The sequence below is a fragment of the Streptomyces coacervatus genome (assembly GCF_029223485.1).
In the GTDB taxonomy this organism is placed as follows: Bacteria; Actinomycetota; Actinomycetes; order Streptomycetales; family Streptomycetaceae; genus Streptomyces; species Streptomyces coacervatus.
In genome coordinates this window covers 1-114986 of the sequence record NZ_JARHTP010000015.1, presented here as the reverse complement: position 1 = coordinate 114986, position 114986 = coordinate 1, and the positions used below count along the sequence as shown (strand labels likewise).

Genomic DNA, 114986 nt, shown 5'->3' with positions numbered 1-114986 from the left:
TTCGGCTCGTCGCTGCCAGCAGTGTGATCAGGTCCTGCAACTACGCGCGTTCCACTGGGAGTTCGCGCGTTCTCGCAGTACCCGGGAACCCCTCACACCCACACCTGTGAAATGGGCACACTGTGACAAGTCCTATCGACGTCGAGGGCGGCGGTACGTCGGTCGCGGTCGACGACGCACCACAGTCTCAGGCGACATCCGAGGCCAAGGCTCTGGAGGGCCGCTCTCCCGGCCAGTTGATGTGGATCCGCTTCAAGCGCGACCGCACCGGCGTGATCTCGGCCTTTGTCGTGGCCTTCTTCTTCCTGATCGCGCTGGCCGCCCCGCTGATCGCGAAGCTGTACGGCAAGAACCCGTACACCGTGTACGCGGACGTGCGACCGGAACTCTTCGACAGCGCGGGCGTGCCGATCAAGCCCAACGGCGGTATCAGCAGCGAGTTCTGGTTCGGCCTCGAACCGGGCAACGGCTACGACGTGTTCACCAAGCTGCTCTACGGCATCCGCACCTCGCTGATGATCTCCGTGGCGGTCACGATCGCGGCAGTCCTCACCGGCATCCTGCTCGGCGTGTCGGCCGGCTATCTCGGCGGCAGGGCCGACTACTTCATCAGCCGGGTCATCGACTTCCTCCTCGCCTTCCCGGCCCAGCTGTTCTTCATCGCCAGCATGCCGGTCGTGGTCTCGCTCTTCGTCAGCCCGCGCGACGAGACACCGGTCTACGTCCGGGTGGTCGCCCTCATCCTGGTGCAGTGGTTCCTCGGCTGGATGAGCCTGGGACGGGTGCTGCGCGGCACCACACTTGCCCTGCGGGAACGGGAGTTCATCGAGGCGGCCCGGGTCAGCGGGGCCCCGCCCTGGCGGATCATCCGCAGGGAGATCCTGCCGAACGTGGTCACGCCGATCCTCGTGCAGGGCACCTATCTGCTGCCCAACTTCGTGACCGCCGAGGCCGGTCTGTCCTTCCTCGGTGTGGGCATCGTCGAACCGACGCCGGACTGGGGGCAGATGTTCTCCAAGGCGTCCACCGAACTCGTGATGCAGAACGACATCACCTACATGTTCTTCCCCGGCATCTCGATGATCATCTTCATCGTGGCCTTCAACCTGCTCGGGGACTCGGTCAGGGACGCCTTCGACCCCAAGACGGCGCGCTGACCGACAAGTTGGGGGCGTCCTCGCCCGGATGGCACATGGCAAGCACATGGCACTTCCTTCGCACTGGTGACACACAGATGGGTGGAAACTGAGTGATGAGCAAGGGCGGACGCCACGCATACGCCGCAGCCTCGGTGCTCGCGGCCGGGGCACTCGTGCTGACCGGTTGCAGCAAGGGCGGCAGCGACACGGGCGACAACAAGAAGCAGGACAAGGAGAACGCCCAGCGGCAGCAGGCGTCCATCAAGTTCGGCGACGCCGCCGACTCCCAGGGGCCGGCGCCCGCGGTACCGGGCGCCAAGAGCGGCGGCACCGTCAGCGTGCCGGCCCGCGACAGCATCGCCCACCTGGACCCGGGCCAGATCTATGTCTCCAACGAGAGCCAGATCGCGCAGCTCTACCACAGAGGACTCACCGGCTTCAAAGCCACCAGCAACGACGGCACCAAGCACGAGGTCGTCGGTGACCTCGCCACCGATGCCGGCACCACCACGGACGGCGGCAAGACCTGGAAGTACACGCTCAAGGACGGCATCAAGTTCGAGGACGGTACGCCGATCACGTCCAAGGACGTCCGCCAGACCTTCGAGCGGCTCTTCGCGTCCTTCATTAACACCGGCCCGACGTACATCCAGCAGTGGATGGCCAACACCCCGGGCGCCGACTACCGCAAGCTGCTGCCGGACGGCCCGTACAAGGGCAAGCACCTGCCGAACACCGTCCTGGAGACGCCCGACGCGAAGACCATTGTCTTCCACTTCAAGACGGCGCACGCCGATCTGCCGTACGCCCTGGGCATGGTGGGCTACTCGGTCGTCTCCCAGAAGGGCGACACCAAGGAGAAGTACGACAAGAAGCCGGTGACGACCGGTCCGTACAAGATCGAGTCCTTCAAGTCCGGCAAGTCGATGGTGCTCGTCAAGAACCCCAACTGGGACCCGAAGACGGACCCGCTGCGGCATCAGTACGTCGACCAGTTCAACGTCACGTTCAACCAGCAGTACGAGGACTCCACCAAGGCGCTCCTCGCGGACAGCGGCAGCGACCAGACCGCCGTCAGCTTCCAGAACTCGGTCGACGCGGGCAACCTGTCCAAGGTGCTCAGCGACCCGAAGATGAAGTCCCGTACGGTCAAGGGCTATCAGCCGTTCGTCGGCCAGATGAACATCAACCTGAGCCACCCGGCGATGAAGGACAAGAAGGTCCGCGAGGCCATCGCCTACGCGCTGCCCGTCTCGCCGTTCCAGCGCGCCTACGGCGGCGCCGACGCGATGGAGATCCCGGGCGGCATCATCAGCCCGACCGTCAGCGGCTACGACCCGAGCTTCGACCCGTGGGGCAAGAAGGAGAAGCCCGCCGGTGACGCGGCCAAGGCCAAGAAGCTGCTCCAGGAGGCCGGCAAGGTCGGTATGAAGCTGACCTTCGGCTACATCAACTCGCAGGAGGGCCAGGCCTATTCGACCGCCATGGCGGCGGGCCTGAAGCAGGCCGGCTTCGACGTCCAGCGCCAGGAGATCCCGGCCGAGTCGTACTACGACCAGGTCAGCAAGATCAAGAACAACTACGACATCTTCAACACCAACTGGGGCGCCGACTGGCCGTCCGCCTCGACCGTGATCCCGCCGACGTTCGACGGCCGAGTGATCGCCGACGGTGCGTCCAACTACTCGCAGATCAACGACCCGAAGGTCAACAGCGAGATCGACCGCATCAACCAGATCACCGACCCGGTCAAGGCCGCGGCCGAGTGGGAGAAGCTCGACAAGTACATCGTGAAGGACGTCATCAACATCGTCCCGACCGGCTACTTCAAGCAGGTCCAGATCGCCGGTTCCAAGATCGGCGGCCTCGCCTACGACGACGTCATCGCCGGCATCGACCCGCGTCGTCTGTACGTCAAGTAACCCCCGCCCGACCGGTGTCCGGCGCCTCCCTCCGCTTCGCCGCGGGGCGCGCCGGGCACCGCCCGGTCCGCTGACGCCTGAGAGCTGCCACTGCCATGCTGCGCTTCCTCGTCCGCCGGTCGCTCGGCGCCCTCGTCATCCTCTTCCTGCTGAGTGTCGTCACGTTCCTGCTGTTCTTCGGGATGCCTCGGGACCCGGCGCTGCTGATGTGCGGCAAGCAGTGCACGCCGGCCAACCTCGCCAACATCCACCATGTGCTCGGCCTCGACAAGTCGGTCCCCGAGCAGTACGGGATCTTCCTGCACAACCTGCTCTTCGGCAGCAGCCAGTTCACCCAAGGCCCGTGCCCCGCGCCCTGCTTCGGGTACTCGTACCACACCAACGAGCAGGTCTGGGGCACCCTGATGGACCGGCTGCCCACCACCCTCTCGCTCACCCTCGGCGGGGCGGTCTGCTTCCTGATCCTCGGCCTCGGCACCGGTCTGATCGCCGCCTGGAAGCGCGGCACGCTGATCGACAAGACGTTCACGGCCGGGGCGATGGTGATCAGCTCGATGCAGATCTACTTCCTGGGCCCACTGGCCCTGGCAGTCCTCGTGTACCAGAGCCACCTCTTCGACAAGCCGGCGTACAACGACTTCACGGCCGGTCCGGTCAGTTGGTTCACCGGCCTGATCATCCCCTGGGTGGTCCTGTCCACGATCTTCGCTTCGCAGTACACCCGTATGGCGCGCTCGTCGATGATCGAGCAGCTCCAGGAGGAGCACGTGCGCACCGCCCGTGCGAAGGGCATGTCCCGCCGGTACGTCTTCTTCCGCTACGCCTGGCGCGGTTCGCTGATCCCCATCGTCACCATCTTCGGCATCGACCTGGGCTCGCTGCTGGGCGGCGCCATCATCACCGAGTACACCTTCGGTCTGCCTGGCCTGGGCCGCCTCGCCGTGGAGTCGGTCTTCTTCAGCGACCTGCCGCTGCTGCTGGGCGTGATGCTGTTCTCCGCCACCATGATCCTGCTCTGCAACATCGTCGTCGACGCCGCGTACGCCTATATCGACCCGCGCGTGCGGCTGGCCTAGGCCGGGTATGAGGAGTAAGCCGTGACCACTGTGACCAAGGCAGCCGGGGATCCCGTACCGGCGGACGCGGGCGCCTTCCTCTCGGTGCGGGACCTGCATGTCAGCTTCAGGACCGAGGACGGCGTGGTGAGGGCCGTCGACGGGCTCTCCTTCGACCTGGAGCGCGGCAGGACGCTGGGCATCGTGGGCGAGTCGGGCTCCGGCAAGTCCGTCACCAACCTGACGATCCTCGGCCTGCACAATCCGCAGTTCACCACCGTAGAGGGCGAAATCCTCCTGGAAGGCCAGGAGTTGACGACCGCCCGGGAGTCGGAGCTGGAGAAGCTGCGCGGCAACAAGGCCGCCATGATCTTCCAGGACCCGCTGACGGCCCTGTCCCCGTACTACACGGTGGGCCGGCAGATCGCCGAGCCGTTCATGAAGCACACCGGGGCCTCGAAGAAGGCGGCCTGGGCGCGTGCGGTGGAGATGCTCGGAAAGGTCGGCATCCCCAACCCCAGGGAACGGGCGAAGGACTACCCCCACCAGTTCTCCGGCGGTATGCGCCAGCGCGCGATGATCGCGATGGCGCTGATCTGCGACCCGGATCTACTGATCGCCGACGAACCGACGACGGCACTGGACGTGACCGTCCAGGCTCAGATCCTCGACCTGCTGAAGTCGCTGCAGCAGGAGTTCGGCTCGGCGATCATCTTCATCACGCACGACCTGGGCGTGATCGCGGACATGGCCGACGACATCATGGTGATGTACGCGGGCGGTGCGGTGGAGCGGGGCACGACGAGGGAGGTCCTGCGGTCCCCTCAACACCCGTACACCTGGGGTTTGTTGAATTCCATGCCGCGCCTGGACTCGGACCTGTCGGCTCCGCTCGCCCCGATCCCCGGAACCCCGCCGTCTCTGTTGAACCCCCCGTCCGGTTGCCGCTTCCACCCCCGCTGCACGTTCCAGGACCGGGTGGGCGGCACTCGCTGCATCACCGAACGCCCGCTTCTCGCCCCCGACCGAGCCTCCGCGTGCCACCTCACGGCGGAGCAGAAACACACCATCTTTGTCGAAGAGATCAAGCCCCGGCTGGGCTAGGCCCGGGCTAGGAGGAGACGTCATGACAGAGGACCTCGTCCTCCCCGCCCCCCGGGACGCGGACGCCGGCCCGGCCGGGGAGACACTGCTGGAAGTCTCCGGCCTGACCAAGCACTTCCCGGTCAAGGGCGGCTTCCCGATCCGGCGCACGGTCGGTGCGGTGCAGGCGGTCGACGGCATCGACCTGACGGTGCATGTCGGCGAGAGCTTCGGCCTGGTGGGGGAGTCGGGCTGCGGCAAGTCGACCACGGGCCGCCTGATCACAAAGCTGCTGGAGCCGACGGCGGGCAGGATCTCGTACCGGGGCAAGGACATCACACACGCTTCACGCAAGCAGCTGGCGCCGATCCGCTCCGAGATCCAGATGATCTTCCAGGACCCGTACTCGTCGCTGAATCCGCGCCAGACGGTCGGCAAGATCATCTCGGGCCCGATGGAGATCAACGGGATCGAGCCGGAGGGGGGACGGGAGGGGCGCGTCCGTGAGCTGTTGGAGATCGTGGGCCTTAACCCTGAGCACTTCAACCGGTTCCCGCACGAGTTCTCGGGTGGTCAGCGTCAACGTATTGGCGTGGCACGGGCGTTGGCGCTGGAGCCGAAGCTGATCGTGGCGGACGAGCCGGTGTCGGCGTTGGATGTGTCGATTCAGGCGCAGGTCGTGAACCTCCTTCAGGAGGTGCAGAAGGAACTGGGCATCGCGTTCCTGTTCATCGCTCATGACCTGGCCGTCGTACGCCACTTTTCGCATCGTGTGGCGGTCATGTACCTCGGCAAGATCATCGAGGTCGGGGACCGGGCGTCGATCTATGCCCGTCCGCGGCATCCGTATACCCATGCGCTGTTGTCCGCTGTGCCTGAGGTGAGTCTCGACGAGGAGCAGGAGTCGGGTGGGCGCGAGCGTATTCGGCTGGCCGGGGATGTTCCGTCGCCCATTTCCCCGCCGTCCGGCTGCCGTTTTCGCACGCGGTGCTGGAAGGCGCAGGACAAGTGCGCGGCGGAGGAGCCGCCGTTGGTCCAGATCTCCGGCAACCATGAGGGCCACCTGACTGCCTGCCACTTCCCGGAGGAGCCGACGATCGGGGCTCGGGAGGAGGACATTGTGCTGGATCCGGCGTTGGTGGCGCTGGAGGAGGATGCGGCTGAGGGGTGAGTCAGGGGGTGGCTGTGGGGGGTGTGTGCTTCAGGGCTTCGATGAAGGGGGTGAAGGCTGCGGTGGGGAAGGCCAGGGTTGCTCCGGCCGGGGTCTTGGAGTCGCGTATTGCCACTCGGGTGCGGTTGTTTGCTATTTCAACGCAGGAGTTACCGTCACCCGGGCCCGAGTAGGACGACTTCCGCCAGTTGTCGGGGGTGCCCATGGGGTGCCTCACAGCTCTTTCGTCAGCCGGTGGATGAGGTCGCGCGACCGTTCGGGTTCGAGTGATACGTCCTCTACCTTACGGAAGAGCGTTCGAAAGGCATCCAGTTCGGCTTCAGAGTCGATGAAGGCGGTGCTGTGTGGCGCATCTTGTACGACGGTGTCCAGCTTGGGTACGGCGCCACCCGCGTACACCATGGCGCTCGCGGCACCGGCGAAGCCCTCCAGGGCGAAGGGGATGACCTGCAGGGTGATGTGATCCGCTTCGGAGAGTTCGATGAGGCGCGAGAGCTGGGCTCGTGAGGCGGCGCGGTCGGTGACGTTGATGCGCAGGGCCGCCTCGTGGATGACTGCTTCGTACGGGGTGGTTTCGAGGAAGACCTTGCGCTGCATCCGGTGGCGGACGCGCAACTCCAGTTCCTCCTGCGGGAGTTCGGGCACCCGGTAGGAGAAGACCGCGCAGGCGTACTCCTCCGTCTGGAGCGGGCCGGGGATGAACAGGAACTGCACCTCGCGTAGGAACGTGGCGTGGTGCTCCAGTTCGGCGAGGTCGAGGAAAGGCGTGGGTAGCAGACCTCGGTACTCCTCCCACCAGCCGCGCGTCCGGTCCGTGGCCATGGCGACCAGGGCGTCGATGAACTCCGTGTCCGCGCAGGCGTAGTGGGAAGCGAGTCGGCGAAGCCGCTTCTCGCTCACCCCCGCGAGTGCCGACTCGATATGTGTGATCTGGGCGGGACTCACTTCCAGCAGAGCTGCTGCCTGGCGGGCGTTCAGGCCCGCGGCCTCTCGCAGTCTGCGCAGCTCAACCGCCAGGCGCGTCTGACGTGCTGTTGGCTCGCGCCTCAGGGCCATGGCTACTCCTTGCTCCCAACGCGCCTGTGAGCGCGACTCGTTCGAGGGGCAGATTACGCGACCGGCTTGCAAGACATGTAGATATAGACCTACCGTCGGTGATGCGACGCTCACGCAGCGGAAGCGCACCGCTCCGTCCTGCCATGACGGCTGCGGCAATGCCACCGCAGGTGAAATCCCCTCCCTCTGAACGGAGTTGACGCATGCCCGAAACCTGGGACTACACCCTCTACATCCCGAACGACCTCAGAGCCGTCACCGTCTGCCGTCGCACCGTGCGTCTGATTCTGACCATGCACGGTCTGATCGCCTTCGCGGACACTGCGGAGCTGTTGGCGGCGGAGCTGGCCTCCAACGCCGTACGCCACACCAAGGGGTCCGCGGCCCTCCGGGTCCGCCGATTCCCGGAGGGTGCCGTGTGGATCGGGGCGTGGGACGGCGACCCCGAACCGCCGGACCCGCCACGGCGGTTGGAGGAGGTCGAGGACCTGGAGGAGGGGCGGGGGCTCGGGCTGGTCATGGCCTGCGCGGACAACTGGGGCTGGCAGCCGGCGACGCGGTTCGGCGACCGGGGCAAGTTCGTCTGGTGTGACCTGGCCGTCTCGTAGCTTGATCATGCCGGAAAGATCGGAAAGGAAGTAGAGCCGATGGTCAGCTCGCTGCACGAGGCGATGCACCGGATCTTCCAGAAGGACCCCGCGCTGCTGACGCGGGCCCTGCAGCAGGTGCTGGGCGTCGCCTTTCCCGAGCCGCGGGAATTCGCCGGGATGAACATCGACCTCACCGAGATCGAACCGGTCGAGCGGCGCGTGGACACGCTGTTACGCGCGGAGACCGACGAGGGCGACTACCTTCTGGCGCGCAGTTCGTCGACTCATGCCTGGCCGACCCTCAGGTGAAGCAGATGTGGAGGGACCTGATGACGGCGATGCAGTACTTCTGGCGGCATCCTCTGGCGGAGCAGGTGCGTGAGGAGGGGCGAGAGCAAGGTCAAGAGCAAGGCCGTATCCAGGGCCGCGTCGAGATGATTCTGCGCATCCTGGAATGGCGCAGCATCCCCGTACCCGACGCCGTCCGCGAGCGGGTGGAAGCCTGCACGGACCTGGACCAGCTGGAGGTCTGGGCGCAGCGGGCAGTGCACGCTACGGAGGCGGCTGAGCTGTTCGTCGGGGAGTGTGGAGGGACCTGATGGCCCCCATCCAGTACTTCTGGCGGCACCCGCTGGCCGAGCAGGTACGTGAAGAAGGCCGGGAACAGGGCCGCGTCCAGGCGGGTGCCGAGATGGTCGTGCGCATCCTGGAATGGCGAGGCATCCACCCGGTACCGGACTCCGTACTGGCCTGCACGGATCAGGACCAGCAAACGGCCTGGGCCAAACACGCAGTGCACGCCACGGACGCGGCTGAGCTGTTCGTGGAGGAGTGATCCAGGACCGCTCTCCGGATGTGAAGAAGGCCCGCGCCTCGGAAGGCGTGGGCCTTCATTAGGATCGGCGATCAAGTAGCCGGACGGAGGCGGGAGTTGCTGCACCACGTCGAGTTGTGGGTGCCCGATCTCGCCCGCGCGGCAGCGTCGTGGGGCTGGCTGTTGGAGCGCCTCGGGTACACGCCGTACCAGAGCTGGGCGGACGGACGCAGCTGGCGGCACGGGGCCACGTACATCGTCCTGGAGCAGTCCCCGGCGCTGCGGGGCGGTGAGCCGCACGATCGGATGCGGCCGGGCCTGAACCATCTGGCGTTCCATGTGCCGGGCGGGCGTGGCGAGTTGGACGCTTTCGTTGTCGCGGCCCCGGACCACGGGTGGAAGCTGCTGTTCCCGGACCGACACCCCTTCGCGGGTGGGCCGGAGCACTGTGCCGCGTATCTGGAGGATGCGGACGGGTTCGAGGTGGAGCTGGTGGTCGGGGCCGCCTGAGCAACCGGTGGGCCTTAGGGTGCCCGACCGTGACGATTTCTTCCCACGAGGACCAGGACGACGCGCCGCTGTGGCGCAACCGGCAGTTTGTGCTGCTCCTGAGCGCACGGGTCATTTCCGTACTGGGCAATGGTTTTGCGCGTGTGGCGCTGGCGTTCGCGGTGCTGGCTCTGCCGGGGGCGAGCGGGGGCCGGCTCTCGCTGGTGCTGGCCTGCCAGGCGTTGCCGCAGCTCGTGTTCATCCTGATCGGCGGTGTCATCGCGGACCGGATGTCACGGTCGACGCTGATGGCCCTGGCCGATGCGCTGGGAGCCGGGGCATACGGGGGTCTGGCCGCCATGGTGCTGACCGGTCACGCCCCCCTGCCGGCCATGTGTCTGCTGGCGGTGCTGGCCGGGACGGCGACAGCCCTGTTCGCTCCCGCGATGGAGGGCCTGATCCCCTCGATCGTGCCGGCGAAACGCCTGCAACGGGCCAACGGCCTGCTGCGGGTGGGCATCAACAGCTCTCTGCTCCTCGGCCTGGCTCTGTCCGGGGTGACCGTGGCCGCGGTCGGCGCCGGCTGGGCGCTCGCCCTCAACGCTGCGTCCTTCGTCGTCAGCGCGGCGCTGACGGCCCGGCTGCGCGTGCCGGCCCTGCCACGCCGGAAGTCGTCGGGGTGGGCCGATCTGCGGGAGGGCTGGCGGGAGTTCGCCTCCCGGCAGTGGCTGTGGGCTGTGGTCGCCCAGTACACGGTCGTCATCGCCGCGCTCAATGCCAACGTCGGCGTACTGGGCCCGCTGGCGGCCCAGGAGCACCTCGGTGGGCCGCGCGCATGGTCGGTCATCGTGGCCGCGCAGTCGCTGGGCACGGTCGCCGGCGCGGGGATCGCCGCCCGGGTGCGGGTGAACCGCCCCATTCTGGTGGCCGTGTTGTGCACGTTCCCGGCCGCCGTGCCGATCGCCCTGCTCAGCGCCCGGGCCCCGGTGTGGCTGATCGCCGCTGCCATGTTCGGCGCCGGCATCGCCAGCGACATCTTCGGTGTCCTGTGGGTCACCACCATCCAGCGCCAGATCCCCGAAGAGGCCCTGTCCCGCGTCAGTTCCTACGACTATTTCGGCTCCCTGGCCTTCGCCCCGCTCGGCCTGCTCATCGCCGGACCCGTCGCAGCGGCCGTCGGCACCGGTACCGCCCTGGCCGGCTGCGCGGCTCTGATCGTCGTAGCAACTGCGGCTGCCTTGTGCGTGCCGCAGGTGCGCTCCCTCGGCAGCGTCGAGGAGGCACCGTCCGGCGGGGTGCCGCCTGCGGCGAAGGCTTCGGTCCACCGGAAGTAGGGGCGCGGAGGTGTGGGAGCGGGGGTGAGGCGGACGTTGAGCCGTGCATGGGGCGGGGTACATGGAGTTGGATTGTTCCGGACGGGTTGTGGGAGATCGCGAAGCCGCTGATCCCGCCGTCAAAAGTGCGGCCGCAGGGCGGCGGAACGCAGGACACACCTGATGAGACGCTGTTCGCGGCCATCATTTACGTCCTGGTCAGCGGCTGCGCCTGGCGCCAACTGCCGCCCTGCTTCGGGATATCGAAGTCGACCGCCCACCGCCGGTTCCTAATCTGGTCGAGAGCCGGTGTCTGGGGTCGCCTGCATGAAGCAGTGCTGCACCGGCTCGACACCGCCGGCCTCATCGACAACATCCGCATCGTCCTCGACACCGCTCATGTCAGGGCTAAAAAAGGGGGCGAACACACAGGTCCGAGCCCCGTGGACCGGGGCAAGCCGGGTTCCAAGATGCACGTCCTGTCGGACGCGAACGGACTGCCCCTCCTCGTCGGCATCTCGGCCGGCAACACCCACGACAGCGAAGGGCTGACGCCCATGGTCGAGGGTCACCAAACGAGACACGACCCCTATCGGGGCCGGTACTTCAAGCCCCAGCGCCTTCACGCCGACAAGGCGTACGACCGGGTCGATCTGCGGAAATGGCTGCGCGGCAAGCGGATCGGAGTGCGCATCGCCCGCAAGGCAAACGAATCCAGCGCTTAGGGCGCCGAAGGTGGGTGATCGAGCGCACGATGTCATGGCTGTCTGGTTATCGCAGACTCAGCCCCAGCTATGAGCACCATGCCCGCAACTACCTGGCCTTTCTCGGACTCGCCGCCGCCCTGTGCTGCTACAAGCGACTCGTCCGCCTCACCACGTAGGACGCGGTCTTAGGCTCCTCCGCCCCTGTTATAGTGCTCGCGACCATCTGACTTACTGATCAGTAGCTAAGTTGCCTTTCCGGCACGGGGAATTAAAGCCGGTGCGCCGAACGATATTCGCGCGCGCCGGTCAAGGAATGCATGTACAACAATTTCAGATCAAAGATCGCGGCGTTCTTCGTCGCCCTGGCCGTCGTCTTCACGGGCTGCATGGGTTCCGCGGCCAGTGCCCAGGCCGCGGAGCAAGGGCGAGTGGAACGGCTCGCGGAGATCGTCCGCAAGGTGGCCCAGTACGCGAACTGCGACCATCTGCCGCTGCTTGAACGGCCAGCGTGTCTGAAGCAGTTCGCGGGCAAGGCCATCGCGCTGGGCGTCGGTGTCGGGGTGTTCCTCTACACCGCGCAGGACGCCATGAAGGACCATGGAGCGAGCTTCAAGGACCTCGACAAGAACATCAAGGGCATCGAGGCCCTCAAGCCGCTGGATCTCGTGGATCCCAGCAAGTCGCCGGACCCCGCGGAGCAGCTGAAGCTTCTGGAAAAGGCCGTCCAGACCTTCAAGAGCGCCCGGCCGCACCTGGACAAACTCGGGGAGAACCTGGCCAAGGCGGACTCCCTGCTCGGGGACCAGAACGACTCCCTGCTCGCCCTCACCTTCCTGACGGTCGCGCTGGGTGAGTACTTCCCCGAGCAGAAGAAATACCCGGAGGCGAAGCCGGTCTTCGACTTCGAGAAGGAGCTGAACGAGCTCAACGAGACGCTGGACCAGATCAACGCGGGTCTCGCCAAGATGAACCGCGGCCTGGACACGATGAACTCGGGCGTCCGCGATGTCAACAAGGGCCTGGCCGAGGCCAATAAGGGCATCGACAAGGCCAACAAGGGCATGAAGGAGCTCAACGAGGGAATCGGCCAGGCCAACAAGGGAGTCGACGAGGCGAACAAGCACGTACCCGGCATCAAGAAGGGCGCGGAGAAACTCCGCGACATGTCGGGGCTCGACTTCGACTTCTCCGGCCTCGGGGACACCTGGGCCTCCGGAAAGTCCCTCCTGGACGACGCCGAGCAGCAGCGAAGGATGTCACTGCTGCTGGACCTGCTGCCCGGGGTCGGCGACGGCAAGGGCGTCGTCGAGGCGCTCGTCGGCAAGGACCTGGCCACCGGCCAGAAGCTGACCACCGAAGAACGCTTGCTCGGCGGCGTGTCCGTGCTGAGGTGGCTGCGGACCGGCGACCGGCTGCTCACGGCGGACGAGATACGCAAGGCCCGCAAGGGTGAACAGGTCGTCACCTGCAACAGCTTCCCCGACGGCACCAGGGTGCTGATGGCGGACGGCTCCCAGGTGCCCATCGAACAGGTCCGGGAAGGGGATCGCGTCCTGGCCGCCGATCCCGACACCGGCCGCCGGCAGCCCGAGCCGGTCACGGATCTGATCACCGGTCAGGGCGAGAAGAACCTCGTCGACGTCACCGTGCAGACCGACCAAGGGCCCGCCACGGTCACGGCCACGGACGAGCACCCGTTCTGGGTGGACGACCTCGGAGCCTGGGCGACCGCGGACCAGCTGCGACCGGGAGCCTGGCTCCGGACCGGCGCGGGTACCCGGGTGCAGGTCGGCGCGGTGAGGGCCTGGACCGCTTCCGACCAGAAGGTCCGCAACCTCTCCGTTGATGATCTGCACACCTTCTACGTCATGGCCGGCAGCACACCGCTGCTGGTTCACAACACCAACGGCTGCGGCAAGTGGAAGGCGGAGTTCGACGCTCTCCCCAACGGCAAGCAGAGCCATGTGAAGGAGATCTCGACCGCCGCGGAGCTCCGCAAGACCTTCGAGCGGTGGACCAAGGACGCCAAGCGGCTGCCCGCCCGCGGACCGAAGATCCCGGATGTGTACCAGCTCCCCGACGGCACGATCATCCAGTGGCGTGCATCATCGGCCTCGGGTGGCGAGACCATCGATGTCTTCCCCGTCACAGGCAAGGGAAAGAAGGTGCACCTGCCGTCATGAGCATGGAGTTCATCATCGGCGAGCTGCTGGAGGAAGGGCTGGACGACTGGGTGCCCATCGACCGCCTGATCGGGCTCGCACAGGAGACGGCCGAACAGTCCGGCCGCGATTTCCGGGTCGTGGCCGTGGAAGTACTCACCGAGTTGCTGAGCGGTGGGCTGATGGCCGTGGGAGACCTAGGCCGCAGCGGTTTCGAGGCGTGGAGCGGGAGCCCCGAGGCTCTGGTGCGGCGGGTCGTCGCCATGCTCGACGGATTCGACTGGCGACCCCAGGGCGGTGCCTGCTGGCTCGCCGACACCAGACACGGCACCAGCGAGGAGCCCCGCCAGCGCGTGTCACCTTGACGGGCTGGTCAGTTGATCGCATGTGCCTGTCCGATCAGTGATCACTCACGCCATGCGGAGCAGGATCAAGCCGCTGATGCCGGCCGATCCGGTTCGCGTGCGCGTGCTCGTGAACCCGTGAGATCGCCGAGGGCTCGTGCCTGGGGGAGGCGCGGGCCCTCGTAGTGGAGTAGTCACCGGCGTTGCGGGTGGTGAGTGGTACGACCCGATGAGGCCGACGTCGAACACGGGCTCAGATGCATTCGGATTCTGCGTAACATCCCACCCGCCCCGAGCGTGTCCAAGACAGAAACACGCAGGCAGCACGGGGACGTGCTCGACAGACGGGGGACGGGGATGCCGGCGCAGCCGGAGGAATTCGATGCGTTCTACTCCGCCACCGCCAGACGCATGGTTGCCGTGGTCTATGCGATGACCGGTGACCTGGGGGAGGCGGAGGACGCGGTGCAGGAGGCATACGTACGCGCCTGGCAGCGCTGGGCGAAGCTCACGCGTGAGGGGGATCCGCTGCCGTGGGTGCGCACGGTGGCGATGCGGCTGGCGATCAGTACCTGGCGGCGGACCAAGGGGCGGCTGCGCGCGCACTTCCGGCACGGCCCGCAGACGCATGTGCCCGAACTCTCCGGCGACCGTGTGGCGTTGGTGGCCGCACTGCGCGAACTGACCCCCGAGCAGCGGCAGGCGGTCGTCCTGCACCATCTCCTGGACCTGCCGGTGGAGCAGGTCGCACGGGAGACCGGCGCCTCCAACGGTGCCGTACGCACCCGGCTCAGCCGGGCCCGCAAGATCCTCGGCGAGCGGCTCGCCGAGAGTGATTCCACTTTCGTCGCCGAGGGGGTGGCCAGTCATGGCTGAGGTCGAGGAACTGCTGGACGAGGTCACGGTGCACATGCCCTCCGCGGCTCAGCTGCGCGCTCGGGGCGACCGGCGGCTCGCCCGTCGGCGGTCCGGTGCGGTGGCCGCGGCCGTTGTCGCGGTGGCGGGGGCGGTGACCTTGGCCGTCCTGCCGGGAAACGGTACGCACGAGACCCGTCCGGCGAAGGGGCCGACCGCCTCGCAGTCGGCCCCCTCACAGTCGACCGCGGTGGGAAACACGCCGTACAAGAAGCACGGGGTAGTGGACCTGAAGGCACCCAACGCGCTGCCGTTGTACGGGCAGTGGAACTGGCGGGGCGGCGACAAGGAGATCGATGGCCTGACCCTCGGGTGGGTGGGAGGGTGCTCGGCGGTGGACCAAGTTCTGCTGCGGTCGAGCGGCCCATGGACCTACGACACGTTCTTTGAGGGAGACCGGGGGGCCAAGGCAAGTCACCGCTACACCGAATACGACGGCCAGAGTGACCTCACCACCGCCCTCTCCCAGCTGCGCGAGGCGCTCTCCGGCTGTGGCCTGACGTCGCAGGGTGCGGCCACGGGCTCTCAGGGCCGGACCGTCGAGACGTACACGGGGACCGTCGAGCACCGCGTGGCGCGGATCGTCGTCGAGTACGGCACCCGATGGCTCTCGGTGGTGCAGGAATCCGGCGGGACGCCGCGGAGCTGACCTGGCATGACTCGGCCCGGTTCGAGCCGTCAGCGAACGATCCGCCCCCGCAGCACGATCCGGCGCGGATGCCGCAGTACCCCGGGTTCGAGCCGTGGATCGGCGTCGTACACGGTGACGTCGGCGAGCCCGCCCTCCGTCAGGCCCGGCAGCCCCAGGAAGTCCCGTGCCGCCCAACTCGCCGCTCCCACCGCGACGTCGGCAGGCAGGCCGGCGGCGATCAGGTGCTCGACCTCGGTGGCGACGTTGCCGAAGGGGGCGGAGTCCGTGCCCGCCAGGACGGAGATTCCGGCGTCGTGGGCCTCGCGTACGCGCCGGATCATGATGCGGTGCCCTTCGTGCCACAGCCGCCCGCGCGGATTGTCCTTGATGTGGGGCGCGCTGCGGGCGAAGGCGGTCAGGGTGGGCACGTAGGCCGTCCCGTGCGCGGCCATGAGGTCCACGCACTGCTCCGGCATGCCCATGCCGTGCTCGATCGAGTCGACCCCGGCCCGGGCCGCGTTCAGCACCCCCTGCGCCGACTGGCAGTGCGCGGCGACCCGGCCGCCGGCCGCGTGCACGGCGTCGGTGACGGCGCGCAGGAGGTCGTACGGCACCGGCTCGGCCTCGAAGTCCCAGTCGCCCATGAGCTTGCACCAGCCGTCGTGGGCCTTCGCTTCGGCGACCGCCAGGGCCACGAGGTCGTCGGTGACGGTGTGGAAGGGGGCGCTCCGCGACAGTCCCGCCCAGGCCAGCCAGCGCCCGGCCGTGATCAAGCGGGGTGCGTCCGGAGCCTCGCGCAGTGCGGCGGGCACCTCACCTAGGAGCCCCGGGAAGCGCAGCGCCGTGATCCCCGCGTCCCGGTGGGCGGCGACCTGCTCGGCGAACGCCTCGGCGGAGAAGCTCGGTTCGTCCGGCGAAGGGGACCCCGGGTGCGTGTGCACGTCGACGAGCCCCGGGAGTAGGAAGCCGCCGTCGGCCACGGTGTCGGCGGGGCGGGAGGGGCGGTCGAAGGTGATCCGGTCGCCGAGGACCCACAGGTCGCGTACGGCCCTCTCGGGGAGGACGGTGCCGCGCAGGTGAAGAGCCATGGGGTGAGTCTTTCCGGCGGCTCCGGTCAACAACAAGGCCTCTGCTAATCGTTCGACGGCCGAGCGTCGCTGCGGCGTGATCGCCCGCGATGACGAGAACAGACACCCCTTCCGCGTGGGACGAGCGCACCCAGCTCGTCACCTTCCTCGACTACGCCCGCGACACCGCCCGCGCCAAGTGCGACGGCGTGTCCGAGGAGGGCGCCCGCACGGCACCGTTGCCCGGCTCGCCCTTGATGACGTTGTCCGGGCTGATCAACCACCTCCGGTGGGTCGAGTACTACTGGTTCCAGGTCGTGTTCCTCGGCGAGGAGGACGAGGGCCCGTGGACGGACGAGGACCCCGACCGGGAGATGCGCATCGCGGTCGACATCGCGCTCGCGGACCTGCTCTTGGAGTACGAGCAACAGAGCGCCCCTTACCGGGAGTTGGTCGCCGCCCACGACCTGGACGCGAGGGCGAAGCGCCCGGTCGGCGACCTCGACCACCGCGACCTGCGCTGGATCCTTCTCCATCTCATCGAGGAGACGGCCCGCCACAACGGGCATCTGGACATCCTGCGCGAACTGATCGACGGGACGACGGGCGTGTAGCCGTCGTGTAGCCGTTCGAAACGCTGCCCGGCAGACGCCCGGAAAGAAGAAGGCCCGCGCCTGGGTGGGCACGGGCCTTCGTCCCCTGGATCGGACGTTCATGGGCTCGGGTCAATGGGCCGGCGAAGGTCCGTCCTGAAAGGGGGCGGCTGACGAATTGGGGTGTGTCAGGCCGCCGCCTCGGGGTCCTTGGAGAGACGCGGAGCCGCAACCGTGTCCGCCGTCTCCGGGTAGTGGCAGGCCGTCAGGTGGCCGGGCTTGTTGCCCTCGACCTGGACCAGCGGCGGGGCCTCGCTCGCGCACTTGTCCGTCGCCTTCCAGCAGCGGGTGCGGAAGCGGCAGCCGGAGGGCGGGTTGATCGGGGACGGTACGTCGCCCTTGAGCCGGATGCGCTCGCGGGCCGGGGCGTCGTCGTCCACCGTCGCCTCGGGGACGGCGGACAGCAAGGCCCGCGTGTACGGGTGGCGCGGGTTGTCGTACAGATCGTCGCGGTCCGCGATCTCGACGATCTTGCCGAGGTACATGACGGCGACGCGGTGCGAGAAGTGGCGTACGACGGCCAGGTCGTGGGCGATGAAGAGGAAGGCGATGCCCAGCTCCTGCTGGACCTTCTGGAGCAGGTTCACCACCTGCGCCTGGATGGAGACGTCCAGGGCCGACACCGGCTCGTCGGCCACGATCAGCTTCGGTTCCAGGGCCAGGGCGCGGGCGACACCGATGCGCTGGCGCTGGCCGCCGGAGAACTCGTGCGGGAAGCGGTTGAAGTGCTCGGGGTTCAGGCCGACGATCTCCAGGAGCTCGCGGACACGCGCCTCGCGGCCGCCGGCCGGGTTGATGTCGTTGATCTCCATCGGGCCCGAGATGATCTTGCCGACCGTCTGGCGCGGGTTCAGCGACGCATACGGGTCCTGGAAGATCATCTGGATCTCGGAGCGGATCGGCGCCAGCTGCCTGCGGCCCGCGTGGGTGATGTCCTGGCCGCGGTAGGAGATCTTTCCGCCCGTCGGCTCCAGCAGGCGCGTGACCAGCCGGCCGGTCGTCGACTTGCCGCAGCCGGACTCGCCGACCAGGCCCAGGCTCTCGCCCTCGGCGACCTGGAAGTCCAGGCCGTCCACGGCCTGCACGGCGCCGATCGTGCGGCTGATCGGGAAACCGCCCCTGATCGGGAAGTGCTTGGTCAGCCCGGAGACGTCCAGGAGGGGGGTGGTGTTGCTCATGGTCGTGAAATCCCGTCTCTTGTCCGTCAGTTGTGCCGCGACACGGCGAGGTCGGCGAAGAACTCCTCGCGCTGCTCCATCGTCAGGTGGCAGGCCGAGCCCCGGCCGTCCACCACGTCGAGCACCGGCTGCTCGGTGGAGCACAGGCCGCCCGAGACCTTCTCGGCGAAGGTGCAGCGCGGGTGGAAGCGGCAGCCGGAGGGCGGGTTGAGCAGCGAGGGGGGCGAGCCCGGGATCGGGGACAGCGGCACGTCGACGGGCCCGTCCAGGCTTGGCATCGAGCTCAGCAGGCCCAGGGTGTACGGGTGCTGCGGCGTGCGCAGCACCTCCTGCTTGGTGCCGCGCTCCACGCACCGGCCGCCGTACATCACCAGCACGTCGTCGGCGATGTCGGCGATGACCCCGAGGTCGTGCGTGATGAAGATGATCGCGGTGCCGAACTCCTGCTGGAGGTCCTTGAGCAGGTCCATGATCTGGGCCTGGACCGTCACGTCGAGGGCCGTGGTCGGCTCGTCGGCGACGAGCAGCTCCGGGTCGCAGACCAGCGCCATGGCGATCATCGCGCGCTGCCGCATACCGCCGGAGAACTGGTGCGGGTAGTCGTCCACGCGGATGTCCGGCTGCGGAATCCCGACCCGCTTCAGCATCTCGATGGCACGCGCCCGCGCCTCCTTCTTGGAGGCGCCGGTGTGCTTGCGGTACGTCTCGCCGATCTGTGCGCCGATGGTGTGGTAAGGCGACAGGGAGGCCAGCGCGTCCTGGAAGATCATGGACATCTTGTTGCCGCGCAGCTGCTCGAGTTCCTTCTCCGAGGCCGTCAGCAGCTCCTTGCCGTCGAGCAGGATCTCGCCGTCGATCGCGGTGCGGGCGCGGTCGTGCAGGCCCAGGATCGTCAGGTTGGTGACGGACTTGCCGGAACCCGACTCGCCCACGATGCCGAGCGTCTTGCCCTTGGCCAGGTCGAAGGAGAGCCCGTCGACGGCCTTGACGATGCCGTCCTCGGTGGAGAAGTGGACCTTCAAGTCCTTGACGGAGAGGAAGGGCTGCTGATCGGTGCTCGTCACGGGGACGCTCCTGAGGGGGGTGATGCGGGGGTCGGGGTCAGGGGGCGGAGGTCAGGCGAGCCGGATCCGCGGGTCGATGAGGGCGTAGACGGCGTCGACGATGATGTTGAAGATCACGATCGCACCGGCCGACAGCACGGTGACCCCCAGCAGCATGGGCAGGTCGCTCTTGTTCACGGACTGCACCGCGAGCCGGCCGACGCCCTGGAGGCTGAAGACGGACTCGGTGATGATCGCGCCTCCGATGAGGGTGGCGAGGTCGATACCGAAGATGGTGACGATCGGGCCCATCGCCCCGCGCCAGGCGAACCGGAAGAAGACGTTGCGTCGGGACAGACCCTTGGCCCGGGCCGTGCGGACGTAGTCCTCGCTGAGCGTCTCGACCAGCTGGGAGCGCGTCATACGGGTGTAGTTGGCGGTCCAGATCAGGGACAGCACCAGCCACGGCAGCAGCAGACCGGAGGCCCAGGCGACCGGGTCGTCGGTGAGCGGCGTGTAGGACGGGTTGTCGAGGATGCCGAGCTTGGCGACGAGGAAGTACATCGCGACGTAGCCGACGAAGTAGATCTGCAGCGAAGAGGCGACCAGCGAGGCGGAACTGGCCACCTTGTCCTGCCACTTGCCCTGCTTGACCGCGGCCAGCATGCCCGCACCGATGCCGAAGGTGAGGAAGACGACGGACGAGCCGAAGGCGAGGGAGAGCGTCAGCGGCAGGCGGTCCAGGATCGTGCCGAGGACCGGCTCGCGGTTGGCGAAGGAGTAGCCGAGACACGGGGCGTTGCAGTGCCCGAAGCCGGAGTATTCGCGCCCGACGAAGAGGCCCTTGAGCCAGTCCCAGTACTGGACCGGGATCGGGTGGTCGATGCCCAGGTTGCGCCGGATCTGCGCGAGCATGTCGGGGGTGCAGTTCTTGCCGCAGGACATCGTGGCGGGGTCACGCGGAACGGCGTAGAAGAGCCAGAAGGTGACAGCGCTGATGATCAACAGGATGACCAGCGCGCCGAGGACTCGGCGGACAAGGAAGCGGAACATGAGGGCGTGACTTTCCGGACGGGGCGCCGTCGCCGGGGAGTTGAGAGGGGGGTGGGCCGCGGGAGGGGGGCGGCCGTCGAAACGGCCGCCCCCGACTCGCTTACTTCATCGCGTAGAGCTTGCAGAGCGCGACGCAGGTGTTGCCGGCGTCGTACACCACGTTGCCGACCTTGGATCCGTACATCCAGTTGCGGATGGAGTGGTAGTCCGGGACGACCGGAGCGAGCTCCATGATCTGCTTGTCGATGGCACCCCAGGCCTTGTTGGCCTTGGCGTTGTCCGCGATCGTGGAGGCCGTGTCGATCGCCTTGTTCACGCTCGGGTCGTTCAGCTGGGCGTAGTTGCTGCGGCCGTCGCCGATGTTCTTGCCGCTCCAGCAGGGGTAGAAGACCGAGTAGCCGTTCGGCCAGTCCGGGCTCCAGCCGGCCGCGAACAGGTCGTACTCGTTGTCGATCTTGCCGATCTGGGTGTAGAAGGTCGACTTGTCGACCTGCTTGTTGACGACCGTGAAGCCGGCGGCCTCCAGGGCGCTCTTGATCGCAACGGCCTGCTTCACCGCGTTGTCCGACTGCTGGTAGGCGATGACCAGCTTCTGGCCGACCTTGCCGGCCTCCTTCAGCAGCGCCTTGGCCTTGACCGGGTCGCCGCCGGGCTTCGTGCCCGTGCCGTAGAGGTCGAACTTCTCGTAGCCGGGGGTCACCGGGGAGAGGATCGTGGTGGCCAGCTCGCTGGTGGCCGCGCCGCCGCGGATGGTCTGCAGCTGCTGGTGCGGCCAGGCGTAGTTGATGGCCTGGCGGACCTTGAGGTCCTTGATCCGGGTCATGTTGATCGGCCAGTAGTACGTGACCGTGTCGACCTGGGTGAGGACGCGCTTCTTCAGCGTGGCGTTGGTGAGAACCTGGGCGACGCGCTCAGGGGCGACCTCGTTGAAGATCGACATCGTGTACTGGTCGTTGCCCTTGTCCGCGATGTAGCGGTCCGTGGAGGCGACCGGCTCGAAGCCGAACTGGAAGATGAACTTGTCCGGGTAGGCGTTGCGGATCGCGTCCGTCTTCGGGTCCCAGTGCTCGTTGCGCACGAGCGTCAGCGACTTGCCGACCTGGCGGCTGTCGATCTTGTACGGGCCGAGGGCGTACGGGCGCTTGTCGTACTGCTCCTTGGTGTCCTTCTTCTTCGACACCAGGCCGTATCCGGGCATGCCGAGCGTGTAGTTGAAGTCCGCGCGCGCCTCGGTGAGACGGAAGGTGATGGTCTTGCCCTCGATCTCGACGGAGGCGAGGCTCTTGCCGTCGTAGGGGCCCTTGTACTTGTCGCCGCCGACCAGCCACTGCTGGACGTAGCGCGGACCCTCGGTGACGAAGGTGGCGAAGAGGCGCTCGAAGGTGTGGCGGACGTCGTCCATGGAGAGGTCGGTGCCGTCCTCCCACTTGATGCCGTCCTTGATCGTGAACGACCAGGTCTTGCCGCCGTCCTTCATGGTGCCGGCGTCGGTGGCGACGTCGCCGACCAGCGTGCAGCCGCCCTTCTCGTCGATCTTGTAGCCGGTGAGGCCGCGGTGGATCGTCCGGGTCAGGGCGCCCTCGGTCGAGACGTAGATCTGGGCCGGGTCGAGGTGGTCCATGTCGAACTGGTCGAGCGAGTAGATCGTCCCGCCCTTGACCGCGCCCTTGACCTCCGGCGCCGGGCCGGTCGAGTCGGCCTTGGTGCCGACCGGGATGTTCATGGTCTTGGAGCCGGTGACCGAGGGCACCTTGTCGTTCGAGGAACTGCTGCTGCCGCTGCTGCAGGCGCTCAGCACGGTGGTGCCGGCCGCGGCCACACCGGTGGCGATCAGGAAGTTTCTACGAGAAAAGGACATGCTGAGCCTGCCTCATGGATTGAGTCGGAACGGACGGGACCAGCCGGACGTCGTCGAACCGGGCCGGGATGGGACTGGGGTTATCGCTTGGACTTCGGGTCGAGCGCGTCGCGCACCGAGTCGCCGAGCAGATTGAAGGCGAGGACGAAGATCACCATCGACAGGCCCGGGAAGAGCATGAAGGTGAAGTCCTCGGTGTAGAACTGGGCGCCTCGGCCGATCATGACGCCCCAGTCGGGGGTCGGGTCCGTGATGCCGACGCCGAGGAAGGCGAGGCCGGCCTCCGCGGTCACATAGGTCGGGAGCATCAGCGTGGACTGGATGATGATCGGGGTCCACAGGTTGGGCAGCAGCTCCTTGAACACGATGCGCATCGGGGAGGCGCCCGTGACCTTTGCGGCCTCGACGAACTCCCGCTCGCGCAGGCCGAGTACCTGGCCGCGCAGCAGTCGGGCGATGGATGCCCAGCCGAAGGCGGACAGCACGATGATCAAGGAGGCCGCGATCAGCCCGGTCGGGATGTTGTCGTCGGCGGCGATGAAGAGGCCGTAGACGACCGGCATGAACGCGATGAAGAACAGCGTCGAGGGGAACGACAGCACGATGTCGATGACCCGGCCGACGAAGTAGTCGGTCTTGCCGCCCAGATAGCCCGCCGTCACGCCGATGACGACGCCGAGGACCGTGGTGAGCAGGGTCGCGGCGGCAGCGATGCCCAGCGAGGTGCGGATGCCGTAGAGGAGGAACGTGAAGACGTCCCGGCCGAGTTGGGGCTCGATGCCGAACCAGTACTCCGAGCTCATACCGCCGTTGGGTCCCGCGGGGTACGAGAAGGCGTTGAGCAGCTCCGGGTGCTGGGTGGTGTAGCTGGTGTACGGGTTCTTCCCGTACAGCTTGGCTATCAGCGGCGCACCGATCGCGATCACGAAGAAGAAGATCACGATGTAGCCGGATATAACGCCCGTACGGTCACGCTTGAACCGAGTCCAGGCCAGACGCCCGGGGGAGCGGCTCTCGTTGCCCTTGGGGGTGGAGGGCGAAGGCGACTTTTCGACGCTCGCGTCGGTCACCTCAAGCGGGGCAGCCGCCGATGGAGTTGGGGGGGTCATGATGCTCCTGGCCCAGGGAGGGTCTGATGACTCCGCAGGGCACTCCCCTACGGGCTACGCCGGACTTTTTCAACGCAATTCATTCAAGGTCAATAAATTCTCGGCCTACTTGGGCTTCTATTTACTTTCTTTGCCTTCCCTTGACCGTGCTGTAGCTACGCGTGTAGCGGGTTGTAATCGATCCGTGTCCGAACTCGGACCAACTGCGCGAAACGGTCAATGAGTTCGATATGCGGACGGCCCAGTATCGAAATCCGTACATCTTGGCGTAACAATCCAACGGTTCGGCATCGGATGGTGAAGATCCATTGCGTTCCGGGTGGAAGGTCAATGGCCGAGAATGATCGTCCCGATGTTGTCGCGAGCTCGTCAAGAGGCTGCCGGGCGGCCATCCGGATGGTGTGCCCCATCGGGTATCCCCCAATGGGCTCGGCGCGCATGCGGCATGCGCCTTTTGCGCCGATATTGACCGGTAATGGAGCCGGTAACGGGCCGGCGGTCATGAGGAGGCACCCCATGCGCGGAGCCACGCACGCCAAATGGGCCGCATGCGCCGCGGCCGTCGCACTCGCCGCGACGGCCTGCGGGGGCGGCGGCAGCAGCAGCGGCGGCAGTGACAGCAGCGCGGTGCTCAGCTCCTCCTGGGGGGACCCGCAGAACCCGCTGGAGCCGGCAAACACCAATGAGGTGCAGGGCGGCAAGGTCCTCGACATGATCTTCCGGGGGCTGAAGAGGTACGACCCCAAGACGGGCGCGGCGACGGACATGCTCGCCGAGAAGATCGACACCACGGACTCGCAGAACTTCACGATCACCGTCAAGAGCGGCTGGAAGTTCAGCAACGGCGAGGCGGTCACCGCCAAGTCCTTCGTGGACGCCTGGAACTACGGGGCCTCCCTCAAGAACAACCAGAAGAACGCGTACTTCTTCGGGTACATCGAGGGCTACGACAAGGTCCACCCGGACACCGGCGCACAGACCGCCGACACGCTCTCCGGCCTCAAGGTCACCGGCAATCTGACCTTCACCGTCAAGCTCACCCAGAAGTTCTCGACCTTCCCGGACACCCTCGGCTACTCGGCCTACGACCCGCTGCCCTCGGCCTTCTTCTCCGACCACGCCGCGTGGATCAAGAAGCCGGTCGGCAACGGGCCGTACACGGTGGAGTCGTACACCAAGGGCTCGAAGATGTCCCTGCGGAAGTGGGACGCCTACCCCGGCTCGGACAAGGCGCAGAACGGCGGTGTCGACCTCAAGGTCTACACCGACAACAACACCGCCTACACCGACCTGATGGCCGGCAACCTCGACCTGGTCGACGACGTCCCGGCCGCCCAGCTCAAGAACGTCAAGAGCGACCTCGGCGGCCGGTATCTGAATACGCCCGCCGGCATCATCCAGACGATCGCCTTCCCCTACTACGACGCCGACTGGAACAAGAGCGGCTCGGAGAAGGTCCGCCAGGGCCTGTCCATGGCGATCAACCGCAAGCAGATCACCGACACGATCTTCCAGAAGACCCGCACCCCGGCCACCGACTGGACCTCCCCGGTCCTGGGCACGAAGGGCGGCTTCCAGGACGGGCTGTGCGGGAGCGGCTGCGACTACAACCCGACCGAGGCCAAGAAGCTGGTCCAGGAGGGCGGCGGGCTTCCCAACGGTCAGGTCAAGATCTCGTACAACGCGGACACGGGCTCGCACAAGGAGTGGGTCGACGCCGTCTGCAACTCCATCAACAACGCGCTCGGCAACGACAAGGCCTGCGTCGGCAACCCGGTCGGCACCTTCGCGGACTTCCGCAACCAGATCACGCAGAAGAAGATGTCGGGTCCGTTCCGGGCGGGCTGGCAGATGGACTACCCGCTGATCCAGAACTTCCTGCAGCCGCTCTACTACACCAACGCCTCCTCCAACGACGGTCACTGGTCCAACAAGGACTTCGACAATTTCGTCGACCAGGCCAACCAGGAGACCGACACCACCAAGGCGATCTCGCTCTTCCAGAGCGCCGAGAAGGTCGTCCGCGACAACATGGCGGCCATCCCGCTCTGGTACCAGAACGGCAGCGCCGGCTGGTCGGACCGGCTCTCGAACGTCGCGCTCAATCCGTTCAGCGTGCCCGTCTACAACGAGATCAAGGTCGGCTGAGCGCCCGTGGGACGGTATGTGGTCCGGCGTCTGCTCCAGATGATCCCGGTGTTCATCGGGGCCACGCTGCTGATCTTCCTGATGGTGAACGTGATGGGCGACCCCATCGCAGGCCTGTGCGGCGAGCGGCAGTGCGACCCGGCCACGGCCGCCCAGCTGAAGAAGGAGTTCGGGCTGGATAAGCCCGTATGGCAGCAGTACCTGATCTATATGGGGAACGTCTTCACCGGCGACTTCGGCACCGCCTTCAACGGCCAGAAGGTCACCGAGCTGATGTCGACGGCGTTCCCGGTCACCATCCGGCTCACCATCGTCGCGATCCTCTTCGAGATCGTCATCGGGATCACGCTGGGGGTCGTGACGGGGCTGCGGCGCGGACGGCCGGTCGACACGTCGGTGCTGCTCCTCACCCTTGTCGTCATCTCCGTCCCCGTCTTCGTGACCGGCCTGCTGCTCCAGCTGCTCCTCGGCGTCGAGTGGGGCTGGATCAAACCGTCGGTCTCCACCGAGGCCACCTTCGGCGAGCTCATCGTGCCGGGCCTGGTCCTCGCGTCCGTCTCCCTCGCCTACGTCACCCGGCTGACCCGCACCTCCATCGCGGAGAACCGCCGCTCCGACTACGTCCGCACGGCCATCGCCAAGGGGCTGCCGTGGCACCGGGTGGTCGTCCGGCACCTGCTGCGCAACTCACTGATCCCCGTGGTCACCTTCATCGGCACGGACATCGGCGCGCTGATGGGCGGCGCGATCGTCACCGAGCGGATCTTCAACATCCACGGCGTGGGCTTCCAGCTCTACCAGGGCATCCTGCGCCAGAACACCCAGACCGTCGTCGGCTTCGTGACCGTACTCGTCCTGGTCTTCCTGGTGGCCAATCTGCTCGTCGACCTCCTGTACGCCGTACTCGACCCGAGGATCCGCTATGCCTGAGCAGCACGAGTCCGAGGGCGTCGTCTCCTCCGCGGGCATGGGCGGCGCGATGGACCTGGCGGTGTCGGAGGCGGAGACCCTGGAGCGGACACCCGGGGGACCGGAAGGCACGGGTCCGGCCGGGAAGCCCAGAAGCCTCTGGTCCGACGCCTGGCGCGACCTGCGCCGCAACCCCGTCTTCATCATCTCGGGGCTGGTGATCCTCTTCCTGGTCGTCATCTCCCTCTGGCCGTCCCTGATCGCCTCGGGAAATCCGCTGAAGTGCGACCTCGCCAAGGCCCAGGAGGGCTCACAGCCCGGCCACCCCTTCGGCTACGACGGCCAGGGCTGCGACGTCTACACGCGCACCGTGTACGGGACCCGTATCTCCATCAGCGTCGGCGTGCTGGCCACGGCCGGCATCGCGCTCCTCGGCTCGGTCCTGGGCGGGCTCGCCGGGTACTTCAGCGGGGGCTACGACTCGCTGATGTCCCGGATCACCGACATCTTCTTCGCGATCCCGGTCGTGCTCGGCGGTCTCGTCCTGCTCTCCGTGGTGACCAGCAACACGATCTGGCCGGTCATCGGGTTCATGGTGCTGCTCGGCTGGACGCAGGTCTACCGCATCGCCCGCGGCGCGGTCATCATCGCCAAGCAGAACGACTACGTCCAGGCCGCCCGCGCCCTGGGTGCTTCCGACTCCCGCATCCTGCTGCGCCACATCGCCCCCAACGCGGTCGCACCGGTGATCGTCGTGGCGACCATCGCGCTCGGCACGTACATCGCGCTGGAGGCGACCCTGTCGTACCTCGGCGTGGGCCTGAAGCCGCCCACGGTCAGCTGGGGCATCGACATCTCGGCGGCTTCCCCCTACATCCGCAACGCCCCTCACATGCTGCTGTGGCCGGCCGGAGCGCTGGCGGTCACCGTGCTGGCCTTCATCATGCTCGGCGACGCGGTGCGCGACGCCCTCGATCCGAAGTTGAGGTGAGCCGCCGTCATGCTGCTCGAAGTGCGGGATCTGCAGGTGGAGTTCCGGACCCGGGACGGGGTCGCCAAGGCCGTCAACGGGGTCAGCTACGGCGTGGACGCGGGGGAGACCCTCGCCGTGCTCGGTGAGTCCGGGTCGGGGAAGTCCGTCACCGCGCAGGCGGTCATGGGCATCCTCGACATTCCGCCCGGGAGGATCACGGGCGGCGAGATCCTCTTCCAGGGGCGGGACCTGCTGAAGCTCAAGGAGGACGAGCGGCGCAAGGTCCGCGGCGCCGAGATGGCGATGATCTTCCAGGACGCGCTGTCCTCCCTCAACCCCGTGCTCTCCGTGGGCGACCAGCTCGGCGAGATGTTCGTCGTGCACCGGGGGATGTCGAAGAAGGACGCGCGCGCGAAGGCCGTCGATCTGATGGAGCGGGTACGGATCCCGGCCGCCAGGGAGCGGGTCAAGGACTACCCGCACCAGTTCTCCGGCGGTATGCGCCAGCGCATCATGATCGCGATGGCCCTGGCGCTGGAGCCGGCCCTGATCATCGCCGACGAACCGACGACGGCGTTGGACGTCACCGTCCAGGCCCAAGTGATGGACCTGCTCGCCGAGTTGCAGCGCGAGTACAACATGGGGCTCATCCTGATCACCCACGACCTGGGTGTGGTCGCCGACGTCGCCGACAAGATCGCCGTGATGTACGCGGGCCGGATCGTCGAGTCGGCCCCCGTGCACGACATCTACAAGGTGCCGGCGCACCCGTACACCAAGGGCCTGCTGGAGTCGATCCCGCGGCTCGACCAGAAGGGCCAGGAGCTCTACGCCATCAAGGGCCTGCCGCCCAACCTCATGAACATCCCGCCGGGCTGCGCCTTCAACCCCCGCTGCCCGCTCGCGCAGGACGTGTGCCGGACCGACGAGCCGCCCCTGCACGAGGTGGACGAGAACCGGCGCAGCGCCTGCCACTTCTGGAGGGAGTGCATGAATGGCTGAGGCGATTCTGCAGGTCAGCGGGCTCGTCAAGCACTACCCGCTGACCCAGGGCATTCTCTTCAAGAAGCAGGTCGGCGCGGTGAAGGCCGTCGACGGCGTGGACTTCGAACTCGCCCGCGGCGAAACCCTCGGCATCGTCGGCGAGTCCGGCTGCGGCAAGTCGACGGTCGCCAAGATGCTGGTCAACCTGGAGAAGCCGACGGCGGGGGAGATCCGCTACAAGGGCGACGACATCGGCAAGCTCTCGGGCAAGGCCCTGCGATCCGTACGGCGCAACATCCAGATGGTCTTCCAGGACCCGTACACCTCCCTCAACCCGCGGATGACCGTGGGTGACATCATCGGGGAGCCGTACGAGATCCACCCCGAGGTGGCCCCCAAGGGCGACCGGCGCCAGAAGGTCCAGGAGCTGCTGGACGTGGTCGGGCTCAACCCCGAGTACATCAACCGCTATCCGCACCAGTTCTCCGGCGGCCAGCGCCAACGCATCGGCATCGCACGGGGGTTGGCGCTGCGCCCCGAGATCATCGTCGCCGACGAGCCCGTCTCCGCGCTGGACGTGTCCGTCCAGGCCCAGGTCATCAACCTGATGGACCGGCTGCAGAGCGAGTTCGAGCTGTCGTACATCTTCATCGCGCACGACCTGTCGATCGTCCGGCACATCTCGGACCGGGTCGGGGTGATGTACCTCGGGCGGATCGTGGAGACCGGCAAGGACGCCGAGATCTACGACCATGCGACGCATCCCTACACACAGGCGCTGCTGTCCGCGGTGCCCGTGCCCGACCCGGAGGCGCGGGAGCGCCGGGAGCGGATCATCCTCGCGGGTGATGTGCCGTCACCGACGAACATTCCCTCGGGGTGCCGCTTCCGTACGCGGTGCTGGAAGGCGCAGGAGCGGTGCGCGCTGGAGGTGCCGTTGTTGGCGGTGCCGGCCGAGTTCCGGGACGTGAGCGGTCCGGCCGCCCATGACTCGGCCTGTCACTTCGCGGAAGAGACGGTCGTCGTGCCGGCGGAGGAGACGGACGCGGACGGGAACGGGAACGGCAACGGACCGGGGTGACATGGCGCACCCCGGTCCGTTTACGGCACCCGCACGGCCGTACGCTGTTCAGCCTCGCGCGTCCGTATATCGGTATGGCTTCCTCGAAGTTGCCTGCGTGTAAACGCGGTTCATGCGGGTTTGCGCGGTTATGAGAGCGAACGCTGGAGGAAGTCCAGCTGGAGCCGGAGCAGGTTCTCGGCGACCGACTCCTGCGGGGTCATGTGGGTGACGCCGGACAGCGGGAGCACCTCGTGCGGGCGGCCGGCGGCCAGCAGGGCCGAGGACAGCCGCAGGGAGTGGGCGACCACCACATTGTCGTCGGCGAAACCATGGATGATCATCATCGGGCGGTGCGGCTCGGCCGGGTCGACGAGGCCCGCGTCGTCGATGAGCGAGTTGCGGCGGTAGACCTCCGGCTGCTTGTCGGGGTGGCCGAGGTAGCGCTCCTGGTAGTGGGTGTCGTACAGGCGCAGATCGGTGACCGGGGCGCCCACCACGGCCGCGTGGAAGACGTCGGGGCGGCGCAGCACCGCCAGTGCCGCCAAGTAGCCGCCGAAGGACCAGCCGCGGATGCCGACCCGGGTCAGGTCCAGGGGGAAGCGGTCGGCGAGCGCCTGGAGCGCGTCCACCTGGTCCTCGACGGTGACCGCCGCGAGCTCGTCGCGGACCGCCTTCTCCCAGGCCGGGGAGCGGCCCGGGGTGCCGCGGCCGTCGGCCACCACGACCGCGAACCCCTGGTCGGCGAACCACTGCGAGGTCAGATGCGGATTGTGCGCGGCGACCACCCGCTGGCCGTGCGGACCGCCGTAGGGATCCATGAGGACGGGGAGCGGGGTCTCGCCGTCATGATCGCGGGGAAGCAGCACGGCGCACGGGATGCGCCGTGCGCCCCCCTCGGTGAGCGTTACCCGCGGGGTCATACCGGGATCTTCCGCATACGAGGCGATGGTCGCCGTCCTCCCCCAGCCTCCGGCCGGGGGGACCCCCATCTCCCTACGGTCGCCGTCGCGAAGTACCTGTACGCGGGCGCCCGGCCGGTCCAGCGCGGCGGACACCAGCACGGTCACGCCCCCGGCGCGCACCGCCGAGTGCACGCCGGGCTCCTGCGAGACACGCTCCAGGCCCAGCTCGTTGACACGGTAGACGTGCACCTCGCCGGTCTCGGGGGCCTCGGCCTCCTCGCCGGCCGACGCGGCGAGCAGGACGTCGTCGGCCGTGACGTCCAGCACCGCGCGGACGTGCAACTGCGGCCCCGTCAGCGGGCGTTCACCGACCGCGAGGACCCGCGCACCGCCCTCGTCGACGATGCGCACCAGCTGCCCGGAGGGGCTCCAGCAGGGCACTCCGGGAAAAAGATCAAGCCAAACTCGATCTTCGTCCGCGTGCACCAGGCGGGTCGCGCCCGTCTCCGGGGACACGGCCAGGAACAACTGACTGCGCTGGTCGCGCGCTTGTACGAGCAGTAGCGGTGCACCCGCCTCTGACCAGTGCACATGCGCCAGATATGGGTAGCGTGCCCGGTCCCAGGCAACCTCCGTGCGCACCCCGTCCAGACCGATCACGAACAGCCGTACATCCGCGTTGTCGGTGCCCGCCGCCGGGTAGGCGACGTGCTGTGGGTCACGTTGCGGCTGGGCCGGGTCGGAGATCCACCAGCGCCTTACCGGCGTGTCGTCCACGCGCGCGACCAGCAGCCGGTCCGAGTCCGGCGACCACCAGAAGCCGCGCGAGCGGCCCATCTCCTCGGCCGCGATGAACTCGGCCAGCCCATAGGTGACGTTCGCCGACTCCGGCTCCGCAAGGGCCCGTTCGTCCTTGCCCTCGGCGCCCACCACCCGCAGCGCACCCTGCGCGACGTATGCGACATGGCGGCCGTCGGGGGAGGGGCGCGGGTCGATCACCGGCCCGGGGACCGGGAGTTCACGTGCCGTACCGGCCCGCAGCTCGGCTGCGAAAAGCCGCCCTGACAAGGCGAAAGACGCCAACTCCACTGCTGCGTCGGTGGCGTAGCCGACGATGCCGGCGCCGCCCTCGCGGCTGCGTTCCCGGCGCGCCCGCTCCTCCGGCGGGAGCTCCTCCGAGGCGCCGCCGAGCAGGGCGCGCGGGTCGGCCGCCACGCGCTCCCCGCCGTCCCGTACATCGAGGACCCACAGGGAACTCGCCCTGTCCGTACCGGAGGTGGAGCGCAGGAACGCGACACGGGCACCGTCGGGCGCCACGGTGAAAGCGCGCGGCGCGCCCAGCGTGAACCGCTGGGTGCGGGCGTGCCTGCGGGGGAAGGAGTCGGACGTCGTCGTCATGCCCTGACCATATTGGCCATGCGCCCCCTTGTGCGGCCGTGCGCCGACCGATGCGCGCGGTCGGATAGTTATGATCACTAGCGCATAGTGGGTATGAACCTGCTGGTTGTTGTGTGGATTTGTCTGGCCCCTAAGTCCGACCCCCGCGCTCTTGGGACCTTTGGAGGTGAGCCGCCGTGGCACTCTCGATTTCGGCGGTGGTGCTGCTGGCGATCGTCGTCTTCCTGCTCGTCAGGAAGTCAGGGCTGAAGGGCGGGCATGCCCTCGTCTGCATTCTCCTGGGGTTCTATCTCGCCTCCTCGACGGTCGCGCCCACGATCAACGATCTGACGACGAACATCGCGAGCATGATCGGCAGCATCAAGTTCTGACGCCCGGGCTGCACCGCGCTGTCAGTGCCGCCTCGTAGGGTGGGCTCCATGACGGAACAGCCCGCCCGGCGTCTGCTGCTGGTGCATGCGCACCCGGACGACGAGTCGATCAACAACGGCGCGACCATGGCCGCGTATGCGGCCGGGGGTGCCCGCGTGACCCTGGTCACCTGCACCCTCGGCGAGCTCGGCGAGGTCATTCCGCCGGAGCTCCAGCACCTCACCGGCGCCGCCCTGGGCGAGTACCGGCTCGGCGAGCTCACCGCCGCCATGCGCGAACTCGGCGTGGAGGACTTCCGTCAGCTCGGCGGCCCGGGCCGCTACACGGACTCCGGGATGATGGGCCTGGCCGACAACGACGATCCGGCCTGCTTCTGGCAGGCGGACGTCGACGAGGCGGCCCGGCACCTCGTCGAGGTCATCCTCGAAGTACGCCCCCAGGTCCTCGTCACCTACGACGACAACGGCGGATACGGCCACCCCGACCACATCCAGGCCCACCGCGTCGCCATGCGCGCCGCCGAACTGGCCGCCGGGGCGGGGTGGCAGATCCCCAAGATCTACTGGAACCGGGTGCCCCGCTCCGTAGCCGAGGGCGCCTTCGCCCGGCTTGCGGAGGATCTGCCCGGTCTGCCCTTCTTCAAGGCTGCTGTCATCGACGACGTACCGGGTGTCGTGCCCGACGAGCGGATCACCACCGAGATCGACGGCACCGCACACGCCGCCGCCAAGGCCGCCGCGATGCGGGCGCACGCCACGCAGATCGAGGTCGCGGAACCGTACTTCGCGCTCTCCAACGAGCAGGCACAGCCCCTCTTCACCACCGAGTACTACGAATTGGTGCGCGGGGAAGGCGGAGAGCCGAGAGAGGCCGATCTCTTCGCCGGGCTCGACATCGAGGAGGCGTCATGACGGAGCGCGGTTCCATGCTCGCCCAGCCGCTGGAGCGGCCCTCCGCCGGGCGGACGCTCCTGTACCTGGGTCTCTTCGTGCTCGGCGCGGTCGTCGGGGCGGCCGGTGCGCTGGTGCAGGCCGGCTGGTTCCCGGGCGGTCTGCTGCTCGCGCTCGCCGGCGAGGCCGGGCTCTGTCTGGGCGGCGGGCGGGCCACCGACACCCGGGGCGGGGCGATCGCGCCCGCCGCCGGATGGATGATCTCCGTCATTCTGCTCACCGCCAGCAGACCCGAAGGGGACTTCCTCTTCGGCGCAGGAGGCGGCTCCTATCTCTTCCTCCTCGGAGGGATGGCCGTGGCTGTGATGTGCGCCACCCTTGGACAGGGGCGGCAACCAGGTGGCCGTGACGTCCGACTTGGCAAGTGACGTACCACTTCGCCATTAACCACTGGTGCGAGTCCCGTGTGGGTTTCCCCGGCGGTCATGGGATACGCGCCAGAAGTGGCCAGTATGGTGGTGCGCGCCGCCGAGCCGCCCGTGAGGTTGTGTCGGGCGGCGGAGCCAACCGGGAGAACCTGCCTTGAGTCGTGAAACTGACACTCCGTCCTCCGGGCCCAACGGGCGCGGCGGAGCCGCTTACCCGTCGGGCACGCCGCCGTACGGGACCCCCACGGCTTCCGACGCCGGTACGGATGCGGGCCGTTCGGCCGCGCAGCCGGAGGACCGCAAGACCGAGACCACGCTGACGACCCGGATCCGGATCAACATCCCCGGGTCGCGGCCCATTCCGCCGGTCGTCGTGCGTACGCCCGTCGCGGACGCCGACAGCTCCGACGACACCGGGGAGACCCAGGCGCCGGCGCCGGGGGCGACCCAGGCCATGAGCACGGTCGAGCCTCCGGCCGAGCCCGCTCAGCCCGCCGAGGAGAAGACGAGCGGGTGGTTCGCGCCCCGCAAGTCCGCTCCTGCCAAGGGCGGTCAGGGCGGCAGCCCGACCAACGGGGCCGGTCTGCCGGGTGGTTCGGGCGCGGGCGCGCCCGCCCCGGGCGGTGGGCCCTTCGGCCCGGGTGCCCCTTCCGGCGGCACCCGTCCGGGCGCCGGCCGCCCCGGCGGTGTGGTCGGCTCCATGAGCGTGCCGGGCGGCTCCCGGCCCGGCGGTGCGGGCGGCGGCATCTCCCGTCCCGGCGGGACGAACGGCGCAGGCCTCCCCGGAGCGACCGGCGGGCCCGTGGCCCCCGGGCACGGCGGCGGCACCGGTTCCTTCGACGTCACCGAGGCGCTGGCCGCGGGACCGCTCGGGGGCGGCGCGCGCCCCGGCAGTGGCGGCGGCGAACCGCGCCGTGACGAGCTCCCGTACTTCTCGGACGGCGAGCGCAGCACCCAGAACGGACAGAACGGGCAGAACAATCAAGGCGGTTACGGCGGCGCGAGCGGCTTCAGCGGGCCGAACGGCCGCGGCGGCCAGGGCCCCGCGGGCCCGACCGTCGGACCGGTCACCGGTGAAGGCTCCCTGACCTCGCCCTTCGGCGGCGGACCTGCGGGACCTTCCGGACCTGCGGGACCTGTCGGCTCCGGCGGACCTGCCGGCCTCGGCGGACCCGCAGGCATCGGCGGGCCTGGTGGCCCCGCGGGCCCCGGAACCATCGGCGGCCCGCTCGGTGCGGGCCTCGGTCCCGGTGGCGGCCTCAGCGACGACACCGCGATCCTCACCCCGCAGAAGCCGGCCCCCGAGCCGGGCCAGCAGGGCTTCCCGGCGCCGGACAACGTCTCCGGACACACCGTCACCAGCGGCATCCCGGTCGTGCCGCCCGGCGCGAACTCCCCGTTCGGGCCCGGCGCCCACACCGACGGCCCGCTGCCGCACACGCCCCCGAAGCTGCCCGAGCCGACCTCCCAGAACAAGTCGGCCGCCTCCGCGCCCAAGAAACAGAAGAAGGGGCGCAACAAGCTGGTGCTGCTCGGCACCGGCGTGGTCGTCGTCGGCGGTCTGGCGTACGGCGCCGGGCTGCTGATGAACCACTCCGACGTGCCCAAGGGCACCACCGTGCTCGGCGTCGACATCGGCGGCGGCACCCGCGACGAGGCGGTCAAGAAGCTCGATGCGGCCTTCGGCGCCCGCGTGAACAAGCCGCTGAAGCTGTCGGTCGGCGGCTCCACCGTCTCGCTCAAGCCGGACCAGTCGGGCCTCCAGTTCGACGAGCAGTCCACGGTCGCCGCGGCAGCGGAGGCCGACTACAACCCGATCTCCGTCATCGGCTCCCTCTTCGGCAACCACCGCGTCGTCGACCCGGTCATGCCGGTCGACGAGGAGAAGCTGAGCGCGGCGCTGCAGACCGCGGCCGGCGGCTCCGGCTCGATGACCGAGGGCGCGATCGAGTTCAAGTCCGGCAAGGCCGTCGCCGTCTACGGCAAGGCGGGCAAGGGCATCGACGCCGCCAAGTCGGCCCAGGCGGTCGAGGAGGCGTACCGCAACCAGGTGGAGACCAACTCCACCGACCCGGTCGCGGTCGTGACCACGACCCAGCAGCCGAGTGTCACGAACGCCGAGGTCGACCGGGAGATGAAGGCCTTCGCCGAGCCGGCCATGTCCGGGCTCGTCACGGTCAAGACGGACTCGGGCGGTTCCCCGGTGGCCTTCAGCCCGCAGAACTCCCTGTGGAAGTTCCTGAAGGTCAAGGCCGTGAACGGCAAGCTGGTCGACAGCCCCGACCTGACCGCGCTCAAGAAGCTCTACGGCGGCGCCTTCGACGGCGTCCAGATCACCCGCGGTACCGGCAAGAAGACCGCCGTCACGCCGCAGGACGTCTACGTCGCCCTGCGCCAGGCCCTGCTGAGCAAGACCAACCGGGTCGGCGTCATCCAGACGAACCCGAGCTAGCCCGGCACGACCGAGAGAGGGCACCCGGCGCGACGCCGGGTGCCCTCTCGTCGTATGTCACCGACCGCTGTCACGGCCTGCGCATGACATCTGTCATCCGCCACTCGGGACCGCCGACACTGCCCCGACCTGAGGGCTCCCCGCCACCATGGTGGACATGACGACGACAGCGACAGCGACCGCCACCACCCCGGTGGTCGGCTTCGACCAGGTGAGCAAGACCTACGGGACCGTACGCGCGGTCGACGGGCTGAGCCTCGCGCTGCACCCGGGGGAGACCGTGGCCCTGCTGGGGCCCAACGGGGCCGGCAAGTCCACCACCCTCGACCTGCTGCTCGGCCTCAAGCACGCCGACAGCGGTACGGTCCGCGTCTTCGGCACCAGCCCCCGCGACGCGATCGTCGCCGGGCGGGTGGGCGCCATGCTGCAGAGCGGCGGACTGATGGACGAGGTCACGGTCGCCGAGCTGGTGAAGCTCGCCTGCGACCTGCACCCGAAGCCGTACAAGGCGAAGGACGTGCTGGCCCGCGCCGGCATCTCCCAGATCGCCGACCGCAAGGTCAACAAGCTCTCCGGCGGCCAGGCCCAGCGCGTCCGCTTCGCCCTCGCCACGGCCGGCGACAGCGACCTGATCGTCCTCGACGAGCCCACCACCGGCATGGACGTCTCCGCCCGCCAGGCCTTCTGGGCCACCATGCGCGAGCAGGCCGACCAGGGCCGTACGGTCCTCTTCGCCACGCACTACCTGGAGGAGGCCGACGCGATCGCCGACCGCGTGCTCGTCCTGCACCGCGGCCGCCTCCTCGCGGACGGCACGGCGGCCGAGATCAAGGCGAAGGCGGGCGCGCGCCGCGTCTCCTTCGACCTGGAGGGCGAGATCGACGAGACCCCGATCCGCGCGCTCCCGTTCCTGACCTCTGTCGACATCTCGGGCCAGACCATCCGCATCCAGTCCACCGACGCCGACGCGACCGTCCACGCCCTCTACGGCCTCGGCGTCTACCCCCGCAACCTCGAAGTCGCCGGCCTCGGTCTGGAGCAGGCCTTCGTCGCCATCACCGCCGCCGAGGAGGCCAAGCAGTCATGAACAGTCTCATCAAGCTGGAACTCGCCCGCGCCCTGCGCAACCGCAAGTTCCTGTTCTTCTCGGTGATCTACCCGTCGGTGATCTTCCTGCTCGTCTCCAACCAGACGGGCAATGTCGACGGCAGCGGCCTGAGCGTCGCGAAGTACGTCATGGTCTCCATGGCCTCCTTCGGCGCCCTGACCGCCGTCCTGATGGGCAACAGCGAGCGCATCGCCAAGGAGCGGGAGGGCGGCTGGGTACGGCAGCTGCGGCTGACCACGCTGCCCGGTCGCGGCTACGTCCTCGCCAAGACCGCCAGCGCGGCCGTGGTGAGCCTGCCGTCCATCGTGGTCGTGTTCCTGGTCGCCGCCGCCGTGAAGGACGTACGCCTGGACGCCTGGCAGTGGGTCGCCCTCACCGGCGCGATCTGGGCCGGCAGCCTGGTCTTCGCCGCGCTCGGCGTCGCCATCGGCTACCTCGCCTCCGGAGACGCGGTCCGCCCGATCACAATGATCGTCTACTTCGGTCTGTCGATCCTCGGCGGCCTGTGGATGCCGTCCTCCACCTTCCCGACCTGGCTGCAGGACATCGCCAAGTGGCTGCCCACGCACGCGTACGCTGCACTCGGACGGGCCATCGAACAGAGCCAGGCCCCCCATGCCCAGGACATCGCCATCCTCGTCGTCTTCTTCCTGCTCTTCGCGGGCGGCGCGGCCTGGCTGTACCGGAAGGACACGCTGAAGGCGTGAGCACGATGACGGACGACGGGCTGCCCGGGGACCTCCGGGCCGAGAACGCGATCCGGGTCGGGCAGGAGCCCCGCAACCGGGCCGAGGCGATGCGCAAGATCGTCTGGATCCTGCCCTGGCTGATCTTCCTCGGATCGCCGGTGCAGGACCTGACCTCCGGCCACCACTCGACGGCCGCGACCGCGGCCGGCTGGGTGGCCCTGATCTCCTTCACCGGCGTCTATCTGACTCTGGTCTTCCGGAACATGGGCCGGTCGTTCGGCGGCCGGTTCGTCGGCGCCCTCGTCCTCCTGCTCGGCACGCTCGCCGTCGTCCTGAGCCTCACCCTCGGCAAGCCGTGGCTCGGCCTCTTCGTGTACGTCTCCGTCACCTGCGGTGCCACGCTGCCGCAGCGGATCGCGTACGGGGCGGTCGGGGCGAACACCCTCGCGATGGTCCTGGTCGGCCTGCACGTCGGGTTGGACGACTGGAGCCTGGTCCTGGTGGTGCTGCTCCTGGGCTTCGCGATGATGGGCGTGAAGCAACTGGTGCGGACGACGGTGGAGTTGCGCAAGGCCCGCGCGACGGTGGCTCAACTGGCCGCCAACGAGGAGCGGTTGCGCCTGGCCAGGGATCTGCACGACCTGCTGGGGCATTCCTTGTCATTGATCACGCTGAAGAGCGAACTGGCGGGCCGTATGCTCCCCGACCACCCCGACAAGGCGGCCCAGCAGGTCGCCGACATCGAACAGGTCAGCCGCCAGGCCCTGGTGGACGTCCGCGAGGCCGTCACCGGCTATCGCCGCCCGCGCCTGTCCGCGGAACTCGCGGGCACACAGGTCGCTCTGACGGCAGCGAGCGTCACGGCAGACGTCCCCGCCGAACCGGACCTCACCGGCGTCCCCGAGGAGAGCGAGTCCGCCCTGGCCTGGGCGCTGCGCGAGGCGGTCACCAACGTCGTACGGCACAGCGGCGCCACGCGCTGCACGGTGGAGGTGCTGCACCGCCAGACCCTGGACGGCCCGGTCCTGGAACTCTCCGTCGAGGACAACGGCTCCGGCGGCTCCGGCAAGGGCCCCGGCAACGGTCTGACGGGCCTGACGGAACGCCTGGAGAAGGCCGGCGGCACCCTGGAGGCCGGCCGCGTCAAGCAGGGCTTCCGCCTGGTCGCCCGCGTCCCTGTCGACACACCGCCGCCCGTAGGATCCGGTGCATGAGTCCTACGATCAAGGTGCTGCTCGCCGAGGACCAGTCGATGGTCCGCGAGGCGCTGGCCGCGCTCCTCGGCCTGGAGGACGACATCGAGGTCGTCGCCCAAGTGGCCCGCGGCGACGAGGTGTTGGCCGCGGCACGCGAGCACGCCGTGGACGTGGCCCTCCTCGACATCGAGATGCCGGGCTGCACCGGCATCGAGGCGGCGGCCCAGGTCCACAAGACCCTCCCCGGCGTGAAGCTGGTCGTCCTCACCACCTTCGGCCGCCCCGGCTACCTCCGCAGCGCGATGGAAGCAGGCGCCGACGCCTTCCTGGTCAAGGACGCCCCGGCGGCCCAACTGGCAGCGGCGGTACGGAAGGTACTGGCGGGGGAGCGGGTCATCGACCCGACGCTGGCGGCAGCAGCCCTGGCAGAGGGCGCCAACCCCCTGACGGACCGAGAGCGAGAGGTCCTGCGGGCGGCGGCGGACGGCTCGACGAATGCGGAACTGGCAAAGGCCTTGCATTTGTCCCAGGGCACCGTCCGCAACTATCTCTCCATGGCAATCCAGAAACTGGCTGTACGAAACAGGGCCGAAGCCGTCCGGATAGCACGAGAAAAAGGCTGGCTGTAACCCCCCAAGGGGCGCGGGGAACTGCGCGACAAGCCACGACGAACCAGCACTCGCGCAATTACAGACTCCCCCATGGCGATTAGGCGAACTCAGTTGAGCAGTGCACGAGCCGCTCGGGCCTGCCCCCGCACGCGCTGCGCAGCCGCTTCATCCACCGCCGCCAAAACCCCGGCATACGCCTCCAACTCCACCGCCCCATCGACGAAGTCCCCCCGCTGCACAAGCAATTGCGCCCGCTCATACCGCAACCGCGCCGGATGCGAAGGCAACAACAACGACAGGTCCACCGCCCACAGCGACACATCCGACCGCTCCGGCCGCGCCGCAGCCCACGCCCGGATGTTGTTGAGAATCCGCAGAACCACATCCAACGGATCCGTCGGCGTCAACATCGCCTGATCCAATGGAGCCCCGGTCGCCCCGGCCACCAACAGTTCCGCGTCGCCGGCACCCAGCACACGCCCCCCGTCGAACGGATCCACCAGCACCTGCTGCTCCTGAGGCCCGAACCCCACCACGAAGTGCCCCGGCAGAGCGACCCCGTACACCGGCGCCCCCGCCCGCCGCGCGACCTCCATCCACACCACCGACAACAGGATCGGCAGCCCGCGCCGCCGCCGCAGCACCTCGTGCAGCAGCGACGACTCCAGGCGCTGATAGTCGGCGGGGGAGCCGCGGAAGCCGTCCTGCGCCCCGAGGAGGTGGTGCAGCGCCGTTGCCCAGGCCATCGGACCGCCGGGCCGGAACGGCACCCGCCCCGCCAGCCGGTCCAGCTCCATCTGCGCGGCGTCCAGGCCCGCCTCGTCCAGCGCCCCGTCCGCCTCCGCGCCGACCAGCAGGCACAGCGTGGACAGATCGGGCCGCTCGGACCGCGCCTCCTCGGCGAACCGCCGCCGCAGCTCGGCGGACCTCTCGGGCGGTGGGGGGTATGGGGGACGCATAGCAGGCTCGTGCCCTCTCCCGGCGATCGGTACTACTGGCCGCTGCCGGGAGCCGCCGGTTCCCGGTAGTGGTGGTACGCATGGTGCGCGGCGAAGCCCATCCCGGCGTACAGCGCCCGCGCCCCGGCGTTGTCCTCCTCGACCTGGAGCCAGGCGGCCGAGGCGCCCTCCTCCAGGGCCTGCCGGGCCAGCGCGGCCATGACCGTGGTGGCCAGCCCCAGCCGCCGCAGCGCCGGATCTACCTCGACCGCGGCGAAGGAGGCCCAGCGCCCGTCCACGACACACCGCCCGATCGCCGCGGGCGCCGCACCCTCCGACGATCCGGGAACCGTCGCGAACCACACCGACGGCCCGCTCCCCAGTACCTTCAGCGCCACCTCGCTCACCCCCTTGCGCTGGTACCGCGCAAGCCATGCCTCGTCGGCCTCCCGGGACAGCACGACACCGGCTCCCTCGGTCCGGTCTGCGACCGGCGCCAGCGCCCCGACCCACAGCTCGGCGGTCACCTCACGCACCCACCCGCGCCGCTCCAGCTCCGCGCACAGCAGCTCCTGCGTGCCCTCGGCGCCGGTCGCGGTCTGGATGTACGCGGGCAGCCCACGGTCGCCGTACCACCGTCGTACGACGCTCAGCGCCTCGTCGAGGGGCACGCCCGGGTCGCCGAGCGGCAGCACCGAATTGGCGCGCCGGGTGAACCCGCCCGCGGCCCGCAGCTCCCACTCGCCGAGCCGCTCGCTCTCCATCGGCCGCCACGCGCGCGTGGCGACGTGCGCGAGCTCCTCGTAGGAGGCGGCGGGGCCCCTGCGCCGGGCCGGGGCCGAGGGCACGACCTTCCCCGCGACCAGCGAGGATTCCGGAATCCGGACGCTCTCGCCGCCCTTGCGTGTGATCAGCAGCACACCGTTGTCCCATGATGTGAGAACACCCACCGTGTCGGTGAACTTCTCTTCCGGGACCGCAGGTTCGATCAAGCGTCGTACCGAGACCCGTTTCCCCACGTCAGCAGCGGTGATACGAACCTCGAGACGTCCGCCGGCCGAGATTTCCACAGGTCAGTTCACCCCTCCTGTTCGGATCAAGCCCAAGAACGGAGATACTAGGGGCGGGCATCGACGAGCCGCGCTCCCGCGCGCCAGGCGGCGGAGCCTACGGAGGCCCGCCAGCGCCCTATCGAGGAGGAACGACAGCGTGACCTACGTCATCGCGCAGCCTTGTGTCGACGTCAAGGACAAGGCGTGCATCGAGGAGTGCCCGGTCGACTGCATCTACGAGGGCCAGCGGTCCTTGTACATCCACCCGGACGAATGCGTCGACTGTGGTGCCTGTGAGCCGGTATGCCCGGTCGAGGCGATCTTCTACGAGGACGACACTCCGGAGGAGTGGAAGGACTACTACAAGGCGAACGTCGAGTTCTTCGACGAGCTCGGCTCCCCCGGCGGCGCCAGCAAGCTGGGCCTCATCGAGCGGGACCACCCCGTCATCGCCGCTCTGCCGCCGCAGGCCGAGTAGTCACCCAAGCGGCCCGCACACCGTGCCGCCTCGGTCCCGTACGGCCGGATCGCCCTGGTGATCGCCGTACGGGGCCGAGGCGTTTGCCGTACCAGGGCCTTTATGCCCTCTGCCGTACCAGAAAGTGAGCCAGATCCCGTGTCCGCAGTCTCCGACCGCCTGCCCACCTTCCCCTGGGACAAGCTGGAGCCGTACAAGAAGACGGCCGCCTCGCACCCGGACGGCATCGTCGACCTCTCCGTCGGCACCCCGGTCGACCCGGTCCCCGAGCTGATCCAGAAGGCGCTGATCGACGCGGCGGACTCCCCGGGCTACCCGACGGTCTGGGGCACGCCGGCCCTGCGCGACGCGATCACCGGCTGGGTCGAGCGCCGGCTCGGCGCCCGCGAGGTCACCCACCGGCACGTCCTGCCGATCGTCGGCTCCAAGGAACTCGTCGCCTGGCTCCCCACCCAGCTGGGCCTCGGCCCCGGCGACAAGGTCGCGTACCCGCGCCTCGCATACCCGACGTACGAGGTCGGCGCCCGCCTGGCGCGCGCGGAGTACGAGGTCTACGACGATCCGACGGACCTCGACCCCGCGAATCTGAAGCTCCTCTGGCTCAACTCGCCGTCGAACCCCACAGGCAAGGTGCTGAGCAAGGACGAGCTGACCCGGATCGTCGCCTGGGCGCGCGAGCACGACGTCCTGCTCTTCTCCGACGAGTGCTACCTGGAGCTGGGCTGGGAGGCGGAGCCGATCTCGGTCCTGCACCCCGACGTGAACGGCGGCTCGTACGAGGGCATCGTGTCCGTCCATTCCCTCTCCAAGCGTTCCAACCTGGCGGGCTACCGTGCGGCCTTCCTGGCCGGCGACCCCGCCGTACTCGGTCCGCTGCTGGAGATCCGCAAGCACGGCGGCATGATGACCTCGGCGCCCACGCAGGCGGCCGTGGTGGCGGCTCTGGGCGACGACGCCCATGTCCGTGAGCAGCGGGAGCGGTACGCGGCCCGGCGTACGGCCCTGCGCGAGGCGCTCCTCGGCCACGGCTTCCGCATCGAGCACAGCGAGGCCAGCCTCTATCTGTGGGCGACGCGGGACGAGTCCTGCTGGGACACCGTGGCCCATCTGGCCGAGCTCGGCATCCTGGTCGCGCCGGGCGACTTCTACGGCACGGCCGGCGAGACGTTCGTACGGGTGGCGCTGACGGCGACGGACGAGCGGGTGCGGGCGGCCGTGGAGCGTCTGTAGCCGTCCGTGGACGTGACGAGGGGGCCCGGGACAGTGTCCCGGGCCCCCTCGTCGTGCAGGTCGCTCAGCCGGTGATCGGGAGGCCCTTCACCGGCAGCTGGCCGGGGGCCGTCAGGCCGCCCTTGGTCAGGCCGCCGGTCGGCAGGGTGCCGCCGTCCTTGGTCGCCGTCTGCGTGGTGACGCCGACGATCTCCCCGACGGAGCCCGCCGCGGCACCCGCGGTCCGCTGCGCCGCAGGCGCCGCCGTCTTCGCAACGCTGCCACCGGTCTTGCCCGCGTTCGGCACGGCCTTCTTGACCGCGTTGCCGCCGGTCTCGCCGGCGAGCCCGGTGACGTTCTGCGCCGCACCGTCGACGGTGTTGCCGACGCTCGCCCCGTCCACGGCGGTCAGGCCGCCGACGTTCGGGGCGGCGGGCAGTTCGGGGGCCGCGCTCGCGGAGCCGGCCGCACCGACCCCGGCAGCCGCTCCCGCTGCGACGAGCAGCGCGGCACGGGCGATCCGACGGGTCAGGGGGAGGGACATGATGCTCCTTCGATGGATGTTGATCGTCCGGGCTCGGACGCAGTAACTACCGCTCGAAGCCTCTGAAGGTTGCGGCGTCCCAAAGCAAAGAGTTGGCAATGCGTCGCATTATCGGCTGCGGATAAAAACGGGCAAAAAGCGCCCCGCCGGAAAGCGTGCCGAATCCTTACACCCCTTTGTTCACAAGGGCTTTGACGGATACAGGGGTGACGGTGCGAAAACCTGCCCACACCGTGGACCGCGCATGCCGGGCATAACCCGCGCGAGTGAAGGCCCGCACTACTGCGCAGTGACGATTCGGACCGCGCCCGCAGCCTTTTCCGCCCCGCCGGAACCTGCCGCGGCGGCCGGGTGCCACGGGCTGTCGGCGTTTCCGGCGGTCCATTCCCGTCCGCCGTAGGAGACGCGTTCGATGTGCAGCGCGGAGGAGTTGGCCACGGCCCAGTGGGCGAGCTGCCAGCCGCGCTGCCGGACGCTGCGGCCCTTGGCGGGGCTCTTGTCGGCGACGACGGGGACCGTGACGGTGCGGGCGGTGGTGGTCCGGGTGCTCGGGGCCGCCGAGGACGCCGGTGTCGACCTGGCGCTCACTTCCGCGCCGGCCGGCTGCAGTGCGTCACGCCCGAAGTCCCGTACGAGAGCGGCCCGTACGGCGTCCGGCCCCGCCGCCTCGGTGGTGGCCGGGAGACCGGCGCAGGTCAGCGTGGCCGCCGCGTTCCCGGTGAGGGCGGCGGAGAGCAGGGCGGCGTCCGGCTCGTGCTTGGCGTACGCCTCGGGATAGCCGCTGCGCTGCACGCGCTGCGCGGCCTCGGTGAGAGGGAGCTTCGCGTAGTCCTGCACCTTGGCCAGGTGCTGGTAGAACACGCCCGCCGCGTACGTCGGGTCCAGGATCTGCTTCTTGGTGCCCCAGCCCTGCGAGGGCCGCTGCTGGAACAGGCCGAGCGAATCCCGGTCGCCGTGCTCGATGTTGTGCAGCCCCGACTCCTGCAGCGCGGTCGCGAGCGCGATGGTCACCGCCCGCTCGGGCATGCCGCGCCCGGTGCCCACCACGGCGATCGTCGCCGCGTTCACCGCCTGCTCGGGCGTGAACTCGTACGCCGCCCCGTCGCTCCCGCCCGAGACCACCTTGCAGCCCGACGCGCCTCTGCCCCCGGTGACGTACTGCACCGTGAGATAGCCCGCGAGGGCGAGCAGGACCACGAAGGCCGCCCCGATGCGGAAGAGGCGGCCACGGCGTTTGAGGGTGGGTGACGGCTCTGGCACGTCGTACAAGGTAGCGGAGGGCACTGTGGCCCACGAGCCGGATGTGCACAGTGGGCCCAGGCGCCGGCGGGTTAGGGTCGACGGCATGGCCGACACCCCGCTTGACCTCACCCTGGACGCTGCCGAGCTCACCGCGCAGCTCGTCGACTTCCCGTCCGAGAGCGGCACCGAGAAGCCCCTCGCCGACGCGATCGAGACCGCCCTGCGCGCCCTGCCGCAGCTGACCGTCGAGCGGTACGGCAACAACGTCGTCGCGCGGACGGACCTGGGCCGTGCGGAGCGGGTGATCCTGGCCGGTCACATCGACACGGTGCCGATCGCCGGCAACGTCCCGTCCCGGCTGGACGAGGACGGCGTCCTGTGGGGCTGCGGCACCTGCGACATGAAGTCGGGCGTGGCGGTGCAGCTGCGCATCGCGGCCACGGTCCCGGCCCCCAACCGCGACCTGACCTTCGTCTTCTACGACAACGAAGAGGTGGCGGCGGACCTCAACGGCCTGAGGCACGTCGCCGAGGCGCACCCCGAATGGCTGCAGGGCGACTTCGCGGTGCTCCTGGAGCCCTCGGACGGCGAGGTCGAGGGCGGCTGCCAGGGCACCCTCAGGGTCCTGCTGAAGACGAAGGGCGAGCGGGCCCACTCGGCGCGCAGCTGGATGGGCTCCAACGCGATCCACGCGGCCGCGCCGATCCTGGCCCGCCTGGCGTCGTACGAACCGCGCTACCCGGTGATCGACGGCCTGGAGTACCGGGAGGGCCTCAACGCGGTGGGCATCTCGGGCGGTGTGGCAGGCAATGTCATCCCCGACGAGTGCGTCGTGACCGTCAACTTCCGCTATGCCCCCGACCGCACGGAGGACGAGGCGATCGCCCACGTCCGGGAGGTCTTCGCGGACTGCGGGGTGCAGGAGTTCGTGGTGGACGACCACAGCGGCGCAGCACTGCCCGGCCTCTCGCACCCGGCCGCGGCGGCCTTCATCGAGGCGGTCGGCGGCACCCCGCAGCCGAAGTACGGCTGGACCGACGTGTCGCGCTTCTCCTCCCTCGGCATCCCCGCGGTCAACTACGGCCCGGGGAACCCGCACTTGGCACACAAGCGGGACGAACGGGTCGAAACGGCCAAGATCCTGGCGGGCGAGGAACGCCTGCGCAACTGGCTGACACGCTGAGGTCCCTCGTCCGTAACCCGCGTAGATCTACGCTGAGGTGGAAACACCCCGCAAGCGGAGGGAGCGCACATGGCTACCGGGAACCCCGAGGGCAAGAAAGTGCCACCGGAGGAGCAGCGCCTGGGACCGGTCCTCCGGAGGCGGAGCCAGGTGACGGCGAGCACGACCGACCAGCGTCTGCTGGACGCGGGCGGCCCGTCGGACTGGGTCCACACGGACCCCTGGCGGGTGCTGCGCATCCAGTCGGAGTTCATCGAGGGCTTCGGCACCCTCGCCGAACTCCCGCCCGCGATCAGCGTGTTCGGCTCGGCGCGCACCAAGGTGGACTCGCCGGAGTACGAGGCGGGGGTACGGCTCGGCCGCGGCCTGGTGGAGGCGGGCTGGGCAGTGATCACGGGCGGCGGCCCCGGCGCCATGGAGGCCGCCAACAAGGGCGCCTGCGAGGCGAAGGGCATCTCGGTCGGCCTCGGCATCGAGCTGCCCTTCGAACAGGGTCTGAACCCCTACGTCGACATCGGCCTGAACTTCCGCTACTTCTTCGTCCGCAAGATGATGTTCGTGAAGTACGCGCAAGGGTTCGTGGTCCTGCCCGGCGGCCTGGGCACCCTGGACGAACTCTTCGAGGCGCTCACCCTGGTGCAGACCCAGAAGGTGACCCGCTTCCCGATCGTGCTGTTCGGCAGCGAGTACTGGGGCGGCCTGGTCGACTGGCTCAGGAACACACTGATCGCCCAGGGCAAGGCCTCGGAGAAGGACCTGCTCCTGTTCCACGTCACGGACGATGTGGACGAGGCGGTGGCCCTGGTCTCGAAGGAAGCGGCCCGCTGACCATTCTCAGCCCGTCCGGCGTTTGAGGACGAGGCCGTTCAGGCCGATCGGGGGTCCAGGGGGCGGAGCCCCCTGGGGACGGGACGGGTAGGGGCGGCGGGGGCGAGAAAAGCCCTACGCCAGCCCCCGCCGAGCCACCGCCGGAGGCCGATGCCCGGCGATCGACGCCACCATGTCCAGCACCTGCCGAGTCTCGGCGACTTCGTGCACCCGATACACCTGCGCCCCCAGCCACGCCGACACGGCGGTGGTGGCGAGCGTCCCCACCACCCGCTCCTTCAGCGGCTTGTCCAGCGTCTCGCCCACGAAGTCCTTGTTGGACAGGGACACGAGAACGGGCCACCCCGTCTCGACCATCTCCCCGAGTCGCCGCGTCGCCTCCAGGCTGTGCCGGGTGTTCTTCCCGAAGTCGTGCCCGGGGTCGATCAGCACGGACTCCCGGGGCACCCCCAGCGCCACCGCCCGCTCGGCCAGCCCCAGCGTCACCCGCAGAATGTCGGCCACGACATCGTCGTACGCCACCCGATGCGGACGGGTCCTCGGCTCCGCGCCCCCCGCGTGCGTGCACACCAGCCCGACCCGGTACCGCGCCGCGACCTCCGCCAGCCCCGGGTCGACGCCGCCCCACGCGTCGTTCAGCAGATCCGCCCCGGCCTCGCACACGGCCTCGCCGACCTCGGCCCGCCAGGTGTCCACACTGATCACGACGTCCGGGAAGCGCCGCCGCACCTCCGCGACGAACCCCACCGTCCGCCGCGCCTCCTCCTCGGCCGACACCTCTTCCCCCGGCCCTGCCTTCACCCCGCCGATGTCGATGATGGCAGCACCCTCGGACACCGCCTGCTCCACGCGCGCGAGGGCGGGCTCGTCACGGAAGGTCGCCCCCTGGTCGTAGAAGGAGTCAGGGGTCCGGTTCACGATCGCCATGATCACCGGCTCGTGCGCCTCGAATGCGCGCCTGCCCAGCCTGAGCATCCGCTGTGACCTCTCGTAGTACGACCTGGGTAAGACCGGTTCCTCGGCCGCCCGCGACCCTAACTGTCAGACTCGCATGGCACGATCGGTCCCAGACACATTCGGCTTCATCTTCAGCTTCATCCAGCTTCCGTACATCGAGCGTGGGGACCACAGCGATGGTTATGTTCTTGTTCCTGGTCGTCGCTCTCGCCGTCGTGGTCGCCGCGGTGACACTGGCCGTGGTGGGCGGTGGAGAGGGCGAGGGCCCGTTGCCCGAGGCGGCCCCCGAGCGGCTGCAGGACCCGCTGCCGCTGGACCGGCCCGTCGGCCGCGCCGACGTCGACAGCCTCCGCTTCCCGCTCGCCGCCCGCGGCTACCGCATGTCGGACGTCGACGACGCCCTCAACCGCCTCGGCGCCGAACTCGCCGAGCGCGACGCCCGTATCGCCGACCTGGAGTCCGCACTGGCGGGCGCCCAGGCCGCCGCACACCACGTCACCATGGACAAGCCGATGCACGGCCGGGAGGACCAGCAGTGAGCGACGGCACCGCCCTGGCCGGCCCGGACGGCGCCCTGCGCTGCCCCTGGGCCCTGTCCACCGAGGACTACGTGGCGTACCACGACGAGGAGTGGGGCCGCCCGGTCCACGGCGACGACGCCCTCTACGAGCGCCTCAGCCTCGAGGCCTTCCAGTCCGGCCTGTCCTGGATCACGATCCTGCGCCGCCGCCCCGGCTTCCGCGAGGCCTTCGCCGACTTCAAGATCGAGAAGGTCGCCGCCTTCACGGAGGCGGACCGGGACCGCCTCCTGGCCGACGCGGGCATCATCCGAAATCGAGCCAAGATCGACGCGACGCTGGCCAACGCACGGGTGCTCGCGGAGTGGGCGCCGGGAGAGCTGGACGAGTTCATCTGGTCCTACGCCCCGACCCCGGGCCCGGCCCCGAAGACTCTCGGGGACGTCCCGGCGGTCACCCCGGAGTCGACGGCCCTGTCGAAGGCCCTGAAGAAGAGGGGCCTGCGCTTCGTGGGGCCGACGACGGCGTACGCGTTGATGCAGGCGTGTGGTCTGGTGGACGACCACTTGGAAACATGCGTGGCGAGACGCGCCCTATAGGGGCGCGGGGAACTGCGCGATCAACCACGACGAACCCGCAGCCCCCGACGGTGAATAGTGCCCCCGGACCTACCGGCCCAAGTACTTCGGCTTCTCCTTGTTCACAAACGCCTGCACCGCAATCACATGGTCCTCGGACGACCCCGCCCGAGTCTGCAGCTCATCCTCCTTGTCCAAGGTCTCGGACAAGGTGTGCGAGAACCCGAAGGCCACCGCCTCCTTGATCGCCGCATACGCCACCGTCGGCCCCTCGGCCAGCGCCCGAGCCACCTTCTCCGCCTCGGCCCGCAGCTCACCGACCGGCACAAGACGGTTCGCGATACCCATCTCGTACGCCTCCTGCGCCTTGACGCTCCGCGGGAAGAGCAGCAGGTCGGCGGCCCGCCCGGGCCCGACGACCCGCGGCAGGGTCCATGACATGCCGGAGTCGGCGGTCAGCGCGACCCCGGCGAAAGACGTGTTGAAGGCAGCCGTGTCCGCCACGATGCGGTAGTCCGCAGCGAGCGCGAGCCCGAAGCCGGCCCCGGCGGCAACCCCGTTCACGCCGGCCACCACAGGCTTCGGCATCCCGGCAAGGGCGCGCACGATCGGGTTGTAGTGCTCCTTCACCGTGCTCATGGTCTGCCCGGACCCCGTCTCCCGGTCCTGCACCAGCAGCCCGATGTGCTCCTTGAGGTCCTGCCCCACACAGAACGCCCGCTCCCCGGCGGCGGTCAGCAGCACCGCCCGTACGGCATCGTCCTCGGCCGCGGAGCGAACCGCCTCCCGCAGGGCGACCTTCGTCGCGATGTTCAGCGCGTTCATCGCCTCGGGGCGGTTCAGCGTGATCGTCGCGAGTCCGTCGCTCACCTCGTAGAGCACGGTGTCGGCCATGTTGTGTCCCCTCCGCTGTCGCGGTTCAGGCGTACCGGCCGGTACGCCCCTGTCCGTAGGACAGCATGGCGGAGAGAGACCGGAGTGGACGTGTGACCTGCGTCAAAGAATTCTGGACGGTTTCCGGTCGGCGGAAGTCCGTGCGGCCGCGCAGTATCGCAGTCACATCGCCGAATTGAGTGGTTTTGCTCGCGCGCGTTGCCCAAGCGATGCCGACTGATGTTGGTCATCGGGTCCTGAGATGCGGGATAATGGCCTGGAAGCAATGTGTTCGATGCCGGTGTCGCGTGTCCCACGCTGGACAGGCGTGCCCTCCCAGGGCCGTCGGCTTTGACGATGAGCTGGTTTCAGGAAGGGGAACGAGCATGGCGGCCATGAAGCCGCGGACGGGCGATGGCCCGCTCGAGGTGACCAAGGAGGGGCGGGGCATCGTCATGCGCGTTCCGCTCGAAGGCGGCGGTCGGCTCGTCGTCGAGCTGACCCCTGACGAGGCCGACGCGCTCGGCGACGCCCTCAAGAAGGTCGTCGGCTGACGCGGAAGCGACCATACCCTTTCAGCTGCCCCGGCACCCAAGTGGTGCCGGGGTTGCTGTTTACCGGTCGTTTCCCGCTCGTTCCCGGCCCTTCCCCGCTCGATCTCGGACCGGCCCCTTCTCGGACCCTTACCGCTTGACCGCGCACAGCAGCCCGTCGCCCACCGGCAGCAGTGACGGCACCAGCTCCTGGCTCTCGCGCACCGCGCGCAGCAGCTCCCGCAGACGCAGGACCTCCGTGGGCTGCGGGCCCGAGTCCACCGTGCGGCCGTTGGCGAAGACGCCCTCGAAGACGACGAGGCCGCCGGGGCGCAGCAGGCGCAACGATTCAGCGAGATAGTCGAGAAATTCCAGGCGGTCGCCGTCGCAGAAGACCAGGTCGTAGCCGGCGTCCGCGAGGCGGGGCAGGACGTCCAGGGCGCGGCCCGGGATGAAGCGGGCGCGGTTGCTGGCGAAACCGGAGGCGCGGAAGGCCTGGCGGGCGAACTGCTGGTGCTCGGGCTCGGGGTCCACCGTGGTCAGCACCCCGTCCGGGCGCATGCCGTGCAGCAGATGGATGCCGGAGACGCCGGTGCCGGTGCCGATCTCCGCCACCGCCTTCGCGGCCACCGAAGCCGCCAGCAACCGCAGCGCGGAGCCCGTGCCGGGCGACACCGAGCGCAGGCCCGCCTCACGGGCCCGGTCACGGGCCCAGCGCAGCACTTCGTCCTCGGCGACGTAGGCGTCGGCGAACGCCCAGCTCGTCTGCCGGTTGCCGGTAATGACCCTCTCCTGTCCCCGTGGTTGCCTGGGCGTGACTGTATCCGTTGGGGCCGGGAACCCGCAGATGGGACCGGGCGTTTAGAGGGGTAGGAGACGGCACGGGGGGACACAGTTGGATCACGATGAGGGGCGGCGGCCCGAGCAACTGCAGACGCAGGGGTCCGAGCGGTATCAGCCCAGATCAAATTCTCGTAAAACCGCTTATCCGGAGCTAACGGGCGAGGTGGCTATGGTAGGGGCTCCACTGGACACCACCAGAGCCGACAGGGGAGGTGCGGCTGCGCCTGTGGATCGGGGAGGAGTGCTGCGGCGCTTTCTCGGTTCGGCAGGCAGGCCGAAATCCGTGAACGACACCGCTGCTGACTCCAGCCACGCCGCTGACCACGCCCAGACCGCGACTTTCTCCACCGACGCGGACGGGCAGGCGTGGACTCCGCCCACCTGGGAGGAGATCGTCAGCACACACAGTGGCCGCGTCTACCGGCTGGCTTACCGTCTGACGGGCAACCAGCACGACGCCGAGGACCTCACCCAGGAGGTCTTCGTCCGCGTCTTCCGGTCCCTGTCGACCTATACGCCGGGCACTTTCGAGGGCTGGCTGCACCGGATCACCACCAACCTCTTCCTGGACATGGTCCGCCGCAAGCAGCGCATCCGCTTCGACGCGCTGGGCGAGGACGCGGCCGAGCGGCTGCCCAGCCGTGAGCCGTCGCCCCAGCAGGTCTTCAACGATGCGCACTTCGACGCGGACGTACAGCAGGCGCTCGACACCCTCGCGCCCGAGTTCCGCGCCGCGGTCGTCCTGTGCGACATCGAAGGACTGTCGTACGAGGAGATCGCCGCGACCCTGGGCGTCAAGCTCGGTACGGTCCGCTCCCGGATCCACCGCGGCCGCTCGCAGCTGCGCAAGGCCCTCGCGCACCGCTCGCCGGAGGCCCGGGCCTCCGAGCGCCGTTCCTTCGTGCCTCGTGTGCCCGCACTGGGGGGAGGGGGCGCGACCGCGTGAGTGCAACACGACCCAGCCCCGCCGAGAGGCGTCTGGCCGAGCAGCACCTGGGAGACCGACTCTCCGCCCTGGTGGACGGAGAGCTCGGTCATGAGTCGCGCGACCGAGTCCTCGCCCACCTGGCCACCTGTGCCAAGTGCAAGGCGGAGGCCGATGCGCAGCGACAGTTGAAGAACGTGTTCGCCGAGGCGGCCCCGCCGCCTCCCTCCGAGAGCTTCCTGGCACGTCTCCAGGGGCTTCCGGGGGGAGATGATCCGGACGGCGGTGGCTCGCCGTTCGGCGGGGGAGGACTTGCCGGCGGACTTCCCGGCGGAGCCTCCGGAAGACCGGGCGTCACCGGGGTCTTCGGCCTGAGGCGGGGCGAGCGCTTCGAGTTCGGCTACGTCCCCTCCGCGCCGCCGCACGCCCCGATGCTCCCGCCGTCCGCGGACCGTGGCTTCCGGATACACGACGTCAGCCGGCACGAGTCCGAGCGGTCGGCCTCGCGCGGGATGCGGTTCGCGTTCGTCGCCGCCGGTGCGGTGTCGCTCGCCGCGGTCGCGCTCGGCGGCGTCACGACGGGTACCCCGGCCGACACCACGGACGCACGCGGCGGCTCGGGTGCGGGCAGCAATGTGACGCCGATGCGTACGCAGGGGACGGGCGCCGCCACGGCCCCCGAGACCCAGCGGCGCCGCGGCGCCGGTCCACTGCTTGCGCAGGGCGGGCAGTCGTTCGGCAATGCCCCGGTGGCCCCGACCGAGGTGTCCGCACCGCTGCTGCCGGGTGTACCGAGCCCGGCAGTCGTGGCGCAGACGATGCACACGCTGACCACCCCCGTGATGGCTGGCGCCGCTGTGATGTCCCCGCTGATACGTCCGCTCACCACGACCCCGCCGCTCACCCTGACCTCCTGGTCCACGACCCCTGAGGTCTCGTCCCCTGGCCTTCTGGCCGCACCCGTCCCCGACTCGACCTCCGCTCCTTCCTCTCCCCACACCTCCCCCTGACCGGCCCCTGCGCGACGGCCCGTGAACCTGGTTGAATCCGGGGTGGACCGCGCCCACGGCAGGCAGCCGCGCGCGGAGTCGACAACTGAGGCCACCGCCGACGAGCCGAGCCGCGCCGCGTCGTGGCCAGCTGTGGGGAGAGCATGAACGAGGGGAAGCCCACGAAGCCCAAGTGGTGGAGCCGACCACGCCCGCAGAGTTCTGTGGGGGAGACGGCGGGGGCGGTGAGCGAGCCCGTTGCTTCGGACGCGGCGGTGGGGCTGTCGGAGGCTGCGGGTTCGGCGGACGGTTCGTCGGCTCCTGTGGAAGCGGTGGTGGCGGGTTCGCCGGGGCCTGCGGACGGGGCACCGGAATCGACGACGCCGGGTTGGCCGGAAGGTTTCGTCAGCAAGCGTGCGGCTCTCCCCGAGGGCGACTTCGAGTTGGAGCGGCCGGACGGTGCCGGGAGTGAGGGCGAGGCTGCTTCGGTGGGGGAGGTCGCGCCGGGGCGTCCCGCTGAGGTCGGCGGTGGCGGAGGCGCTCTCTCCGACGGTGACTTCGAGTTGAGGGCTCCGCGGGACGTGGCCGGTTCGGAGGCCGGCGGCGGCTCGGCCGTCGGCTCGCGGGGCGACGCCGAGGGAGCGGGCTCGGACGACCCGCGTACCGGGGGTGACTACGAGTTGCACCGGCCCGCTGAGGCCCCCTTCGCGCCCATGGACTCGGCTGCGGTTCCCGCCCCTCCCGCACCCGCCGCCGAGCGTCCCAGACCCCTGCACGATCCCGACCCCTACAGCACCCCGCCGTACGGCGAGCCCGGCCCTTGGGCCCCCGCTCCGCCAGTGCAGCACCCGGCAGCCACACCCGCCCAGGGCACGGCGATACCGATGCCGACCCCACCACACGCCGCGCCGACCCCCGTACCGCCGCAGGCCCACGGCACGCCCGTCGCCGGTGCACATGCCCCCATGGCGGCCCTTGCGTCCCACGGAGCGCCCGCCCCGACGCAGCCTCCCGGTATCCCGGCCCAGCTGGCGCCCCCGGCACTTGGCACCCCTGCGCCGGTCGCCGGTGCACCCGACCCTATGGCGGTCCCCGCGTCCCACGGAGCGCCCGCCCCGACGCAGCCCGCCGGTATCCCGGCCCAGCTGCCGCCCCCGGCGCCTGCCACCCCCGCGCCGGTCCCCACGCCCCACGGAGCGCCCGCCCCGACACAACCCCTCGGCATACCGGCGCCTGCCGCCCCCGCACCCTCGGCCACCCCTTGGCAGAACTACGACCCCTGGGCACCCGCCCCCCTCCAGCAGACCGGGGCCGGTGTCGAGAGCAAGGACCAGCGGCGGCGGGTGAAGAGGGGGCTTGTCGGGGGAGCTGTGGTGCTTGCTCTTGTGGCCGGTGGGGTCGGCGGGGTCATCGGGGCCTATCTCGAGCGCAACGGGGGCCTGGGGGCCGTAGAGCTGCCTCAGGCCGGGAAGGAGCCTGTGGGGCGGGCTCCGGACAGTGTGGCCGGGATTGCCGCCCGGGCCCTGCCCAGCGTGGTGACCCTGCATGTCACGGGTGCCGAGGAGTCGGGCACCGGGACCGGGTTCGTTCTCGACGACCGGGGTCACATCCTCACCAACAACCACGTCGTCGAACCCGCCGCCGGTTCGTCGGGCGAGATATCCGTGACCTTCAACAGCGGGGACACGGCCAAGGCCACCGTCGTGGGCAGGGACAGCGGGTACGACCTCGCCGTCGTCAAGGTCAGCAATGTCCGCGGGCTCAAGCCCATGGCGCTCGGCAATTCCGACAACGTCCGGGTCGGCGACCCCGTCGTCGCCATCGGCGCCCCCTTCGACCTGGCGGGCACCGTCACCTCCGGCATCATCAGCGCCAAGGAACGGCCCATCACGGCCGGCGGCGACAGCTCCGACGGGAGTGACGTGTCGTATGTGGATGCCCTGCAGACCGACGCGCCCATCAATCCCGGTAACTCCGGCGGGCCCCTCCTGGACTCCGAGGCCCGCGTCATCGGCATCAACTCCGCCATCCGGTCGGCCGACAGCGGCAGCGGCACCGACGAGAGCGGGCAGGCCGGTTCCATCGGGCTCGGCTTCGCCATCCCCGTCAACCAGGCCAAGCGCGTGGCCGAGGAGCTCATCAACACCGGCAAGGCGACCCACCCCGTCATCGGCGTCACCCTCGACATGGACTACACCGGCGACGGCGCCCGGGTCGGAACAAAGGCGAGCGGCGGCGGCCCCGCCGTCACCGCGGGCGGCCCCGGCGAAAAGGCCGGCATCAAGGCGGGCGACATCATCACCGAGGTGGACGGCCAGCGCGTGCACTCCGGCGAGGAGCTGATCGTCAAGACCCGCGCCCACCGCCCCGGCGACCGCCTGGAGCTGACCGTACGGCGCGACGGCAAGGAGAAGAAGATCGCACTGGTGCTCGGTTCCGCCGACGGCGACTGATTGACACAAACCTCACAGGTGCACCCCCCAACCCCTGCCCCACAAGGCAAACAACCCCCAAAACCGCGCATGAAGACGCACTCGGAGCCCCCGGGACAGTACCGGTCGTACGGGATCGCCGGGTACCGTGGATCCGGCCCGGACCACGGAAGACCCGAACAGACCATCGAGGGCCGAGGGCCGAGGACATCGCAAGGAGCTTCAGGTGTTCAATGACGTAGGGCCGCTCGAGCTGGTGACGCTCGTTGTCCTTGCCGTGCTCGTCTTCGGTCCGGACAAGCTCCCGAAGTTCATCCAGGACGTCACACGGACGATCCGTAAGATCCGTGAGTTCTCGGAGAGCGCCAAGCAGGACATCCGGTCGGAACTCGGCCCGGAGTTCAAGGACTTCGAGTTCGAGGACCTCAACCCCAAGACGTTCATCCGCAAGCACATGGACAGCGACGAACTGGGGCTCAAGGAGATCCGCAACGGCTTCGACCTGAAGAAGGAGATGGCCGAGGTCACGGACGCGGTCCACGGCACCGACGCGCCGTCGTCCGCATCGTCCGAAGCGTCCTCGTCGTCTCCCTCGACGTCGTCCGGCTCCACCGGTGGCCGTATCGACATGACGAAGAAGCCCGAGGAAGACGACCGCCCGCCCTTCGACGCGGACGCCACCTGAGAGCCCTGAGAACAAAGGCTCTGCGCCGTACGCCCCGGCTGATCCTCTGCGCGGTACGTGACGCGTTTCATACTCCACGCCCCCTCGGCACGGCCTGAACCCGCCCTCGGTGAGACCCACGCGCCGGGCGGTTTCCGGTGCGTCCTGAGTGGGGTGGCTATGCTGCCGAGTTGTTGTGCGGACCGTACTTCGAGGAGTAACGCCGCCCGAAGGGGGGCGGGCCGCTCCGGTCCGACGAGAGCGAGGAGGCGTCCGGGCACATGGAGACGACGAGTCAGGCAGTCGCGCAGGCGCCGGCCGCGGAGGGCGCAGAACAGCTCCCCTCCGCCCGGCGCACGGTCGACGGCTACCTGCTGGCGCCCTTCCCGTGGTACGGCCTCGACGAGGCCTTCACGGGGCCGCGCTGGCTGATGCAGGTCGGGACGGCGGCCGACGGAGCTGTCGAACACGGTTCGATCGGGCACGGCGACGAGCCCTCCGTGAAGAACGAGTACGCGGTCGGAGCGTCCGGCGAGCCCAAGGAGAAGTTCGCGGTCGTGGTCACGGTCGCGGCGAACCCCGTACGGCGCAGCGCGGACGGCACGGGTCTTCTGGAGGCCACCTCGGTGTCCTCGGCGGCCTGGCTCGCCGGTGTGGGGCTGCTGTCCTTCACCTGGCCGGGGCAGATGGACCACTCGCTGCGTGACGACTGGCTGGAGCAGCAGACCGAGACGGCCTGGGCCCTCGCGGACGATCTGGCCGGTGCGGACTGGTCGACGCTGTCCCTGCCGGTGGACGGCGTCCCTACGCCGTTCCACTACCGCGAGTCCGAGTTCGGCTGGGTCCTCGCTGGTTCGACGCAGCAAGGGGTGCACGTGGGGGCATACGGGAGAGGCATGAGCGCCTACGGCCTGGGCTTCGCCATGGTCAAGGACATCGGCACGTACGCCTAGCAACGCTCACGACAGTGGGGGCGCCCGTCACACATGGACGGCGCCCCCACAGTCGTACGTACGAACGCTGGAGCCTCTGGAAGCCTCTAGAACTTGTTCTTCGGCGTGATCCCCAGCGACAGCCCCGAAAGGCCGCGCTGGCGGCCGCCCAGCTTCCCCGCGATGCCCCGCAGGGCCGCGCCCGCCGGGGAGTCGGGGTCGGTCAGGACCACCGGCTTGCCCTCGTCGCCGCCCTCGCGGAGGCGGACGTCGATCGGAATGGCGCCGAGGACGGGGACCGTCGCACCCGTCGTACGGGTCAGGCCGTCCGCGACCGACTGGCCGCCGCCCGTGCCGAAGACGTCGACCATCTCGCCGCAGTGCGGACAGGGCAGGCCGGACATGTTCTCGACGACGCCGACGATCTTCTGGTGGGTCTGGACGGCGATGGAACCCGCGCGCTCGGCGACCTCGGCCGCCGCCTGCTGCGGGGTCGTGACGACCAGGATCTCCGCGTTCGGGACCAGCTGGGCGACCGAGATGGCGATGTCGCCGGTGCCGGGCGGGAGGTCGAGCAGCAGGACGTCCAGGTCGCCCCAGTACACGTCCGCCAGGAACTGCTGCAGCGCGCGGTGCAGCATCGGGCCGCGCCAGACCACCGGGGCGTTGCCCGGCGTGAACATGCCGATGGAGATGACCTTCACGCCATTGGCCGAAGGCGGCATGATCATGTTCTCGACCTGGGTGGGACGGCCGTCCGCGCCGAGCATGCGCGGCACCGAGTGGCCGTAGATGTCGGCGTCGACGACACCCACCTTGAGGCCGTCGGCGGCCATCGCCGCCGCCAGGTTCACCGTCACCGAGGACTTGCCGACGCCGCCCTTGCCGGACGCGACCGCATACACACGGGTGAGCGAGCCCGGCTTGGCGAAGGGGACCTCGCGCTCGGCCGTGCCGCCGCGCAGCGCGGCTGCCAGCTCCTTGCGCTGCTCGTCGCTCATGACGTCCAGCGTGACGTCGACGCGGGTGACGCCGTCGACCCGGGAGACCGCCTCGGTCACACGCTGCGTGATCGTCTCGCGCATCGGGCAGCCGGAGACCGTCAGGTACACGGTGACCGCGACCGCCCCGTCCGCGCCGATCTCCACCGACTTCACCATCCCGAGTTCGGTGATGGGCCGGTTGATCTCGGGGTCGTTCACCGTCGCCAGTGCCTCGCGCACCGCGTCTTCGCTAGCCATAAGGACGATGGTACGGCGCTGCACGCGTACCCCGGAAAGCCCGTCAGTGGTCGTCTACGTCACGTCCGCGCGGCCGATCTGCCCGGAATACGACGTGCTTGTGGTGGCCGTTCTGCCGCTCCTCCAGCTCCTTGACCAGGTCCTGCACCTCGGAGCGGATCCAGTCCCGGGTCGCCACCTCGCCGAGGCCGATGCGCAGGGCGGCGATCTCGCGGGTCAGGTACTCGGTGTCGGCGATGGAGCGCTCGTTCTGCTTGCGGTCCTGTTCCAGGTTGACCCGGTCGCGGTCGTCCTGCCGGTTCTGCGCGAGCAGGATCAGCGGGGCGGCGTAGGAGGCCTGGAGCGAGAGCATCAGGGTCAGGAAGATGAACGGGTAGTTGTCGAAGCGCAGGTCGTGCGGCGCGAAGATGTTCCACAGCACCCACGCGATGATGACGACCGTCATCCAGACGATGAACCGTCCGGTGCCCAGGAAGCGTGCGATGCGCTCCGAGAGCCGTCCGAAGGCCTCCGGGTCCCACTCGGGCAGCAGCCGGCGGCGCGGCGGCCGCGGCTGGTCCAGCCGGGGACGGGTGCGCGTGGTCGCCGTCGCACCGGCCGGGGTGCGCTCACGGGCGGTCTCGCGCTCAGGAGCCATGGGCGGCCGCCCCCTCGTCGTCCTCCGCCAGGTGGAACTCGGTCTCCCGCCAGTCCTCGGGCAGCATGTGGTCCAGTACGTCGTCCACGGTCACCGCGCCCAGCAGCGATCCGGCCTCGTCGACCACGGGCCCGGCGACCATGTCGTACGCCGCGAAGAAACCGGCGACCACGGGCAGCCCGGCGTCCGGGGCGAGGGCCTGCAGGTCGTCGTCGAGGACAGCGCTGACCAGCGTGTACGGCGGCTCGCGCAGCAGGCGCTGGAAGTGGACCGTACCCAGGTACTTGCCGGTCGGGGTCTCGTCGGGCGGGCGGCAGACGTAGACCTGGGCGGCCAGGGCGGGCGACAGGTCGGGGTTGCGCACGCGCGCGAGGGCGTCTGCCACGGTGGCGTCGGGGCGGAGCACGATCGGCTCGGTGGTCATGAGCCCGCCGGCGGTTTTCTCCTCGTACGCCATGAGCCGGCGCACGTCGGCGGCCTCGTCCGGCTCCATCAGGGCCAGCAGACGCTCCTTGTCGTCCTCCGGGAGCTCGGCGAGCAGGTCGGCGGCATCGTCCGGGTCCATGGCCTCCAGGACGTCTGCGGCGCGCTCCTCCTTCAGCTTGCCGAGGATCTCGATCTGGTCGTCCTCGGGAAGCTCTTCGAGCACGTCGGCGAGACGGTCGTCGTCGAGGGCGGCGGCGACCTCGGCGCGGCGCTTGGGGGAGAGGTGGTGCAGGACGTTCGCCAGGTCGGCGGGGCGCAGCTGCTCGAAGGTGGCGAGGAGGCTCTCGGCGCCCTGCCCGTGCTCCTCCAGGGAGAAGCCGGTGACGGCGGACCACTCCACGGTCAGCGTCTCGCCCTTGGCCCGCCGGAAGGCGCCGCCCTTCCTGCCTTTGCGGACGAAGACCCGGCTGATCTCCCAGTCTCGGCGGGCCGGCAGCTGCTGCACCGACGCGTCGAGGACGGTGACCTCCTCGCCGGTCTCGACGAGCGTGACGCGCCGGTCGAGGAGCTCGCCGAAGACCAGGCGCTCGGTGGGGCGTTGCTCGAAGCGGCGGACGTTGAGCACACCGGTGGTGATGACCTGGCCGGACTCGATGCCGGTCACCCGGGTCATGGGCAGGAAGATACGGCGCCGGCTGGGCAGTTCGACGACCAGGCCGAGCACCCGCGGGGGCCGCCGCCCCACGCGCAGCATGACGACCAGATCGCGCACCCGGCCCACCTGGTCGCCGTTCGGGTCGAAGGCGGCGACACCGGCGAGGTGCGAGACGAAGATCCGGGGGGCGCCCGCTGCCATGGCTGCGCCTCCTTCAGCGTGTCTTTTCCGAATTGCCCGCTCGGATGGGCTTCAGGCTAGCCCGTACCGATCGGATCCGCCCTGGTAGGAGGTCCGGACGGACTGGCTCCGCTCGGCCCCGACGGCACCCGTTACGCTGCCCCACGTCCCTCGACTGAAAGGCAGCCCCGCCTGTGACTGCGATTCCCCTGGGCCGAACCCGTCGGACCTCGCTGGTGAGTGCGGTGTGCGCTCTGGTGGTGACGGGGACGGGGCTGCTCGCGGGATGCAGCGAGGACCCCGACGCGGGCACGAACGGGGTCGGCAAGCTGCCGGCCGACAAGATCCAGTCGAAGAGCAGGGCGGCCGCAGAATCAGCGGAAGCGGTGCGCCTCGCCGGAACCGTGGTCACCAATGGGCGCACGTACAAGCTCGACATGCGCCTGAAGTCCGGCGGCGGCAGCGGGTCGGTCACCTCCAAGGGGGTGGCCTTCGGGCTGCTGCGGATCGGTGAGCAGCTCTATCTGAAGGCCGATGCGGAGTTCTGGAACCACGCGGACAGTGGCAAGGACGCGTCGACCTCGGGCGCGCTCGACGGCAAGTATGTGAAGGTGCCGCAGGGCGACCCCTCGTACAAGAAGTTCAGCGGGTTCACGGACAAGGACGTCCTCCTCGACGGCCTGTTGACCCTGCACGGCGCGCTCGCGACGGACGGCCACCACGAGCAGGACGGCACCCGCACCATCCGCATCACCGGCGACGAGGGCTCCGGCGGCACACTGGACGTCTCCCTGGAGGGCACGCCATACCCCCTCCGCCTGGAACGCGCGGGCGGCGCCGGCACCCTGACCTTCTCCTCCTGGGGCAAGGACTTCACGCTCACCGAGCCGAAGAAGACGGAGACAGTGGACTACGGCAAGAAGCTCCCGACGTCATGACCCGATAAGCAGGGTGCGCGATCTCCGCGACGGTTCGGCAGCGCCCTGAAGGGGCGCGGGGAACTGCGCGACCAGCCACGATGATGCCGCAGACGAAGAACGGCGGACTGCTCAGCGGCGCCTGCGCTTCTTCAAAAGCAGCCGCGGCAACCCCGCAGGGATCGGCTGCCGAGTCGTCGCCGGCGACGGCAGAGGCGCCTCCGCCAGGCTCCCGTCGGGCAGAGCCGCCGGCGCCCCCGCCGGCTCCAGGCGCAGCACCCGGCACTCGCGGGCCCAACGGCCCGGCATGGCCTCGCCGTCGGGAGCGTTGAGCCGCTTGCCCTTGAGCTCGGCGACCGTCGCCTCCCACTCCTCGGAACCCGGCGTCAGCTCCACGACCTTCGCCGGCCAGGACACCAGCCGGCCGCCCTTGTCCTTGCTGCGGACCGTCACCTCGGCGCCGCCCCCATCGGCCAGCCCCGGCAGCGGCTGCTCGCCCGGCCCGTCGCCGACGACACACGCGGCACCCTCGTGCCACACATGCCACAGCGCACGGGCCGCGGCACCCGGACCCCTGACCCAGATGAGACCGGACTTCTTGGTGGCCTCCTCGACGAGGGCCTGGTCGAGCAGCTCGCTTGTCATGGGCCCAGCCTAGCGAGGCGCTCCTACAGCCAGCCGTTCCGCTTCAGGGTGCGGTGGATGCCCAGGCAGATGACTCCCGTGATCATCATGATCACGGGGTAGCCGTACTTCCAGTGCAGCTCCGGCATGTACTTGAAGTTCATGCCGTACACCCCGCACACCATCGTCGGTACGGCGATGATCGCCGCCCAGGCGGTGATCTTCCGCATGTCCTCGTTCTGTGCGACGGACGCCTGGGCGAGGTTGGCCTGGAGGATCGAGTTGAGCAGCTCGTCGAAGCCGATGACCTGCTCCTGGACGCGGGCGAGGTGGTCGGCGACATCCCGGAAGTACTTCTGGATGTCGGGGTCGATCAGCCGCATCGGCCGCTCGCTCAGCAGCTGCATGGGGCGCAGCAGCGGGGCCACGGCCCGCTTGAACTCCAGTACCTCGCGCTTGAGCTGGTAGATCCGCGCCGAGTCCACACCGCGCGAGACACCGCCCCGGCGCCCGGGCGAGAACACCTCGGTCTCGACCTCGTCGATGTCGTCCTGGACGGCGTCGGCGACCGCGACATAGCCGTCGACGACATGGTCGGCGATCGCGTGCAGCACGGCCGAGGGGCCCTTGGCGAGCAGCTCGGGGTCGTCCTGGAGCCGGTGCCGCAGCGCGCGCAGCGAGCCCTGGCCGCCGTGCCGGACGGTGATGAAGAAGTCCCGTCCGGTGAAGCACATGACCTCGCCGGTCTCCACGACCTCGCTGGTGGCGGTGAGTTCGTCGTGCTCGACGTAGTGGATGGTCTTGAAGACGGTGAAGAGGGAGTCGTCGTACCGCTCCAGCTTGGGCCGCTGGTGGGCCTGGACCGCGTCCTCGACGGCCAGCGGGTGCAGCCCGAACTCCCGGGCGATACCGGCGAATTCGGACTCGGTCGGCTCGTGCATCCCGATCCACACGAAGCCCCCGTCGCGCCGCACCTTGCGCATCGCCTCGTGCGGGGTGAGCGGCTTGCCGGTGTCGACCCGGGCCCCGTCGCGGTAGACGGCGCAGTCGACGACGGCGGACGGCGTCGAGGGGTCGCGGGTCGTGTCGTACACGCCGGTGTCCTTGCGCAGGGAGATGCGGGACGGCCGGACCGCGGCGCGCAGGTCACGGATCATCGACATGGCTGGCTCCTTCGTGACAGGCAGCGAAAGGGCGCCGACGACGGATGGAACTGCCCGGAATGGGGACGTCCTGACTTCGGGTGTTTGGCACGTCCACAAAGCGGGGAGCACCGCACCATCGCGGTGGCGGGCTTCGCTGCTGATTCAGATCAGACAGATCAGGCAGAACGAAACGAAGTGCTCTTCCGCATGAAGACGTGAGCGTGAAAGGCGGCGGTCAGCCAGAGCCGGATCAGCTGTATCAGCGGCGGGAAGAGCGAGTGGTACTGCACGGGTGACTTCGATCCATGACAGCCCCACCTCCTCCGGCCGGTCCCTCGTAAGGGACGGTTCATTCCCGTAAGGGAGTCTCAACGGCGTCGGGACTCGATCGCGACTCCCCCAGTGCCTTAAAGGCCTGGGAGGTACCCCCATCTGCGTGCTGCCCCAACGACCGGGCCAGATTACCAGCCGCCCAAAGTGTCAAGGCGCTGCTTTGCCCGGTACTGACGAGTTCTATGCTCACCGCATGGTTGATGTTCTCCCTCTGGTCGAGGCCCGGTTGCGCACCGCGCTGGGCGAGCCGGACGCGCGCGCGGCGGTCACGTTCCTGGGCACGGACCGCATCGAGGTGCTGCGTTTCCAGGACGACTCCAGGGAAGGCGACATCGTCCGCTACGCCACGCTCGGCATGTCCGCGCAGCCGATGAGTGACCCCACCGCGGTGCTCGCCGACCCGGTCAAGGGCCCCCGTGCCGAGCTGGTCCTCTCGGTACGCGGCGGCCTCGCCGACACGGACAAGGTCCTCCGCCCGCTCGCCGTACTCGCTGCGTCCCCGCAGGTCGAGGGCGTGATCGTGGCCCCCGGTGCTTCGCTCGACGTGGGTGAACCCCTGTGGTCCGGCGCCCCGTTCAGCTCGGTCCTGGTCGCCGAGCCGGGCGGCCTGGTCGAGGACCTCGAACTCGACGAGCCGCTCGACCCGGTCCGCTTCCTGCCCCTGCTCCCCATGACCCCGAACGAGGCCGCCTGGAAGCGCGTGCACGGCGCCCAGGCCCTCCAGGAGCGCTGGCTGACGAACGGGACGGACCTGAGGGATCCGTCCCGCAAGTCCGTCCCGCTGGACTGAACGGCGAGTGAGCAAGCTCACCGACCGGTGCCCGGAATCGGGCAGTTGGCAAAGTCGGTGACACCGCCCTCGGCCGGGTTCCTGCTTCATCACGCTGTGCCGGGAGTCTTCGTCGAGGGGAACCGGCGGTCGACTCGACAGAAGGCGACTCGCTGCCCGGCGCGGAAACCGGGGTGCGGAGACCCGTGGGTCCTCGTGGATTGCGTGCGCCGGTCGGGTGATCGTCCTTGACGTGGCGGGGCAGGGGTAGGACCGTGGAGCCCTATGAGGGGCGAACCCAGTTGCCCGAAGTGTGGTGGCCGGGTCAGGGCTCCCGGACTCTTCGCCGATTCGTGGCAGTGCGATGTGCACGGCACCGTGCATCCGGTGCAGCCTGTGATCCCGCCCAGCGTCGAGGCCCTCAGCGTTGTGGTGCATCGCACGCAGGTACCGGTGTGGATGCCGTGGCCCCTGCCGGTCGGCTGGCTGTTCACGGGTGTTGCCTGTGCGGGTGACGACCGCCATGGCGGCCGGGCCACCGCGGTGGCCTGCTCGGGGCCGGGGCCGCTCGGTGGCATAGGAGAACTGATCCTGGTCGCCGAGGAGCTCGGTGTCGGGCTCGGTGCACGGTATGCGGGCGTCGACGGTCCGGATCCGGGGCCGTACATGAACGTCGAGAAGCCACCCCAGGCCAAGGTGCTGGCCGGTGGCCGGCCCACTCCGCTCTGGCATGTCGCCGGCGGCCCTGACGACCGGGCGGTCTTCGCGGGCGAGGCGCGCGGGTTGTGGCTGTGGGCGGTGGTGTGGCCCGAGCAGTCCGGGTTGTTGATGTACGACGAGCTGGTGCTGACGGATTTGCGGGACGCCGGGGCCGAGGTGGATCTGGTGCCCTGCGGGGCGTTGTCGCCGCGCTTGCTTGAGCCGTAGTGCCTACCGGGGTGGGGGGTCTCTTCGGGGGCGGCTGCGGGTTGTCGTTGGCTGGTCGCGCCCGCGCGGCGGAGCCGCATATTGATACAGCCCCGCGCCCCTTGAGGGAGGGTGCCGGTAGGGGGTGCTCGGTATGTGCGGGTGTGACAGGGGAGCGTGAAAATCCGGTTATCCTTGAGCGTCCGCTTCTGTTCCGTTACCGCCTGGAGTCCGCGTAGTGCGTATCGATCTGCACGCCCACTCCACTGCTTCCGACGGTACGGACACCCCGGCCGATCTGGTGCGTAACGCTGCCGCGGCGGGGCTGGACGTCGTGGCGCTGACCGATCACGACACCACCCGTGGGTATGCCGAGGCGATTGCCGCGGTGCCGGAGGGGCTCACGCTCGTCACCGGGGCCGAGCTGTCCTGTCGTATCGACGGGGTCTCCATGCACATGCTCGCCTATCTCTTCGATCCCGAGGAGCCGGCGCTGCTCGCCGAGCGCGAGCTGGTGCGGGACGACCGGGTGCCGCGGGCCAAGGGCATGGTCGCCAAGCTGAACGGGCTGGGTGTGCCGGTCACCTGGGAGCAGGTCGAGCGGATCGCCGGTGGCGGTTCCGTCGGGCGGCCGCATGTCGCGACCGCGCTCGTCGAGCTCGGCGTCGTACCGACCGTGAGCGATGCGTTCACCGACGACTGGCTGGCCGACGGGGGGCGGGCCTTCGTCGAGAAGCACGAGACGGACCCCTTCGAGGCGATCCGGCTGGTCAAGGCCGCGGGCGGGGTCACCGTATTCGCGCACCCGGGCGCCAGCAAGCGCGGCCGTACGGTCCCGGAGTCCGGCATCGCCGAGCTGGCCGCCGCCGGGCTCGACGGCATCGAGGTCGACCATATGGACCACGACGAGGAGACCCGGGCGCGGCTGCGGGGGCTGGCCAAGGAGCTGGGCCTGCTGACCACCGGGTCCAGCGACTATCACGGCAGCCGCAAGACGTGCGTCCTCGGCGAGTACGTCACGGATCCTGAGGTGTACGGGGAGATCACGCGGCGGGCGACCGGGGCGTTCCCGGTGCCGGGGACCGGCGGAGCCTGAGGGTCCCCTCCGTCCCCTCCGTTCCTCACCTCCCGTCCGCTTCCTTTTCCTGCAAGGCGTGTAGCTCACCCATGTTCGACGTCGCCGTCTTCGGCTCTCTGTTCCTGACCCTTTTTGTCATCATGGATCCCCCTGGGATCACCCCGATCTTCCTCGCCCTCACCGCCGGACGTCCCGGCAAGGTGCAGAAGCGGATGGCCTTCCAGGCGGTCTGCGTCGCCGGTGGCGTCATCACCGTCTTCGGGCTGCTCGGGCACCAGATCCTCAACTATCTGCATGTCTCCGTGCCCGCGCTGATGATCGCGGGCGGACTGCTGCTCCTGCTCATCGCCCTCGACCTGCTGACCGGCAAGACCGACGAGCCGAAGCAGACCAAGGACGTCAATGTGGCGCTCGTACCGCTGGGCATGCCGCTGCTGGCCGGCCCCGGTGCCATCGTGTCCGTCATCCTCGCCGTGCAGAAGGCCGACAGTGTCGCCATGCAGGTGTCGGTGTGGACGGCGATCCTCGCCATCCATGTCGTGCTGTGGGTGGTGATGCGGTACTCGCTGCTGATCATCCGGGTCATCAAGGACGGGGGCGTGGTCCTCGTGACGCGGCTCGCGGGCATGATGCTCTCCGCGATCGCCGTGCAGCAGATCATCAACGGTGTCACGCAGGTGATCAAGGGCGCCTGAGGCCGCGCAAGCGCAGAGCCCCCGTACGGCGTCGATGCCGTACGGGGGCTCTGAAGCTGCTGCGGTGATCCGCGTCTGTGCTGATCCGCGTCTGTTACGCGGCCGACTCCTCGGCCGGCCGGATCCAGAGCCGCTGTCCGATGGCGGCGGCCTGCTGGACGATCCGGTTGACGGAGGCGGCGTCCACGACCTTGCTGTCCACGGTCGTGCCGTTGACCTCGTCGAGTCGCATGATTTCGAAGCGCACGGCCTCTCCCTTCGTCTCGCTGTGTTCGTAGTAGTCAACGGGCCGCGTGTTACAAACATTCCCTTCGCTAAGGAAATTTTTCGAACAGCTAATTACCGGCCGGTAGGAGGTCATGGGGAGACCGACCGGGACCGGTTGTGTTCGCAGCGTGACCGCCGGGACAATGGAGGCGATGAACGACGACCTGGCGGCCCTCAGCGCCCGCATCGACCGCACGAACGAGCTGCTCCAGCGCATGCTCGCCGAGGTGGCGAAGACACCCTCGACCCATGCGATCTTCGTCGACGCCGGGTACCTGTACGCGGCCGCGGGGCGGCTGGTGGCGGGCACGGAGGACCGCCGCGCCTTCGACCTGGACGCCGAGGGGCTGATCGAGGCACTCATCGACCGGGCCCGCACGATCTTCGCGGACAGCAGGCTGCTCCGCGTCTACTGGTACGACGGCGCGCGGCGCCGCATCCACACCGCCGAGCAGCAGTCGATCGCCGAACTCCCGGACGTGAAGGTCCGGTTGGGCAACCTGAACGCCAACAACCAGCAGAAGGGCGTCGACTCCCTGATCAGGTCGGACCTGGAGTCACTGGCCAGACACCGGGCGATCAGCGATGCGGCGCTGCTGGGCGGCGACGAGGACCTGGTGTCGGCGGTCGAGGCGGCGCAGGGGTACGGGGCGCGCGTCCACCTGTGGGGCATCGAGGCCCCCGAGGGACGCAACCAGGCGGAGCCCCTGCTCTGGGAGGTCGACAGCCAGCGCACCCTCGACCTCGACTTCTTCAAGCCGTACGTCTCCCGGCGCACCGCGGCCGCCTACGAGGCCACCGCCGCCCGGCCCACCCGCGAGGACGTCCGCTTCGTCGGCGCGCAGATCGCGGCGAAGTGGCTGGCGGCGCGGGGCCGCGACTCCCTGGCGGAACTGCTGCCCGGCCACCCCTACCTGCCCGGCTCGGTCGACCAGGACCTGCTGGTGGAGGCGGAGGGCCTGCTGCAGTACTCCCTGCGCGGCCAGGCGGACCTGCGGCGCGCGCTGCGGGACGGGTTCTGGGAGCACCTGCAGGCGCAGTACTAGCCGGCTGTTCTTGCGGCTACCGGCTCTGGTTGCTGCGGTCCCAGAAGTCGGCGAAGGCCCGGGCCGTATCGAGGGGCCTGTCGGTGTTGGGGGAGTGTTCGGCGCCCTGGACGACGGTGCGATGCGCGCGCAGGCGCAGCGCCATGTCGTCGAGCAGGGTCACCGGCCAGGTGTCGTCGCGGGAACCCGACAGGACATGGAACGGCAGTGGTACGGCGGCCAGCTCGGCCACGCGGTCCGGTTCCACGCACAACTGGCGGCCCGTGGCGATGAGTTGGGCCGGCTTGTTGCCCAGCCAGCGGCGGCGCAGGTCGTCCTGGTCGTCGAGGCCGCCGTCCAGCTCCCCGGACTCCCCGGTCTCGGTCTCCTCCGGCGCCTCCATGGCCTGGATCGCCTCCCACACCTCGGCCATGCTCATCACGGCGAGCGCGTCCCTCAGCAGCTTGACGCGCTGCTGCTGGGAGCCGGAGATCTGGGCGGGGCCGGAGGCCATGAGGGTGAAGGACAGGAAGGGGGCGTGGTCCAGCAGGACCGCGGCGCGCGCGATCTGCCCGCCGAGGGAGTGGCCCACCAGGTGCACGGGGGTGCCGAGGGCGGCGGCCTGGGCGAGCACGTCCTGCGCCAACTCGGCCTGGGCGTAGGCCGATTCGTCGTCCTCGGGTCCATCGGACTCGAACTGCCCCCGTCCGTCCACCGCGACGGTCCGGTAGCCGCGTGCCGCGAGCGGCTGGTGCAGCGGGTTGTAGTCCTCCTTGCTGCCGGTGAACCCGGGTAGCAGCAGCGCGGTTCCCTTGGGGGCGACGCCGTCCGGCACGGGCGCATCGACGACGGCGAACTCTCCGCGCCCGGTGCGCAGCGAGTACGCGCGGGCGCCGGGGGGCGGGGTGAAGGTCGGGGGCCTGCTCATGAGGTGAGGTTATCGGGCCGGGGTGTCGGGGAGGCGGACGGGCTGGGGCATCCGGGGTGGCAGGGGAGGGCTGTGCGGGTTTCTGGCAGCCGCGGAGGAAGGCCGCGGGCACGCGTGCAGGTGTGGGAATCCGGGTTGGGGTATCCGGGGTGAGCGGGGAGGGGCGTGCGGGTTTCTGGCAGCTGCGGAGGAAGCCCGACGGGCACGCATGTAGGTGTGGGAACCCGGGCTGGGGCATCCGGGGTGGCCGGGGAGGGCTCTGTGGGTTTCTGGCAGCCGCGGAGGAAGGCCGCCGGGCACGCATGTAGGTGTGGAAACGCCGACGGCCCGGCCGAGGTGAGTCGGGCCGGGCCGTCGGTGAGTGAGCGGTCAGCTCTCCGCGGGCTCCGCGGCGGCCGTGGCCTTCCGCGTGCGACGCGTCCTGGGCTTCGCCTCGGCCGTGTCGGCAGTGGCCTCGGCGGATGCCGCGGCCTTGCGGGTGCGGGGCTTGGCCACGGGCTCCTCGGCGGCCTGCGCCGGGATCTCGGCCACAGCGGCGGCCTTGCGGGTACGGCGCGGCTTGGCCTCCGCGGCCTCGACCGTGTCGACCGCGGCGGTCGCTGCCTTCCCTGCACGGGTGCGGGGCTTCGCCTCCTCGGTGGTCTCCACGGCGGCCGCCGTCTTGCGCGTGCGGCGCGGCTTGGCCTCCGTACCCTCCGCCGTGTCGACAGCGGCCTCGGCTGCAGCCGCCACCTTGCGCGTACGGCGCGGGTTCGCCACCTCCGGCGCCGAGGCGGCGTCGGCGGACTCGGCGACCTTGCGGGTACGCCGACGGGGCGCGGCCTCGGCGGCTTCGGCCGTGTCGACCGCCGCCTCCGCGGCGGCGGCCGCCTTGCGGGTCCGGGTGCGCGGCTTGGCCTCGGTGGCCTCGGCGGTGTCGACCGCGGCGGTCGCTGCCTTCCGCGCACGGGTGCGGGGCTTGGCCTCGGGCTCCTCGGCGGCCTGCGCCGGGATCTCGGCCACGGCAGCGGCCTTGCGGGTACGGCGAGGCTTCGCCTCGGCCGCCTCGGCGGTGGAGTCTGCGGCAGCCGCGGTCTTGCGGGTCCGCGTGCGCGGCTTGGCCTCCGCGGCCTCGGCCGTGTCGACCGCGGTTTCCGCGGCGGCGGCCGCCTTGCGGGTGCGGCGCGGCTTGGCTTCCGTGCTCTCGGCGGTGTCGACCGCGGCCTCGGCCGCAGCGGTCGCCTTGCGGGTCCGGGTGCGCGGCTTGGCTTCCGTGGCCTCGGCCGTGTCGACTGCAGCCTCCGCGGGGGCGGCCGTCTTGCGGGTCCGGCGGGGCTTGGCTTCGGTGGCCTCGACCGTGTCGACCGTGGCCACCGCCGCGGCCGCTGCCTTGCGGGTGCGCCGGCGCGGTGCGGTCTCCGTCGGCTCCGGGGCCGACTCGGCGGTGTCGACGGCGGTTTCTGCCGCGGCCGCAGCCTTGCGGGTCCGGGTGCGCGGCTTGGCCTCCGTGGCCTCGGCCGTGTCGACCGTGGCCTCCGCGGCGGCCGTCGCCTTGCGGGTACGGCGGCGCGGCGTGGTGGCGGGAGCCTCGGGCTCCGTGGCCTCCACCGTCGCCGGAGCCTCGGCGGCAAGCGACTCCGCAGCCGTCGTGACCTCCGCGGACCTGCGGTTGCGGCGACGGCGCGGCTGCGACGGAGCCTCGGGGGCGTCCAGGGCGGGGCCCTCCGCCGTGGTGACGGCGACTTCCGCGGCCTCGGGTGCCGTGGCGGCGGCCGTCACCGGCTCCGACGCCGAACCGCCACGGGTGCGGCGACGGCGACGCGGAGTGCGGGGGCCGGACGTCTCCTCGGGGGAGGAGGTCTCCGACACGACCTCGGGCGTGGCCGTTCCGTCCAGCGGCGTGCCGTTGCGCGTGCGGCGGCGACGACGCGGCGTACGGGCCGGGCGCTCGCGGTCGGCGGAGCGGGACTCGTCCCGGCCGCCACGGCCACCCCGGTCACCGCGACCGCGGCCACCGCGGCCGCCGGTCTCGCCCAGGTCCTCCAGCTCCTCCGCGTCGAGGCCCGCACGCGTGCGCTCGGCACGCGGCAGGACACCCTTGGTGCCCGCGGGGATGTTCAGCTCCTCGAAGAGGTGCGGGGAGGTGGAGTACGTCTCCGGCGGATCGTTGAAGGAAAGCTCCAGCGCCTTGTTGATCAGCTGCCAGCGCGGGATGTCGTCCCAGTCGACGAGGGTGATCGCGATGCCCTTGGCGCCCGCGCGGCCGGTGCGGCCGATGCGGTGCAGGTACGTCTTCTCCTCTTCCGGCGACTGGTAGTTGATGACGTGCGTCACGCCCTCGACGTCGATGCCGCGGGCGGCGACGTCGGTGCAGACGAGGACGTCCACCTTGCCGTTGCGGAAGGCGCGCAGCGCCTGCTCGCGGGCGCCCTGGCCGAGGTCGCCGTGGACCGCGCCGGCCGCGAAACCGCGCTGCTTGAGCTGGTCGGCGAGGTCGGCCGCGGTGCGCTTCGTGCGGCAGAAGACCATGGCCAGTCCCCGGCCGTCGGCCTGCAGTATGCGCGCGACCATCTCGGGCTTGTCCATGTTGTGCGCGCGGTACACGTGCTGCGAGGTGTTCGCGACCGTCGCGCCCTGGTCGTCCGGCGCGGTGGCGCGGATGTGCGTGGGCTGCGACATGTAGCGGCGGGCGAGACCGATGACGGCGCCCGGCATGGTCGCCGAGAACAGCATGGTCTGACGGCGGGCCGGCAGCAGGTTGATGATCTTCTCGACATCGGGCAGGAAGCCCAGGTCGAGCATCTCGTCGGCCTCGTCGAGGACAAGGGCCTTGACGTGCTTGAGGTTGAGCTTCTTCTGGCCCGCGAGGTCGAGGAGCCGGCCCGGGGTGCCGACGACCACGTCGACGCCCTGCTTGAGGGCCTCGACCTGGGGCTCGTAGGCCCGGCCGCCGTAGATGGCGAGGACGCGCACGTTGCGCACCTTGCCCGCGGTCAGCAGGTCGTTGGTGACCTGCGTGCACAGCTCGCGCGTGGGGACGACGACGAGCGCCTGCGGGGTGTCGGTGAGGTCCTCGGGCTTCGCGCGGCCCGCCTCCACGTCCGCGGGGACGGTGACGCGCTCGAGGAGCGGAAGGCCGAAGCCCAGCGTCTTGCCGGTGCCGGTCTTGGCCTGGCCGATGACGTCCGTGCCGGAGAGGGCGACGGGGAGGGTCATCTCCTGGATGGGGAAGGGGGTGATGATGCCGACGGCCTCGAGGGCCTCGGCGGTCTCGGGAAGGATGCCGAGATCTCTGAACGTGGTAGTCAGGGTGCTGCCTCTTCTGTGTGCGCGGTGCGAGGCGAGCGCGGGGGTCTTTGACGGACCGTGCCGGGGGACGTCGGCTGCCTTACGGGCTTGCCGTAACGCACGGGACCACTGCCGACGCTCTAGCGCTCGTACCGCTGAGGGGGTCCCTCCGGGCGCCATACGCAATGTGCCGTATGGAAATGGAGGGCTGTCGGGTCGGAGCCGATCGGGCCACCGACCGGGCATCCTCATACGTGCGGCCCGTCGATTAGTCGGCAGGCGCATTAGCACCATACCCCGGAATCACGCACACGCGATGGCCGATTTGGTCACGTAGCCGTCATCACACTGATTGACCAGGGACTTCCACGGCTCGGCGAGCGGACTATTGTGCGCTTCATGACGACGCCTGACAACACCTCTGACGCACCCGCCGAGCACACCGGAGTGGCCGCCCAGGACTGGGACCAGGCCTCCGCAGACCCCCAGTACCGGGCCGCGGTCGTCGACCTCCTCGGTGCCCTCGCGTACGGCGAACTCGCGGCGTTCGAGCGGCTCGCGGAGGACGCCAAGCTGGCGCCGACGCTCGCGGACAAGGCGGAGCTGGCGAAGATGGCGTCGGCGGAGTTCCACCACTTCGAGCGGCTGCGCGACCGGCTCACGGAGATCGGCGAGGAGCCCACGCGCGCGATGGAGCCGTTCGTCGCCGCGCTGGACGGCTTCCACAAGCAGACGGCGCCCTCGGACTGGCTGGAGGGGCTCGTCAAGGCCTACGTCGGCGACTCCATCGCCAGTGACTTCTACCGCGAGGTCGCCGCGCGGCTCGACACGGACTCGCGTGAGCTGGTGCTGGCCGTTCTGGACGACACCGGGCACGCCGGTTTCGCCGTGGAGAAGGTGCGCGCCGCGATCGACGCCGATCCGCGGGTCGGCGGCCGTCTCGCGCTGTGGGCCCGGCGTCTCATGGGCGAGGCCCTGTCGCAGTCCCAGCGGGTGGTCGCGGACCGGGACGCGCTGTCGACGATGCTGGTCGGCGGTGTAGCGGACGGCTTCGACCTCGCCGAGGTCGGCCGGATGTTCTCCCGGATCACCGAGGCCCACACCAAGCGGATGGCCGCCCTGGGGCTTGCCGCCTAGCTCTCGCCTCCCTGGTCGTCCCGGTCGGGGCTACGCCGGCGCTGATCGCCGGCGGAGTCTCCCGGCCGGGCGCACCAGCAGCGACAGCGAGGCCGCGGAGACGATCGCCGCGCCGATCAGGATGAACACGATGTTGCCGGGGTCCAGCGCGCTGTGCGTCACAAAGGCGCCGAAGAGGGCTCCGGCGACACCGGTCGCGAGCACCAGGGAACGGGTGGGCAGACGGTTGGACAGGCGGCGGATCGCCGCCCATGCCAGCAAGAGACCGAGGAGTGCGGAGCCGAGCGCTTCGAACAACATCATGAGGTCCCTCCCACACGGCCACACTGCCCATCACGGTCGTAGCCCGTCATACCCGTGACCTGCGGAATACAATCCTCCCCTGTGCGTGACTTGTGCTCCAGATGTGGAGAAAAAAAATCTTGGGGTGAAACGTGAGGGGCCCGGCGACCGATGGTCGCCGGGCCCCTCACGTGATGTGTGCCTACAGCGCTCCGAAGCCCACCTTGCGCGGGGCCGGCTCGCCGAGCTCGACATAGGCGAGGCGCTCTGCCGGGACGAGGACCTTGCGGCCGTGCTCGTCCACGAGGGAAAGCAGCTGCGACTTGCCCGCCAGGGCGTCGGCCACGATCCGCTCGACCTCCTCGGCACTCTGACCGCTCTCCAGAACGATCTCGCGGGGCGCGTGCTGCACGCCGATCTTGACCTCCACGGCTATGTCCCTCCGACGGTCAGTGATGTGCGCGACCTATACGCGCCGTACCCAGCACACATTAGCCCGGTGAGGGGACGTACACGCTCCGCGCCTGCACGCCAGGAGCGAACAGCCGACGGGAACAAACGACCTGCACGCACGCGTGCGCGTCAGTGGTGCTGGTCGGTGCCGTGCAGCGGGAAGCCCGCGATACCGCGCCAGGCGAGCGAGGTCAGCAACTGCACCGCCTGGTCGCGCGGCACACTGCGGTCGCTGTGCAGCCAGGAGCGGGCCACCACCTGGGCGAGGCCGCCGAGACCGGACGCCAGCAGCATCGACTCCGCGCGCGAGAGGCCGGTGTCCTCGGCGATGACCTCGCAGATCGCCTCCGCGCACTCGGTCGTGACCTTGTCGACACGCTCACGCACCGCGGGCTCGTTCGTCAGGTCGGACTCGAAGACCAGACGGAAGGCGCCGCCGTCGTCCTCGACGTACGCGAAATAGGCGTCCATCGTCGCCCGCACGCGCTGCTTGTTGTCGGTTGTCGACGCGAGCGCTCCGCGTACCGCCCCGATCAGCGACTCGCAGTGCTGGTCCAGCAGCGCGAGGTAGAGGTCGAGCTTGCCCGGGAAGTGCTGGTAGAGCACCGGCTTGCTGACCCCGGCGCGCTCGGCGATGTCGTCCATCGCGGCCGCGTGGTACCCCTGCGCCACAAAGACTTCCTGCGCGGCGCCCAGCAACTGGTTCCGTCGGGCACGGCGCGGCAGGCGGGTGCCCCGCGGGCGCGCCGCCTCTGTCTGCTCGATGGCTGTCACGCCGCCTCCCAATATCGTCCACATGCGGTGTGCGCCGCGCCGCCATCGTACTTTTCGGTAACCCCGGTGTGCGCGGTGCGAGCGCAGAATTTCACGGACCGGACGGCGGCGAAAGCCGTTCAGAGGGTTTCAAAACGGTTTGAAGCGGGCAGCAGGTCGCCTCGTTCCAGCTCAGCCGCACCCTCCGGCGCCCCCGCATCCGCCGTCAGCGGTAGTCGTCCTCGTCGATGGAGACGACGCGGTGCTGTTCGACGAGGTCGGCCTCGTTCGCGCGGGCCGGGTCCACGTCCTCAAGAGGGTCGTCGCGGTCCGGTACGGGGTGCGCGTACTGTTCCGCGGCATCGTTCTCCGGGGCCTCGACGTCGACCTCCTGGGCTTCCCGGGTGTCCTCGTTCTCGAACGTCTCCGGATCGGTGGGGTCTACGGCCATGGTTGGGCTCCCTTCCTACGAATGTCCCTGGAAGAAGCAGGGGCCACAGCGGGTGCCCTCTGTACGAGCCTAGGAGACACCCGATCCGGACGCTATGCGGTGTGCATGCAATCTGTGACGGCGAACACATGAGCCACTGCGTGATCGTCTCGTAACATTGGCGCATGTCTTCGACCGAGCTGCCCTCCGTGCCGGCGACCAATGCGCTCCCGAAGGTGGCGCCCGTCAGGATCGCGGACGGTGAGCGGCTCAGGTCGGTCGGGCTGCCGGGGATCACACTGGCGGTGCGGTCGAGACCACCCGCCCGTGAGGGACTGCCGCCCGCGCTGTACGTCCATGGGCTCGGCGGTTCCTCGCAGAACTGGTCTGCGCTGATGCAGCAGCTGGAGGGCTTCGTCGACGGTGAGGCCGTCGATCTGCCGGGCTTCGGCGACTCGCCGCCGCCGGACGACGGCGACTACTCGGTGACCGGGCACGCGCGCGCGGTCATTCGTTTTCTCGACTCGGCCGGACGCGGGCCTGTGCACCTCTTCGGCAACTCGCTCGGCGGCTCCGTCGCCACGCGCGTCGCGGCGCTGCGGCCCGACCTCGTACGGACGCTCACGCTGGTGTCACCGGCGCTGCCGGAGATCCGCGTCCAGCGGACCGCGGTCCCCACGGCGCTGCTGGCGCTGCCCGGGGTCGCCGGACTCTTCACCCGGTTCACCAAGGAGTGGTCTGCGGAGGAGCGGGTCCGCGGGGTCATGGCGCTCTGCTACGGCGACCCCGGGCGGGTCACACCGGAAGGTTTCCGCAATGCGGTCGAGGAGATGGAGCGGCGCCTCCAACTGCCGTACTTCTGGGACGCGTTGACGCGCTCCGCACGCGGCGTGGTGAACGCCTACACCTTGGGCGGTCAGCACGGCCTGTGGCGCCAGGCCGAGCGCGTCCTCGCCCCGACCCTGCTCGTCTACGGCGGCCGCGACCAGCTCGTCGGCTTCCGCATGGCCCAGCGGGCGGCCCGCGCCTTCCGCGACTCCCGCCTGATCACCCTGCCGGAGGCGGGGCACGTGGCGATGATGGAGTACCCGGAGACGGTGGCCCGGGCCTTCGGCGAACTCCTCGGGGAGAAGGGCGAGTTGGCCGACGGTTTCCCTGCCGCGGAGCCGGCCCTCGAAGGCGCGGCTTCCCCTGACGGAGGTGGCACGGCCGTCGACGACGGCGAGGCCGCCACCGAGAGCGCGGGGAGCTGAGAGCCGACGTGGGACGCCACAGCCGCCGCGGGGGCGCTGCCGCCGCGAAGGGTGACGCCGGGGACGTAGGTGCGGAGCGGGGAGCGAGGGGAGCGGGGGGACCTGCAGGAGCTGGGAGCGCCGGGGGCACTGCGGGCGCTGCGGGAGCCGGGGGCGGTCGCGGATCCGGGAGTGCCGGGGGTGTCCGCGGCGCCGGGCCGGCGCAGAGCGGTTGGCCGGGTGCGGGGCCGGGCGGCGCGGGTGGCCGCCGGGTGCCTGGGCCGTCGGCCGGGCAGCAGGGGGCTCCGGTGTACGGGGCGCCGAGGACGGCGGACGGTACGCCCGCGCGCGGGGTGCCGCGATTCCCTGACGGCACGCCTGCTCATGGGGTGCCGCGGCTGCCTGATGGGACGCCGGCGCGTGGTGTGCCGCGTTTTGCTGACGGCACTCCTGCTCATGGGGTGCCGCGGTTTGCGGACGGTACGCCTGCGCACGGTGTTCCCCGTCTCGCCGACGGCACCCCCGCATGCGGCACCCCCCAGGTCCGCAGTGGTCACCCCGAGCAGCACGAAGCCGGGGGCGGATGGGGTGAGTTGAGGGCACCGGGTGGTGCAGGGCCCGGGGTTGCCATTCCGCGGCAGCGGCAGGCGCCCTCCGGAGCGCCGCGGCAGGACTACCTCGACGCCTTCGGCGAGGACGACGACGTCTTCGCGCCCCGTACCGGCGTCCCCGCGCACGCCTCGGAGCCGTATGCCTCGGTCACCGACTGGGATCCCCGCACCGGTGTCGGCGTCCCCTCCGAGACCGACGACGACGCGCCGCCGACCGGTGTGCCCGCGCAGGTCAGGGGCAGCAAGGGGCGGACGTTCACCGGTATCGCGGCTGCCGCCGTCACCACGGTGCTGGCCGTCATCGTCGCCGGCCAGGTCGCGAACGGGCGCGACGACGCCGACGTGGGGACGCAGTCGGCCACCGACCAGGCGCGGGACGCCCGGGACTCGGGGCCGTCGCCGTCCTCGTCGCCGAGCGTGGCGACACTGACGTATGCGCAGGCGATGGGGGAGAAGTACCCGCTCAGCGCCACGCTCAAGGGGTCGGGGAAGTTCGACGCGGTCTCCGGGTTCGACAAGGCGCCGGGCACGGGACGGAAGTACACCTACCGCGTGGACGTGGAGCAGGGACTCGGGCTCGACGGTGAACTCTTCGCCCAGGCCGTGCAGAAGACGCTCAACGACGACCGGAGCTGGGCCCACAGCGGCGCCCGCACCTTCGAGCGCATCTACACCGGCAGGCCCGACTTCGTGATCACGCTCGCCAGCCCCGGCACCACGGCGAAATGGTGCGCCAAGTCCGGTCTCGACACCACCGAGGACAACGTCTCCTGCGACTCGGCCTCCACCGAGCGCGTGATGATCAACGCGTACAGGTGGGCGCAGGGGTCGAAGACATACGGTGATCAAATTCACGCCTACCGGCAGATGCTGATCAACCACGAGGTCGGCCACCGGCTCGGCTACAGCCATGTCACCTGCAGCAAGAACGGCCAGCTCGCGCCGGTCATGCAGCAGCAGACCAAGTTCCTCGACCACGACGGGATCCACTGTCTGCCCAACCCCTGGCCATATCCCGGGAGTTGACAGGCGCCACAGGCGTCACATTGACATGCCCAGAAAGTTCATACATATTTCTGGGCATGTCGACCCCCCACGCCATCGCATGCGCCGCCATAGAGCTGGCGCTCATCGGCGTGACGCCGCTCTGCGTGGCCGACATCCACTGTCGCTGACTGCTCGCCCTCAGGCGTTCGCGTCGCGATCTTCTTCCCTTCCGTGACTCGGTCACGGTTTTCGACGACCTGACGCCCGGGCAGAGGTCTGTTCACTTTCGTCTCACTCCTCGTCCATCTGTCTCAGTATTCGAGAGGTCGTCATTCCGATGCGTCAACCGTCCGTCAGAGCGCGCCGCGTGGCCGCTGCATCCGTAGGCCTGGTACTGGCGGCGGGCGCCGCCGCCTGCGGGCCGAAGGACAACGATGCCAAGGGCTCCGGTGGCGACTCCACGCCGCACAAGGGCGGCACCCTGACGGTGCTGAACGCCGGCCCTACGGAGAACTTCGACCCGGCCCGCCTGTACACCTCCGGCGGCGGCAACGTCCCGTCCCTGGTCTTCCGTACACTCACCACCCGCAACCGCGAGAACGGCGCGGCCGGCGCCAAGGTCGTCCCCGACCTCGCCACCGACACCGGGCGCCCCAACAAGGACGCGACCGTGTGGACGTACACCCTGAAGAAGGGCCTCAAGTACGAGGACGGCACGGCGATCACGTCCGCCGACATCAAGTACGGCATCGAGCGCTCCTTTGCACCCGAACTGTCCGGCGGCGCCCCCTACTTGAGGGACTGGCTGGTCGGCGCGGCCGACTACCAGGGGCCGTACAAGGACAAGAAGGGCCTGTCGGCGATCGAGACGCCGGACGCCCGGATCATCGTCTTCCATCTGAACAAGCCCGAGGGCGAGTTCCCGTACCTGGCCACGCAGACGCAGTTCACGCCCGTCCCGAAGGGCAAGGACACGGGTACGAGGTACGCGGAGCACCCGGTCTCGTCCGGCCCGTACAAGGTCGTGAAGAACGAGAACAACGGCGAGCACATCGTCCTCGAGCGCAACACGTACTGGTCGACCGCGACCGACGCCGAGCGCAAGGCCTATCCGGACAAGGTCGACGTGAAGTCGGGCCTGGACTCGTCCGTGATCAACCAGCGGCTGTCCGCGTCTCAGGGTGCGGACGCGACCTCCGTCACGGTGGACACCAACCTCGGTCCGGCCGAGCTCGCCAAGGTGACGGGCGACAAGGAACTTGCCTCTCGCGTCGGTACCGGCCACTTCGGCTACACGAACTACATAGCGTTCAACCCGACCGTCAAGCCGTTCAACAACGTCAAGGTGCGCCAGGCGATCTCGTACGCCATCGACCGGTCGTCCGTGATCAATGCCGCGGGCGGATCCGCGCTCGCCGAGGCCGCCACCACCTACCTGCCGAACCAGAAGTCCTTCGGCTACACGCCGTACGACCTGTTCCCGGCGGGCAGGACGGGCAACGCGGCGAAGGCCAAGGAGCTGCTGAAGGAGGCCGGTTACCCGAACGGGCTCACCGTCACGCTGACCCATTCCAACGCCAAGAACTTCGAAACCAGCCCGGAGATCGCGACCGCCGTCCAGGACGCGCTCAAGAAGGCCGGCATCACGGTCAAGCTGCAGGGTCTGGAGGACAACGACTACTCCGACACCGTCCACAGCGTGAAGACCGAGCCTGGCTTCTTCCTCGCCCACTGGGGTGCCGACTGGCCCTCCGGCGGTCCCTTCCTCGCCCCGATCTTCGACGGCCGCCAGATCGTCAAGGACGGCGCGAACTTCAACACGGGCCTGCTCAATGACAAGTCGGTCAATGCCGAGATTGACGCGATCAACAAGTTGACCGATCTTGACGCTGCCGCCAAGAGGTGGGGTGCACTGGACAAGAAGATCGGTGAGCAGGCGCTGACCGTGCCGCTGTTCCACCCCGTCTACAAGCGACTGGTCGGCAAGGACATCAGGAACGTCGTGATCAGCGACTGGACCGGTGTGCTGGACATCTCGCAGGTCGCGGTCAAGTAGCGCCGTGAGTGAGGCACTTGTCACCGCCGAGGCCGCCGGGGCGGGCGTGGAGCCTGTCCCCGGGGCCTCGGGGGCTCGTCAGTTCTGGCGGCGGCTGCGTACGCAGCGCGCCGCCCTCGTCGCGGCGGCCGTCGTCGCGCTGCTGGTCCTGGTCGCGCTCGCCGCGCCGCTGCTCACCGCCATCGAGGGCCAGGACCCGACCACCTACCATCCGTCGCTCGTCGACTCCGCGCGCGGGGGTGTGCCGATCGGGTCGTTCGGGGGGATCAGCGGGGATCACTGGCTGGGCGTGGAGCCGCAGACGGGGCGGGATCTGTTTGCGCGGCTCGTGTACGGCGCGAGGGTCTCGCTGGGGGTCGCACTGGGGGCGACCGCGGTGCAGGTCCTTCTCGGCGTCGTCGTGGGCGTCACGGCCGCGCTCGGCAACCGATGGGTTGATCAACTGTTGAGCCGGGCCGCCGACATCATCGTCGCCATGCCGCTGATGATCATGGCGTTGGCGTTGCTGGCCATCGTGCCCGGCAGCTTCCCGAGGCCGGTACTGGTCGCGCTCATCATCGGCTTCGTCGCCTGGGGCACCATCGCCAAGATCACGCGCGCCCAGACGCTCACCCTCAAGGAACTCGACTACGTCGCCGCCGCCCGGCTCAGCGGCTGGAACACCTGGCGGATCGCCCGCCGGGAGCTGCTGCCCGGCCTGGCCGCACCCGTCATCACCTATGCCGCGCTCATGGTGCCGGCGAACATCGCCATCGAGGCGGCCCTGTCCTTCCTCGGCGTCGGCGTAAAGCCGCCCACCCCGTCCTGGGGACAGATGCTCACCTCGGCCAACGTCTGGTACCAGGCGGCCCCGCAGTACCTGCTGCTGCCCGCGGGCGCCCTGTTCGTGACCGTTCTCGCGCTCACCGTCCTCGGCGACGGCGTCCGCACCGCCCTCGACCCGCGCGCGGCCTCCCGCCTGCGCGTCGGCACCGGTCGCAAGAGGGAGTCGCAGACATGAGCGGTTTCGCCGGATTCACTCTGCGCCGAGCCGTGGGCGCGGTCGTCACCCTGCTCGCGATCTCGGTGATCGTCTACGTGGTCTTCTATGCCACCCCGGGTAACGTCGCCCAGATCACCTGTGGTCCGCGCTGCTCACCGGAACAGGTCCACCAGGTCGCCCAGCAGCTCAGGCTCGACGACCCGCTGTATCTGCGTTACTGGCACTTCCTGCAGGGCATCCTCGTCGGCCAGGACTACTCGACCGGCACGTCCGTCGAGCACTGCTCGGCACCCTGCCTCGGGCTGTCGTACCAGAGTGACCAGCAGGTCATGCAGGTCATCCTGACCAAGCTCCCGGTCAGTCTGTCGCTGGTGTTCGGCGCGATGGTGCTGTGGCTCCTGCTGGGCGTCGGCACCGGTGTGCTCTCCGCCTGGCGGCGCGGCCGGTTCACCGAGCGGGCGCTGACCGGTGTGACCCTTGCGGGCGTCGCCACGCCCTCGTTCGTCATCGGTCTCGTGCTGATGATCGTGGTCTGCGGGCAGTTGGAGCTGCTTCCCTTCCCGGAGTACGTCTCCTTCTCCGACGACCCCGAGCAGTGGATGTGGAACCTGCTGCTGCCCTGGCTCACCCTCGCCCTCAGTGAGGCGGCCTACTTTGCCCGGATGACCCGGGCGTCGATGCTGGAGACCCTCGCCGAGGACCATATCCGTACGTTCCGGGCCTATGGCGTCGGCGAGCGGTCGATCGTCGGCCGCCACGCCCTGCGCGGCGCCCTCGCGCCGATCATCGCGCTGAACGCCAACGACTTCGGCGCGATGGTGGGCGGAGCCGTCCTCACCGAGACTCTCTTCGGCCTCCCCGGCATCGGCCAGGAACTCGTCCATGCCGTCAATGTGGTCGACCTTCCGGTCGTCGTCGGCATGGTCCTGGTGATCGGCTTCTTCGTGGTCCTCGCCAACGCCGTCGCGGACGTGCTGTACGCGGTGGCCGACCGACGGGTGGTACTGACGTGAGTCTCGTCCAAGTCACGGATCTGACCGTCGAGTTCGGCGACCTGCGGGCCGTCGACGGCCTCTCCTTCCGCCTGGAGCAGGGCGCCGCCCTGGCCCTGGTCGGCGAGTCCGGCTCCGGCAAGTCCACGGTGGCCTCGGCCCTGCTGGGGCTGCACCGTGGCACGGGCGCACGGGTCGGCGGCGCGATCGAGGTCGCCGGCACCGACGTACAGGAGGCGTCCGACGACGAACTGCGGCGGCTGCGCGGCGCAAAGGCCGCGATGGTCTTCCAGGACCCGCTGTCGTCCCTCGACCCGTACTACGCGATCGGCGACCAGATCGCCGAGGTGTACCGCGTGCACACGCGCGTGACACGACGGGCGGCACGCGCGCGTGCCGTGGAGGTACTGGACCGGGTTGGAATTCCGGACGCACAGCGCCGGTCCCGTTCCCGTCCGCACGAGTTCAGCGGCGGCATGCGCCAGCGCGCGCTCATCGCCATGGCGCTGGCCTGCGAGCCCGAGCTGCTGATCGCCGACGAGCCGACGACCGCGCTCGACGTGACCGTCCAGGCCCAGATCCTCGACCTGCTGCACACGCTGCGCGAGGAGACCGGCATGGGGCTGCTGCTCGTCACGCACGACGTGGGCGTCGCCGCCGAAAGCGTCGACGAGGTGCTGGTCATGCGGCACGGGCGCGTGGTCGAACACGGGCCGGTGGCGGACGTACTGGAGACACCGACGGAGGCGTACACGCGAGAGCTGCTGGCGGCGGTCCCACCGGTGGACGCGCGGCGGACGACACCCGGGGGCCTCTCGGAAGCCGTGGCGAGGGACGGCGGGGCTGTCCTGCCGGGGGCTTCGGCGGAGGACGTCGAGGCTGTCTCGGCGGAGGGTGGCCAGGCTGTCTCGTCGGTGGACGGCGAGGTTGTCGCGTCGGGTGCTGTGTCCGGGGACGGCGGGGTGGTCTCGGCGGGCGCTTCTGCGGAGGGCGGCAAGGCTGTCGTATCGGGGCGCGGCGAGGCTGTCGCGCCGGGTGCCGCGCCGGGAGACAGCGGGACTGTCTCGGCGGGCCCTGATGCGCTGGCCGCCCAGGTCGGCTTCTCGGACGCTTCGGCGGAGGGCGGGGGGGCTGCCTCTCCGGCGGCCGTGACGGAGACCGCCCGGAGGGTCTCCTCGGGCGCTTCCGTGGACGTAGTCCTGGAGGCGACCGGGCTGCGGCGTGAATTCGGGCGCGGCAAGCGGGCGTTCGCCGCCGTGGACGACGTGTCGCTGACCTTGAACCGCGGCGAGACCCTCGGCATCGTCGGTGAGAGCGGCAGCGGCAAGACGACGCTCGGGCGGATGCTGGTCGGGCTGCTTGAGCCGACGGCCGGCGAGGTCCGTTACGAGGGGCACGCGCGCGTGGGCGTGAATCCGGCCGTACAAATGGTCTTCCAGGACCCCGTCTCCTCCCTCAACCCCCGCCGCAGCGTGGGCGAGTCGATCGCCGACCCGCTACGCGCGCGTGGCGAGCGCGACGAGAAACGCATCAGGGGGCGAGTGACGGAACTGCTGGAGCGTGTGGGGCTCGACGGAGCGCACTACGACCGCTACCCGCACGAGTTCAGCGGCGGCCAGCGCCAGCGTGTCGGCATCGCGCGGGCGCTCGCGGCCGACCCGCGCGTCATCGTCTGCGACGAACCCGTCTCCGCACTGGACGTGACCACCCAGGCCCAGGTGGTCGCCCTGCTCGGCGAGTTGCAGCGCGAACTCGGGCTGGCGCTCGTCTTCGTCGCCCACGACCTCGCCGTCGTGCGCCAGGTCAGCGACCGGGTCGCGGTGATGCGGAGCGGCCGGATCGTCGAGTCCGGCCCTGCCGACGAGGTGTACGACAACCCCCAGGACCCGTACACCAGGCAGCTGCTCGCCGCCGTACCGGCACTCGACCCCCAGGTCGCGGCCCGGCGCAGGGCCGCTCGACGGGAGCTGGCCGCGGCCTGACGTAACGTAACTGCTTGATCTCTTAGCGCGATCGAACGCGATCCGCACGGGAAAGTTACGACCGTTCACCCCTTTTGGTGGCGCGATGGACAACCGTCCGTCGCGCCACCGCCTTGTCCGCATACGTTCTTCCCGCTGCGAGCCGCCGGGTCAACGGCGGCTCCCCAAACGGGAGATCGGGGGTGCGCTCGTGCGCATCGGACTGCTTACGGAGGGTGGCTATCCGTATGTGAGCGGTGATGCCAGGCTCTGGTGCGACCGGCTCGTGCGCGGGCTCGGGCAGCACGAGTTCGACGTCTACGCGCTCAGCCGCAGCGAGCGCCAGGAGAGCGAGGGCTGGGTCGCGCTGCCGCCGCAGGTGTGCCGGGTGCGCACGGCTCCGCTGTGGACGGCCGAGGATGACGGGGCAGTGCTGGGGCGGCGGGCGCGCCGACGGTTCGCCGAGTGCTACGGGGAGTTGGCGGCCGAGCTGTGTGCCGGGACCGCCGGGGATCCTTCCGGCGCTTCCGGGGAGACCTCGGCCGCCGAGGCGGACCGTTTCGGCAGCGCGCTGTACGGACTCGCCGAACTCGCCCGCGACGAGCGCGGGCTGGTGGGAGCGCTCCGCTCCGAGGCCGCCGTACGCGCCCTGGAGCGCGCCTGTCGTGCGCCGGGCGCCCTGGGGGCGGCACGTGAGGCGCGCGTACCGGATCTGCTCGCGGTCGCCGCACACCTGGAACGCGCCCTGCGCCCCCTGTCGCTCGACTGGTACGAGGACGACGGACTCGGCTCGGTCGACCTGTGCCACGCGACGTCCAGCGGCCCCGCGGCCCTGCCCGGACTGCTCGCCCGCCACTTCCACGGCGTACCCCTGCTGGTGACCGAGTACGGCGTGCGGCTGCGCACGCACTACTTGGCTGCCACGGACGCTCCGCCCGCCGTACGGTCCCTGCTCGCCGCGTTCCACGGCAGGCTCGCCGCCGAGATCTACGACCGGGCCGCGATCGTCACGCCGGGCAACGCGCACGCCCGCCGCTGGCAGGAACGCTGCGGCGCCGACCGCGCGAAGCTCCGCACGGTCTACCCGGGCATGGACGCCTCCCGCTTCGCCGAGGTGGGGGAGTCCCCGGAGTGCGCGGACCCCGACACGCTGGTCTGGGTCGGCCGCGTCGAACCCGCCAAGGACCTGGTGTCGCTGCTGCATGCCTTCGCGGAGATCCGCAAGGAGGAGCCGAAGACCCTCCTGCGGATCGTCGGTGCCCCGGCCGGTCCCGATGGCGAGGCCTATCTCGGCCACTGCCGGGCGCTGGCGGCGCAGCTCTTCCCCGACGAGGCGGCAGGGCTGCACGCCGTCGGCGACAACCCCGTCTCCTTCGAGGAGATCGCCGGACCGGAGCTCCCGAGCCTCGCCGACGCATACGCCGCCGGAGCCGTGACCGTGCTGTCCAGCGTCGTCGAGGGCTTCCCGATCAGCCTGGTCGAGGCCATGTTCTGCGGCCGCGCGACGGTCTCGACGGATGTCGGCGCGGTCGTGGAGGTCATCGGGGGCACGGGGCTCGTCGTACCGCCGCGCAACCCGCGGGCGCTCGCCGAGGCGTGCCTGGCGCTGCTGCGGGACCCCGAGCGCCGCGAGCGCCTGGGCGCCGCCGCACGCGCGCGTGCGCTCGAACTGTTCACCGTCGAGCAGAACACCACGGCATTTCACGGCATTTACCTGGAGATCGTCTCGCACACCCCGGTGCGCCGGGTCGTCCTCGACGACGCCGGGGAGCCCCTGCCGTTCGCCGTCCCCGCGGAGGCCCATGTCCCCGGCCGCTGGACCGACCCGGGCGCGCGCGTGGCGGCCCGCGGCGGGCCCGGCTGGGCGGTGGGCGCGGCGGCACGCGCAACGCCGCCGCTGTGGGCCACGACCCCGATTCCGGCCACGGAGGGGGCGCGATGAGCGACTTGGGGGCACTGGACCGCCCCGGCACACCGGACAGCCCCGGGGCCTGGGACGAACCGTCCCGGGGGTGGCTCGCAGGGCAGACCTCCGGCTCGGACGGCGTTGGAGCCGAGGCGGCACCCGGTACGCGGGGCGGTGATGAAGCCCGGGCACGTACGCGTGTTGACGGTGAGGGTCCGGTACGCACGCGTGTTGACGGTGAGGCTCCGGCACGTACGCGTGCAGGCGCCGGGGCCGTGGCGCACACGCGTGCCGAGACCGAAGCCTCGGCCGCTCGCCGGCAACCCGCTGCTCCGGCAGGCATGCATGCAGACGTCGAGGCCCCGCCGCACACGCGTGCAGACGCCGACGCTCCGGCACACACGCGTGCCGAGACCGAACCCCCGGCAGCGCGTCGGCAACCCGCCGCCCCCCGTCGCACCGCCGCCGACCCCGTGAAGACGCTGATGCACCGTCACCGCGAGCTGTGCGAGCGGGCGGTGGACCCCTTGGAGATCGCGGCGGGCCTGGAGGCCCACGGCGTCACCGACCGGACCGCCGCACGCTTCCGCCACCGGGACGTCTTCTCGCTCGCGGAGGAGATGTACGCGCGCGTACCCCGCGGCGACGGCGCCCCTGGCCACCCCGCAGCCCCCGACGCCCCCCGGGCCCGCGCCGACTGGGCCCTGCTCACCCTCCTGCCCGGAGCACTGTGCGCCGCGACGGTGGCCGCCCTGCATCTCACGCACGCACCCGCCCGCCCGATCGCGGCCGCCGTCGGCGTCCTCGCCGTCGCCCTCGCCCTGCGGGCGGCGCTCGCCCGCGGCCCCCTCGGCCCAAAGAACCGAACGCCCACGGGGCCCGCCCCGCACGCGTCCGGGAGCCGCGCATGGACGTGCTGGCTCGTCGCCTACGCCCTCCTCGGCGACGGCCTCCTGCGCGCGGCCCTCGCCGGAGGCCCCGACGGCCCGCCCACCGGCGCCGCCGACAGCCCCTGGCCCCTCGCCACGGCCCCCGTCCTGGCCCTCACGCTGGCCTGCGCCCCCGCAGCCTGGAGCGCCCACCTCTTCGCCGTACGCGCCCACCGCAGGCTGACCGCCAGCCGCGGCCTGGAGGAGTACGCAGCCTCCGTACGACCGCTGCTGATCGGCACGTTCGCCCTGTTCCTGGGCGCGCTGACGGCCCTGCTCACGCTGTGCGGCGCGGTCCTGGGCGAGCCCGCGGCCTACGCCCAGACCGTCACCCTGGGCGCCCTACTGCTCCTAGCCCGCCTCCTTTCGACGCACGGTTTCACCCACGCCCCCGCGTTGGTCCTCACCGCCACGGCCACGGCCGAAGTCACCGCCACGGCCACGGTCTTCGCGGGCCGGCTGCCCGGGTGCGGCTTCCTCGCCACCCCCGTGGAGACCATGGTTGACGCCTGGGGCCCCGGCAGCGTCCCTGCCCTCGCCTGCGGGGCTGCCGCGCTGACCCTGCTGATCCACGCGACCCGCACCCTCACCCGGGCCTCGGCCCACGCACCCGGGGACCGGCCGTGCTGACGCGGCAGCCGGACCCGGAGCACCTCCACGAGTCGTGTGCACGCCGGCTCACGTCGGCCCCCGTCCCGCCTGAGCCGCCCGGCCCCGCGGCCCGAGGCAACCGCACCACCCCCTCCGAAGGAGAGCCCCAGATGATCACCTCCCGACCCGACGCCTCGGCCCCGGGAGCCGCCCGATGAGAGTCCTGCTGATCGGAGCCAACGGCTACCTCGGCCGCTTCGTCGCCGACCGCCTGCTCGCCGACCCGGCCGTCCAGCTCACCGCCCTCGGCCGCGGCGACGACGCCGACGTCCGCTTCGACCTCGCGTCCGGCAGCCCCGGTGCCCTCACCCGCTTCCTCGACGCGGTCCACCCCGGCGTCGTCGTCAACTGCGCGGGCGCCACCCGGGGCGGCGCCCGCGATCTCACCCGCCACAACACCGTCGCCGTCGCCACCGTCTGCGAGGCCCTGCGCCGCAGCGGCTGCGGCGCCCGCCTGGTGCAGATCGGCTGCGGCGCCGAGTACGGCCCGAGCCAGCCGGGTTCGTCGACGGCGGAGGACGCCGTCCCGCGCCCCGGCGGCCCGTACGGCGTCAGCAAGCTCGCCGCCACCGAACTGGTCCTGGGCTCGGGCCTGGACGCGGTCGTCCTCCGGGTCTTCTCACCGGCCGGCCCCGGCACGCCCGCCGGCTCGCCGCTCGGCCGGCTCGCCGAGGCCATGCGCCGCGCCATGCAGTCCGGCGACGGCGAGCTCAAACTCGGCGGCCTCGGCGTCCAACGCGACTTCATCGACGTACGCGACGTGGCCCGTGCCGTGCACGCCGCCTCGCTCTCCGCCGCGCAGGGCGTCATCAACATCGGCTCGGGCCGCGCCGTGCGGCTGCGCGACGCCGCCGCCGTGCTCGCGCGCGTGGCCGGATACGGCGGCGCCCTCCATGAACTCGACGGCCCGCCCGGCCCGCTGCGGGCGACCATCGGCCACCCGCGTGGCGAATCGGACCACGCGGCCCCGGTCGCGTACCCGTACCCCGACGGCTGCGGCAGCTGGCAGCAGGCCGACGTGCGCACCGCACGCGACCGGCTGGGCTGGCGGCCCCGCATCAACCTCGAAGAGTCCCTCGCCGACATCTGGATGGAGGCGGCATGCCGTATCTGACCAGTACGAAAGCGGGCATCGCGAGTACCGACGTCCGCACCGGCTTCGGCATCCCCGGCTTTGCACACCCCCTCGTCGCCCCCACCGAGTGGGGCGAACTCACCCGCCCCGGAATCCCCTTGCACTGGGTCGTCCTCAATGTGGCCGACGGGCCCGGCTCCCGCCCCGACCCGCACTGCCTGGACGCGGCCGGCCGCCTGCGCAACGCAGGCGTACGGGTCCTCGGGCACCTCGACTCGGCATACGGGGCCCGCACCTTCGGCGAAGTGATCTCCGATGCGCACCGCTACATCGACTGGTACCAGGTCGACGGCTTCCTGCTGGACCGCTGCCCGGCCGAACGCGTCTCGCTCCCCGAGGTCCGCCGCACCGTCACCACGCTCCGTGGGATCCGTGACGATGCCCACATCGTCCTCGGCCATGGCACCCACCCGCACCCCGGCTACGCCGAGAGCGCCGACCAGCTGGTCACTTTCTCCGGCTCCTGGAGCGACTACCGCTGGTCGCAGGTGGCCGAGTGGACGGCGGACCACCCGCCCGAGCTCTTCTGCCACTTCGTCCACGGGGTGCCCCGCCCGCACCTGGAGGAGGCACTGCGCATCGCCCGCTGGCAGGGCGCCTCGACCATCTACTTCACCGACCACACAGACCGGGGTGGCCGTAGCGACCCCTGGGAGACCATGCCCGGCTACTGGGACGAAATCGTCTCGCGGATCGGAACGGGTGTCTCGGAATGAAGAAGGCCATGGCAGTGTTACGGGGAGAACAACTGTAGTGATTGACCGACCAACGGAGTCCCCGTGTCGCTGCCACCCCTGGTCGAGCCAGCCTCTGAGCTCACCGTAGACGAGGTCCGCAGGTACTCCCGCCACCTGATCATCCCCGACGTCGGGATGGACGGGCAGAAGCGGCTGAAGAACGCCAAGGTGCTCTGTGTGGGCGCCGGCGGCCTGGGCTCGCCGGCGCTGATGTACCTGGCCGCCGCGGGCGTCGGCACGCTCGGCATCGTGGAGTTCGACGAGGTCGACGAGTCGAACCTGCAGCGCCAGATCATCCACAGCCAGGCCGACATCGGCCGCTCCAAGGCCGAGTCCGCGCGCGACTCCGTCCTCGGCATCAACCCGTACGTGAACGTGATCCTTCACGAGGAGCGGCTCGAGGCCGACAACGTGATGGACATCTTCAGCCAGTACGACCTGATCGTCGACGGCACGGACAACTTCGCGACCCGCTACCTGGTCAACGACGCCTGCGTGCTGCTCAACAAGCCGTACGTCTGGGGCTCGATCTACCGCTTCGACGGCCAGGCCTCCGTCTTCTGGTCCGAGCATGGCCCCTGCTACCGCTGCCTGTACCCGGAGCCCCCGCCGCCGGGCATGGTCCCCTCCTGCGCCGAGGGCGGCGTCCTGGGTGTGCTGTGCGCGTCCATCGGCTCCATCCAGGTCACGGAGGCCATCAAGGTCCTCACCGGCACCGGTGAGCCCCTCGTCGGCCGCCTGATGATCTACGACGCCCTGGAGATGCAGTACCGCCAGGTCAAGGTCCGCAAGGACCCGAACTGCGCGGTCTGCGGCCCGAACCCGACCGTCACCGAGCTCATCGACTACGAGGCCTTCTGCGGCGTCGTCTCCGAGGAGGCCCAGGAGGCGGCCGCCGGCTCGACGATCACTCCCAAGCAGCTCAAGGAGTGGATCGACGACGGCGAGAACATCGAGATCATCGACGTCCGCGAGATCAACGAGTACGAGATCGTCTCGATCCCCGGCGCCAAGCTGATCCCGAAGAACGAGTTCCTCATGGGCGCCGCCCTGGAGGGCCTCCCGCAGGACAAGAAGATCGTCCTGCACTGCAAGACGGGTGTCCGCAGTGCGGAAGTCCTCGCGGTCCTGAAGTCCGCGGGCTTCTCCGACGCCGTGCACGTCGGCGGCGGTGTCATCGGCTGGGTCAACCAGATCGAGCCGCACAAGCCGGTCTACTGATCACCGGTCCCGCTGACCAGCGAGGCTGAGGAAGCCCACGGCTCTGACCAGTTCAGATGCCGTGGGCTTCTGTCGTTGTTGGTCGGCGTCGGGTGCCCTCGTACGGCCCAGGGACGGCCCCGGACCAGGGGCTCTGGAAACCGTTGCTGCACCGAAGGCGACCTATCTCAGTGACCGCTCACCTCCCTCAGACGGCTGGTCAGTGGTGTTCAAGCCACCAAGCCGCCCCCGAGATCAGGGTGCTGCCAAGTCCGGCGGCTATCCCTCGAAGGAGGCTGTGAGTAACAGTGCGCTTCATCGCACGCAGGCGACGACGCTGGGCTGTCGATATCGGCTGACCACAAGAGATCCGCAGCCTTCGCTTCCAGCGACGAACTGTTGTCGACGGCTTCTGGGACTGACCCGTAGCCTTGTAGGTGTTACTAATGGCTCCTCCTGGCGGTCGAGCGATTGGTTTCGTCATCTGGCGGCTCCCTGCGGCAACAGGGGGCCGCCGCTTTTGTGCGGCGGCCAGCGCCGTCCGTCCTCATCGAGATTGGTGGGACTCAGCCGCTTGCATGCTTCCGGGTCAGGAACTCAATGCCCGCAAGCAGCGGCTCGTCTTGGCTTGGGGTCTGGATCACGGTCTCGCCTCCCGAGGAGGACGAATCAACCACGTCAACCGCGGAGTCACCCGTCACGGCGCGTTCACTAATGTTCAGGTCGTAGGGGGACTGGAAGGCGTACCTTGTCGCCGTCGCCGTCGCCGTCGCCGTCGCCGTCGCCGTCGCCGTCGCCGTGAGAGTGGGCAGTGAAGTGTCGATGTAAAGTCCGTAGCCGACCTCCCTGAGGACTGTTGCCTTGACCAGCTCTTCGCGACCTCTACGGATCGTCTTCGTGGACAGTCCGTACCACTCTGCGAACGCCTCAGGGATGTAGAACTCGGGGGCACGCAGACTCATACATATGAGCAGCATCGCCTTGCCCGGTAGCGTCAGCCTCTTGTGCAGTTCATCGGCCCAATACTGAAACGGAAGCCGGAAGTAGACGTCTGCCAACGGACCGTCAGCAACGCCGACTGGAGGTCGGTAGGAGTCTCCGAGACCGTCCTCCATGAGCTTCGTGATCTTGGTGAACTTGCCGTTCTGGGACCTCGTGATCAGGCTGACGTCTTCAAGCTGATGCCGGAGGCGCGAGACCATGACGCTGGACGAGGCACCTGGGACGTGGTGGTCCAGGCAACGAGCCCATAGCTCGGATCGCTCTGTCACGTCGTAAGGGGCGGCCGTAGTGACCGCCGCTACGAGCAAGTAGAGATCTAGCGCCCTCTCGCGGCGGCCACGTACTAGTGAGGTAAGGGGGCTCCCATTCTTGACCGTTTCACCGTCCGCACCGGTGACGCGCTGCACAAAGGAACGGCGGATAGGCACCGTACCCCTGCGCCTCTTAGAGGAGCTAAGGAGTGCAGCGATGCTGCGCTCCTGCGAGAGGCCGCCGATCGGTACAGGATCGTCGGCTGGCGGAAAGATGACCCGTGGCATGGATCCAAGGATGCACCTCGAACGACGCTTCGGACGGGCCGTCAGACCGCCCTGGCCGGCGGCTGTTTGCCCCTCCGAGCCGACTTCAGATATCCATGAAAACTAATAACGACCAATTAAAGGTAGCCGGGATCATCTCTTCGTCCGTTTTCGCAGCTCAGGGTGACCATGGAGGGAAATGATCTTTATCGTCTGAGTCGTCAAGCTTTGCCGGTCAACTTCACGTCCATTGCCTTTCTCTCCGAAGACCTTTGCTCTCGGATCCCGACCCTTCCATGAAGCGTCTGACGTCGTCTGGACACGTGCTCGTCCCGGGGCCGCGCGAGGCCCTCGCCCTCTTTGCTGCACCTCGGTTCGCGCCCGGCGAGGCCAGCCGCCCTCGTTGTCCGGCGCCCCCGTGACCTCCGGCACTACCTGGCGCCCCACCACTCGGACTCAGCGCTGTAGCAAAGCGCTTTGAAGGGCCCTGGGCGCTCTTGACGCCCTATGTCGCTGACCTGGGCACATCCAGGAGCGGAGCTGGCTACTCTGCCCCCTGGTCCTCGTGGTGGCAGTGAGGGGAACATATGGGCAACGTCCTGATGGCCGTCTTCATTATCGGCATCTTCGCGCTGGGCTGGTGCATCTTCACCGGCCGGATTCCCAGTCGTGCGAGCTCCCATCCGAACTTCGACAAAGCCCTGCCCAGGCTGGTCGGCGGCATCTTCATGCTCTGCACGGCCTTCATGATGGCGGCCCTTCTGCGCAGCCTGCTGTGATCCCCCGGCGGGGCGCTGACAGGCGGCCGGAAAGCACTACGGCCCAGGAGACGGAAACTAACCGCCGGCCTGGGCCGTATGCATGTGGAGCGGGCGACGGGAATCGAACCCGCGTAGCTGGTTTGGAAGATCGGGTACATCGATGATCGCTGAGCTGGGCCGTTGGTGGTCTGAGGTTATGTGAAGCTTGGCCTGCAAGTCCCCGCTGTTCCCCATTGGTGCTCGCTGGCTCGGGCACGTGGGGGACACGCCCATGGTGAGCCGTGTCTGGTGATTGTCGTGGTCGTTGGAGCGGGCATGCGAAAGATCATCATGGCCGCCACGCTGGCCGTGGCTGCTGTCGCCATGGCAGTTCCTGCTCATGCGGACGACAAGTCGACCCCCCACTGGACCTTCGCGCCGGGATCCGTCTGCGGGCTGGAAGGGGCAGAGGTGTCGGCGCTGCCGATTCTGACTGACTTCGTTCCCATCCACTCCAACAACTGCCCGAACGGCAACGTGCTCGATTACCCGACGATCTAGGTCGAACGGTCCCCTCAACCCACCACTCACCCCAGCTTCCATCCCGTCCGCCGTCGACCCACACACCGTGGAGCGGGCGTGGTTCATGGCGTCCAGGTGGAGCGCGCCACTGTACGAACGACCTGGACGCCATGGGCCGCGTCTGCTCGGCTCTGCCTGGATCAATGGTGGGCGGGATGGGAGCTCCCCACGCACACCACTACGGACCCGCGGCCGGGAACGGTGCCCCTCCATCCCGGTGTCGGCCGATCCCCCGTCGGAGGCATTGCCTTGACGGTGGCTGCTCCATGAGGTGATCGACTCATGGCCGCTTTCCGCTGCCCGGGCGGCAACTCCCGCTGCCCGGCCTACGAGGCGCAGATCTTTCCGTCCTTCGGCACCGTCCCGTTCAGCAGATACGCGTTCACCGTCGAGTCGACGCAGTCGCTCCCGTTCCCGTACGCACCGTGTCCCTCGCCCTTCCAGGTGAGCTCCACACCGACGCCCTTGCCCAGCTCGTCGGCCATCTTCCGGGCGCCCTCGTAGGGCGTCGCCGGGTCGCCGGTGTTGCCGACCACGAGGATCGGGCGCGCGCCGGGTGCGCTGGCCGGCGGGGTGTCCCACTGGCCCGCCACCGGCCAGTCGTGGCACCAACCGGCGGTGTCCCAGCCCATGAAGTCGCCGAACACGGGCGAGATCTTCTCGAACTGCGCCAGCCGCTTCTTCGTTTCGGCGGGTGTCGGGCGCAGCTTGGTGTCCAAGCACGATATGACCCGTTGCGAGTGGGTCGTCGTCTCGTAGTGCCCGGAGGCGTCGCGGCCGTTGTAGCCGTCGGCGAGCGACAGCAGTTCCGAACCGTCACCGTTCTCGGCGGTGTTCAGCGCGCTGGTGAGACTGGGCCAGCTCTGCCTGGAGTAGAGGGGGTATGTCAGTCCGGTCAGGGCGAGGGTCTGGGTGAGCCTGCGGCCGCTCGAGGTCGGCAGCGGCCGGGCGTCGATCCGCTTCAGCAGGGCCGCGATCCTCCGGGATCCCTGTTCCGGGTCCTGTCCCGTCGACTTCAGGTAGTCGTCCAGCGCCCGCTGGAAGCCCCTGGCCTGGTTCTCGGCGTGACCCACCATGTCGGCGCTGGGGTCGACCACGGCGTCCAGGACGAGCCGCGCCACTTTCTTCGGGAACAAGTGGGCGTAGACGCCGCCGAGTTCGGTGCCGTACGAGATGCCGAAGTAGTGCATCTTCGGGTCGCCCAGCACCTGGCGCATCAGGTCCATGTCGCGGGCGGTGTCGGTCGTCGACGCGTGCGACATCAGCTTTCCGGCGGCCTTCTCGCAGCCCTTGCCGAAGTCGGCCGCGTCCTGGAGGTATACCTTCTCCTCGGCCGGGGTGTCCGGTGTGGTGTCCACCGACTCCGCGGCCTGGATCTCCTTGTCGCTGCGGCAGCGGATGCCCCCGCTCGATCCGACGCCGCGCGGGTCCCAGCTCACCAGGTCGTACTGCTCACGGAGCTTGGCGAAGGTGGGGCCGAAGGACGGCAGGTAGGAGACCCCCGAGGCGCCGGGGCCGCCGAAGTTGAACAGCAGCGAGCCGATGCGGGTGCCCCCGCGGGCCTTGGCGCGGATCAGCGCGAGGCCCATCGTCTCGCCCTCCGGCTTCGACCAGTCCAGCGGCACCTTGAGCGTCGAGCACTGCCAGTCGTTGCCCGGTGCGGGGGAGTCGGCGGTGGCCTTGCAGCGGCCCCAGGCAAGCTTCTGCGCGGTCAGTGAGGAGGGCAGCGCGGCTGTAGTGCCCGAGGAGCCGGACGACGGCGAGGCAGCCGCACTCGTCCTCCCACCCCCCTTGCCGTCGTCGGACGACGAACCGCTGCTGCAACCGCCCACCAGGAGCGCTGCGGCGGCTCCCAGAGCCGTCCACCGTACGAATCGCGCCATGTGCGTCCCCCCTCACGGGCCGTCCGCATCGAGCAGCGGACGGCTGTCAGGCCATCGTAGGCGGATCAAGCCAGACCTGCCGGAGCCTGTGGATAACCTTCTGACCTGCTACTTTCCCTTGAATCGGATCCAGGCTTCAGGAACACACGGTTCCGGCCGCCGGGACCTTCCCGTCCAGCAGATAGCCGTTCACCGCGGCCTGCACGCACTTGTTCTTGCTGTCGTACGCGCCGTGCCCCTGCCCCTTGTACGTCAGCTCGATGCCGACGCCCTTGCCCAGCGCGTCCACCATCTTCTTCGCGCCCTCGTACGGCGTTGCCGGGTCGCCCGTGTTGCCCACGACAAGGATCGGCGCGGCCCCTGGCGCGCTCACGTCGGGATGGTCGGCGGCACCCGCCACGGCCCAGTCGGTGCAGCTGACCAGGCCCCACGCCAGGAAGTCGCCGAACAGGGGCGAGGCGGACCGGAACTCGGGCAGTTTCTGCTGCACATAGCCGGCGCTGTAGCGGGGCTTGTCGTCGGCGCAGTTGATGGCGATGTTGGCGGCGGTGATGTTGCTGTATTCGCCGTTCTCGCTGCGCCCGTTCAGGGAGTCGGACAGTGCCATGAGGACCTTGCCGTCGCCGCTGTACGCCTGCTCCAGGCCCTCGGTTAGGTACTGCCAGTAGTCCTTCGAATACAGGGCCTGCGCAATGCCGTTGGTCGCGGCGGTCTGGGTCAGCCGGCGGGGGAAGATGCCGGAGATCGGCTTTGCGTCGAGGTCCTTCAACAGCTTGGCGATACGGTCCTTCACGTCCTGAGCGGTGTCGCCGATGGGGCACGGCGTGGTCTTCGACGTGCAGTCCGCGGCGAAGTTGTCGAGCGCGAGCTGGAAGCCCTCGGCCTGTCCGAGCGAGCTCTGTTCGGCGTTCTGCGTCGGGTCGACGACCGCGTCGAGGACGGCGCGGCCCACTTTCTTCGGGAACAAGTGGGCGTAGACGCCGCCGAGTTCGGTGCCGTACGAGATGCCGAAGTAGTACAACTTGTCGTCGCCGAGGACTTGCCTCATGAGATCCATGTCACGGGCCGCGTCGGTGGTGCGGACACGCGGCAGCACCTTCTTGGAGTTCTTCTCGCAGGCCGTGTTGAACGCCTTGGTGTTGTCCACGAACTCGGTGCGCTCACCGGCATCGTCGGGGGTCGCGTCCTGCTGGAAGTACGCATCGAGCTGCTGGTCGCTCTCGCACTTCACGGGGGCGCTGCGGCCGACTCCGCGCGGGTCGAAGCTGACCAGGTCGTAGCGGGTGCGCAGTTTCGCGTAGTCCTGGCCGAAGGCGGGCAGTGTGGTGACGCCCGAGCCGCCGGGCCCGCCGAAGTTGAAGACGAGGGAGCCGATGCGCCTGCTGTTGTCTCCGCTCGCCCTCGCACGGATCAGCGCGATGCCGATCGTGTCGCCCTTGGGCTCGGCCCAGTCGAGGGGCGCCTTCAAGGTGGCGCACTGCCAGTGGCCGCCGTTCGGCAGAGGCGACGGGGCGGTACCGCCGCCTTCGGCTGCGGACGGGGCCGGGCAGTCCTTCCAGTCCAGCTTCTGGGCCGGCAGATCCTCGCCCTTGGAGTCCTTTGAGCTGTCGCTGCAGCCCGCCGACAGTGAGGACAGCAGCACGGCGGTGGCGGTCAGGGCAGCTGCCCGCAGGCGGGAAGGGATCATGCTCCCATCCTGCGGTCACGCGCGCGGGGGCGCTCGGGGCACGAGCCCGTAAGAGGTACGCCGGCTCCGGTCCTCGTGCTACAGCGCACCCTTGCGCGACAGTTGGTTGAAGGCCAGCCAGCCCGGCAGCACCGGCAGCCACAGCGTCAGCAGCCGGTACAGCAGCACGGCCGGGGCCGCGACCTCCTTGGGCAGGCCCACGGCGATCAGACCGACCGTCAGGGTCGCCTCCACCGCGCCCACGCCACCCGGGGTCGGGGCCGCCGACCCGAGCGCGTTGCCGGCGAGGAACACGACGGCCACGCTGGCGAGGCTGAGCGAGGTCCCGTCCTGGCCGAAGGCGCGGATCGAGGCGTCCAGGCACATCACGAAGCAGGCGGTCAGCAGCAGCATGCCGCCGATGCCGGTGACGAGCTTCTGCGGCCGCTGCAGCACATCCAGCATGCGCGGTACGACACCGGCGAAAAGCGACCGCACGCGCGTGACGACGAATTTCCGCAGGAACGGCACCGAGGTGACCACGAGGACGAGCACGGCCACCGACAGCAGACCCGCGATGACCGTCCGGGACGGCGACAGGGACGGCGTCTTCTCGGTGCCGGTCAGATAGCCGAACGACAGCAGCATCAGGATGTGGCAGCCGAGCCCGAACAGCTGCGAGGCGCCGACGCTCGCCACCGCGAGCCCTGGACGCACCCCGGCACGTTGCAGGAAGCGCGTGTTGAGGGCGACACCGCCCACCGCGGCCGGGGCGACGATCTTGACGAACGACCCGGCGACCTGAGCCCCCACGGCCCGCAGGAACGGCACCCGCTCGGGTACGAACCCCAGCAGCGCCATCGCCGCCGCGAAGTAGCTGCCCGCCGAGAACACCACGGCTGCCATGACCCAGCCCCACTGCGCGTTCGCGACCAGGGGACCGAACTCGATGTGGGTGAGCTGCGTCAGCAGGAAGTACGCACCGATGGCGCCGGCGATGAAACTGATCAGGGTGCGCGGCCGCACCCGCTCCAGGCGGGCCGGCTCGACCGGAGCCTGCGGTCTGATCAACAGCACCTGGTGACGGATCTGCGTGAGCAGATCCTCCTCGCGTGCCTCTTCCAGGGCCTCGTCGATGGCCCGTTTCTCGGCCCTCAGCTCCGCCCGCACGGCCTTCTTGTCGGGCTTTTCGCGTACGGGTCCGGTGTCGTCCGAGGCCTCCTCCAGGCGGGCCTGCTTGGCCTGCCGGGTCGCCTCCAGGACCGCCTCGCGCTCGCGCTGGGCCCGCTCGCGGGCGAGCTTGCGCAGGGTCGCTCGGGAGGTGCGGCTGAGCGCGATGGGCTGCAGCATCGGCAGGCAGTCGGCCACGTCGTCGGGGCCGAGGACGCCCACAGCCGACGCCACCGCGCGTTCGGCGCCCACCCGCAGACCGAGCGTCACCAGGAGCTGCGAGATGTCCATGCGCAGCAGCAGATCACCGGCCGCGATCTCACCCACGCGCAGATCGGTCAGGATCACCGTGCCGGAACGATCCACCAGAATCGCGTCGCCGACCAGCCTGCGGTGCGCGATGCGCCGGGACTGCAGAGCGCGTACCTGGTGCCAGGTGTCGTGCAGCAGCTCGTCGGTGATCTCGTCGTCCGCGAGGGCGTCGAGGGTGCGCCCGCCCATGTGCTCGTAGACGAGCATCACGGCGTCGGGTCCGAGCTCCGAGGTCGCGATCAGCTTGGGTGCGTTGGCGCCGGCCGCGATGGCCGCGTAGGCGAGCAGCGCCTCCTGCTCCAGTGCCTGGCGCAGCGACTGGAGGCTGCTGCGCGTGGCGAAGCCGCGCAGCGTCAGGTTGCGCCACGCGCGGTAGAAGAAGCCCTGCGCCTGCTGTTCCCGGTCGACGACCGTCACGTCCAGCGGCGGGCCGTCCTCCAGCGTGACGAAGTACCTCCGGCCGCGGTCGCCGGTCTCCGGTGTCTCCGGCACCTCCTCGCGCGAGGCGGTCACGGGGCGGAAGCCGACGTGCCTGAGGCCTGCCATCAGCGTCCGTCCCGTGGGACGGACGTTGGGCGAGCCGACCGCGTACAGCGTCCCGTAGGCCACGGTCCAGCCGATCAGCACCGTCAGGATGATCGAGAACGGTGTCGTGTAGCCGGTGACGAGCATCGAGAACGCGTCGAGGAGCAGCACGATCCACAGCACCGCGCGCCAGCGCGGCCGCCGCGACATGCCGACGGCCGTCATGTACGCGATGACCGGCGCGAGATAGCCGTGCACCGGGTCGGTCAGGGCATGGATGTCGCCGGGGGAGGGCTGGGTGAGCGCCTCCTGGATGGAGTCGGGGGCGGCCTTGGCCACCCACAGATCTGTGGCGAGAGTCACCCCGTGCGCGAGGACCGCCGCGAGCACGCCGTCCGCGATGCGCAGCCCGTCGCGCTTGATCAGCCGCTCGATCGCGAAGGCGACCGGCACCAGGAGGATCGCGATGCTGGAGGCCAGCCCCGCGATCTTGATGAGCAGATCGGGTGCCTGTCCGGTGCCCTTGTTGATGTCCTGTTCGAGCCCCGAGGTGGTGCCGTGGGCGAACGCCGCGATCGCGAGCAGTACGACGACGGCGAGCACGCCCACCAGGAGGCGCATCAGATCGGACGGACGGTGCACGCGCGCGGGGAGCAGCGGTTCGTCGCCCTCTACCTGGTCGATGTGCGCCTCGTCCAGGAAGTCGTCCTCGCCCCGGTCGACGTCCTTCGGAGCGGTGTCCTTGCCGTCGGCGCCAGGGGCGGAGCCGGTGTCGGGGCGCGACGACGCGTCAGAGGTGCTCTCCGCGTCCTCTGGGTGCGCACCCTGCTGCTTCATGGTCTCTTCTTGATCTCGTATCACCAGTCACCGCCCGCACGATGGTGGCATGCTCCACCGACACGCGGGGGCATCAGGGTGCAGGAGCGGGGGCGCACAGTCTGCCGGAAGCGCCGCCCGGGGGCGAGGGATACGCACAGTCGCGACCGCGTCACACTGTCGGTGGCGTGCGGCAGGATGGGCCGGATGAGCGAGGAGAGCCTTCCGCGGGACGCCCGCCCGGAGCACGCGGACGCGCTGCCCGAATACGCAGAGCGCGTCCTCGATGTCGCCGAACTGATCCCGCCCGGGCGTGTCATGACGTACGGGGACGTGGCCGAGTGGCTGGAGGAGGGCGGCCCCCGTCAGGTCGGCCGGGTGATGGCCCTCTACGGGGGAGCCGTTCCGTGGTGGCGCGTCGTGCGCGCGGACGGCGTCCTGCTCCCGGGACACGAACTGCGCGCTCTCGATCACTACCGCGCCGAGGGCACCCCCCTCAAGCAGGCGAGCAGGGCCGCCGAGGGCCACCTGCCGCGCCTCGACATGAGGCGGGCCAGGTGGGACGGCGGCGAACGTGCGGAGGGTCACACCTGAAAGCTTCCGCCATACGACGGGCCGGTGTGTGACCCGTGATCCGTACGGGGGAAACGGGGCACGTTTGTGGCATGCCGTACGTTCGTGGGGCAAGGGACGTGCGGGTCGTGAGTGCCGCGAGGGAAGAAGAGGAAGCCCTGCTTCCGCAACCTCCGTCGGCGTAGCGTCGCCTGCACGCGTCCCCCTCACCTCCCGACCACCGCCCTGCACGCGCGGTGGTCCGACGACCAGTACAACCACCAGGACCGGCGAACCACGTGAGCTCCTCTTCCTCCACCAGGCGCCTGTCGCACCCCCAGGTGCGACAGGGGAGTCGTGGCGCCTACCGACTGGTGCGTACCCCGCCGGCCCGACAGGATCCCCCTCATCTGGACGCGCCACAGCGCTCCGTGGTTGACCACAAGGGCGGCCCGCTGCTCGTCCTCGCAGGTCCGGGTACCGGTAAGACCACCACGCTCGTCGAGTCCGTGGCGGCGAGGATCGCCCGTGGCGGGGACCCCGAGCGCATCCTGGTGCTGACGTTCAGCCGCAAGGCGGCCGTCGAACTGCGCGACCGCATGGCACTGCGCATAGGGGCGCCGCGCGCGCCCCAGGCGACCACCTTCCACTCGTTCTGCTACGCCCTGGTCCGCGCCCACCAGGACAACGACCTGTTCGTGGAGCCGCTGCGCCTGCTGTCGGGCCCCGAGCAGGACGTGACCGTCCGTGAACTGCTCGCGGGCCAGCTCGACCTGGAGCGGCTCGGTCTCGCGCACGTGCGCTGGCCCGACGAACTGCGCGCCTGTCTGACCACCCGGGGCTTCGCCGACGAGGTCCGTGCGGTGCTCGCCCGCAGCCGCGAACTGGGCCTGGGGCCCGGCGCCCTGGACGCCTTCGCCCGCCGTATCGGCCGCCCCGACTGGCGCGCGGCGGCCACCTTCCTCGCCGAATACCTCGACGTGCTCGACCTGCAGGGCGTGCTCGACTACGCGGAGCTGGTCCACCGAGCGGTCCTCCTGGCCTCCCGCCCCGAGGCCGCCGAGCGGCTCGCCGCGCGCTACGACGCCGTCTTCGTGGACGAATACCAGGACACGGACGCTGCCCAGGTACGGCTGCTGCACGCCCTCGCCGGCGGAGGCCGCACCCTTGTCGCCTTCGGCGACCCGGACCAGTCGATCTACGCGTTCCGCGGTGCGGACGTGGGCGGCATCCTCGAGTTCCCGGGCGCCTTCCCGCGCGCGGACGGCCGCCCGGCGCCCGTAGAGGTCCTGCGCACCTCGCGCCGCTCCGGTGCCGCCCTGCTCACCGCGACCCGGCTGCTCACCCAGCGCATGCCGCTCACCCGGCTTCCGGCGCAGAAGGTACGCGCGCATCGCGAACTCGCGCCGGTGCGGGACGGCGGCCGCGTCGAGGTGTACACGTACCCGACGCCCGGTACGGAGCTGGACAACATCGCCGACATCCTGCGCCGCGCACACCTGGAGGACGGCGTCCCCTGGCGTGAGATGGCCGTACTCGTGCGCGCCGGATCCCGCACGATTCCGACGGTGCGCCGTGCGCTCACCGCGGCGGGCGTGCCCCTGGACATCGACGGCGACGACCTGCCGCTGCGGCACGAACCGGCTGTGGCGCCGCTGCTGACGGCACTGCGGGCGGTGGCCGCGGCGGAGGCGGCGCGCACCGACGTGCCGGACGGGGAGGGCGCCGAGCCCGCCCCTGGACAGCCCGAGGCGGCCACGTCCTGGCTCGACACCGAAACCGCCCTGACCCTGCTGGCCTCCCCCCTCGCCGGCATGGACGCCGCCGACCTGCGCCGCCTCGGGCGTGCTCTGCGCGACGAGGAGCGGGCCGCGGGCGACCCCCTGCCACCGCCCTCGGACGAGCTCCTTGCGCGGGCGCTGGCCGAGCCGGAGCGCCTGGTCGCGCACGATCCGGCGTACGCGCGTGGCGCCCAGCGCCTCGGCGCACTGCTGCGCAGGGCCAGGGAGCGCCTCGCGGGCGGCGGTACGGCCGAGGAGGCGCTGTGGGACCTGTGGGACGGCACGCCGTGGCCCGCGCGCCTGCAGCGGTCCGCCCGGCGCGGTGGTGCGGCCGGCCGCAACGCCGACCGTGACCTGGACGCCGTGTGCGCCCTGTTCGCGACCGCAGCGCGCGCGGAGGAGCGCACCGGCGGCCGGGGCGCCCTCAACTTCCTGGAGGAGATCGAGGCCGAGGACATCGCCGCCGACACGCTCACCCGGCGTGCCGTACGCCCCGACGCCGTACGCCTGATGACCGCGCATCGCTCCAAGGGCCTGGAGTGGAGCCTGGTCGTCGTCGCGGGCGTGCAGGAGGGCCTGTGGCCGGACCTGCGCCGCCGCGGCTCCCTCCTGGAGGCCGACCGCATCGGCCGCGACGGACTCGCCGAACCGCTCACCCCGGGCGCCCTGCTCGCGGAGGAGCGGCGCTTGTTCTACGTGGCCGCCACGCGCGCGCGTGAACGCCTCGTCATCACCGCCGTGAAGGCACCCGCGGACGACGGCGACCAGCCCTCCCGTTTCCTCACCGAACTCGGCGTCGACCCCAGGGACGTCACCGGCCGCCCCCGCCGCCCGCTGTCCGTCGCGGCCCTCGTCGCCGAACTGCGCGCCACGACGGTCGACCCGCGCGTCTCCGACACCCTCAGGGAGGCCGCCGCCCACCGCCTGGCGCGGCTCGCCGCGCTCGCCGACGAGGACGGACGCCCGCTCGTCCCGTCCGCCCACCCCTACCGCTGGTGGGGCATGTTCGAGCCGACCGAGAGCAAGGTGCCGCTGCGCAACCGCGACCAGCCCGTCGTGCTCTCCGGCAGCGCCCTCGATCAGCTCGCCAACACCTGCGCCCTGCAGTGGTTCCTGGGCCGCGAGGTGAAGGCCGACGCCCCCGCGACGGCCGCCCAGGGCTTCGGCAACGTCGTGCACGTCCTCGCCGACGAGGTCGCCTCCGGACACACGCCTGCCGACCTCGCCGTCCTCATGGAGCGCCTCGACTCCGTGTGGAACGCACTCGCCTTCGACGCGCCCTGGAAGTCGGCGCAGGAGAAGGAGAACGCGCGCGTGGCGCTCGAACGCTTCCTGAAGTGGCACGTCATGGATCGCACCGGCCGTACACCGGTGGCCAGCGAGCACGACTTCGACGTCACCCTCGAAGCGGGCGACTACGAGGTCCGCATCCGCGGCTCCATGGACCGCGTCGAGGCCGACGGCGAGGGCCGCGCCTACGTCGTCGACTTCAAGACCGGCAAACAGGCGCCGACCGCCCGCGAAGTCGAACGCCACCCGCAGCTCGCCGTCTACCAGCTCGCCGTCCGCGAAGGCGCCGTGGACGAAGCCTTCGACGGCGTGCGTCCCGAGCCCGGCGGCGCCGAACTGGTCCAGCTGCGCCAGGGTGCCGCCCAGCGGGACGGCGGCGAGACCCTCCCCAAGGTGCAGGCCCAGGAACCACTGGAGGGGGAGTGGGCCGGCCGGCTGCTGGCCAACGCCGCCGGAAAGGTCCTCGACGAACGGTTCACGCCGAGCGCCGGCCAGCACTGCACGCACTGCGCCTTCCAGGCGTCCTGCAGCGCGCGGCCCGAAGGGCGGCACGTGGTCGAGTGACCCGGGTGATCTTCCGGGTTCCCTGTGATCGACCGCACCACACATGCTGACCTGCGCTTCTTCCAGCCCCGGGGCCGATTGGGCCTCCACTGTCAGTGGCCGCCGCTAGCCTCTCTGACGTGCCACCCCGTATCACCGATCCCGATCAGCTCAAGGAGCTCCTCGGGATTCCGTTCACCCCGGAGCAGACGGCCTGCATCATCGCGCCGCCGGCCCCGCAGGTGATCGTGGCCGGAGCCGGGTCGGGCAAGACGACGGTGATGGCGGCACGCGTGGTGTGGCTGGTCGGCACCGGCCAGGTCGCCCCCGAACAGGTCCTGGGCCTCACGTTCACCAACAAAGCCGCCGGTGAACTCGCGGAACGCGTCCGCAAGGCGCTCATCAAGGCGGGCGTCACCGACCCCGACGTCATCGACCCGGACAACCCGCCGGGCGAGCCGGTGATCTCGACGTACCACGCCTTCGCGGGCCGCCTCCTGACCGACCACGGCCTGCGCATCGGCCTCGAACCCACCGCCCGCCTGCTCGCCGACGCCACCCGCTACCAGCTCGCCGCGCGCGTGCTGCGCGAGGCACCCGGCCCCTACCGGGCACTCACCCGCTCCTTCGCGGACCTGGTCAGCGACCTGCTCGCCCTCGACGCCGAGCTCGCCGAGCACCTCGTACGGCCCGAGGATCTGCGCGCCTACGACGCCGGGCTGCTGCGCACCCTGGAAAACGCCAAACTCACCAACGCCGACCTGCGCAAGGTCCCCGAGGCGGCCGCCGCGCGCCGTGAACTGGCCGATCTGGTGGTGCGCTACCGGGCCGCCAAGCGCGAGCGCGACCTGCTCGACTTCGGCGACCAGATCGCCCTCTCCGCCCAGCTCGCCGGCATCCCCGAAGTGGGCCGCATCCTGCGCGACGAGTTCCGCGTGGTCCTCCTCGACGAGTACCAGGACACCTCGGTGGCCCAACGCATCCTCCTGGCAGGCCTGTTCGGCGACGGCACCGGCCACCCGGTCACCGCCGTCGGCGACCCCTGCCAGGCCATCTACGGCTGGCGCGGCGCCTCCGTCGCCAACCTGGACGACTTCCCGGAGCACTTCGCACACCCCGACGGCCGCCCCGCCACCCGCCAGGCGCTCAGCGAGAACCGCCGCAGCGGCGGCCGCCTCCTCGACCTCGCCAACGGTCTCGCGGAGCCCCTGCGCGCCATGCACGCGGGCGTGGAAGCCCTCCGCCCGGCCCCCGGCGCCGAACGCGACGGCACGGTGCGCTGCGCGCTGCTGCCCACCCACGCCGAGGAGATCGACTGGATCGCCGACTCCGTCGCCCACCTCGTGAACACCGGCAAGGCACCCGGTGAGATCGCCGTCCTGTGCCGTACGGCGACCGACTTCGCCGAGATCCAGGGCGCACTCGTCGCCCGGGACGTCCCCGTCGAGGTGGTCGGCCTGTCCGGACTGCTGCACCTCCCCGAGATCGCCGACCTGGTCGCCGTCTGCGAGGTCCTCCAGGACCCCGGCGCCAACGCCTCCCTGGTCCGCCTGCTGACCGGCCCGCGCTGGCGCATCGGACCCCGCGACCTCGCCCTCCTGGGACGCCGCGCCCGGCTCCTCGTCGCCCACGCGCGCGTGGACGGCGACGACGACCGGGACCGTCGGCTCGCCGAAGCCGTCGAGGGAGTCGACCCCTCCGAGGTGACCTCGCTCGCCGACGCCCTCGACACCTTCCTGGAGATGCCGCTCGAAGCCGAGCGGGAGGACGACGGGCTGCCCTTCTCCCCGGACGCGCGCGTGCGCTTCGCGCGCCTGGCCGCCGAACTGCGCGACCTGCGCCGCTCGCTCGCCGACCCCCTCATGGACGTCCTGCACCGCGTCCTCGCCGTCACCGGCCTGGAGGTGGAACTGTCGGCATCCCCGCACGCCCTGGCCGCCCGCCGCCGCGAGACCCTCTCCAACTTCCTCGACATCGCCGCCTCGTTCGCCGCCGGCGACGGCGAGGCCACACTGCTCGCCTTCCTGGCCTTCCTGCGCACCGCCGCCCAGTACGAGAAGGGCCTCGACAACGCCCTCCCCGGCGGCGAGAACACCGTGAAGGTCCTCACCGCCCACAAGTCCAAAGGCCTGGAGTGGGACGTCGTGGCCGTCCCCGGCCTGGTCACCGGCACCTTCCCCAGCACCCAGGGCCGAGAGAAGTGGACCGCCCAGGGCAAGGTGCTGCCGCACGAACTGCGCGGCGACGCCGACACCCTGCCCGACCTGGACACATGGGACTCCCGAAGCCTGAAAGCCTTCCAGGAGGCCATGAAGGAACACCAGCACACCGAGGAACTCCGCCTCGGCTACGTCACCTTCACCCGCCCCCGCTCCCTCCTCCTTGGCTCCGGCCACTGGTGGGGCCGCACCCAGAAGAAGCCCCGCGGACCCTCCGGCTTCCTGCAGGACCTGTACGACCACTGCGCGGCCGGCCACGGCGAGATCGAGGCGTGGGCGGACGAGCCCGCCGAAGGCGAGGAGAACCCGGCCCTGCACACCGCGACCGCCGACCAGGTCTGGCCCCTGCCGTTGGACGAGGCATCCCTGGCCCGGCGCAGGACGGCCGCCGAAACGGTCCTGGCCCACCTGGAGAACCTCGCCTCCCACGACGACGGCCACCCCGCGGCCACACACGACCCGGACAGCCACGACGACCCGGACTGGCCACCGCCACCGGATGACGAAGAAGTGCCCTACGACGAAGAAATGCCCTACGACGAGCAGGACCCCTTCGCAGAAGGGGCCCCTTTCACGAACGAAGACCCCGGCGACTGGCACGCCTGGTCCACGCACCGCCCCACCGTCCCGCACCAGGCGACGGCCCCGGAAAGCACCGAGCACACAAGCACACCCGACGGCGCACGCGCGCACCCGGAGCACAACGCGCACGCCTCCACGCCCCCGCACTCCCGCACCACCCCCGCGCACTCCCGCCTCACCCCGGAGGAAGCCCGCACCCTCGCCTCCTGGGACCGAGACCTCGACGCCCTCACCGGTGAACTCCTGCGCGCGCGGGAGGCCGTCACGGACGTCCCCCTCCCCGCATCGCTCACCGCTTCCCAGGTGCTGCGCCTGGCCGCCGACCCGGACGGTTTCGCGCAGGAACTCGCACGCCCCATGCCGCGCGCCCCGCAACCCGCCGCCCGCCGGGGCACCCGCTTCCACGCCTGGATCGAGGCCCGCTTCGAAGAGCTGACCCTTCCGATGCTGGAGCCGGAGGAACTGCCCGGCAGCGAGACCGACATCGCCGACGAACACGACCTGGAAGCCCTCAAGGAAGCCTTCGAACGCACCACGTACGCCCACCGCACACCCCACCGAGTCGAGGCGCCCTTCCAGCTCGCCATCGCCGGCCGCGTCGTCCGGGGCCGCATCGACGCCGTCTACAAGGAGGACGACGGCGACGGGCCGACGTACGAGATCGTCGACTGGAAGACCAGCCGCACCCGCACCGCCGACCCGCTCCAGCTCGCCCTGTACCGGCTCGCCTGGGCCGAGCAGCAGGGCATCCCCCTGGAGTCCGTCAACGCCGCATTCCTGTATGTACGCACCGGCGAGGTGGTACGACCGCAGGACTGGCCCGACCGGTCCGCACTGGAGCGGCTGCTGCTGGAGGAGCCGGCCGCGCAAGCAAACTGTGAGGAACCGCCCAACGAGGATGTCAGTGCGGGCCGATAGGCTCGTGACCATGAGCCAGACCCCGGACAGCGCCGTCCGTTCGTACATCGAGCAGCACCGTGCCGCCTTCCTCGACGACCTCGCGGAGTGGCTGCGCATCCCGTCCGTGTCGGCCCAGCCCGACCACGCGCCCGACGTACGCCGCAGCGCCGACTGGCTCGCCGCCAAACTCAAGGACACCGGCTTCACGACCACGGAGGTCTGGGAGACGCCGGGCGCCCCCGCCGTCTTCGCCGAGTGGCCGGCCACCGACCCCGCAGCGCCCACGGTCCTGGTCTACGGCCATCACGACGTGCAGCCCGCCGCCCGCGAGGACGGCTGGGACAGCGAGCCCTTCGAACCCGTCGTCCGCGAAAACCGTCTCCACGCGCGCGGAGCGGCCGACGACAAGGGCCAGGTGTTCTTTCACACACTCGGCGTCCGCGCCCACCTCGCCGCCACCGGCCGCACCGCCCCCGCAGTCCATCTGAAGCTGCTGATCGAGGGCGAGGAGGAGTCCGGCTCGCCGCACTTCCGGGCCCTCGTCGAGGAGCACACGGACCGGCTCGCCGCCGACGCCGTGATCGTCTCCGACACCGGCATGTGGTCCGAGGACACCCCCACGGTGTGCACCGGCATGCGCGGCCTCGCCGAGTGCGAGATCCACTTCTCCGGCCCCGACCAGGACATCCACTCAGGCTCCTTCGGCGGCGCCGTACCCAACCCGGCCACCGCCGCCGCCCGCCTGGTCGCCGCCCTGCACGACGAGCACGCGCGCGTCGCAATCCCCGGCTTCTACGACGGCATCGTCGAACTCACCGACCGCGAGCGCGAACTCTTCGCCGAGCTGCCCTTCGACGAGCAGCAGTGGCTGCGCACCGCCAAGTCGTACGCCCTCCACGGCGAAGCCGGGCACACCACCCTGGAGCGCATCTGGGCCCGCCCCACCGCCGAGGTGAACGGCATCGGCGGCGGCTACCAGGGCCCCGGCAGCAAGACGATCATCCCGTCCTCGGCCATGGTGAAACTCTCCTTCCGCCTCGTCGCGGGCCAGGACCCCGACCACATCGAGAAGGCCGTCCGCGCCTGGGCCGCCCAGCAGGTACCCGCAGGCATCCGGTACGAGATCACGTTCGCCGCGGCCACCCGCCCCTGCCTGACACCCCTGGACCATCCCGCCCTGCAGTCCGTCGCCCGCGCGATGGGCCGCGCCTTCGACAAACCCGTCCGCTTCACACGCGAGGGCGGCTCCGGACCCGCCGCAGACCTCCAGGAAGTCCTCGGCGCACCCGTGCTCTTCCTGGGCATCTCCGTCCCGTCCGACGGCTGGCACGCCCCGAACGAGAAGGTCGAACTCGAGCTGCTCCTCAAGGGCGTCGAGGCCAGCGCATACCTGTGGGGCGACCTCGCCGAGACCTGGCGCCATGCCCCCTGAGCGCCCCGCGCCATCCGTAGCGGCATCGCGCGCGGGGCAGACTGAAAAGGCCGCCCCGCACCGCCCAGCCCCACCGGACCCGGTCGCCTCCCACCGTCCGTCCCGCCTAACCGCCCGCCGAAACAATCCGTTCCACAGGGGGAGTTGGAAGCACCCGTGACCACCTGGACCGACCACACCGCCGACCGCCCCATCTCGCTCACTGCCCCCAGCGGCATCGACCGCGCCGCCCACCACCGGCTCGACGAGGCCTGGCTCGCGGCAGCATGGAGCCACCCCACGACCCGCTGCTTCGTGGTCTCCGGCGGCCAGGTCCTCATCGACGAGACGGCCGACGGCCGCACCGAACTCGTCATGACCCCCTCCTTCGAAGCCCCCCTGACCGAGGCACACCGCTACTTCCTGGGCACCGACGAGGACGGCGTCAGCTACTTCGCCCTCCAGAAGGACGCGCTGCCCGGCCGCATCGACCAGTCCGCGCGCCCGGCCGGCCTGCGCGAGGCCGGCCTCCTCCTCTCGCCCCGTGACACGGGCCTGATGGTGCACGCGGTCGGCCTGGAGAACTGGCAGCGCACCCACCGCTTCTGCTCCCGCTGCGGCGAGCGCACGGTCATCGCCGCGGCCGGCCACATCCGCCGCTGCTCCGCCTGCGGCGCCGAGCACTACCCGCGCACCGACCCCGCCGTGATCATGGCCGTCACCGACGAGAAGGACCGCATCCTGCTCGGCCGCCAGGTGCACTGGCCCGAGGGCCGCTTCTCCACGCTCGCCGGCTTCGTCGAGCCCGGCGAGTCCATCGAACAGTCGGTGCGCCGCGAGGTCTTCGAGGAGGCAGGCGTCACCGTCGGCGCCGTCGAATACGTCGCCAGCCAGCCCTGGCCCTTCCCGTCCAGCCTCATGCTCGGCTTCATGGCCCGCGCGACCTCGACCGAGATCAACGTCGACGGCGACGAGATCCACGAAGCCCGCTGGTTCTCCCGGGACGACCTGGGCGCCGCCTTCGAGTCCGGCGAGGTACTGCCTCCGTACGGCATCTCGATCGCGGCCCGCCTGATCGAGATGTGGTACGGCAAGCCGCTCCCGACGAGGAGCTTCATCTGAGGCGACAGCGCCGGATGACCGACCCGTACCGGAACCACAACGTCCACCACCACCCCGTGGTGCTCGCAGCCATGCCGGACAGGTGCGAGGCGGCCCTGGACATCGGATGCGGGGACAGGCTGCTCGCGCGCAAGCTCGCGGCGAAGGCCGCCCGGCTGATGAGGAGCCCGGCTGGGATGCCGGTCCGCTGCCGACTGCTGCGGCGCTCCACGATGGTGTGGGACACAGCACAGGAAGGCGGCCCCTGAGAGCACCTCAGGGACCGCCCTCCGCACCGAAACAACAGAGCGGCTAAGCGCCGATCTTCTGCTTCACCTGCGCCAGCGACGGGTTCGTCAGCGTCGAACCGTCCGGGAAAAGCACCGTCGGCACCGTCTGGTTTCCGCCATTCGCCTTCTCCACGAACGCCGCGGAATCCGGGTCCTGCTCGATGTTGATCTCGTTGTACGTGATGCCCTCGCGGTCCATCTGGCTCTTCAGCCGACGGCAGTAGCCACACCACGTGGTGCTGTACATCGTCACAGTGCCCGGCATGTCTCTCGCGCTCCTCAGCTGCTCGGGGATGCTTGGTCGCAGAGAGGGAACGTACTTGACAGGGCCACCATTCCCACCCGCGGTACCGCACCGGACGTGACGCCTGCCGCATTAGTACGACTGCAGGCACCTGCCTGTGGACAACCGCCGCACCCGTCTCCACCGACCTGGCAGCATGGCCATGTGACAGCAGCAACGCACTCCACGCTCTTCCCGCAGGCCCCCGACTCGGCCGACGCGGTGCTCGAAGGGCTCGACCCCGAGCAGCGCGAGGTGGCCACCGCCCTGCGCGGACCGGTGTGCGTCCTGGCGGGCGCCGGCACGGGCAAGACCCGGGCCATCACCCACCGCATCGCCTACGGGGTGCGCGCCGGAATCCTCCAGCCCTCCAGCGTGCTCGCCGTCACCTTCACCAACCGCGCCGCCGGCGAGATGCGCGGCCGGCTCCGCCAGCTCGGCGCGACCGGTGTCCAGGCCCGCACCTTCCACTCGGCCGCCCTCCGCCAGCTGCAGTACTTCTGGCCGAAAGCAGTCGGTGGCTCCATGCCCCGGCTCGTCGACCGCAAGATCCAGCTCGTCGCCGACGCGGCCGCCGCCTGCCGCATCCGCCTCGACCGCGGCGAACTGCGGGACGTCACCGCCGAGATCGAGTGGTCCAAGGTCACCCAGACCGTCCCCGCCGACTACGCCCCCGCCGCCGCCAAAGCCGGCCGTGACGCCCCCCGCGACCCGGCCGAGATCGCCCAGCTCTACTCCGTCTACGAAGACCTCAAACGGGACCGCTCCGTCATCGACTTCGAGGACGTCCTGCTGCTGACCGTCGCCATCCTCCAGGACCGGCACGACATCGCCGAACAGATCCGCTCCCAGTACCAGCACTTCGTGGTCGACGAATACCAGGACGTCAGCCCCCTCCAGCAGCGCCTCCTCGAACTGTGGCTCGGCGAACGGGACAACCTGTGCGTCGTGGGCGACGCCAGCCAGACGATCTACTCGTTCACCGGAGCAACCCCGGACCACCTTCTCGACTTCCGCACCCGCCACCCCGGAGCCACCGTCGTCAAACTGGTCCGCGACTACCGCTCCACCCCCCAGGTCGTCCATCTCGCCAACGGCCTCCTCGCCCAGGCCCGAGGCCGCGCCGCCGACCACCGACTGGAACTGATCTCCCAGCGCGAGGCGGGCCCCGAGCCCGGCTACACCGAATACACCGACGAGCCCGCCGAAGCCGAGGGCGCCGCCCGCCGCATCAGCGAACTCATGGACGCGGGCGTCCCGGCCAGCGAGATCGCCATCCTGTTCCGGACGAACTCCCAGTCCGAGACCTACGAGCAGGCCCTCGCCGACGCCGGAGTCCCCTACCAGCTGCGCGGCGCCGAGCGGTTCTTCGACCGCCCGGAGGTACGCAAGGCGGGCGTCGCCCTGCGCGGCGCAGCCCGCTTCGGCGGCAACGACTCTCTTCTCGACGACGCCGTGGACCTGCCCTCCCAGGTGCGTGCCGTGCTGTCGGGGGAGGGCTGGACCCCACAGCCCCCGGCCGGCTCCGGTGCGGTCCGAGAGCGCTGGGAGTCCCTCGCCGCCCTGGTGAACCTCGCGCACGACTTCGCCGCCGCCAAACCCGGCGCCACCCTCGCCGACCTCGTCGCGGAACTCGACGAGCGGGCAGGCGCCCAGCACGCCCCGACCGTCCAGGGCGTCACCCTGGCCTCCCTGCACTCGGCCAAGGGCCTGGAATGGGACGTCGTCTTCCTGGTCGGCGTCGCCGAAGGCATGATGCCGATCACCTACGCAAAGACCGACGAACAGATCGAGGAGGAGCGCCGCCTCCTCTATGTCGGTGTCACCCGGGCCCGGGAGCGCCTCCACGTCTCCTGGTCACTGTCCCGCTCACCCGGCGGCCGCCCGAACCGCCGCCCCAGCCGCTTCCTGGACGGGCTCCGCCCTGGCTCCACCGCCACCGTCGGCCGTACCGCGGCAAGTGGCGCAGGGGGAGTCGAGCGCGGCTTCACAAGCAGACCGGACGCCGTACCCCGGCGCACACAACGCACCCCCGCCCGCTGCCGGGTGTGCGGGCGCACGCTCACCGACGCCGGCGAGATGAAACTGATGCGCTGCGAGGACTGCCCCTCCGACATGGACGAGGGCCTCTACGAGCGGCTGCGCGAATGGCGCGCCGACCAGGCGCAGCGCAGCGGACAACCCGCCTTCTGCGTCTTCACCGACAAGACACTGATGGCCATCGCCGAGGCCGCCCCCGACGAGGAGGGCGAACTGGCCCGGATCCCCGGGGTCGGCGTGCGCAAGCTCAACCGCTACGGGGCCGATGTCCTGGCCCTCTGCGCAGGTCGCGAGCCTGAAAAAGAGGACGAAGGGGACTGATTCAAACTCGTCGAAAAAATAGTTTGCGCATGCCCCAGCAATCCCCATAGGTTCTTAGCCACGGGGACGGAGGCCTTCTCGGAGGCCCCGATTCCGTGTTCTACTTGCATATCCGTCGGACTGGCTCACCCCAGTCCCCGAAGCGCCGAGAGGAGGCGAGTCCAGTGATCAGCATCAACAGCAGCTCCATCAGCACCGTCAAAATGACCGATCGCTCGGTCGTCGCCTCCCTGTGCATGCTCGGCGCCTCGAACCCGGGCACCGGTCTGTCCGGCATTCCTGCCGGTCGGCTGGCGTCCTCCCCCGTTTCTCTCACGGGTCTTCCCATCCGTGAGCGCAATGAGCGACCGACCAAGGCACTGGAAGCAGTAGTGGCACAGGCGCAGGCCTATGCCTTTACGGCGGCCGGTGCCGGAAGCCGGAAGCAGACGACGCAGCACCACCAGATGTGGGCCTTCCGTGGGCCAGAACCCTGGAGTGATCCAGCCTGATCGCCGATCAGGCCGGCGCCTTCAGGGCCGCGGAACCCCATCCGGGATCCGCGGCCCTTCTGTTTTCCCCGAACGGGGACGACGGACCGAAGGGGCCTCGGGACAAGAGCTGAACCCGGTACCAGCCGCCACCCGGTCCAACAGGACCGGAACGACCAGACGAGGAAGACCAACCGTGCAACTCGAAGCGCACGCCCCGTCCGTACCGCCTTCCGAAACGATCCCCCCGCCCGGCCTCACGGAGGACTCCACCTTGATCCCGCTCACTGCGCTCACCGCGCTCGACGACGCCATCGAGAACCTCGGCGTACCCGTCCCCTGCCGTTCCTACGACCCGGAGGTCTTCTTCGCCGAGTCGCCGGCCGACGTCGAGTACGCCAAGTCCCTCTGCCGCACCTGCCCGCTGATCGAGGCCTGCCTCGCCGGCGCCAAGGAGCGGCGTGAGCCCTGGGGCGTCTGGGGTGGCGAGCTGTTCGTCCAGGGTGTCGTCGTCGCCCGGAAGCGGCCGCGTGGCCGCCCGCGCAAGAACCCGGTCACAGCATGAACATCACCGGAACGATCGACCGCCCTCTCACGAACGACCCCAAGAAGCAGGCCCCGATGAAGCCGTCCACCACCGAGCCCGCCGGCTCCGCGATCGAAGATTTCACCACCACAGGCGCGACAGGCTCGCGTCAGAACAGGACCCGAGAGATGCAACTCATCCAAGAAGCCCTGGCTCGTGCGCATATGCACGACCGGCTGCATGAGGCCGAGCGGGAACGCCGGGCCGTGCGCCTGGCGACCGCCCGCCGGATGCAGCGCCGGGCCGAGCGCGCCTCGCTGCGCGCCCGCCGCGCGCTCGCCATGGCGGTCATGCAGTAACCGATCACACCTGAAGCTCTGGCCTCCCGACCCCGGGAGGCAGTAGCTCACCGCGGGGGCCGGTCCGTCCGAACGGACCGGCCCCCGCGGTGCGTTGTGCCCGCCGATCCGCCGACCGCGGCGTTATCGTCACCGGGTGACGAGTCTTCCCGGAGGCAGTGACGACGCAGGCTCCCCCACGGAGCCACAGCCCCTGGTGTGCGCCCGCTGTGGCACCCGGGCCGAGGGCCCGCAGCCCACCTGGACCTGCTCCGTGGAAAACGGCGTCCGGCAGTATTTCTGCGACACCTGCTCCCGGGAGAACCTCAGGGCGATCGAGGGGCGGCTGGACTCGGCCTGGTGGTGAGGCCACTCCTCTGGGGTCTCCCCCCCCCGCCCCCTCCC

The 114986-nt window shown here is 69.9% G+C and carries 104 protein-coding genes and 2 pseudogenes; 73 read left to right on the top strand and 33 right to left on the bottom strand.

Annotation, left to right across the window (positions count from 1 at the left end; genetic code table 11):
- Nucleotides 1–122 precede the first annotated feature (122 nt).
- The 5 genes from P2Q00_RS32530 to P2Q00_RS32510 all read left to right on the top strand — a co-directional run bounded on the left by P2Q00_RS32530 (nt 123) and on the right by P2Q00_RS32510 (nt 6370).
- Complete coding sequence (locus P2Q00_RS32530; RefSeq protein ID WP_275777010.1) at nt 123–1157, top strand: ABC transporter permease; 1035 nt, start codon at nt 123–125, stop codon at nt 1155–1157.
- Nucleotides 1158–1252: 95 nt separating this feature from the next.
- A complete protein-coding gene (locus P2Q00_RS32525) occupies nt 1253–3061 on the top strand; it encodes an ABC transporter substrate-binding protein (protein ID WP_275777009.1) in 1809 nt (602 codons plus the stop codon).
- 95 nt (nt 3062–3156) lie between these two features.
- Nucleotides 3157–4137 (top strand): ABC transporter permease, encoded by a 981-nt coding sequence (locus tag P2Q00_RS32520; protein ID WP_275777008.1) that lies wholly within the window; start codon nt 3157–3159, stop codon nt 4135–4137.
- A gap of 21 nt (nt 4138–4158) precedes the next feature.
- Entirely contained in the window at nt 4159–5220 is a 1062-nt protein-coding gene (locus P2Q00_RS32515; RefSeq protein WP_275777006.1) for an ABC transporter ATP-binding protein, read from the top strand.
- A gap of 22 nt (nt 5221–5242) precedes the next feature.
- Nucleotides 5243–6370 carry an ABC transporter ATP-binding protein gene (locus P2Q00_RS32510; RefSeq protein WP_275777005.1) on the top strand — a complete coding sequence of 376 codons (1128 nt, stop codon included), beginning with the start codon at nt 5243–5245 and terminating at the stop codon, nt 6368–6370.
- A gap of 1 nt (nt 6371) precedes the next feature.
- On the opposite strand, the gene P2Q00_RS32505 is transcribed toward P2Q00_RS32510, so the two are convergent.
- Together P2Q00_RS32505 and P2Q00_RS32500 are read right to left on the bottom strand one after the other, a co-directional pair.
- A complete protein-coding gene (locus P2Q00_RS32505) occupies nt 6372–6575 on the bottom strand; it encodes a DUF397 domain-containing protein (protein WP_275777237.1) in 204 nt (67 codons plus the stop codon).
- An 8-nt stretch (nt 6576–6583) separates the two neighbouring features.
- A complete protein-coding gene (locus P2Q00_RS32500; RefSeq protein WP_275777004.1) occupies nt 6584–7426 on the bottom strand; it encodes a helix-turn-helix domain-containing protein in 843 nt (280 codons plus the stop codon).
- A 203-nt stretch (nt 7427–7629) separates the two neighbouring features.
- On the opposite strand from P2Q00_RS32500, the gene P2Q00_RS32495 reads away from it, so the two are divergent.
- The 10 genes and pseudogenes from P2Q00_RS32495 (at nt 7630) to P2Q00_RS32450 (ending at nt 15409) form a co-directional block, all read left to right on the top strand.
- Nucleotides 7630–8034, top strand: a complete 405-nt coding sequence (locus P2Q00_RS32495; RefSeq protein ID WP_275777003.1) for an ATP-binding protein — start codon at nt 7630–7632, stop codon at nt 8032–8034.
- 39 nt (nt 8035–8073) lie between these two features.
- Nucleotides 8074–8615 (top strand): annotated as a pseudogene (locus P2Q00_RS32490) (hypothetical protein).
- Nucleotides 8615–8851, top strand: coding sequence for a hypothetical protein (locus tag P2Q00_RS32485; protein WP_275777002.1), 237 nt, complete (start codon nt 8615–8617; stop codon nt 8849–8851). The pseudogene P2Q00_RS32490 and the gene P2Q00_RS32485 overlap by 1 nt, the downstream one beginning before the upstream one ends.
- Nucleotides 8852–8947: 96 nt before the next feature.
- Nucleotides 8948–9340: a VOC family protein gene (locus tag P2Q00_RS32480; RefSeq protein WP_275777001.1), complete on the top strand. Its 393-nt coding sequence runs from the start codon at nt 8948–8950 to the stop codon at nt 9338–9340.
- 29 nt (nt 9341–9369) lie between these two features.
- Entirely contained in the window at nt 9370–10653 is a 1284-nt protein-coding gene (locus P2Q00_RS32475) for an MFS transporter (protein ID WP_275777000.1), read from the top strand.
- A gap of 47 nt (nt 10654–10700) precedes the next feature.
- Nucleotides 10701–11515: pseudogene (locus P2Q00_RS32470) on the top strand (IS5 family transposase).
- A 141-nt stretch (nt 11516–11656) separates the two neighbouring features.
- Nucleotides 11657–13522, top strand: coding sequence for a polymorphic toxin-type HINT domain-containing protein (locus P2Q00_RS32465; RefSeq protein ID WP_275776998.1), 1866 nt, complete (start codon nt 11657–11659; stop codon nt 13520–13522).
- The gene (locus tag P2Q00_RS32460; RefSeq protein WP_275776996.1) at nt 13519–13866 is read left to right on the top strand and encodes a hypothetical protein; all 348 of its coding nucleotides are present in this window, start codon (nt 13519–13521) and stop codon (nt 13864–13866) included. The genes P2Q00_RS32465 and P2Q00_RS32460 overlap by 4 nt, the downstream gene beginning before the upstream one ends.
- 336 nt (nt 13867–14202) lie before the next feature.
- On the top strand, nt 14203–14721 hold the full coding sequence (locus P2Q00_RS32455; protein ID WP_275776993.1) for a SigE family RNA polymerase sigma factor: 519 nt from the start codon (nt 14203–14205) through the stop codon (nt 14719–14721).
- Nucleotides 14714–15409 (top strand): hypothetical protein, encoded by a 696-nt coding sequence (locus P2Q00_RS32450; protein WP_275776991.1) that lies wholly within the window; start codon nt 14714–14716, stop codon nt 15407–15409. Before P2Q00_RS32455 ends, P2Q00_RS32450 begins: the two co-directional genes overlap by 8 nt.
- Before the next feature lie 29 nt (nt 15410–15438).
- On the opposite strand, the gene P2Q00_RS32445 is transcribed toward P2Q00_RS32450, so the two are convergent.
- Nucleotides 15439–16479: an amidohydrolase family protein gene (locus P2Q00_RS32445; protein WP_275776989.1), complete on the bottom strand. Its 1041-nt coding sequence runs from the start codon at nt 16477–16479 to the stop codon at nt 15439–15441.
- An 89-nt stretch (nt 16480–16568) separates the two neighbouring features.
- Between P2Q00_RS32445 and P2Q00_RS32440 the strand changes: the two genes are divergently transcribed.
- A complete protein-coding gene (locus tag P2Q00_RS32440; RefSeq protein WP_275776987.1) occupies nt 16569–17072 on the top strand; it encodes a DinB family protein in 504 nt (167 codons plus the stop codon).
- Between the two features lie 167 nt (nt 17073–17239).
- Here the strand turns inward: P2Q00_RS32440 and P2Q00_RS32435 are convergent, their stop codons facing one another.
- The 5 genes from P2Q00_RS32435 to P2Q00_RS32415 form a co-directional block, all read right to left on the bottom strand.
- On the bottom strand, nt 17240–18289 hold the full coding sequence (locus tag P2Q00_RS32435; RefSeq protein WP_275776985.1) for an ABC transporter ATP-binding protein: 1050 nt from the start codon (nt 18287–18289) through the stop codon (nt 17240–17242).
- A gap of 26 nt (nt 18290–18315) precedes the next feature.
- Nucleotides 18316–19353 carry an ABC transporter ATP-binding protein gene (locus tag P2Q00_RS32430; protein WP_275776983.1) on the bottom strand — a complete coding sequence of 346 codons (1038 nt, stop codon included), beginning with the start codon at nt 19351–19353 and terminating at the stop codon, nt 18316–18318.
- Between the two features lie 51 nt (nt 19354–19404).
- Nucleotides 19405–20385: an ABC transporter permease gene (locus tag P2Q00_RS32425; protein WP_275776981.1), complete on the bottom strand. Its 981-nt coding sequence runs from the start codon at nt 20383–20385 to the stop codon at nt 19405–19407.
- A 100-nt stretch (nt 20386–20485) separates the two neighbouring features.
- Nucleotides 20486–22243, bottom strand: coding sequence for an ABC transporter substrate-binding protein (locus tag P2Q00_RS32420; RefSeq protein WP_275776979.1), 1758 nt, complete (start codon nt 22241–22243; stop codon nt 20486–20488).
- Nucleotides 22244–22323: 80 nt separating this feature from the next.
- Nucleotides 22324–23352, bottom strand: a complete 1029-nt coding sequence (locus P2Q00_RS32415; RefSeq protein WP_275776978.1) for an ABC transporter permease — start codon at nt 23350–23352, stop codon at nt 22324–22326.
- Nucleotides 23353–23868: 516 nt separating this feature from the next.
- On the opposite strand from P2Q00_RS32415, the gene P2Q00_RS32410 reads away from it, so the two are divergent.
- The 5 genes from P2Q00_RS32410 to P2Q00_RS32390 are packed head-to-tail and all read left to right on the top strand — an operon-like array spanning nt 23869 to nt 29447.
- Nucleotides 23869–25500: a peptide ABC transporter substrate-binding protein gene (locus P2Q00_RS32410; RefSeq protein ID WP_275776977.1), complete on the top strand. Its 1632-nt coding sequence runs from the start codon at nt 23869–23871 to the stop codon at nt 25498–25500.
- Nucleotides 25501–25506: 6 nt separating this feature from the next.
- Nucleotides 25507–26430, top strand: a complete 924-nt coding sequence (locus tag P2Q00_RS32405) for an ABC transporter permease (RefSeq protein ID WP_275776975.1) — start codon at nt 25507–25509, stop codon at nt 26428–26430.
- Nucleotides 26423–27400 (top strand): ABC transporter permease, encoded by a 978-nt coding sequence (locus tag P2Q00_RS32400; RefSeq protein ID WP_275776973.1) that lies wholly within the window; start codon nt 26423–26425, stop codon nt 27398–27400. Before P2Q00_RS32405 ends, P2Q00_RS32400 begins: the two co-directional genes overlap by 8 nt.
- Nucleotides 27401–27409: 9 nt before the next feature.
- Nucleotides 27410–28384 (top strand): ABC transporter ATP-binding protein, encoded by a 975-nt coding sequence (locus tag P2Q00_RS32395; RefSeq protein WP_275776971.1) that lies wholly within the window; start codon nt 27410–27412, stop codon nt 28382–28384.
- Nucleotides 28377–29447: an ABC transporter ATP-binding protein gene (locus tag P2Q00_RS32390; protein WP_275776969.1), complete on the top strand. Its 1071-nt coding sequence runs from the start codon at nt 28377–28379 to the stop codon at nt 29445–29447. The genes P2Q00_RS32395 and P2Q00_RS32390 overlap by 8 nt, the downstream gene beginning before the upstream one ends.
- A gap of 128 nt (nt 29448–29575) precedes the next feature.
- Here the strand turns inward: P2Q00_RS32390 and P2Q00_RS32385 are convergent, their stop codons facing one another.
- Nucleotides 29576–31729 carry a S9 family peptidase gene (locus P2Q00_RS32385; protein ID WP_275776968.1) on the bottom strand — a complete coding sequence of 718 codons (2154 nt, stop codon included), beginning with the start codon at nt 31727–31729 and terminating at the stop codon, nt 29576–29578.
- A 176-nt stretch (nt 31730–31905) separates the two neighbouring features.
- On the opposite strand from P2Q00_RS32385, the gene P2Q00_RS32380 reads away from it, so the two are divergent.
- From P2Q00_RS32380 to P2Q00_RS32345, 8 genes are all read left to right on the top strand, one after another.
- Nucleotides 31906–32100 (top strand): hypothetical protein, encoded by a 195-nt coding sequence (locus P2Q00_RS32380; protein WP_275776966.1) that lies wholly within the window; start codon nt 31906–31908, stop codon nt 32098–32100.
- Between the two features lie 48 nt (nt 32101–32148).
- Nucleotides 32149–33012, top strand: coding sequence for an N-acetyl-1-D-myo-inositol-2-amino-2-deoxy-alpha-D-glucopyranoside deacetylase (gene mshB, locus P2Q00_RS32375; protein ID WP_275776964.1), 864 nt, complete (start codon nt 32149–32151; stop codon nt 33010–33012).
- Entirely contained in the window at nt 33009–33419 is a 411-nt protein-coding gene (locus tag P2Q00_RS32370) for a DUF6113 family protein (RefSeq protein ID WP_275776963.1), read from the top strand. The genes mshB and P2Q00_RS32370 overlap by 4 nt, the downstream gene beginning before the upstream one ends.
- Nucleotides 33420–33573: 154 nt before the next feature.
- Complete coding sequence (locus P2Q00_RS32365) at nt 33574–35871, top strand: hypothetical protein (protein ID WP_275776962.1); 2298 nt, start codon at nt 33574–33576, stop codon at nt 35869–35871.
- Between the two features lie 157 nt (nt 35872–36028).
- A complete protein-coding gene (locus P2Q00_RS32360; RefSeq protein ID WP_275776960.1) occupies nt 36029–36958 on the top strand; it encodes an ABC transporter ATP-binding protein in 930 nt (309 codons plus the stop codon).
- Nucleotides 36955–37686, top strand: a complete 732-nt coding sequence (locus P2Q00_RS32355) for an ABC transporter permease (RefSeq protein ID WP_275776958.1) — start codon at nt 36955–36957, stop codon at nt 37684–37686. The genes P2Q00_RS32360 and P2Q00_RS32355 overlap by 4 nt, the downstream gene beginning before the upstream one ends.
- A gap of 5 nt (nt 37687–37691) precedes the next feature.
- On the top strand, nt 37692–38882 hold the full coding sequence (locus P2Q00_RS32350; protein WP_275777235.1) for a sensor histidine kinase: 1191 nt from the start codon (nt 37692–37694) through the stop codon (nt 38880–38882).
- Nucleotides 38879–39493, top strand: a complete 615-nt coding sequence (locus tag P2Q00_RS32345) for a response regulator transcription factor (RefSeq protein WP_275776956.1) — start codon at nt 38879–38881, stop codon at nt 39491–39493. Before P2Q00_RS32350 ends, P2Q00_RS32345 begins: the two co-directional genes overlap by 4 nt.
- A gap of 89 nt (nt 39494–39582) precedes the next feature.
- On the opposite strand, the gene P2Q00_RS32340 is transcribed toward P2Q00_RS32345, so the two are convergent.
- Nucleotides 39583–40434, bottom strand: coding sequence for a transglutaminase-like and tetratricopeptide repeat-containing protein (locus P2Q00_RS32340; protein ID WP_275776954.1), 852 nt, complete (start codon nt 40432–40434; stop codon nt 39583–39585).
- Between the two features lie 32 nt (nt 40435–40466).
- Nucleotides 40467–41483, bottom strand: a complete 1017-nt coding sequence (locus P2Q00_RS32335) for a GNAT family N-acetyltransferase (RefSeq protein ID WP_275776952.1) — start codon at nt 41481–41483, stop codon at nt 40467–40469.
- 139 nt (nt 41484–41622) lie between these two features.
- Here P2Q00_RS32335 and fdxA point away from each other — a divergent pair, with 139 nt between their 5' ends.
- Nucleotides 41623–41943, top strand: a complete 321-nt coding sequence (fdxA, locus tag P2Q00_RS32330; RefSeq protein WP_275776950.1) for a ferredoxin — start codon at nt 41623–41625, stop codon at nt 41941–41943.
- 138 nt (nt 41944–42081) lie between these two features.
- Nucleotides 42082–43173 carry a bifunctional succinyldiaminopimelate transaminase/glutamate-prephenate aminotransferase gene (locus P2Q00_RS32325; RefSeq protein ID WP_275776949.1) on the top strand — a complete coding sequence of 364 codons (1092 nt, stop codon included), beginning with the start codon at nt 42082–42084 and terminating at the stop codon, nt 43171–43173.
- A gap of 64 nt (nt 43174–43237) precedes the next feature.
- Here P2Q00_RS32325 and P2Q00_RS32320 read toward each other — a convergent pair whose 3' ends face one another.
- Together P2Q00_RS32320 and P2Q00_RS32315 are read right to left on the bottom strand one after the other, a co-directional pair.
- Entirely contained in the window at nt 43238–43696 is a 459-nt protein-coding gene (locus tag P2Q00_RS32320) for an ATP-binding protein (RefSeq protein ID WP_275776947.1), read from the bottom strand.
- Between the two features lie 279 nt (nt 43697–43975).
- The gene (locus tag P2Q00_RS32315; protein WP_275776946.1) at nt 43976–44956 is read right to left on the bottom strand and encodes a heavy metal transporter; all 981 of its coding nucleotides are present in this window, start codon (nt 44954–44956) and stop codon (nt 43976–43978) included.
- Between the two features lie 85 nt (nt 44957–45041).
- On the opposite strand from P2Q00_RS32315, the gene dapE reads away from it, so the two are divergent.
- Both dapE and P2Q00_RS32305 read left to right on the top strand, forming a co-directional pair.
- On the top strand, nt 45042–46121 hold the full coding sequence (dapE, locus tag P2Q00_RS32310) for a succinyl-diaminopimelate desuccinylase (RefSeq protein WP_275776944.1): 1080 nt from the start codon (nt 45042–45044) through the stop codon (nt 46119–46121).
- Nucleotides 46122–46190: 69 nt separating this feature from the next.
- Complete coding sequence (locus P2Q00_RS32305) at nt 46191–46949, top strand: LOG family protein (protein ID WP_275776942.1); 759 nt, start codon at nt 46191–46193, stop codon at nt 46947–46949.
- A gap of 114 nt (nt 46950–47063) precedes the next feature.
- On the opposite strand, the gene folP is transcribed toward P2Q00_RS32305, so the two are convergent.
- On the bottom strand, nt 47064–47924 hold the full coding sequence (folP, locus tag P2Q00_RS32300) for a dihydropteroate synthase (RefSeq protein WP_275776941.1): 861 nt from the start codon (nt 47922–47924) through the stop codon (nt 47064–47066).
- 164 nt (nt 47925–48088) lie between these two features.
- Between folP and P2Q00_RS32295 the strand changes: the two genes are divergently transcribed.
- On the top strand, nt 48089–48445 hold the full coding sequence (locus P2Q00_RS32295; protein WP_275777233.1) for a DivIVA domain-containing protein: 357 nt from the start codon (nt 48089–48091) through the stop codon (nt 48443–48445).
- The gene (locus tag P2Q00_RS32290; protein WP_275776939.1) at nt 48442–49023 is read left to right on the top strand and encodes a DNA-3-methyladenine glycosylase I; all 582 of its coding nucleotides are present in this window, start codon (nt 48442–48444) and stop codon (nt 49021–49023) included. Before P2Q00_RS32295 ends, P2Q00_RS32290 begins: the two co-directional genes overlap by 4 nt.
- Nucleotides 49024–49092: 69 nt before the next feature.
- Here P2Q00_RS32290 and chcB read toward each other — a convergent pair whose 3' ends face one another.
- Nucleotides 49093–49896 (bottom strand): 2-cyclohexenylcarbonyl CoA isomerase, encoded by an 804-nt coding sequence (gene chcB, locus P2Q00_RS32285; protein WP_275776937.1) that lies wholly within the window; start codon nt 49894–49896, stop codon nt 49093–49095.
- A 365-nt stretch (nt 49897–50261) separates the two neighbouring features.
- Here chcB and P2Q00_RS32280 point away from each other — a divergent pair, with 365 nt between their 5' ends.
- Nucleotides 50262–50429 carry a DUF3117 domain-containing protein gene (locus P2Q00_RS32280; protein WP_003966491.1) on the top strand — a complete coding sequence of 56 codons (168 nt, stop codon included), beginning with the start codon at nt 50262–50264 and terminating at the stop codon, nt 50427–50429.
- Nucleotides 50430–50558: 129 nt separating this feature from the next.
- On the opposite strand, the gene P2Q00_RS32275 is transcribed toward P2Q00_RS32280, so the two are convergent.
- Nucleotides 50559–51191, bottom strand: a complete 633-nt coding sequence (locus P2Q00_RS32275) for an O-methyltransferase (RefSeq protein WP_275777231.1) — start codon at nt 51189–51191, stop codon at nt 50559–50561.
- Between the two features lie 301 nt (nt 51192–51492).
- Between P2Q00_RS32275 and sigE the strand changes: the two genes are divergently transcribed.
- From sigE to P2Q00_RS32250, 5 genes are all read left to right on the top strand, one after another.
- Nucleotides 51493–52197, top strand: a complete 705-nt coding sequence (gene sigE / locus P2Q00_RS32270; protein ID WP_275776936.1) for an RNA polymerase sigma factor SigE — start codon at nt 51493–51495, stop codon at nt 52195–52197.
- Entirely contained in the window at nt 52194–53186 is a 993-nt protein-coding gene (locus P2Q00_RS32265; protein WP_275776935.1) for an anti-sigma factor family protein, read from the top strand. The genes sigE and P2Q00_RS32265 overlap by 4 nt, the downstream gene beginning before the upstream one ends.
- Before the next feature lie 224 nt (nt 53187–53410).
- Nucleotides 53411–55618: a S1C family serine protease gene (locus P2Q00_RS32260; RefSeq protein WP_275776933.1), complete on the top strand. Its 2208-nt coding sequence runs from the start codon at nt 53411–53413 to the stop codon at nt 55616–55618.
- 205 nt (nt 55619–55823) lie between these two features.
- Nucleotides 55824–56282 carry a sec-independent translocase gene (locus P2Q00_RS32255; protein ID WP_275776932.1) on the top strand — a complete coding sequence of 153 codons (459 nt, stop codon included), beginning with the start codon at nt 55824–55826 and terminating at the stop codon, nt 56280–56282.
- A gap of 260 nt (nt 56283–56542) precedes the next feature.
- Nucleotides 56543–57214 carry a hypothetical protein gene (locus tag P2Q00_RS32250; protein WP_275776931.1) on the top strand — a complete coding sequence of 224 codons (672 nt, stop codon included), beginning with the start codon at nt 56543–56545 and terminating at the stop codon, nt 57212–57214.
- An 86-nt stretch (nt 57215–57300) separates the two neighbouring features.
- Here P2Q00_RS32250 and P2Q00_RS32245 read toward each other — a convergent pair whose 3' ends face one another.
- The 3 genes from P2Q00_RS32245 to P2Q00_RS32235 are packed head-to-tail and all read right to left on the bottom strand — an operon-like array spanning nt 57301 to nt 60353.
- Entirely contained in the window at nt 57301–58434 is a 1134-nt protein-coding gene (locus tag P2Q00_RS32245) for an Mrp/NBP35 family ATP-binding protein (protein ID WP_275776929.1), read from the bottom strand.
- 43 nt (nt 58435–58477) lie between these two features.
- Nucleotides 58478–59071, bottom strand: coding sequence for a DUF1003 domain-containing protein (locus P2Q00_RS32240; protein ID WP_275776927.1), 594 nt, complete (start codon nt 59069–59071; stop codon nt 58478–58480).
- Complete coding sequence (locus P2Q00_RS32235) at nt 59061–60353, bottom strand: magnesium transporter MgtE N-terminal domain-containing protein (RefSeq protein ID WP_275776925.1); 1293 nt, start codon at nt 60351–60353, stop codon at nt 59061–59063. Before P2Q00_RS32235 ends, P2Q00_RS32240 begins: the two co-directional genes overlap by 11 nt.
- A 173-nt stretch (nt 60354–60526) precedes the next feature.
- Here P2Q00_RS32235 and P2Q00_RS32230 point away from each other — a divergent pair, with 173 nt between their 5' ends.
- On the top strand, nt 60527–61270 hold the full coding sequence (locus P2Q00_RS32230) for a hypothetical protein (RefSeq protein WP_275776924.1): 744 nt from the start codon (nt 60527–60529) through the stop codon (nt 61268–61270).
- A gap of 111 nt (nt 61271–61381) precedes the next feature.
- On the opposite strand, the gene P2Q00_RS32225 is transcribed toward P2Q00_RS32230, so the two are convergent.
- Entirely contained in the window at nt 61382–61894 is a 513-nt protein-coding gene (locus P2Q00_RS32225) for a hypothetical protein (RefSeq protein ID WP_275776923.1), read from the bottom strand.
- Between the two features lie 23 nt (nt 61895–61917).
- The gene (locus P2Q00_RS32220; protein WP_275776920.1) at nt 61918–63036 is read right to left on the bottom strand and encodes a magnesium and cobalt transport protein CorA; all 1119 of its coding nucleotides are present in this window, start codon (nt 63034–63036) and stop codon (nt 61918–61920) included.
- Between the two features lie 508 nt (nt 63037–63544).
- Between P2Q00_RS32220 and P2Q00_RS32215 the strand changes: the two genes are divergently transcribed.
- From P2Q00_RS32215 to P2Q00_RS32200, 4 genes are all read left to right on the top strand, one after another.
- Nucleotides 63545–64141 (top strand): suppressor of fused domain protein, encoded by a 597-nt coding sequence (locus P2Q00_RS32215; protein WP_275776918.1) that lies wholly within the window; start codon nt 63545–63547, stop codon nt 64139–64141.
- A gap of 264 nt (nt 64142–64405) precedes the next feature.
- Nucleotides 64406–65047 (top strand): DUF6758 family protein, encoded by a 642-nt coding sequence (locus P2Q00_RS32210; RefSeq protein WP_275776917.1) that lies wholly within the window; start codon nt 64406–64408, stop codon nt 65045–65047.
- Between the two features lie 217 nt (nt 65048–65264).
- The gene (locus P2Q00_RS32205; RefSeq protein WP_275776915.1) at nt 65265–66122 is read left to right on the top strand and encodes a PHP domain-containing protein; all 858 of its coding nucleotides are present in this window, start codon (nt 65265–65267) and stop codon (nt 66120–66122) included.
- Between the two features lie 71 nt (nt 66123–66193).
- The gene (locus P2Q00_RS32200; RefSeq protein ID WP_275776913.1) at nt 66194–66799 is read left to right on the top strand and encodes a MarC family protein; all 606 of its coding nucleotides are present in this window, start codon (nt 66194–66196) and stop codon (nt 66797–66799) included.
- Between the two features lie 94 nt (nt 66800–66893).
- Here the strand turns inward: P2Q00_RS32200 and P2Q00_RS32195 are convergent, their stop codons facing one another.
- A complete protein-coding gene (locus P2Q00_RS32195; RefSeq protein ID WP_185124170.1) occupies nt 66894–67046 on the bottom strand; it encodes a DUF8834 family protein in 153 nt (50 codons plus the stop codon).
- 172 nt (nt 67047–67218) lie between these two features.
- Here P2Q00_RS32195 and P2Q00_RS32190 point away from each other — a divergent pair, with 172 nt between their 5' ends.
- Nucleotides 67219–68112 (top strand): NYN domain-containing protein, encoded by an 894-nt coding sequence (locus P2Q00_RS32190; RefSeq protein WP_275776908.1) that lies wholly within the window; start codon nt 67219–67221, stop codon nt 68110–68112.
- Nucleotides 68113–68128: 16 nt separating this feature from the next.
- Here P2Q00_RS32190 and P2Q00_RS32185 read toward each other — a convergent pair whose 3' ends face one another.
- Nucleotides 68129–69019, bottom strand: a complete 891-nt coding sequence (locus P2Q00_RS32185) for an alpha/beta fold hydrolase (RefSeq protein WP_275776907.1) — start codon at nt 69017–69019, stop codon at nt 68129–68131.
- Nucleotides 69020–69388: 369 nt separating this feature from the next.
- Nucleotides 69389–72214, bottom strand: coding sequence for a DEAD/DEAH box helicase (locus tag P2Q00_RS32180; protein WP_275776905.1), 2826 nt, complete (start codon nt 72212–72214; stop codon nt 69389–69391).
- A gap of 471 nt (nt 72215–72685) precedes the next feature.
- On the opposite strand from P2Q00_RS32180, the gene P2Q00_RS32175 reads away from it, so the two are divergent.
- A complete protein-coding gene (locus tag P2Q00_RS32175) occupies nt 72686–73423 on the top strand; it encodes a ferritin-like fold-containing protein (RefSeq protein WP_275776904.1) in 738 nt (245 codons plus the stop codon).
- Between the two features lie 30 nt (nt 73424–73453).
- On the opposite strand, the gene P2Q00_RS32170 is transcribed toward P2Q00_RS32175, so the two are convergent.
- From P2Q00_RS32170 to P2Q00_RS32155, 4 genes are all read right to left on the bottom strand, one after another.
- The gene (locus P2Q00_RS32170; protein WP_275777230.1) at nt 73454–73723 is read right to left on the bottom strand and encodes a hypothetical protein; all 270 of its coding nucleotides are present in this window, start codon (nt 73721–73723) and stop codon (nt 73454–73456) included.
- 184 nt (nt 73724–73907) lie between these two features.
- A complete protein-coding gene (locus P2Q00_RS32165) occupies nt 73908–74135 on the bottom strand; it encodes a DUF3107 domain-containing protein (RefSeq protein WP_242766138.1) in 228 nt (75 codons plus the stop codon).
- A 152-nt stretch (nt 74136–74287) separates the two neighbouring features.
- Nucleotides 74288–74932, bottom strand: a complete 645-nt coding sequence (locus P2Q00_RS32160) for a TetR/AcrR family transcriptional regulator (RefSeq protein ID WP_275776901.1) — start codon at nt 74930–74932, stop codon at nt 74288–74290.
- Nucleotides 74933–75137: 205 nt separating this feature from the next.
- Nucleotides 75138–75362 carry a hypothetical protein gene (locus P2Q00_RS32155; protein ID WP_275776900.1) on the bottom strand — a complete coding sequence of 75 codons (225 nt, stop codon included), beginning with the start codon at nt 75360–75362 and terminating at the stop codon, nt 75138–75140.
- 164 nt (nt 75363–75526) lie between these two features.
- Here P2Q00_RS32155 and P2Q00_RS32150 point away from each other — a divergent pair, with 164 nt between their 5' ends.
- The 12 genes from P2Q00_RS32150 (at nt 75527) to moeZ (ending at nt 90741) form a co-directional block, all read left to right on the top strand.
- Nucleotides 75527–76594: an alpha/beta fold hydrolase gene (locus P2Q00_RS32150; protein WP_275776898.1), complete on the top strand. Its 1068-nt coding sequence runs from the start codon at nt 75527–75529 to the stop codon at nt 76592–76594.
- A gap of 8 nt (nt 76595–76602) precedes the next feature.
- Nucleotides 76603–78210 carry a DUF3152 domain-containing protein gene (locus P2Q00_RS32145; protein WP_425579639.1) on the top strand — a complete coding sequence of 536 codons (1608 nt, stop codon included), beginning with the start codon at nt 76603–76605 and terminating at the stop codon, nt 78208–78210.
- A 56-nt stretch (nt 78211–78266) separates the two neighbouring features.
- Nucleotides 78267–78359, top strand: a complete 93-nt coding sequence (locus P2Q00_RS50845; RefSeq protein ID WP_338059363.1) for an Ms4533A family Cys-rich leader peptide — start codon at nt 78267–78269, stop codon at nt 78357–78359.
- 149 nt (nt 78360–78508) lie between these two features.
- Nucleotides 78509–80227, top strand: coding sequence for an ABC transporter substrate-binding protein (locus P2Q00_RS32140; RefSeq protein WP_275776896.1), 1719 nt, complete (start codon nt 78509–78511; stop codon nt 80225–80227).
- A gap of 4 nt (nt 80228–80231) precedes the next feature.
- Entirely contained in the window at nt 80232–81227 is a 996-nt protein-coding gene (locus P2Q00_RS32135) for an ABC transporter permease (protein ID WP_275776894.1), read from the top strand.
- Entirely contained in the window at nt 81224–82222 is a 999-nt protein-coding gene (locus P2Q00_RS32130; RefSeq protein WP_275776892.1) for an ABC transporter permease, read from the top strand. The genes P2Q00_RS32135 and P2Q00_RS32130 overlap by 4 nt, the downstream gene beginning before the upstream one ends.
- A complete protein-coding gene (locus P2Q00_RS32125; RefSeq protein WP_338059362.1) occupies nt 82219–84183 on the top strand; it encodes a dipeptide ABC transporter ATP-binding protein in 1965 nt (654 codons plus the stop codon). The genes P2Q00_RS32130 and P2Q00_RS32125 overlap by 4 nt, the downstream gene beginning before the upstream one ends.
- A 190-nt stretch (nt 84184–84373) precedes the next feature.
- The gene (locus tag P2Q00_RS32115) at nt 84374–86104 is read left to right on the top strand and encodes a DUF3492 domain-containing protein (protein WP_275776890.1); all 1731 of its coding nucleotides are present in this window, start codon (nt 84374–84376) and stop codon (nt 86102–86104) included.
- Nucleotides 86105–86409: 305 nt separating this feature from the next.
- Nucleotides 86410–87627, top strand: coding sequence for a hypothetical protein (locus tag P2Q00_RS32110; protein WP_425579640.1), 1218 nt, complete (start codon nt 86410–86412; stop codon nt 87625–87627).
- 175 nt (nt 87628–87802) lie between these two features.
- Nucleotides 87803–88762 (top strand): NAD-dependent epimerase/dehydratase family protein, encoded by a 960-nt coding sequence (locus P2Q00_RS32105; protein WP_275776888.1) that lies wholly within the window; start codon nt 87803–87805, stop codon nt 88760–88762.
- A complete protein-coding gene (locus P2Q00_RS32100; RefSeq protein WP_275776886.1) occupies nt 88750–89499 on the top strand; it encodes a spherulation-specific family 4 protein in 750 nt (249 codons plus the stop codon). The genes P2Q00_RS32105 and P2Q00_RS32100 overlap by 13 nt, the downstream gene beginning before the upstream one ends.
- 63 nt (nt 89500–89562) lie before the next feature.
- Nucleotides 89563–90741, top strand: a complete 1179-nt coding sequence (gene moeZ / locus P2Q00_RS32095) for an adenylyltransferase/sulfurtransferase MoeZ (RefSeq protein ID WP_275776884.1) — start codon at nt 89563–89565, stop codon at nt 90739–90741.
- 545 nt (nt 90742–91286) lie between these two features.
- On the opposite strand, the gene P2Q00_RS32090 is transcribed toward moeZ, so the two are convergent.
- Entirely contained in the window at nt 91287–92261 is a 975-nt protein-coding gene (locus tag P2Q00_RS32090) for a hypothetical protein (protein WP_275776882.1), read from the bottom strand.
- A gap of 566 nt (nt 92262–92827) precedes the next feature.
- Here P2Q00_RS32090 and P2Q00_RS32085 point away from each other — a divergent pair.
- Nucleotides 92828–93019 (top strand): hypothetical protein, encoded by a 192-nt coding sequence (locus tag P2Q00_RS32085; RefSeq protein ID WP_275776880.1) that lies wholly within the window; start codon nt 92828–92830, stop codon nt 93017–93019.
- A gap of 297 nt (nt 93020–93316) precedes the next feature.
- Complete coding sequence (locus P2Q00_RS32080) at nt 93317–93541, top strand: hypothetical protein (protein WP_275776878.1); 225 nt, start codon at nt 93317–93319, stop codon at nt 93539–93541.
- Nucleotides 93542–93888: 347 nt separating this feature from the next.
- Here P2Q00_RS32080 and P2Q00_RS32075 read toward each other — a convergent pair whose 3' ends face one another.
- The 3 genes from P2Q00_RS32075 to P2Q00_RS32065 form a co-directional block, all read right to left on the bottom strand.
- Entirely contained in the window at nt 93889–95445 is a 1557-nt protein-coding gene (locus P2Q00_RS32075) for an alpha/beta hydrolase (protein ID WP_275776877.1), read from the bottom strand.
- A gap of 136 nt (nt 95446–95581) precedes the next feature.
- Nucleotides 95582–97132, bottom strand: coding sequence for an alpha/beta hydrolase (locus P2Q00_RS32070; protein WP_275776876.1), 1551 nt, complete (start codon nt 97130–97132; stop codon nt 95582–95584).
- Nucleotides 97133–97210: 78 nt separating this feature from the next.
- Nucleotides 97211–99955 carry a lysylphosphatidylglycerol synthase domain-containing protein gene (locus P2Q00_RS32065; RefSeq protein WP_275776875.1) on the bottom strand — a complete coding sequence of 915 codons (2745 nt, stop codon included), beginning with the start codon at nt 99953–99955 and terminating at the stop codon, nt 97211–97213.
- A gap of 186 nt (nt 99956–100141) precedes the next feature.
- Here P2Q00_RS32065 and P2Q00_RS32060 point away from each other — a divergent pair, with 186 nt between their 5' ends.
- The 6 genes from P2Q00_RS32060 to P2Q00_RS32035 all read left to right on the top strand — a co-directional run bounded on the left by P2Q00_RS32060 (nt 100142) and on the right by P2Q00_RS32035 (nt 110582).
- A complete protein-coding gene (locus P2Q00_RS32060) occupies nt 100142–100528 on the top strand; it encodes an MGMT family protein (protein ID WP_275776873.1) in 387 nt (128 codons plus the stop codon).
- Between the two features lie 257 nt (nt 100529–100785).
- Nucleotides 100786–104121 (top strand): ATP-dependent helicase, encoded by a 3336-nt coding sequence (locus P2Q00_RS32055; RefSeq protein ID WP_275776872.1) that lies wholly within the window; start codon nt 100786–100788, stop codon nt 104119–104121.
- 119 nt (nt 104122–104240) lie between these two features.
- On the top strand, nt 104241–107819 hold the full coding sequence (locus P2Q00_RS32050) for an ATP-dependent helicase (RefSeq protein WP_275776871.1): 3579 nt from the start codon (nt 104241–104243) through the stop codon (nt 107817–107819).
- 10 nt (nt 107820–107829) lie between these two features.
- Nucleotides 107830–109233, top strand: coding sequence for a dipeptidase (locus P2Q00_RS32045; protein ID WP_275776870.1), 1404 nt, complete (start codon nt 107830–107832; stop codon nt 109231–109233).
- A 156-nt stretch (nt 109234–109389) separates the two neighbouring features.
- Nucleotides 109390–110334 (top strand): NAD(+) diphosphatase, encoded by a 945-nt coding sequence (gene nudC / locus P2Q00_RS32040; protein WP_275776869.1) that lies wholly within the window; start codon nt 109390–109392, stop codon nt 110332–110334.
- A gap of 14 nt (nt 110335–110348) precedes the next feature.
- Nucleotides 110349–110582 (top strand): hypothetical protein, encoded by a 234-nt coding sequence (locus P2Q00_RS32035; protein ID WP_275776867.1) that lies wholly within the window; start codon nt 110349–110351, stop codon nt 110580–110582.
- 43 nt (nt 110583–110625) lie between these two features.
- Here P2Q00_RS32035 and P2Q00_RS32030 read toward each other — a convergent pair whose 3' ends face one another.
- A complete protein-coding gene (locus tag P2Q00_RS32030; RefSeq protein WP_030929162.1) occupies nt 110626–110868 on the bottom strand; it encodes a mycoredoxin in 243 nt (80 codons plus the stop codon).
- Nucleotides 110869–111051: 183 nt separating this feature from the next.
- On the opposite strand from P2Q00_RS32030, the gene P2Q00_RS32025 reads away from it, so the two are divergent.
- From P2Q00_RS32025 to P2Q00_RS32005, 5 genes are all read left to right on the top strand, one after another.
- Nucleotides 111052–113247, top strand: a complete 2196-nt coding sequence (locus tag P2Q00_RS32025) for an ATP-dependent DNA helicase UvrD2 (RefSeq protein WP_275776865.1) — start codon at nt 111052–111054, stop codon at nt 113245–113247.
- Nucleotides 113248–113411: 164 nt separating this feature from the next.
- Nucleotides 113412–113738 (top strand): hypothetical protein, encoded by a 327-nt coding sequence (locus P2Q00_RS32020; RefSeq protein ID WP_275776864.1) that lies wholly within the window; start codon nt 113412–113414, stop codon nt 113736–113738.
- 175 nt (nt 113739–113913) lie between these two features.
- The gene (locus tag P2Q00_RS32015; RefSeq protein WP_010984500.1) at nt 113914–114282 is read left to right on the top strand and encodes a WhiB family transcriptional regulator; all 369 of its coding nucleotides are present in this window, start codon (nt 113914–113916) and stop codon (nt 114280–114282) included.
- The gene (locus tag P2Q00_RS32010; protein WP_275776859.1) at nt 114279–114602 is read left to right on the top strand and encodes a putative WhiB-interacting protein; all 324 of its coding nucleotides are present in this window, start codon (nt 114279–114281) and stop codon (nt 114600–114602) included. The genes P2Q00_RS32015 and P2Q00_RS32010 overlap by 4 nt, the downstream gene beginning before the upstream one ends.
- A gap of 136 nt (nt 114603–114738) precedes the next feature.
- Complete coding sequence (locus P2Q00_RS32005) at nt 114739–114948, top strand: hypothetical protein (RefSeq protein WP_275776857.1); 210 nt, start codon at nt 114739–114741, stop codon at nt 114946–114948.
- The last annotated feature ends 38 nt before the right edge of the window (nt 114949–114986 follow it).

Bases quoted from the DNA above. Each gene is read 5' to 3' on its own strand.
- P2Q00_RS32505 (WP_275777237.1), bottom strand. From the start codon at position 6,575: ATGGGCACCCCCGACAACTGGCGGAAGTCGTCCTACTCGGGCCCGGGT.
- P2Q00_RS32200 (WP_275776913.1), top strand. From the start codon at position 66,194: ATGTTCGACGTCGCCGTCTTCGGCTCTCTGTTCCTGACCCTTTTTGTC.
- P2Q00_RS32085 (WP_275776880.1), top strand. From the start codon at position 92,828: ATGGGCAACGTCCTGATGGCCGTCTTCATTATCGGCATCTTCGCGCTG.
- P2Q00_RS32240 (WP_275776927.1), bottom strand. From the start codon at position 59,071: ATGGCTCCTGAGCGCGAGACCGCCCGTGAGCGCACCCCGGCCGGTGCG.
- P2Q00_RS32220 (WP_275776920.1), bottom strand. From the start codon at position 63,036: ATGTCGATGATCCGTGACCTGCGCGCCGCGGTCCGGCCGTCCCGCATC.
- P2Q00_RS32510 (WP_275777005.1), top strand. From the start codon at position 5,243: ATGACAGAGGACCTCGTCCTCCCCGCCCCCCGGGACGCGGACGCCGGC.
- P2Q00_RS32215 (WP_275776918.1), top strand. From the start codon at position 63,545: ATGGTTGATGTTCTCCCTCTGGTCGAGGCCCGGTTGCGCACCGCGCTG.
- P2Q00_RS32100 (WP_275776886.1), top strand. From the start codon at position 88,750: ATGCCGTATCTGACCAGTACGAAAGCGGGCATCGCGAGTACCGACGTC.
- P2Q00_RS32435 (WP_275776985.1), bottom strand. From the start codon at position 18,289: ATGAGCAACACCACCCCCCTCCTGGACGTCTCCGGGCTGACCAAGCAC.
- P2Q00_RS32045 (WP_275776870.1), top strand. From the start codon at position 107,830: ATGAGCCAGACCCCGGACAGCGCCGTCCGTTCGTACATCGAGCAGCAC.
- P2Q00_RS32150 (WP_275776898.1), top strand. From the start codon at position 75,527: ATGTCTTCGACCGAGCTGCCCTCCGTGCCGGCGACCAATGCGCTCCCG.
- mshB (WP_275776964.1), top strand. From the start codon at position 32,149: ATGACGGAACAGCCCGCCCGGCGTCTGCTGCTGGTGCATGCGCACCCG.
- P2Q00_RS32500 (WP_275777004.1), bottom strand. From the start codon at position 7,426: ATGGCCCTGAGGCGCGAGCCAACAGCACGTCAGACGCGCCTGGCGGTT.
- P2Q00_RS32295 (WP_275777233.1), top strand. From the start codon at position 48,089: ATGTTCTTGTTCCTGGTCGTCGCTCTCGCCGTCGTGGTCGCCGCGGTG.
- P2Q00_RS32280 (WP_003966491.1), top strand. From the start codon at position 50,262: ATGGCGGCCATGAAGCCGCGGACGGGCGATGGCCCGCTCGAGGTGACC.
- P2Q00_RS32080 (WP_275776878.1), top strand. From the start codon at position 93,317: ATGCGAAAGATCATCATGGCCGCCACGCTGGCCGTGGCTGCTGTCGCC.
- chcB (WP_275776937.1), bottom strand. From the start codon at position 49,896: ATGGCCGACACCGTGCTCTACGAGGTGAGCGACGGACTCGCGACGATC.
- P2Q00_RS32245 (WP_275776929.1), bottom strand. From the start codon at position 58,434: ATGGCTAGCGAAGACGCGGTGCGCGAGGCACTGGCGACGGTGAACGAC.
- P2Q00_RS32350 (WP_275777235.1), top strand. From the start codon at position 37,692: ATGACGGACGACGGGCTGCCCGGGGACCTCCGGGCCGAGAACGCGATC.
- P2Q00_RS32155 (WP_275776900.1), bottom strand. From the start codon at position 75,362: ATGGCCGTAGACCCCACCGATCCGGAGACGTTCGAGAACGAGGACACC.
- P2Q00_RS32320 (WP_275776947.1), bottom strand. From the start codon at position 43,696: ATGTCCCTCCCCCTGACCCGTCGGATCGCCCGTGCCGCGCTGCTCGTC.
- P2Q00_RS32440 (WP_275776987.1), top strand. From the start codon at position 16,569: ATGACGAGAACAGACACCCCTTCCGCGTGGGACGAGCGCACCCAGCTC.
- P2Q00_RS32340 (WP_275776954.1), bottom strand. From the start codon at position 40,434: ATGCGTCCCCCATACCCCCCACCGCCCGAGAGGTCCGCCGAGCTGCGG.
- P2Q00_RS32450 (WP_275776991.1), top strand. From the start codon at position 14,714: ATGGCTGAGGTCGAGGAACTGCTGGACGAGGTCACGGTGCACATGCCC.
- P2Q00_RS32495 (WP_275777003.1), top strand. From the start codon at position 7,630: ATGCCCGAAACCTGGGACTACACCCTCTACATCCCGAACGACCTCAGA.
- P2Q00_RS32075 (WP_275776877.1), bottom strand. From the start codon at position 95,445: ATGGCGCGATTCGTACGGTGGACGGCTCTGGGAGCCGCCGCAGCGCTC.
- P2Q00_RS32455 (WP_275776993.1), top strand. From the start codon at position 14,203: ATGCCGGCGCAGCCGGAGGAATTCGATGCGTTCTACTCCGCCACCGCC.
- P2Q00_RS32355 (WP_275776958.1), top strand. From the start codon at position 36,955: ATGAACAGTCTCATCAAGCTGGAACTCGCCCGCGCCCTGCGCAACCGC.
- P2Q00_RS32370 (WP_275776963.1), top strand. From the start codon at position 33,009: ATGACGGAGCGCGGTTCCATGCTCGCCCAGCCGCTGGAGCGGCCCTCC.
- P2Q00_RS32090 (WP_275776882.1), bottom strand. From the start codon at position 92,261: ATGCCACGGGTCATCTTTCCGCCAGCCGACGATCCTGTACCGATCGGC.
- P2Q00_RS32410 (WP_275776977.1), top strand. From the start codon at position 23,869: ATGCGCGGAGCCACGCACGCCAAATGGGCCGCATGCGCCGCGGCCGTC.
- P2Q00_RS32140 (WP_275776896.1), top strand. From the start codon at position 78,509: ATGCGTCAACCGTCCGTCAGAGCGCGCCGCGTGGCCGCTGCATCCGTA.
- P2Q00_RS32035 (WP_275776867.1), top strand. From the start codon at position 110,349: ATGACCGACCCGTACCGGAACCACAACGTCCACCACCACCCCGTGGTG.
- P2Q00_RS32180 (WP_275776905.1), bottom strand. From the start codon at position 72,214: ATGACCCTCCCCGTCGCCCTCTCCGGCACGGACGTCATCGGCCAGGCC.
- P2Q00_RS32420 (WP_275776979.1), bottom strand. From the start codon at position 22,243: ATGTCCTTTTCTCGTAGAAACTTCCTGATCGCCACCGGTGTGGCCGCG.
- P2Q00_RS32010 (WP_275776859.1), top strand. From the start codon at position 114,279: ATGAACATCACCGGAACGATCGACCGCCCTCTCACGAACGACCCCAAG.
- P2Q00_RS32130 (WP_275776892.1), top strand. From the start codon at position 81,224: ATGAGCGGTTTCGCCGGATTCACTCTGCGCCGAGCCGTGGGCGCGGTC.
- P2Q00_RS32520 (WP_275777008.1), top strand. From the start codon at position 3,157: ATGCTGCGCTTCCTCGTCCGCCGGTCGCTCGGCGCCCTCGTCATCCTC.
- P2Q00_RS32525 (WP_275777009.1), top strand. From the start codon at position 1,253: ATGAGCAAGGGCGGACGCCACGCATACGCCGCAGCCTCGGTGCTCGCG.
- P2Q00_RS32185 (WP_275776907.1), bottom strand. From the start codon at position 69,019: ATGAGCAGGCCCCCGACCTTCACCCCGCCCCCCGGCGCCCGCGCGTAC.
- P2Q00_RS32030 (WP_030929162.1), bottom strand. From the start codon at position 110,868: ATGCCGGGCACTGTGACGATGTACAGCACCACGTGGTGTGGCTACTGC.
- P2Q00_RS50845 (WP_338059363.1), top strand. From the start codon at position 78,267: ATGTCGACCCCCCACGCCATCGCATGCGCCGCCATAGAGCTGGCGCTC.
- P2Q00_RS32250 (WP_275776931.1), top strand. From the start codon at position 56,543: ATGGAGACGACGAGTCAGGCAGTCGCGCAGGCGCCGGCCGCGGAGGGC.
- P2Q00_RS32390 (WP_275776969.1), top strand. From the start codon at position 28,377: ATGGCTGAGGCGATTCTGCAGGTCAGCGGGCTCGTCAAGCACTACCCG.
- P2Q00_RS32425 (WP_275776981.1), bottom strand. From the start codon at position 20,385: ATGTTCCGCTTCCTTGTCCGCCGAGTCCTCGGCGCGCTGGTCATCCTG.
- P2Q00_RS32395 (WP_275776971.1), top strand. From the start codon at position 27,410: ATGCTGCTCGAAGTGCGGGATCTGCAGGTGGAGTTCCGGACCCGGGAC.
- P2Q00_RS32060 (WP_275776873.1), top strand. From the start codon at position 100,142: ATGAGCGAGGAGAGCCTTCCGCGGGACGCCCGCCCGGAGCACGCGGAC.
- P2Q00_RS32110 (WP_425579640.1), top strand. From the start codon at position 86,410: ATGCATGCAGACGTCGAGGCCCCGCCGCACACGCGTGCAGACGCCGAC.
- P2Q00_RS32210 (WP_275776917.1), top strand. From the start codon at position 64,406: ATGAGGGGCGAACCCAGTTGCCCGAAGTGTGGTGGCCGGGTCAGGGCT.
- P2Q00_RS32415 (WP_275776978.1), bottom strand. From the start codon at position 23,352: ATGACCCCCCCAACTCCATCGGCGGCTGCCCCGCTTGAGGTGACCGAC.
- P2Q00_RS32385 (WP_275776968.1), bottom strand. From the start codon at position 31,729: ATGACGACGACGTCCGACTCCTTCCCCCGCAGGCACGCCCGCACCCAG.
- folP (WP_275776941.1), bottom strand. From the start codon at position 47,924: ATGCTCAGGCTGGGCAGGCGCGCATTCGAGGCGCACGAGCCGGTGATC.
- P2Q00_RS32400 (WP_275776973.1), top strand. From the start codon at position 26,423: ATGCCTGAGCAGCACGAGTCCGAGGGCGTCGTCTCCTCCGCGGGCATG.
- P2Q00_RS32190 (WP_275776908.1), top strand. From the start codon at position 67,219: ATGAACGACGACCTGGCGGCCCTCAGCGCCCGCATCGACCGCACGAAC.
- P2Q00_RS32225 (WP_275776923.1), bottom strand. From the start codon at position 61,894: ATGACAAGCGAGCTGCTCGACCAGGCCCTCGTCGAGGAGGCCACCAAG.
- P2Q00_RS32065 (WP_275776875.1), bottom strand. From the start codon at position 99,955: ATGAAGCAGCAGGGTGCGCACCCAGAGGACGCGGAGAGCACCTCTGAC.
- P2Q00_RS32305 (WP_275776942.1), top strand. From the start codon at position 46,191: ATGGCTACCGGGAACCCCGAGGGCAAGAAAGTGCCACCGGAGGAGCAG.
- P2Q00_RS32485 (WP_275777002.1), top strand. From the start codon at position 8,615: ATGGCCCCCATCCAGTACTTCTGGCGGCACCCGCTGGCCGAGCAGGTA.
- P2Q00_RS32070 (WP_275776876.1), bottom strand. From the start codon at position 97,132: ATGATCCCTTCCCGCCTGCGGGCAGCTGCCCTGACCGCCACCGCCGTG.
- P2Q00_RS32445 (WP_275776989.1), bottom strand. From the start codon at position 16,479: ATGGCTCTTCACCTGCGCGGCACCGTCCTCCCCGAGAGGGCCGTACGC.
- P2Q00_RS32170 (WP_275777230.1), bottom strand. From the start codon at position 73,723: ATGTTGTTCGAAGCGCTCGGCTCCGCACTCCTCGGTCTCTTGCTGGCA.
- P2Q00_RS32360 (WP_275776960.1), top strand. From the start codon at position 36,029: ATGACGACGACAGCGACAGCGACCGCCACCACCCCGGTGGTCGGCTTC.
- P2Q00_RS32175 (WP_275776904.1), top strand. From the start codon at position 72,686: ATGACGACGCCTGACAACACCTCTGACGCACCCGCCGAGCACACCGGA.
- P2Q00_RS32345 (WP_275776956.1), top strand. From the start codon at position 38,879: ATGAGTCCTACGATCAAGGTGCTGCTCGCCGAGGACCAGTCGATGGTC.
- P2Q00_RS32460 (WP_275776996.1), top strand. From the start codon at position 13,519: ATGAGCATGGAGTTCATCATCGGCGAGCTGCTGGAGGAAGGGCTGGAC.
- P2Q00_RS32105 (WP_275776888.1), top strand. From the start codon at position 87,803: ATGAGAGTCCTGCTGATCGGAGCCAACGGCTACCTCGGCCGCTTCGTC.
- P2Q00_RS32465 (WP_275776998.1), top strand. From the start codon at position 11,657: ATGTACAACAATTTCAGATCAAAGATCGCGGCGTTCTTCGTCGCCCTG.
- P2Q00_RS32235 (WP_275776925.1), bottom strand. From the start codon at position 60,353: ATGGCAGCGGGCGCCCCCCGGATCTTCGTCTCGCACCTCGCCGGTGTC.
- dapE (WP_275776944.1), top strand. From the start codon at position 45,042: ATGGCCGACACCCCGCTTGACCTCACCCTGGACGCTGCCGAGCTCACC.